The sequence below is a fragment of the Cohnella sp. OV330 genome (assembly GCF_900112065.1).
Classification (GTDB): domain Bacteria; phylum Bacillota; class Bacilli; order Paenibacillales; family Paenibacillaceae; genus Cohnella.
In genome coordinates, this window is sequence record NZ_FOKE01000001.1 from 326,828 (window position 1) to 442,170 (window position 115,343).

At 55.0% G+C, this 115,343-nt stretch carries 96 protein-coding genes and 1 pseudogene; 34 read left to right on the plus strand and 63 right to left on the minus strand.

Features of this window, described 5'->3' with window-relative positions; all coding sequences use genetic code 11:
- Window positions 1-204: 204 nt before the first annotated feature.
- From BM235_RS01195 to BM235_RS01240, 10 genes are all read right to left on the minus strand, one after another.
- Window positions 205-5,142 carry an endo-1,4-beta-xylanase gene (locus BM235_RS01195; RefSeq protein WP_090108710.1) on the minus strand — a complete coding sequence of 1,646 codons (4,938 nt, stop codon included), beginning with the start codon at window positions 5,140-5,142 and terminating at the stop codon, window positions 205-207.
- Between the two features lie 429 nt (window positions 5,143-5,571).
- Window positions 5,572-7,785 carry an alpha-glucuronidase family glycosyl hydrolase gene (locus BM235_RS01200; protein WP_090109535.1) on the minus strand — a complete coding sequence of 738 codons (2,214 nt, stop codon included), beginning with the start codon at window positions 7,783-7,785 and terminating at the stop codon, window positions 5,572-5,574.
- A gap of 100 nt (window positions 7,786-7,885) precedes the next feature.
- On the minus strand, window positions 7,886-9,031 hold the full coding sequence (locus BM235_RS01205) for a glycosyl hydrolase family 8 (RefSeq protein ID WP_090108711.1): 1,146 nt from the start codon (window positions 9,029-9,031) through the stop codon (window positions 7,886-7,888).
- Window positions 9,032-9,082: 51 nt separating this feature from the next.
- A complete protein-coding gene (locus tag BM235_RS01210; RefSeq protein WP_090108712.1) occupies window positions 9,083-10,018 on the minus strand; it encodes a carbohydrate ABC transporter permease in 936 nt (311 codons plus the stop codon).
- 15 nt (window positions 10,019-10,033) lie between these two features.
- Entirely contained in the window at window positions 10,034-11,008 is a 975-nt protein-coding gene (locus tag BM235_RS01215) for an ABC transporter permease (protein WP_090108713.1), read from the minus strand.
- 101 nt (window positions 11,009-11,109) lie between these two features.
- A complete protein-coding gene (locus tag BM235_RS01220) occupies window positions 11,110-12,837 on the minus strand; it encodes a type 2 periplasmic-binding domain-containing protein (RefSeq protein ID WP_090108714.1) in 1,728 nt (575 codons plus the stop codon).
- Window positions 12,838-13,712: 875 nt separating this feature from the next.
- Window positions 13,713-14,606: a cation diffusion facilitator family transporter gene (locus BM235_RS01225; RefSeq protein WP_090108715.1), complete on the minus strand. Its 894-nt coding sequence runs from the start codon at window positions 14,604-14,606 to the stop codon at window positions 13,713-13,715.
- Between the two features lie 217 nt (window positions 14,607-14,823).
- Window positions 14,824-15,480: a glycosyltransferase gene (locus tag BM235_RS01230; protein ID WP_177244171.1), complete on the minus strand. Its 657-nt coding sequence runs from the start codon at window positions 15,478-15,480 to the stop codon at window positions 14,824-14,826.
- A 104-nt stretch (window positions 15,481-15,584) separates the two neighbouring features.
- Entirely contained in the window at window positions 15,585-17,360 is a 1,776-nt protein-coding gene (locus BM235_RS01235; RefSeq protein WP_158543649.1) for a sensor histidine kinase, read from the minus strand.
- A gap of 24 nt (window positions 17,361-17,384) precedes the next feature.
- Window positions 17,385-18,974, minus strand: coding sequence for a response regulator transcription factor (locus tag BM235_RS01240; RefSeq protein WP_090108717.1), 1,590 nt, complete (start codon window positions 18,972-18,974; stop codon window positions 17,385-17,387).
- Between the two features lie 293 nt (window positions 18,975-19,267).
- On the opposite strand from BM235_RS01240, the gene BM235_RS01245 reads away from it, so the two are divergent.
- Window positions 19,268-20,065, plus strand: a complete 798-nt coding sequence (locus BM235_RS01245) for a Nif3-like dinuclear metal center hexameric protein (protein ID WP_090108718.1) — start codon at window positions 19,268-19,270, stop codon at window positions 20,063-20,065.
- A gap of 55 nt (window positions 20,066-20,120) precedes the next feature.
- On the opposite strand, the gene BM235_RS01250 is transcribed toward BM235_RS01245, so the two are convergent.
- Together BM235_RS01250 and BM235_RS01255 are read right to left on the minus strand one after the other, a co-directional pair.
- The gene (locus BM235_RS01250) at window positions 20,121-20,996 is read right to left on the minus strand and encodes a formylglycine-generating enzyme family protein (RefSeq protein WP_090108719.1); all 876 of its coding nucleotides are present in this window, start codon (window positions 20,994-20,996) and stop codon (window positions 20,121-20,123) included.
- A gap of 108 nt (window positions 20,997-21,104) precedes the next feature.
- Entirely contained in the window at window positions 21,105-21,740 is a 636-nt protein-coding gene (locus BM235_RS01255; RefSeq protein WP_090108720.1) for a glycoside hydrolase family 11 protein, read from the minus strand.
- Between the two features lie 457 nt (window positions 21,741-22,197).
- On the opposite strand from BM235_RS01255, the gene BM235_RS01260 reads away from it, so the two are divergent.
- The 3 genes from BM235_RS01260 (at window position 22,198) to BM235_RS01270 (ending at window position 24,987) form a co-directional block, all read left to right on the plus strand.
- Window positions 22,198-23,364, plus strand: coding sequence for an MFS transporter (locus BM235_RS01260; protein ID WP_090108721.1), 1,167 nt, complete (start codon window positions 22,198-22,200; stop codon window positions 23,362-23,364).
- A 19-nt stretch (window positions 23,365-23,383) separates the two neighbouring features.
- Window positions 23,384-24,430 carry an NAD(P)-dependent alcohol dehydrogenase gene (locus BM235_RS01265; RefSeq protein ID WP_090108722.1) on the plus strand — a complete coding sequence of 349 codons (1,047 nt, stop codon included), beginning with the start codon at window positions 23,384-23,386 and terminating at the stop codon, window positions 24,428-24,430.
- Between the two features lie 182 nt (window positions 24,431-24,612).
- Window positions 24,613-24,987 carry a hypothetical protein gene (locus tag BM235_RS01270; RefSeq protein WP_090108723.1) on the plus strand — a complete coding sequence of 125 codons (375 nt, stop codon included), beginning with the start codon at window positions 24,613-24,615 and terminating at the stop codon, window positions 24,985-24,987.
- Window positions 24,988-25,095: 108 nt separating this feature from the next.
- Here the strand turns inward: BM235_RS01270 and BM235_RS01275 are convergent, their stop codons facing one another.
- From BM235_RS01275 to BM235_RS01295, 6 genes are all read right to left on the minus strand, one after another.
- On the minus strand, window positions 25,096-26,658 hold the full coding sequence (locus BM235_RS01275; protein ID WP_090108724.1) for an MFS transporter: 1,563 nt from the start codon (window positions 26,656-26,658) through the stop codon (window positions 25,096-25,098).
- Between the two features lie 675 nt (window positions 26,659-27,333).
- Complete coding sequence (locus tag BM235_RS31545; protein ID WP_143106609.1) at window positions 27,334-28,176, minus strand: hypothetical protein; 843 nt, start codon at window positions 28,174-28,176, stop codon at window positions 27,334-27,336.
- Window positions 28,177-28,378: 202 nt separating this feature from the next.
- Entirely contained in the window at window positions 28,379-28,888 is a 510-nt protein-coding gene (locus BM235_RS01280; RefSeq protein WP_090108725.1) for a VanZ family protein, read from the minus strand.
- A gap of 156 nt (window positions 28,889-29,044) precedes the next feature.
- Complete coding sequence (locus BM235_RS01285) at window positions 29,045-29,395, minus strand: DoxX family protein (protein ID WP_090108726.1); 351 nt, start codon at window positions 29,393-29,395, stop codon at window positions 29,045-29,047.
- A gap of 20 nt (window positions 29,396-29,415) precedes the next feature.
- Entirely contained in the window at window positions 29,416-29,838 is a 423-nt protein-coding gene (locus BM235_RS01290; RefSeq protein ID WP_090108727.1) for an SRPBCC family protein, read from the minus strand.
- On the minus strand, window positions 29,835-30,164 hold the full coding sequence (locus BM235_RS01295) for an ArsR/SmtB family transcription factor (RefSeq protein ID WP_090108728.1): 330 nt from the start codon (window positions 30,162-30,164) through the stop codon (window positions 29,835-29,837). The genes BM235_RS01290 and BM235_RS01295 overlap by 4 nt, the downstream gene beginning before the upstream one ends.
- 153 nt (window positions 30,165-30,317) lie before the next feature.
- On the opposite strand from BM235_RS01295, the gene BM235_RS01300 reads away from it, so the two are divergent.
- Window positions 30,318-30,758, plus strand: a complete 441-nt coding sequence (locus tag BM235_RS01300; protein ID WP_090108729.1) for a hypothetical protein — start codon at window positions 30,318-30,320, stop codon at window positions 30,756-30,758.
- A 278-nt stretch (window positions 30,759-31,036) separates the two neighbouring features.
- Here BM235_RS01300 and BM235_RS01305 read toward each other — a convergent pair whose 3' ends face one another.
- The 3 genes from BM235_RS01305 to BM235_RS01315 form a co-directional block, all read right to left on the minus strand.
- Window positions 31,037-35,152 (minus strand): S-layer homology domain-containing protein, encoded by a 4,116-nt coding sequence (locus tag BM235_RS01305; protein WP_090108730.1) that lies wholly within the window; start codon window positions 35,150-35,152, stop codon window positions 31,037-31,039.
- Between the two features lie 108 nt (window positions 35,153-35,260).
- Complete coding sequence (locus tag BM235_RS01310) at window positions 35,261-36,460, minus strand: MFS transporter (protein ID WP_255374005.1); 1,200 nt, start codon at window positions 36,458-36,460, stop codon at window positions 35,261-35,263.
- 210 nt (window positions 36,461-36,670) lie between these two features.
- Window positions 36,671-37,645 (minus strand): oxidoreductase, encoded by a 975-nt coding sequence (locus BM235_RS01315; RefSeq protein ID WP_090108731.1) that lies wholly within the window; start codon window positions 37,643-37,645, stop codon window positions 36,671-36,673.
- A gap of 117 nt (window positions 37,646-37,762) precedes the next feature.
- On the opposite strand from BM235_RS01315, the gene BM235_RS01320 reads away from it, so the two are divergent.
- On the plus strand, window positions 37,763-38,206 hold the full coding sequence (locus tag BM235_RS01320) for an Lrp/AsnC family transcriptional regulator (protein WP_090108732.1): 444 nt from the start codon (window positions 37,763-37,765) through the stop codon (window positions 38,204-38,206).
- Here the strand turns inward: BM235_RS01320 and BM235_RS01325 are convergent.
- The 7 genes from BM235_RS01325 to BM235_RS01360 all read right to left on the minus strand — a co-directional run bounded on the left by BM235_RS01325 (window position 38,197) and on the right by BM235_RS01360 (window position 47,827).
- Window positions 38,197-39,534 (minus strand): LLM class flavin-dependent oxidoreductase, encoded by a 1,338-nt coding sequence (locus tag BM235_RS01325; RefSeq protein WP_090108733.1) that lies wholly within the window; start codon window positions 39,532-39,534, stop codon window positions 38,197-38,199. The two genes, BM235_RS01320 and BM235_RS01325, sit on opposite strands and share 10 nt — an antisense overlap.
- Window positions 39,535-39,920: 386 nt before the next feature.
- On the minus strand, window positions 39,921-40,394 hold the full coding sequence (locus BM235_RS01330; protein ID WP_090108734.1) for a MarR family winged helix-turn-helix transcriptional regulator: 474 nt from the start codon (window positions 40,392-40,394) through the stop codon (window positions 39,921-39,923).
- 114 nt (window positions 40,395-40,508) lie between these two features.
- Window positions 40,509-42,758 carry an alpha-L-fucosidase gene (locus BM235_RS01335; protein ID WP_090108735.1) on the minus strand — a complete coding sequence of 750 codons (2,250 nt, stop codon included), beginning with the start codon at window positions 42,756-42,758 and terminating at the stop codon, window positions 40,509-40,511.
- A gap of 29 nt (window positions 42,759-42,787) precedes the next feature.
- Window positions 42,788-44,137, minus strand: a complete 1,350-nt coding sequence (locus BM235_RS01340) for an alpha-L-fucosidase (RefSeq protein WP_090108736.1) — start codon at window positions 44,135-44,137, stop codon at window positions 42,788-42,790.
- A gap of 106 nt (window positions 44,138-44,243) precedes the next feature.
- The gene (locus BM235_RS01345) at window positions 44,244-45,890 is read right to left on the minus strand and encodes a type 2 periplasmic-binding domain-containing protein (RefSeq protein ID WP_143106610.1); all 1,647 of its coding nucleotides are present in this window, start codon (window positions 45,888-45,890) and stop codon (window positions 44,244-44,246) included.
- A gap of 64 nt (window positions 45,891-45,954) precedes the next feature.
- Window positions 45,955-46,839 carry a carbohydrate ABC transporter permease gene (locus BM235_RS01355; RefSeq protein ID WP_090108739.1) on the minus strand — a complete coding sequence of 295 codons (885 nt, stop codon included), beginning with the start codon at window positions 46,837-46,839 and terminating at the stop codon, window positions 45,955-45,957.
- Between the two features lie 25 nt (window positions 46,840-46,864).
- On the minus strand, window positions 46,865-47,827 hold the full coding sequence (locus BM235_RS01360; protein ID WP_255374006.1) for an ABC transporter permease: 963 nt from the start codon (window positions 47,825-47,827) through the stop codon (window positions 46,865-46,867).
- A gap of 219 nt (window positions 47,828-48,046) precedes the next feature.
- On the opposite strand from BM235_RS01360, the gene BM235_RS01365 reads away from it, so the two are divergent.
- Together BM235_RS01365 and BM235_RS01370 are read left to right on the plus strand one after the other, a co-directional pair.
- Window positions 48,047-49,633 (plus strand): response regulator transcription factor, encoded by a 1,587-nt coding sequence (locus BM235_RS01365; RefSeq protein WP_090108741.1) that lies wholly within the window; start codon window positions 48,047-48,049, stop codon window positions 49,631-49,633.
- Window positions 49,630-51,357 (plus strand): sensor histidine kinase, encoded by a 1,728-nt coding sequence (locus BM235_RS01370; protein ID WP_090108742.1) that lies wholly within the window; start codon window positions 49,630-49,632, stop codon window positions 51,355-51,357. Before BM235_RS01365 ends, BM235_RS01370 begins: the two co-directional genes overlap by 4 nt.
- A 90-nt stretch (window positions 51,358-51,447) precedes the next feature.
- Here BM235_RS01370 and BM235_RS01375 read toward each other — a convergent pair whose 3' ends face one another.
- Complete coding sequence (locus BM235_RS01375) at window positions 51,448-53,301, minus strand: nuclease-related domain-containing DEAD/DEAH box helicase (RefSeq protein WP_090108743.1); 1,854 nt, start codon at window positions 53,299-53,301, stop codon at window positions 51,448-51,450.
- Window positions 53,302-53,387: 86 nt separating this feature from the next.
- Entirely contained in the window at window positions 53,388-54,089 is a 702-nt protein-coding gene (locus BM235_RS01380; protein WP_090108744.1) for a hypothetical protein, read from the minus strand.
- Between BM235_RS01380 and BM235_RS01385 the strand changes: the two genes are divergently transcribed.
- The 3 genes from BM235_RS01385 (at window position 54,088) to BM235_RS01395 (ending at window position 56,321) form a co-directional block, all read left to right on the plus strand.
- Window positions 54,088-54,513, plus strand: coding sequence for a PH domain-containing protein (locus tag BM235_RS01385; protein WP_090108745.1), 426 nt, complete (start codon window positions 54,088-54,090; stop codon window positions 54,511-54,513). The two genes, BM235_RS01380 and BM235_RS01385, sit on opposite strands and share 2 nt — an antisense overlap.
- Before the next feature lie 2 nt (window positions 54,514-54,515).
- Window positions 54,516-55,253 carry a hypothetical protein gene (locus BM235_RS01390; protein ID WP_255374007.1) on the plus strand — a complete coding sequence of 246 codons (738 nt, stop codon included), beginning with the start codon at window positions 54,516-54,518 and terminating at the stop codon, window positions 55,251-55,253.
- 84 nt (window positions 55,254-55,337) lie between these two features.
- Entirely contained in the window at window positions 55,338-56,321 is a 984-nt protein-coding gene (locus BM235_RS01395; protein WP_090108746.1) for an aldo/keto reductase, read from the plus strand.
- 307 nt (window positions 56,322-56,628) lie between these two features.
- Here the strand turns inward: BM235_RS01395 and BM235_RS32425 are convergent, their stop codons facing one another.
- Window positions 56,629-56,757: a hypothetical protein gene (locus BM235_RS32425; protein ID WP_255374008.1), complete on the minus strand. Its 129-nt coding sequence runs from the start codon at window positions 56,755-56,757 to the stop codon at window positions 56,629-56,631.
- A 92-nt stretch (window positions 56,758-56,849) separates the two neighbouring features.
- Window positions 56,850-57,863 (minus strand): alpha/beta fold hydrolase, encoded by a 1,014-nt coding sequence (locus BM235_RS01400; RefSeq protein WP_090108747.1) that lies wholly within the window; start codon window positions 57,861-57,863, stop codon window positions 56,850-56,852.
- Between the two features lie 116 nt (window positions 57,864-57,979).
- Between BM235_RS01400 and BM235_RS01405 the strand changes: the two genes are divergently transcribed.
- The gene (locus BM235_RS01405; RefSeq protein WP_090108748.1) at window positions 57,980-58,870 is read left to right on the plus strand and encodes a LysR family transcriptional regulator; all 891 of its coding nucleotides are present in this window, start codon (window positions 57,980-57,982) and stop codon (window positions 58,868-58,870) included.
- Window positions 58,871-58,939: 69 nt separating this feature from the next.
- Here the strand turns inward: BM235_RS01405 and BM235_RS01410 are convergent, their stop codons facing one another.
- Together BM235_RS01410 and BM235_RS01415 are read right to left on the minus strand one after the other, a co-directional pair.
- Window positions 58,940-59,326: a hypothetical protein gene (locus BM235_RS01410; RefSeq protein ID WP_090108749.1), complete on the minus strand. Its 387-nt coding sequence runs from the start codon at window positions 59,324-59,326 to the stop codon at window positions 58,940-58,942.
- Between the two features lie 57 nt (window positions 59,327-59,383).
- A complete protein-coding gene (locus BM235_RS01415; protein ID WP_090108750.1) occupies window positions 59,384-61,330 on the minus strand; it encodes a peptidoglycan D,D-transpeptidase FtsI family protein in 1,947 nt (648 codons plus the stop codon).
- Between the two features lie 287 nt (window positions 61,331-61,617).
- On the opposite strand from BM235_RS01415, the gene BM235_RS01420 reads away from it, so the two are divergent.
- A complete protein-coding gene (locus tag BM235_RS01420) occupies window positions 61,618-62,040 on the plus strand; it encodes a VOC family protein (RefSeq protein WP_090108751.1) in 423 nt (140 codons plus the stop codon).
- A 74-nt stretch (window positions 62,041-62,114) separates the two neighbouring features.
- Here the strand turns inward: BM235_RS01420 and BM235_RS01425 are convergent, their stop codons facing one another.
- From BM235_RS01425 to BM235_RS01455, 7 genes are all read right to left on the minus strand, one after another.
- The gene (locus BM235_RS01425) at window positions 62,115-62,540 is read right to left on the minus strand and encodes an SRPBCC family protein (RefSeq protein ID WP_090108752.1); all 426 of its coding nucleotides are present in this window, start codon (window positions 62,538-62,540) and stop codon (window positions 62,115-62,117) included.
- 75 nt (window positions 62,541-62,615) lie between these two features.
- Window positions 62,616-63,692 (minus strand): sigma-70 family RNA polymerase sigma factor, encoded by a 1,077-nt coding sequence (locus BM235_RS01430; protein ID WP_369803448.1) that lies wholly within the window; start codon window positions 63,690-63,692, stop codon window positions 62,616-62,618.
- 819 nt (window positions 63,693-64,511) lie between these two features.
- Window positions 64,512-65,162 (minus strand): hypothetical protein, encoded by a 651-nt coding sequence (locus tag BM235_RS31550; protein WP_143106611.1) that lies wholly within the window; start codon window positions 65,160-65,162, stop codon window positions 64,512-64,514.
- A complete protein-coding gene (locus BM235_RS01440) occupies window positions 65,159-65,473 on the minus strand; it encodes a hypothetical protein (RefSeq protein ID WP_090108755.1) in 315 nt (104 codons plus the stop codon). Before BM235_RS01440 ends, BM235_RS31550 begins: the two co-directional genes overlap by 4 nt.
- 1 nt (window position 65,474) lies before the next feature.
- The gene (locus tag BM235_RS01445) at window positions 65,475-66,170 is read right to left on the minus strand and encodes a hypothetical protein (RefSeq protein WP_090108756.1); all 696 of its coding nucleotides are present in this window, start codon (window positions 66,168-66,170) and stop codon (window positions 65,475-65,477) included.
- Window positions 66,167-66,703, minus strand: a complete 537-nt coding sequence (locus BM235_RS01450; RefSeq protein WP_090108757.1) for a hypothetical protein — start codon at window positions 66,701-66,703, stop codon at window positions 66,167-66,169. Before BM235_RS01450 ends, BM235_RS01445 begins: the two co-directional genes overlap by 4 nt.
- Before the next feature lie 204 nt (window positions 66,704-66,907).
- A complete protein-coding gene (locus BM235_RS01455; protein ID WP_090108758.1) occupies window positions 66,908-67,189 on the minus strand; it encodes a hypothetical protein in 282 nt (93 codons plus the stop codon).
- 464 nt (window positions 67,190-67,653) lie between these two features.
- On the opposite strand from BM235_RS01455, the gene BM235_RS01465 reads away from it, so the two are divergent.
- Window positions 67,654-67,902: a helix-turn-helix domain-containing protein gene (locus BM235_RS01465; protein WP_158543650.1), complete on the plus strand. Its 249-nt coding sequence runs from the start codon at window positions 67,654-67,656 to the stop codon at window positions 67,900-67,902.
- A gap of 209 nt (window positions 67,903-68,111) precedes the next feature.
- Here BM235_RS01465 and BM235_RS01470 read toward each other — a convergent pair whose 3' ends face one another.
- The 8 genes from BM235_RS01470 to BM235_RS01505 form a co-directional block, all read right to left on the minus strand.
- Entirely contained in the window at window positions 68,112-70,724 is a 2,613-nt protein-coding gene (locus tag BM235_RS01470) for a DEAD/DEAH box helicase family protein (protein ID WP_090108761.1), read from the minus strand.
- Entirely contained in the window at window positions 70,724-72,625 is a 1,902-nt protein-coding gene (locus tag BM235_RS01475; RefSeq protein WP_090108762.1) for a DNA methyltransferase, read from the minus strand. The genes BM235_RS01470 and BM235_RS01475 overlap by 1 nt, the downstream gene beginning before the upstream one ends.
- Entirely contained in the window at window positions 72,609-73,772 is a 1,164-nt protein-coding gene (locus tag BM235_RS01480; protein WP_090108763.1) for a DNA cytosine methyltransferase, read from the minus strand. Before BM235_RS01480 ends, BM235_RS01475 begins: the two co-directional genes overlap by 17 nt.
- Before the next feature lie 5 nt (window positions 73,773-73,777).
- A complete protein-coding gene (locus tag BM235_RS01485; RefSeq protein ID WP_090108764.1) occupies window positions 73,778-76,672 on the minus strand; it encodes an ATP-dependent DNA helicase in 2,895 nt (964 codons plus the stop codon).
- Window positions 76,673-76,906: 234 nt separating this feature from the next.
- The gene (locus BM235_RS01490) at window positions 76,907-78,781 is read right to left on the minus strand and encodes a DUF2075 domain-containing protein (RefSeq protein WP_090108765.1); all 1,875 of its coding nucleotides are present in this window, start codon (window positions 78,779-78,781) and stop codon (window positions 76,907-76,909) included.
- An 11-nt stretch (window positions 78,782-78,792) separates the two neighbouring features.
- Window positions 78,793-79,125: a nucleotide pyrophosphohydrolase gene (locus tag BM235_RS01495; RefSeq protein ID WP_090108766.1), complete on the minus strand. Its 333-nt coding sequence runs from the start codon at window positions 79,123-79,125 to the stop codon at window positions 78,793-78,795.
- A gap of 179 nt (window positions 79,126-79,304) precedes the next feature.
- Window positions 79,305-80,078, minus strand: coding sequence for a hypothetical protein (locus tag BM235_RS01500; protein WP_090108767.1), 774 nt, complete (start codon window positions 80,076-80,078; stop codon window positions 79,305-79,307).
- The gene (locus BM235_RS01505) at window positions 80,059-80,607 is read right to left on the minus strand and encodes an RNA polymerase sigma factor (protein ID WP_255374009.1); all 549 of its coding nucleotides are present in this window, start codon (window positions 80,605-80,607) and stop codon (window positions 80,059-80,061) included. The genes BM235_RS01500 and BM235_RS01505 overlap by 20 nt, the downstream gene beginning before the upstream one ends.
- Window positions 80,608-80,907: 300 nt before the next feature.
- On the opposite strand from BM235_RS01505, the gene BM235_RS01510 reads away from it, so the two are divergent.
- The gene (locus tag BM235_RS01510) at window positions 80,908-81,651 is read left to right on the plus strand and encodes an MBL fold metallo-hydrolase (RefSeq protein WP_255374010.1); all 744 of its coding nucleotides are present in this window, start codon (window positions 80,908-80,910) and stop codon (window positions 81,649-81,651) included.
- Window positions 81,652-81,809: 158 nt separating this feature from the next.
- On the opposite strand, the gene BM235_RS01515 is transcribed toward BM235_RS01510, so the two are convergent.
- Entirely contained in the window at window positions 81,810-82,433 is a 624-nt protein-coding gene (locus BM235_RS01515; protein WP_090108769.1) for an immunity protein Imm33 domain-containing protein, read from the minus strand.
- Window positions 82,434-82,575: 142 nt separating this feature from the next.
- On the minus strand, window positions 82,576-83,451 hold the full coding sequence (locus tag BM235_RS01520; RefSeq protein WP_090108770.1) for a LysR family transcriptional regulator: 876 nt from the start codon (window positions 83,449-83,451) through the stop codon (window positions 82,576-82,578).
- A gap of 105 nt (window positions 83,452-83,556) precedes the next feature.
- On the opposite strand from BM235_RS01520, the pseudogene BM235_RS01525 reads away from it, so the two are divergent.
- The 3 genes and pseudogenes from BM235_RS01525 to BM235_RS01535 all read left to right on the plus strand — a co-directional run.
- Window positions 83,557-83,709 (plus strand): annotated as a pseudogene (locus BM235_RS01525) (MBL fold metallo-hydrolase); the annotation flags it as partial.
- A gap of 244 nt (window positions 83,710-83,953) precedes the next feature.
- The gene (locus BM235_RS01530; RefSeq protein WP_090108772.1) at window positions 83,954-85,510 is read left to right on the plus strand and encodes a leucine-rich repeat domain-containing protein; all 1,557 of its coding nucleotides are present in this window, start codon (window positions 83,954-83,956) and stop codon (window positions 85,508-85,510) included.
- Between the two features lie 156 nt (window positions 85,511-85,666).
- Window positions 85,667-85,972 carry a hypothetical protein gene (locus BM235_RS01535; protein ID WP_090108773.1) on the plus strand — a complete coding sequence of 102 codons (306 nt, stop codon included), beginning with the start codon at window positions 85,667-85,669 and terminating at the stop codon, window positions 85,970-85,972.
- Window positions 85,973-86,058: 86 nt separating this feature from the next.
- On the opposite strand, the gene BM235_RS01540 is transcribed toward BM235_RS01535, so the two are convergent.
- Window positions 86,059-86,943, minus strand: a complete 885-nt coding sequence (locus BM235_RS01540) for a DMT family transporter (protein ID WP_090108774.1) — start codon at window positions 86,941-86,943, stop codon at window positions 86,059-86,061.
- Between the two features lie 138 nt (window positions 86,944-87,081).
- Between BM235_RS01540 and BM235_RS01545 the strand changes: the two genes are divergently transcribed.
- On the plus strand, window positions 87,082-87,465 hold the full coding sequence (locus tag BM235_RS01545) for a winged helix-turn-helix transcriptional regulator (RefSeq protein ID WP_255374011.1): 384 nt from the start codon (window positions 87,082-87,084) through the stop codon (window positions 87,463-87,465).
- Window positions 87,466-87,723: 258 nt separating this feature from the next.
- Here the strand turns inward: BM235_RS01545 and BM235_RS31900 are convergent, their stop codons facing one another.
- Window positions 87,724-87,873, minus strand: a complete 150-nt coding sequence (locus BM235_RS31900; RefSeq protein ID WP_158543651.1) for a hypothetical protein — start codon at window positions 87,871-87,873, stop codon at window positions 87,724-87,726.
- Between the two features lie 195 nt (window positions 87,874-88,068).
- On the opposite strand from BM235_RS31900, the gene BM235_RS01550 reads away from it, so the two are divergent.
- The 3 genes from BM235_RS01550 (at window position 88,069) to BM235_RS31555 (ending at window position 89,675) form a co-directional block, all read left to right on the plus strand.
- Window positions 88,069-88,425 (plus strand): hypothetical protein, encoded by a 357-nt coding sequence (locus BM235_RS01550; RefSeq protein WP_090108775.1) that lies wholly within the window; start codon window positions 88,069-88,071, stop codon window positions 88,423-88,425.
- Between the two features lie 321 nt (window positions 88,426-88,746).
- On the plus strand, window positions 88,747-89,193 hold the full coding sequence (locus BM235_RS01555) for a hypothetical protein (RefSeq protein WP_090108776.1): 447 nt from the start codon (window positions 88,747-88,749) through the stop codon (window positions 89,191-89,193).
- A 5-nt stretch (window positions 89,194-89,198) separates the two neighbouring features.
- Entirely contained in the window at window positions 89,199-89,675 is a 477-nt protein-coding gene (locus BM235_RS31555; RefSeq protein ID WP_143106612.1) for a pilus assembly protein, read from the plus strand.
- A gap of 33 nt (window positions 89,676-89,708) precedes the next feature.
- On the opposite strand, the gene BM235_RS01560 is transcribed toward BM235_RS31555, so the two are convergent.
- Window positions 89,709-90,518: a MerR family transcriptional regulator gene (locus tag BM235_RS01560; protein WP_255374012.1), complete on the minus strand. Its 810-nt coding sequence runs from the start codon at window positions 90,516-90,518 to the stop codon at window positions 89,709-89,711.
- Window positions 90,519-90,588: 70 nt separating this feature from the next.
- Between BM235_RS01560 and BM235_RS01565 the strand changes: the two genes are divergently transcribed.
- A complete protein-coding gene (locus BM235_RS01565) occupies window positions 90,589-91,089 on the plus strand; it encodes a DUF6022 family protein (protein WP_090108777.1) in 501 nt (166 codons plus the stop codon).
- 72 nt (window positions 91,090-91,161) lie between these two features.
- Here BM235_RS01565 and BM235_RS01570 read toward each other — a convergent pair whose 3' ends face one another.
- Window positions 91,162-91,815: a VCBS repeat-containing protein gene (locus BM235_RS01570; RefSeq protein WP_255374013.1), complete on the minus strand. Its 654-nt coding sequence runs from the start codon at window positions 91,813-91,815 to the stop codon at window positions 91,162-91,164.
- A gap of 286 nt (window positions 91,816-92,101) precedes the next feature.
- On the opposite strand from BM235_RS01570, the gene BM235_RS01575 reads away from it, so the two are divergent.
- The 6 genes from BM235_RS01575 to BM235_RS01600 all read left to right on the plus strand — a co-directional run bounded on the left by BM235_RS01575 (window position 92,102) and on the right by BM235_RS01600 (window position 96,061).
- Window positions 92,102-92,662, plus strand: a complete 561-nt coding sequence (locus BM235_RS01575) for a dihydrofolate reductase family protein (RefSeq protein WP_090108779.1) — start codon at window positions 92,102-92,104, stop codon at window positions 92,660-92,662.
- A gap of 131 nt (window positions 92,663-92,793) precedes the next feature.
- Window positions 92,794-93,462: a copper amine oxidase N-terminal domain-containing protein gene (locus BM235_RS01580; protein ID WP_090108780.1), complete on the plus strand. Its 669-nt coding sequence runs from the start codon at window positions 92,794-92,796 to the stop codon at window positions 93,460-93,462.
- Window positions 93,463-93,587: 125 nt separating this feature from the next.
- Window positions 93,588-94,115: an RDD family protein gene (locus BM235_RS01585; protein WP_255374039.1), complete on the plus strand. Its 528-nt coding sequence runs from the start codon at window positions 93,588-93,590 to the stop codon at window positions 94,113-94,115.
- A 91-nt stretch (window positions 94,116-94,206) separates the two neighbouring features.
- Window positions 94,207-94,662 (plus strand): DinB family protein, encoded by a 456-nt coding sequence (locus BM235_RS01590; protein WP_090108782.1) that lies wholly within the window; start codon window positions 94,207-94,209, stop codon window positions 94,660-94,662.
- Window positions 94,663-94,680: 18 nt separating this feature from the next.
- Complete coding sequence (locus tag BM235_RS01595; protein ID WP_090108783.1) at window positions 94,681-95,556, plus strand: RCC1 domain-containing protein; 876 nt, start codon at window positions 94,681-94,683, stop codon at window positions 95,554-95,556.
- Window positions 95,557-95,587: 31 nt separating this feature from the next.
- Window positions 95,588-96,061, plus strand: coding sequence for a hypothetical protein (locus BM235_RS01600; protein WP_090108784.1), 474 nt, complete (start codon window positions 95,588-95,590; stop codon window positions 96,059-96,061).
- Between the two features lie 500 nt (window positions 96,062-96,561).
- Here the strand turns inward: BM235_RS01600 and BM235_RS01605 are convergent, their stop codons facing one another.
- From BM235_RS01605 to BM235_RS01635, 6 genes are all read right to left on the minus strand, one after another.
- Window positions 96,562-97,197 carry a GDSL-type esterase/lipase family protein gene (locus BM235_RS01605; protein ID WP_199408918.1) on the minus strand — a complete coding sequence of 212 codons (636 nt, stop codon included), beginning with the start codon at window positions 97,195-97,197 and terminating at the stop codon, window positions 96,562-96,564.
- 393 nt (window positions 97,198-97,590) lie between these two features.
- On the minus strand, window positions 97,591-99,579 hold the full coding sequence (locus tag BM235_RS01615; RefSeq protein ID WP_090108786.1) for a GDSL-type esterase/lipase family protein: 1,989 nt from the start codon (window positions 99,577-99,579) through the stop codon (window positions 97,591-97,593).
- A gap of 15 nt (window positions 99,580-99,594) precedes the next feature.
- Window positions 99,595-101,184 carry a glycoside hydrolase family 43 protein gene (locus BM235_RS01620; RefSeq protein ID WP_090108787.1) on the minus strand — a complete coding sequence of 530 codons (1,590 nt, stop codon included), beginning with the start codon at window positions 101,182-101,184 and terminating at the stop codon, window positions 99,595-99,597.
- A gap of 49 nt (window positions 101,185-101,233) precedes the next feature.
- On the minus strand, window positions 101,234-102,364 hold the full coding sequence (locus BM235_RS01625) for a glycoside hydrolase family 88/105 protein (RefSeq protein WP_090108788.1): 1,131 nt from the start codon (window positions 102,362-102,364) through the stop codon (window positions 101,234-101,236).
- Between the two features lie 3 nt (window positions 102,365-102,367).
- Window positions 102,368-103,417 carry a dienelactone hydrolase family protein gene (locus BM235_RS01630; protein ID WP_090108789.1) on the minus strand — a complete coding sequence of 350 codons (1,050 nt, stop codon included), beginning with the start codon at window positions 103,415-103,417 and terminating at the stop codon, window positions 102,368-102,370.
- Window positions 103,418-103,452: 35 nt separating this feature from the next.
- Complete coding sequence (locus tag BM235_RS01635) at window positions 103,453-104,343, minus strand: pectinesterase family protein (protein ID WP_090108790.1); 891 nt, start codon at window positions 104,341-104,343, stop codon at window positions 103,453-103,455.
- A gap of 82 nt (window positions 104,344-104,425) precedes the next feature.
- Here BM235_RS01635 and BM235_RS01640 point away from each other — a divergent pair, with 82 nt between their 5' ends.
- Window positions 104,426-105,295, plus strand: coding sequence for a helix-turn-helix transcriptional regulator (locus BM235_RS01640; protein ID WP_090108791.1), 870 nt, complete (start codon window positions 104,426-104,428; stop codon window positions 105,293-105,295).
- On the opposite strand, the gene BM235_RS01645 is transcribed toward BM235_RS01640, so the two are convergent.
- Window positions 105,292-106,743: a glycoside hydrolase family 28 protein gene (locus BM235_RS01645; protein WP_090108792.1), complete on the minus strand. Its 1,452-nt coding sequence runs from the start codon at window positions 106,741-106,743 to the stop codon at window positions 105,292-105,294. The two genes, BM235_RS01640 and BM235_RS01645, sit on opposite strands and share 4 nt — an antisense overlap.
- A 16-nt stretch (window positions 106,744-106,759) precedes the next feature.
- Window positions 106,760-108,364 (minus strand): glycoside hydrolase family 43 protein, encoded by a 1,605-nt coding sequence (locus BM235_RS01650; protein WP_090108793.1) that lies wholly within the window; start codon window positions 108,362-108,364, stop codon window positions 106,760-106,762.
- Window positions 108,365-108,560: 196 nt separating this feature from the next.
- Between BM235_RS01650 and BM235_RS01655 the strand changes: the two genes are divergently transcribed.
- From BM235_RS01655 to BM235_RS01670, 4 genes are all read left to right on the plus strand, one after another.
- Window positions 108,561-110,828, plus strand: a complete 2,268-nt coding sequence (locus BM235_RS01655) for a helix-turn-helix domain-containing protein (RefSeq protein WP_158543652.1) — start codon at window positions 108,561-108,563, stop codon at window positions 110,826-110,828.
- Window positions 110,829-111,071: 243 nt separating this feature from the next.
- Window positions 111,072-112,028: an ABC transporter permease gene (locus BM235_RS01660; protein WP_090108795.1), complete on the plus strand. Its 957-nt coding sequence runs from the start codon at window positions 111,072-111,074 to the stop codon at window positions 112,026-112,028.
- Between the two features lie 12 nt (window positions 112,029-112,040).
- The gene (locus tag BM235_RS01665) at window positions 112,041-112,925 is read left to right on the plus strand and encodes a carbohydrate ABC transporter permease (RefSeq protein WP_090108796.1); all 885 of its coding nucleotides are present in this window, start codon (window positions 112,041-112,043) and stop codon (window positions 112,923-112,925) included.
- Between the two features lie 168 nt (window positions 112,926-113,093).
- A complete protein-coding gene (locus tag BM235_RS01670; RefSeq protein WP_158543653.1) occupies window positions 113,094-114,671 on the plus strand; it encodes a DUF3502 domain-containing protein in 1,578 nt (525 codons plus the stop codon).
- The last annotated feature ends 672 nt before the right edge of the window (window positions 114,672-115,343 follow it).

Here is a 115,343-nt window from a genome sequence, read left to right on the forward strand (position 1 = left end):
TAGCGCAATTTTGCGCTATTCTTGTGCATGATGTTAGCGGCGGCGTGGACGGAATCGTGCAAATATTCGTTATTCGTGTCACTTCGCAGCTACAAGCGGCGACGTGAAGACCTCACGCCGATGGCGTGAGGTCTTCACGGGAACCGCTATAGCGCAAGACGGACAATCAAGCTTCAGCGAACGGAACGGCCAAAGCCGCCTCCGTCATTGCGATTGCATCTGGAGTAGCCGGTCTACCAGGACCGCGGCCTGCGCTCTGTTGGCCGTGCCGTTCGGCACGAAGCTGCCGTCCGGCATGCCGCCGACGATGCCGGCTGCCCGGAGAGCCGTCACGGCTTCGCGCGCGTAGCCGGCGATCGCCAGATCGTCCGCGAATGCTGGCGCATTCTCGCCCGCCGCGCCAAGGTCGGCCCCGGCTGCGGCCAGCGCCCGGTACGTCATGACCGCCATCTCCTGGCGGCTGATCCGGTCCAGGCCGCCAAAGGTGCCGTCGCCTTTGCCCTGTACGATGCCGGCTTGGTATGCTGCCGCAGCGGCGCTTGCGTACCAGGCATCCGCCTTGATGTCGGCGAACGGCAGCCCGGCAGAGGCATCGCCAGGCTTCAAGTCGAGCGCACGCACGAGCATCTGCGCGAATTCGGCCCGCGTGACCTCCCGATTCGGCGCGAAGTAGACGTCGGTAGCGCCATTTGAGCCGCTCGATCTATCGGGGCCGTTCACGCCGTACACGACGCCGCGCGCCGACAGCGCGAGAATGCTGTCCGTCGCCCACGCCGCCAGGCGCTCGTCGGCGAAGCGCACCTGCGCCGGCGCTGCCGCATACAGGCTGAAGTGGCTTGCATCGAACGCAACCGTGCCCGTGGCCGGGTCGTAGCGGCCGTTCTTGATCACTTCAAGTCCATCGGTATCGGAGAGCGCGTAGATCACGATCTGCCCCGGACGGACGCCGGGCTCCAGCGCGTACGGGATGGATACCCGAACTTTCCTGTCCGCGCCGAACGCGCTGATACGCGCGCCGCCCGCGCTGAGCGCGAAGTCGTATACCGGCCGGTCGCCGATTTTACCGCGCGCTTCCCCGGACAGCGTCGCGGCATCCGTCAGGCTCACGCTCAGCTCGACGTCGCCTGCGAGACCCGCCTCTTCGAACAGGGAGAGCGGGAGCGCCAGCTCGGCAAGTCCCGTAGCGATCCGGATCTCCCGCACGCCGGCCTCGCCCGCCGTTTTCACCTGCGCGAGCGGCAGTTTGACGGCAATGGTCTTCGTATCGGCCGGTGTCCGAATGTCGAACCGGATGCGTCCGTCTTTCAAGTCCTTCAACGCTTCCGCGAACGCCGCCGCGCCTACGCTAGCCGACGCTTTGCCGCTTGCGTCCACCGTTACTCCTATCGGATCCGCGCCGACCGTCGTTCCCGGGTTCGTGCCGTTGCCGGGCTGCGTCCCGTCGGTCTCCTTCAGCTGAAGCACGCCGAACCTGGACGTGTTCGCGTAGGACTGACCCGTCGGATCGTTCCAAGTAAACACGCTGTCCCGCGTTCCGCCGTCCTGATCGTTGTTGACCTGCAGATCGAAGCCGATTAACTTGCCTGCGGCGGGCGAGATCGTATCGAGCGCGATCGCAGCTTCCACGGCATAGCCGCCGTCTACAAGCTTCGTCGCCGACGTATAGTTGTCGTCCCGCGCATGCCCGCCGATCGTTTTCGCGTTCTTGTAGCTAATCCGGTACTGACCGTCGTCGTCTTCATAGGCGGCCGTCTTGCCGTTATTGGGATCGACGAAAATCTCAACCGAGTCCTGCTCCCAGGCGTTCCCGATGGCGTCGCTCAGCTCGCTGTCCGCCACGATGGCGTAAACGTACAAGTACTGCGCATCCCACAGCGTGCGGAACTCGGCCTTCGCGGCCGCGCCGCCCTGCTGCTCGACGGCGACGTCGGTCCGGTATGCCGGCGCCGACGACCAGATGCCGTCGGGTTCGCCGTCGATCACCGGCGTACCTCGCACGGACGTGCCGAGGCGGGTAGCCTCGATATACGTCAGCACGCCGTAGCCCAGGCTATCGCCTTCCTGCGCGCTGCGCGGGTCGCTCCAGGAGACGATGACCCCGTTGCCGCCTTGCTCCGAGCCGTCGTTAATCCCCTTGTCGGTCACCCGAACGTCGAACTTCACCTGTTTTCCGAGCGCTCCTTCGAAAGGAATGGCCGTCTCCAGCACGTATCCGTCCGCCGTCTCCGTGATCGCCGAATGATCGCGCGGGAAGGCAAGCTTGCGGATGCCGCCGTCGTCGACGAACAGCTCGACTTGGTCGGTCGGGGTATTGGTGAGATCCCGGACCGCTACCCGCACATACAGATGCTGCGCGTCCCACAGTGTCTTCACCTCCGCGGCCAGCGTGCCGAGGCTCTCCGTTTGCAGCGCAGGCACCGTCTGCCAGACCGGATCCGCGGCGTTCGCCGGCGTCCCCTGCGCCGCGTTCGAGGCTTTCGCCGCGAGCGGGAGCTTGGACGGGTCCAGCGTTTTAACCGCTTCGATCATTCCCCAGTACGCGTACTTGGCCTGGTGCCGCTTGTCGAACGGAAATGGCGCGTCCTGACGGGTCGTGCCGCGGTTGTGCAGCCAAGTATAATCGTCCGCGACGCCCCACAGCGTTACGTTGCTGATCCAACCTTGGGGATTGCCCGCCGCCTTGCCCGCCTCGTCGAGCCGGACCAGCTCCTTGAACAGCTCCTTATAGCGATAGCCTTGCTTGACCAAAATATCTTCTGGAATCGGCTCGTAGCTCGTACTGTTGTTCGTGTACACCGATACGTCCAGCTCGGTCAGCTGGTTGTCGAAGCCGGCTTCGGCGAACTTGCGGATCGAGTCGGAAATCTGCTGGACCGACGGCCCGCTGATATTGATGTGCGTCTGATGCCCGACGCCGTCGATCGGCACGCCTTCGTCTCTCAGCGACGTCGCCAGGTTGTAGAGGAAATCCCGTTTCTTCGGATCCTGCGTGTTGTAATCGTTGATGTAAAGCTTGGCGTCCGGAAGCTCCCGCCGCGCGACGGCGAACGCCGTCTTGATGAAGTCCGTGCCGGTCAGCCGGAACCACTCGCTCCGCCGCATGCCGTCCGGCTGGCCTTCGTCGATCACCTCGTTGACCACGTCGACGGACTGAATCTGGACGCCCAACGCCTTGAAGTGCCGCGCCACCGTCTCGATGTAAGTCGTCAGCCGGTTTAGCACGAGCGTCTTGTTCTCCGCCGTCGCCTCGAGCGGCTCGCCTTGCGCGTCCTTGAACATCCACTCCGCGGCCTGCGAATGCCAGGCGAGCGTATGAAGCCGGAAGTCCAAGCCGTGATCCTTGGCATAAAGCGCGACCTTGTCCGCCGAAGCCCAGTTCCAGACGCCCTCGGACGGATTCAGCGAAGCGGGCTTCGTGGAGTTCTCGGCCACGATCGAACTGTAGTGGTAATCGAGCAGCGCCTTGGCATCGCCTTCGATCTGCGTCGGCTCCACGGCCGCGCCGATCTTAAACGAATCCGCGTAGACGTCCTTCAGCGCGTCGATGTCCGTCTGGATCGGCAGCGGCCCCGCGACCGGCCCGACGTAGGAAAGCGCGAAGTCGTCGAGGTAAAACGACCGTTCGCCGCCGGGATTGTCGGCCGCTTCGACGTACGCCCGCAGCATGGACGGCGTCGTCGCCACCGTGAACGTGCCGCTTAGCCGCACCCACGCGTCCGCGGTTATGTTACCGTTCGAGGAGACGTTCGTGAACGCGCTGTCGCCGGACTGCACGGAGATTCGAAGCGCCGTCGGCGATTGACCCGGCGCCATCCGCACCCAGGCCGACAGGTTGTATTTGAAGCCCTTATGCATCTTGCCCATCACGTCCAGCAGCGGGCCGTCGTACTGTTGGGACACGGTCGCGAGCAGGCTATGCGAGCCGCCCTCCGTATGATTGGCTGCATCGGATACCGCGATATTGCCGTCGCCGAACCGGCGCACCCAGTCGCCTTGCCCGTCCTCGAAGTCAGCCAGCACGCCGCTTTGATCCAGCTCGCCCGCTCCGGGCTCGCCGTCGTCCGGCGTGACGTCCTTCACGACGACCTCGTCGATATACAGATCCGCCAAAGACGTCGAGCTCGTCGCGGATTCGACCCAGATGCGCAGCTCCGATGTATTCGCCGGCACCTCGTAAGCTTTCACCTCGAAGGTCGTCCAGCCGTCGGCATCCGCTTCCCGGTCTCCCACGAGCCAAGGATATTGATTGTCCAGCAGCGGCGAAACGACCTTGGACGCGAGATGCAGCGTATCGGTCCCCGTGCCGAGTCTGACCTTGAGCGACAGATCGTACGTTCGTCCCGACTGCATGACGCCCGTCAGATTCAGCGACGGGCTGCTGGCCCGCGAGCCGCGTCCGCTGAACTTGAGCGACTGCGTCCCGTCCGACGCCGCTTCCGCGGACACGCCAATCGTCCCGGTGCCACCCCAGCTCAAGTTTTCCCAGCCGCCGGTCTGCCCGTCCTCGAAGCTCTGGGACAGCACGTCGGTGCCGGATACCGGCCCCGGACCGACCGGCGGCGTCGGCTCTTCTAACGGCGGCGACACGAGCTTAGCGGCGAACGTGTCTACGTAGTAGTCGACCGTCGCGCTGTCGGTAGACTGCACGTACACCTGGTAGCCGGAAGCGCGCGCATCGACGGTCATCCGGCCCTCGAGCAGCACCCAGCCCGCGCTCGTGACCGGCTTGGCGTCGATCTTGGCATAAGCGCCCGCGTCGTCTTGGGGCAGGCCCTGCTGGTTGATCGTCAGCTCGACCGTCGCCGTGCCGACCGACGTATCTTCCTTCAGCTTGGCGTAGATGGTAAAGTCGTACGTGGCGCCGGGCACCAGCGCGTTCGCGTTCGCGCCCGGCCCGTTCCACGTCGCGGTGCGGCCGGTCGCGAGCAGGCTGCCCGCCCCGCTTTGCGCGGCCGCCGTCGACTGCGCGACGGTTTCGGACCCGCGCTTGAACCAGCCGTCCGTTCCCGTGTCGAAGCTAGCGCTCATAACCGTATCTCCCGCCGTTGCCGCGCTCGCTTGGCCTGTGCCCCAGCCGGTCGGCGCCGCGATCGCGATACCGAGCAGTAGGGCGAGGGCAGGCTTGACTCTTATTTTCCACATCCAGGCATTCCCCCTTGAACGTTGTTCCGGATTCGCAAGCGGAGCAGGCCGCGGTCGGCGTCTCGTTTGTTTGACGACGTCCACACCTATGTAAGCGTTAACAGTCGCTTGCGTTCCTCCATTATGCAATTTCCGGCAATCGGGTCGTACCCGGCAAAGTATGGTATTTACTATAAAAAGTAAAGATCCGGTACAGCGCAGCAACCCGGTCACTCGCAGAATCGACTTTGGCAGGGCAGTCTCCGCTAGAAACAAACCCGCCTCTCGCCGCAGCTTCCAAGCGCGGGAAGTCTCAGATAGGAACAAACGTGCCACTCTCTGCAGGCTCTCCGCGCGAGTAGTCTCCGCTAGAAACAAATCTACCACTCGCCGCAGCTTTCCCACGCAGACAGTCTCAAATAGGAACAAGCCTACCACTTGCGCAGACGCTTAATAGATCGTCCGACCGTGGGCGTCGGCCATGCCGGATTTGCGATAGAAATAGGTATTGAGCTGGTCCCGCCATTCCCGCGCATGCTCGGCTTGATGGGCGAGTCGCTCCCGGACTTCCACGTAAGCGCGCGCGGGTAAGCGATTGGCGATATGGTCCCAGGCTGCAAGCAATCCGGCGGCCCGCTCAGCGCCCTCAAAGCGCGTATCGTAAATGTGTTGAATGACCGTCTTGCCGCTCTTAAGAGGCGTGTCGTAAGGAACATGGTGAAAAAAGAGCAGCAGCTCTTCCGGGCAGGCGTGCGGTAATTCGTACATGGCCGCGGCGGCGGGGGGATACTGTCCCGCATAGCCGGTTCCGGTCGCGACGGTCCGGTCGACGCCGATGCCGTCCCGGTCCGCATAGTGATAGGTGCCCCAGGGGCTGTATTCGTACCCGTCGACGTTCGGGCCGTAATGATGGTTCGGATTGACCATCCAGCCAACGCCAAGCGGCGCCGTGTACGATTCGTATATGGCGTGCGAGTCCATCAGCATCCGGATGACGGTCTCCTCGACGGACGCGTCCGATGTCAGCGCCATTCGAATCCACTCGCGTCCGATCGCTTCGGCGGACGCAGACGGATCCCAGGCGAGCCGGCCGTAACCGTACCAGTTCGCCTGCGCGAGCAGGTGACCGGTCCAGTTGGCATCGGTGCCGACATTGGATACGGCAGCCAGGCCGCCGCGCCAACCTCCGCCCTCGTTTTCCGCAGCGCCTTGCTCGTCTGCGCTCGCCCCGCCCTTGCGTCCGCCCGCCGCATCCGCCACCGTGCGGCCGTCGCCGGCCTCGAAGTCCAGCACCTCCTTCCACATCGGGAGAAGGTAGCAGAGATGACGTTGCTGCCCCGTGTACTCCTGCGTAATCTGCAGCTCCAAGGCGATCTGCGTCCGTCGGAGCCCGAGCAGCAGCGGCGACACGGGTTCCCGCACCTGGAAGTCCATCGGCCCGTGCTTGATCTGCAGCACGACATTGTCCCGGAACGCGCCGTCGAGGGGCATGAAATGGTCGTAGGCGGCGCGAGCGCGATCGGTCCGCCGGTCCCGCCAATCCTGCTTGCAATCGTAAACGAAGCAGCGCCAGATGACCGTGCCGTCATGCGGGGCGAGCGCGTCCGCCAGCATATTGGCGCCGTCCGCGTGATCCCGCCCGTAGGTGAACGGGCCGGGGCGATGCTCCGAGTCCGCTTTGACGACGAAGCCGCCGAACCCGGGGATTACCCGGCATACCTCGGCCGTCGTCTCGCGCCACCAGGCCGCGACGGCAGGGTCCAGCGGATCGGCCGTGCCGAGCCCGCCGAGCTCGATCGGCGCGGCGAAGTTGACGCTTAGGTATAGCGCGATACCGTATTCGCGGAAGACATCCGCCACCCGCGCCACGTCGCTCAGCCGTTCGGGCGCCAGCAGCCGCGTCTCTTCGGCATGAACGTTAACATTGTTGATCGCCACCGCGTTAATGCCGACAGAAGCCGTCAAGCGCGCATAATCGGTAATTCTCTCCGCCCGCTCGCCCAGCCGTCCGCCGTCGAAGAATAAACTCCCGCCCGCATACCCGCGCTCGACGGACCCGTCCGCATTGTCCCAATGGTCGATCATCCGCAACGGATAGGCCGGCCGCTCCACGATTCGGAGACCGCGAATCTCGGCGCCCGTCTGCAACAGTCGAATGAAGCCGAAGGCCGCATACAACGCGCCCTTCGCGCCGCCGCCGAGCAGATAGACGCTGCCGTCGGCGCCGGTCCGGATGGCGTAGCCCTCATCGCCGAGCGTTTCGAAGCCGGGCATTTCCGCCGCTCCCGCTCCCGCTCCCGCTCCTGCTCCTGCTCCTGCTCCTGCATCCAGGCCCGCCTCAACACCCGCCGCCTCCGCGGCCCATTCATGCCAGCTCTCCCGCACCCGATCCGCCAGGCCGACGACAATCGCCGGCCCGCCCGGCCCTCCGCCGCCGCCAGCATCCGCCGGCGCAGCCGATACGTCGACCGGCTCGCTGCCGAGTAAGCCCGCGATCGCGCGCCTCAGCTCACTTCGCGCCGCCGCCAGCTCCGCGCCCTCTCCCGCAATCAAGAGCCTCCCGCAGACCGCCGCATAGCTCTCGCGCAGCGCCTCGTCCTCGATCCGCCTATAATCCAGCCATGCTTGCTCATACGCTTCGTTTCCCGCTCGCCCGGCATCCATCATCCATGCGCCCCTCTCCATGCAAATAAAAAGAGTCTCCTGCTACAGAGACTCCCCTCTAACTGCCAACCTCTTCCGAACCTTACCGTCCGCCATTCCCTTACGCCGCAGGCATCCAGATCCGGTACCGCCCGCTCAGCGCCAGCAGCGCGAACATGTACAGGCAATTGTCATAATAGCGCCGCTCGCCCTCGCGAACCGGCGTATGCCAGAACCGCTCGACCGCCTCCCGCGCGTGCTGATTGTCCGGCGCGGCCAGCGCGGCGCACGCATTGGTCGCGACGAGGCCGACCGGATGCAGCGCCGGCTCCTCGAACGGCGTACCGTCGATCCGGTAGCGCCGGTAGTCGGCCGGGTCCTTGTCCGCGAAGAAGCGCAGGATCGCCTCCGCCTCGCGCGTCATCCACGGCGTCGCGCCGAACCAGGCGGCTTCGAGGCCCACGTTCGCCGCGACCCGGTAGGAGTCGCTGTAGAAATGCCCGTAGCCTCGCTCGTCGTTCGGCGTGCCGTCGTAGTAGGCGTACTCCGGCGCCAGCCCCGTCTCCGGATGGCAGGCGAGCGGCAGGTACGCCCGGCTCGCGGCGGCAGCTTCGCGCCAGAACGGCCGGTCCGCTTCATCCGCCCACAGCGCGAACAGCTCGTAAAAATGTGGCAAATGGTACGACGGATCGCTGTATTCGCACTCCGGCACGAACTTGATGAGCCGGTTGTCGCGGTTCCACATCGGGTAGCCCGGCCCCTGCTCGCCGTTGTGCAGGCAGGCCCGCAAAATGTCCCGCGCCTTGGCCGCGTAGTCCAAGGGAGGCTCGCCCTCGCCCCAGCGGTGCGCGGCGAAGAACAGCGCCAGCGCGAAGTATTCCTCGCCGTCCGGCGCCGGCCCCGATGAGTTCCGCGTCCCGTCAGGCGCGCAGGACCAGGCGAAGTACCCGGCATGCACGCCTTCCTTCATATGCATGTACGTCCACGTCCACCGCCACAGCCGGTCGAACAACGCCTTGTCGTCCATCTGCACGGCCATCATCATGCCGTAGGACATGCCCTCGGTGCGCACGTCGAGATTGCCGGTGTCCAGCATATAGCCCATATCGTCGCCGGACGGGTAGTAGATTCGGGTCCGCTCGTCGTCGCCGAACAGCCGCTGCCACGCATCCGCCAGCCGAGCCTCAATCTCAGCCGGCACATAGCCGTAGCGCTCGAGCAGGTTCGGATATCGCCCGGCGGTAAAAGCACCGGTTCCGCTATTCATCGCGATTGCCCCCTCCTTTTACTAATAATCTCCAATGCGAAGAGCAGCTTCTTATCCCTTCACGCCGCCCACGGTCATGCCCTTCACGAAATACTTCTGCAGGAACGGGTACACGACGATCATCGGTACCGCCGCCACGATCGTCATCGTCGCCCGGATCGACAGCGGAGATACCTTGACCGCCGCGCCTGCCGACGAATTCGAGAATGCCGTCTCGGCGCTGGAGGTCGTGTTGGAATTCTGCAAGATCTTCTGCAGCTCGTACTGCAGCGTGCTCAGCTTAACATTGGAGGAGTTGTACAGGAACACGTCGAACCACGAATTCCACTGATAGACTGCCGTGAAGAGCGCCACCGTCGCCAGTACGGGCAGACACAGCGGGAAAACGATGTTGATGAACGTCCGGAAGTCCCCGGCACCGTCGATCCGCGCCGACTCCATGATGCTCTCCGGCAGTTGCTCGATGAAGGAACGGATGATGATCAAGTTGAACACGCCGATAATGCCGGGCATGATATAAACCCAGAAGCTGTTGATCAGTCCCAGATCCCGGATGAGCAAGTAGTTCGGGATCAATCCTCCGTTGATGTACATCGTAATGATAAAAGCAATCGTCACGAACTTCCTCAGCACGTACTCTTGGCGGCTAATCGTATAGGCGACCATCGCCGAAGCGAACACCGTGACGATCGTGCCGATGACGGTGCGCAGCACCGAGATGAGCGTCGCGTTGTAGATCGTCGCCTCGTTGAACACGAACCTATAGTTCTCGCCGGAAAACTGCCGGGGCCACAGATGAATGCCGCCCTTGATCGAATCGCTCGCGGCGTTGAGCGACACGGCGAGCGTGTTCAAGAACGGGTACAGCGTGACGACCATGAGCAGTGTGAGGAAGACGTAATTCAATGTATCGAACACCCGGTCGCCGACCGAAGAATGCCTGCGCGAGCTGCGGGCCAGCCGCGGAGCGCCTGCCGCTTTCGCCATAGGGACCACCTCCTTCTAGAACAGTCTGTCTTGTCCCAATCGCTTGGCGATATGGTTGGCCGAGAACAGCAGGATGAAGCTGACGACCGTCTTGAACATGCCTGCGGCGGTCGCGAGCGGGAAGTTAAACTGCTGGAGGCCGTATTTGAGCACGAATATGTCAATGTTCTCGGAATAATCGACGTTCATACCGTTGCCGAGCAGGTACTGCGGTTCGAATCCCGATTCCAGCAAATAGCCGATGTTCATGATGAGCAGCACGACGATGACCGGCTTGATGCCCGGCAGCGTGATATACCACATCCGTCTCAAACGGCCCGCGCCGTCCATCTCCGCCGCCTCGTACTGCGCGGGATCGATGGCGCTGATCGCGGCCAAATAGACGATCGTATTCCAGCCTACGTCCTTCCACACGGAGCTAGCGCCGAAGATGCCCCAGAACCATTCCGCCTTGCCGAGGAACAAATATTCCTGCCCCTTTTCGATGATGCCGATGCCCTTGAGCAGTTCATTGATGACGCCGTCCGGCGCCAGCATCGTCTGGATGATGCCCGCTGCGACGACCCAGGAGATGAAGTGAGGCAAATAGCTGACGGTCTGCACGACGCGCTTGAACGCGACCTTGCGGACCTCGTTCAAGAGCAAGGCGAGCGATACGGCCGTCACGAAGCCGAGCACGAGATTGATGCCGCTCATCGCGAGCGTATTGCGCAGGGCGATCAGGAAGCGATCCTCCGAGAACAGCGACTTAAAATGCGAAAAGCCGACCCATTGCTGGTCCTTGAAGGCAAGCGAAGGCTGATAATCCTGGAACGCGATCGTCCATCCCCATACCGGCACGTATTTAAAAATGAACAGCCAGATGACAAAGGGAACGGACATCAGGACCAGCATGCGCTGCGAAACGAGTTTCTTGAAAAACAGCTTCAGCCCGCCCGGCTCTGGCTTTGACGTCGACGTCGACGGCGACAGCGCGGTGTTGTTTTCCATCCTTCTTGCTCCTTCCGTCGGGCTAAAGAATAGAAAGGAAAGCCGGCCTTAAGCACGAAGCTCGCGTTAAGCCGGCTTTGCCCTCCTATCGAAAACCTCCGTTACTTGGCGACTTCCACGACTTTCTTGATTTGCTCGGTATACCACTTCTCGTAGCCGGCGGTATCGAGCTTGCCGAATTCCTTCATGTAGTCGGCCCATACGCCTTCGAAGTCCGCCGGCTTGGCCAGCACGAGCTTGGCGTAGTACTTCTTCAGCAGGTCGTCCTTCTTGGTCTCCCAGATCTGCTGCGGGGAGCCCTGTTCCTTCGGAATGCTCCAGGCCGGGAACCACGGACGGTCTTCGGGCTTGTCGAACATCTGTGCGTAAGTCTGCACGCCGTACTTGCCCAGGATCGTCTTGTCGCCTTCGGTCAGGCTCATCTGGAACACTTCCGGCTGGAAGCCCGGCGCCAACGCATTGCCGTCCGCAAGCGTGGAGGAGGTGCCGTATTGCGGCCAATCCCAGTCATACGTCTTGAAGCCGAACTTCTCGTTGAACGCGTCGTCGAGCTTCGCGATCTGCTCCGCCGTCCGGTAGAAGCGGCCCTTGTCGTCGACCTCGTACGTCTCGCCCTTGATCCCCCAGCTCTTCAGCACTTGATTTTCGTCCGTGAGCAGAGCATCCCAGTACTGAATGATGCGGGCCGGATCCTTGGCGCTCTTGGTGATGCCCGCGCCGCGGTTGCTGGTCCAGCCCGGCGGATCGAGGTACTGGTCGTGCTTGCCGTCGAACGTCACCGGCAGCGGGAAGTAGACGAAGTCGTCCTGCGTCTGATCCTTTCTCGCCGCATCCTTGAGCACATTCATCGCATTGCCGATCTGCCAGCCGTAGTCGAAGAAGCCTACGACCTTGTGAGAGGTCAGCTTGGCGATATATTGGTCGTAGTTGTCGACGAAGGAAGATTTATCGAACAGGTTTTTGCCGTTCAGGTCGTTCAGCGTCTTCAGCCAACGCTTCTCGTTCTCCGAGCCGGCGTACGTCTTGGCTTCGTTCGTGGCGATGTCCACCATGACGTTCCCGTCGTTCGGGAACCCGGCCAGATGCATCGGCGGATTGGAGGTGGCGAAAAACCGCCAGTCGTGCGTCAGCGTGAGCATCCCCGTCAGGTTCTCGTCCTTGTGCTTGGCGACAAAGTCCTCGACCAGCTTGACGTATTCGTCCAGCGTCTTGATCTTCGGGTAGCCCGCTTCCTTGAGCACGCGCCGCTGTACCCAGAACGCGCCCTGATTGATGTTCGGATCCGCCACATAGTCGCCAACCTGCGGCCCGAAGGGCAGGAAGTAGATCTTGCCGCCGTAGTCGGCTCTCATCCGCTCGAAGTATGGCCCGTATACGCGCTTGATGTTCGGTCCGTACTGCTCGATCAGATCGTCCAGCGGGATAAAGGCGCCCGCCTTCAGCACTTCCTCGATCGCGGCATCCGGTATCATGACGTCAGGGTATTGGTCGGATGCGATCATCGTGCCGATCTTCGTATTCAGGTCTCCGACCAAATGCTCGATCTTGAAGTTCACGCCGGTCTGATCCTCGAGCATCTTGCCGATCGTCGTCTCATTGGTGTTCAGATCTTTCTCGCCGGCCACGCCATTAAAGAAACTGAACGTGACTTTGTCTAGCGGCTTCTCTGTTGCAGATGCCGTTGCCGATGCCGAACCGCTCGCCGGCGCCGACGAACTGTCGCTGGGTGCGGCTGAAGACGCATTGCCGCTATTGTTGCCGTTCGAGCATGCAGCCATCGATACGGCCAAGGCGGCAGCCATGCCGGCTGTCCACAGTTTTTTTGCCACTGCGTTCGAACCCCTTCCGTGACGTTTCATTGTTTTTGTAAGCACTTTCAGTATAAAGGGATTCGACGAGTTTGTTTACTGGATAAACTAAAGATCGTACTTAGGATATTTAGGATGCGGAATTTTGGACAAAAAAAGCCTGCGAGGCTTCGTAGGAATTCGCTCGGGCGAAGAGGCCGGGGCTGCGGGGCCAAGTGGCGTTGTAGGACGTTACTTGGCGGGTGGGACAGGTTACGAAGGCCAAGTAGCTCTGTAGGACGTTACTTTGGCAGGGGAGCCAAGTTATGAAGGCCAAGTAGCTCTGTAGGACGTTACTTTGGCGGGGGAGCCAGGTTATGAAGGCCAAGTAGTTCTGTAGGACGTTACTTTAGGCGGGGGAGCCAGGTTATGAAGGCGAAGTAGTTCTGTAGGACGTTACTTTGGGCGGGGGAGCCAGGTTATGAAGGCCAAGTAGCTCTGTAGGACGTTACTTTGGCAGGGGAGCCAGGTTATGAAGGTCAAGTGGCGCTGTAGGACGTTACCTTTGGCGGGGGAGCCAGGTTATGAAGGCCAAGTAGTTTTGTAGGACGTTACTTTGGCAGGGGAGCCAGGTTATGAAGGCCAAGTGGCGCTGTAGGACGTTACTTTGGCGGGAGAGTCAGGTTATGAAAGCCAAGTAGCTCTGTGGGACGTTACCTTTGGCGGGGGAGCATGGTTATGAAGGCCAAGTAGTTCCGTAGGACGTTACTTGGGCGGGGGAGCCAGGTTACGAAGGCCAAGTAGTTCTGCAGGACGTTACTTTGACGGGGGAGCATGGGCACGGGGCTTTGTGACCCCGTAGGAGGTTACTTCGGCAAAAAAAGCCCCGGCGATGGACGCCGGGACCAGCAAGCCTTCTAAGACAGCATTTCCGAGACGTCGACCGGTTCGTAGTGGACGTGGACTTCGTACACCTCGGACGTCTTCTTCAGTTTATTTTCGACGCTCGTCGCGATCTCGTGCGCTTCGGCGAAGTCCAGCTCCATGTTCACGAGCACCACCACGTCGACGACGGCGCTGCTGCCGTAATTTCTCGCTTTGATATCCTTGACGGCCTCGACGCCCTCGACCTCCATGATCGCTTCCTTGAAGGACTCGATGGTCGACTCGTCGAACCCGTCGGACAGATGGTGGGAGGCGTCGCGGAAAATATCCCATGCCGTCTTGCAGATGAGGAGGCCGACCGCTACGGCGGTGACGGGGTCGAGCCACGGCAGGCCGAATTGGGAACCGACGATGCCGATCACGGTGCCTATGCTCACGAGCGCGTCCGAGATGTTGTCTTTGGCGGCCGCCATGACCGCTTGGCTGTTGATTCGAACCGCCAGCCTTCGGTTGTAACGGTACACGAAGTACATGACCGCCGCGCAGAACAGGCCCGTCCAGGCCGAGATCGACTCCGGCGCCTTTTCGCTCCCGCTGAAGATCGAAGATACGGCGGCGAACAAGACTTGGAGCCCGACCGCCGCCATGATAAAGGAAGAAATAAGGGAAGCGATCGTTTCCGATTTCCAATGTCCGTATCGATGGTCGTGATCCGCCGGCTTCTGCGCGAGACGCAGTCCGATCAGGACGGCGACGGACGCGACGATATCGGTCGCGTTGTTCATGCCGTCGGCCCTTAGAGCTTCGGACCCCGCGGCGTAGCCGACGATTAATTTAAGCGCGGAAAGGACGATATAGGCGACGATGCTGACGATCGCGCCGCGCTCTCCCAGCTTCAGGTTGTCGTACCGCTGCTGTTGATCCATTTCCCGAAGTACCTCGCTCCCTATCCAGTACCATCCATACTAGCAAGCGAAATCGGAGTGGGTCTAGAGAAACGTTTTTTCGCCGGGGCTACAAACGTGTCGTTCCACAACAATCGTGTCGGCTCGCAAAAAAGTTGCGCGGCGTAAAAAAGCTTTTTATAACCGCCCTAGGCGATTATAAAAAGCTTGTGTCCATTGCGAGCACCGGTTATACGTATTACTTGAATTTCTCTGGAAATTGCTTGACGATGCCCTCAGTCAGGATATCCGCCAGACGGATCATATGGATCTCGTTTTTGTCCGTTGCCGCGATATCCGCTTTCCAATCTCCCTTGATTCTGTCCTGGACGATCTCCGTGATGTATTGAAGATGCGTATAGAACATCTCCTGAACGGTTTTAAACGGCCAGTTCGGATTCGCCGCACTTAAAAACTTCGCGATGTCGTCGGCGTTCCGATGCCAGTCCGCCTCTAGCTTGGTCACGTCCGCCTGATTGCCGGCTTTGGCGGCGGCTACGATCTTTCCGGCGATCTGGATATGCTCTCTCAGCAGGTCGGCCAGCTTGTTGCCGGCGGCTTCCCCGTAATAAGGTTTGATCAGGTTGCCGATGTCCTGTTGGTTCCGAAGCAGCCGGTCCAGCACGTCCTGCTGATCCGGAAGATTGGCCAGCGCGCTGACGATGTAGCTTCTCGTCCAGACGGTATGGTCGATCAACGCTTTTTGCATATCGGCCTTCAACTGCACCATCTTCGGACTCAAGCAGGAAGCGTCCTTCTGCTTGCCCGCCTTCGCTTGCGCGGAACCGATCCCGCCGGTCATGCCCATACTGAGCGCCAAGACGAAAACCAAAGCCAGCATCCATTTGTTTCTCAACTCATCTGCTCCTCTTTGCGGTTGGAATTACAGGCTGGCTTATTTTGGTTGAGCCATCCGAATTTTATTCAACCAGGGAGCGAAGCGTGGGACCTGGCCGGCGATCAGCCTTCCATATCCTCCTTCACCACGATGCGGAACGTCGTCCCTTCCCCTTCCTCGCTCGACACTTCGAAGCCGACCTTGTTTTTGTAATACAGCTTCAGCCTATAATAGACGTTTTTGATGCCGACGCTCTCCCCGATGTCCTCGCTTCGCTCCAGCTCGGCTAAGATCGACGCCAGCCTGTCGGGCGGGATGCCCGCTCCGTTGTCGTGCACGGTGCAGACGAGTCCCTCCTCGGTCTTGGCGACCGCGACGCGGATGAGTCCGCCCTCCTTCAGCTTCTCGATGCCGTGGATGCTGGCGTTTTCCACGAGCGGCTGCAGCGACATCTTCGGGATCATGAGGCCCAGCACCGACTCGTCGGCTTCGATCCGGTAATCGAGCTTGTCCCCGAACCGGTACTTCTGGATGTCGAGGAAGCACGCGACGAGGTCGAGCTCGTCCCGGATCGTGACCCAATCCTTGCCCCAGGTGAGCGACTTGCGGAAAATTTTGGCCATGCTGTGAATGATGCGCGCCGTCTCCTCTTCCTTTTTCATCAGGCTGCGCATGCGGATCGTCTCGAGCGAATTGAACAGAAAATGCGGATTGATCTGGCTTTGCAGCGCGTGAAGCTGGGACTGGTTGCGCTTGATGAGCAGCTCCTTCTTCTGGATGTCCGCGATATAGACGTCGTGGATCAGGCTCTTGATCTGCAGCGTCATCCGGTTGAACTCGGCCGTCAGCTGCCCGATCTCGTCCTGGGCGTCCTGCCGGGCGATCGTCTCGAACGAATGGTTTTTCACCTTTTTCATATGCTTCAGGATGCGCACTAGCCGCGCGGTCAGCGACCGGGAAAACCAGATGATGATCAGCGTCGGGAGCAGCACGTTGGGAATGGCCAGATACAGCACGAAGTACTTGGACTTGCGCACCTCCTCCAGCACCGCCGATTCCTTGAACCGGCCCACGATCCGCCAGTCGGACAGATACGGGACGCCCTTGAAGTCCTCGTCGATGACGATCGTGTCCTTGGACACCGGAGTCGCTGCAAAATCGGCCGTCTGCGCGAGGTCGACCTCCGGATTGGTCGTGTACTGAATCTCGTTTCCCTGCAGCAGGTACAGATCTCCCTCCAGGGTCACGTTATGGAAGATCTCCTTGATCGCTTCGGGATGGAGATCGATTTTCATGTACTTTTCCCATGGCTCCGCGGTCTCTGTATCGGCGATCTTGCGGACGACGCTCAGCATGTCGCCGGTCGCGCCGGGATAGTCGGACGCCGTCCGCAGCACGATCGGCGCGGACAGCGCCGAATCGCGGACCAGCCGGTACCACGGCTGCTCTCTCGTGCTTGCCGTGACGCGCTCCACCTGCCCGCCGTAGATCAGCGTATCGTTGTCCGAGTACAGCGTGATTCGCTGAATCGCCTCGTAGACCGGGCTGTATTTATTGAGCATGCTGATAATGTAGCTTTGATAGTTGTACACGTAATCCGACGGCACGTCGTAATTTTTGTCCATATATTCGATCAGCAGCGCATCGTTATAGATAACCGCGGAGATGCCGACGGCCACGTTGACCTGCGTCATGAAGTCGTTGCGGATCTGTTCGATGGCGAGCGAGATGTCCCGCATCTTCTGCTTTTTGACGTTGTTCGTCGTGATGTTGTAGAAAATGACGTTCGTCAGCACGACCGGAACGAACACGGACAAAAAGTAGACGATCAGCATTTTGTTGCGCAGCCTGACGTTGTTCAAGCTGAAAGCCCGCTTCCGAATCCATCTCAATCCCATTCGCATTCCCTGCACCGCCGATGACTAAAGCTTTTCGCTGATGGCATTTTTGTATGCGGTCGGCGTCTTCCGTTCGACCTTCTCGAACTGGGTGACGAAGTAGTCGGCATTGCAGAAGCCCACGCTCGCCGCGATCTCGTACACCTTTTTGTCCGTCTGCCGGAGCTGGCGCTTTGCTTCTTGAATGCGCAGCTGCAGCACGTATTCGTTGAAGTACACCTGATACGTCTTCTTGAACAGCTGGCCGAGGTAGACCGCGTTCATATAGTAGCGCTGCGCGATGCTCTTCAGGCTGATATTCTCGTGGAAATGCCGGTCGATATACGCCTTGATCTTGGCGATGTCGCCCTTGCCGATCGATTCGCGCAGCGACGAGATATAACCGGCGCATTCGGCGAGGAAGGCCAGCAGCAAATCCCGCAGGCCGGCGAGCGAGCGCGGGGTCTCCTGCCAGCCGAGCGTCGCGTTCATCGTCGTAAGCCGACGGTCGTCGCCCTGCATCGTGCGGACGATGGCCGTCGCGCCGTACACGACGCGGGATACGGCCGCGGCGACGGCATCCGGCGCGAAGCGCTCCTCGCGGAACGCGGCGAGCATCCGGTCCAAGGCGCCCGCCATCGCGTCCGCGTCGTTCTCCTCTAGGCCTTCCAGCAGCGAGGCGTATACCGCAGGCTCGATCTCGCGGCAGGCGCCGGGCTCGGCATCGCGGATCTCTTCGAACAGAAGGACGGTCTCCCCGGACTTGGCGAACTTGGCCTTCCGCGTCTCCTGCGCGGATAAAAAGGACTGCCGGGCTCGCCGAAGCCCCGAAGCGGCCTCGCCGATATAGACGCGCGGCGCGATGCCTTCGCCGCTGCCGGCCGCGCGCGCCAGGCGCTCGCCCAGCGCCTTCGCCTCTTGCGGGGCGATCGCGCCGGGCACGAGCAGGCCCAACTCGTACCGGTCGCGGAAGTGAACGTAAGGCTCGCCGGCGCAGGGCGGCAGGGCGGCCGTATCCGTCACGGCGCGGGCGAGCGCGCGCGCGACGTCGCCGGCGCGGCGCAGCGCCGCCTCGGCGTCCTCCTCAGGCGGCGCGTCGTTCAGCTCGACGGCGTAGTAGCGGTACTGCAAATCCGCCGGCCATCCCAGCGTATGGCGGCCCGCTTCCAGCTCGCGCTCCTCCGCGCGTCCCGAGACGAGCGCCTCGAACAGCGACGGACGCCGCAGCGCGTCCTCCGCTTCGGCCCGCTCCTGCTCCCGCTTCAGCTGCTCGCCGATCCGGACGAGGCTGGCGATGAGCTCGTACTCGTCGATCGGCTTAAGCAGATAATCCTGCACGCCGAAGCGCACGGCCTGCTGCGCGTACTTGAAGTCGCCGAAGCCGCTGATGATGATGAAGTGCGTGCTGCCATAGCCGCGCTCCTGCGCCTCGCGGATCATCTCCAGACCGTCCAGCACGGGCATGCGGATATCGGTGACGACGACGTCCGGCGTCAGGCGCCCGATCAGGGCCAACGCTTCTTCTCCGTCCTCCGCCTCGCCGACCACCTCGAAGCCGTAGCGCTCCCAGGGAATCAAGCCCGCCAGTCCCTTGCGCGCGAACATCTCGTCGTCCACCAGAATGACCTTTCTCACGGCATCCTCCCGTCCGGCGCGTTCGCCTCGGCGCAATCTGTGTAATCGCTTTCATTTCTCGTGCCGAAGGCGGCGCAGATTTTTTTCGTTTTCGCTGCTTCTATTGTAGCGCATCGCGGACCTGGCCGCACTTTGAAAAGTTTGCATGTTTCTTTGTAAATTTAACAAACGCGTCTTTCGTTTAACGGAACTAAAATTTAACCGGTGCCGAACCATGGTTTGCGGGGGTGTCCGCGTATAGGCGGTCTGCTACAATGGGAGCGCCAGACTTCAGGAGAAAGCGGGTCTTGCCCATGCCCTTCGCCATACGCGACATTATCGGTCGGCTGCGCGGCGACGTACCGCCCGTCGACGACACGGTCGACGTCCTGCTCGGCCCCGGCGGTCCGGATTCGCCGGTCAGCGGCGCGGCCGTCGCCTTCATGCCCTCGATCGAAGCGATCGAGCGCGCGGCCGAGCTGGGCGCTAATCTGCTGATCGCCCACGAAGGCGTCTATTACAGCCACCGTACGCCCGAGCGGATTCCGGATGACGATCCGGTTTATGAATACAAAAGGGACTTGCTCCGCCGAACCGGCCTCACCGTGTACCGCCATCACGATTACTGCCACTGCGCGGCGCCCGATCCGATCACGCTCGGCCTGGTCAGGGCGATGGGCTGGGAGGCGGCGCTCGAACGCATGCTGCCGGCCGCGGCGGTGCTCGCCGTCCCGGCGATCCGCGCGGACGAAGCGGCCGCGTACGTCAAGGCGCGGCTCGGCTTGTCCGGCGTGCGCTTCGCGGGCGAACCCGGCGCGGTCTGCCGCCGCATCGGCGTACTCGCCGGCTATCGCGGCGGCGGCGGTCTCGCCGTGCCGCTCCTGCGCGAGGAGCGGCTGGACCTGATCGTCGCCGGCGAAGGGCCCGAGTGGGAGACGCCGGAGTACGTGCGGGACGCCGCGCACCTGGGCGCCGCGAAGGCGCTGCTCTTCATCGGCCACGCCGAGAGCGAGGCGCCCGGCATGCGGCTCGTGGCGGAGCGGCTGCGCGAGGCTTGTCCCGGGCTGCCGGTTCATTGGCTGGACGATAGGCCCGCGCTGCGGTACCTATGAGGGCCGCCCCGAGCGGCCCGATGACGCGCGGCCCCCGCCATCGGCCGCCGGGCCCTCAGCCGCGAACCACGCGAAATCCCTGGTCCGGACCGACGCCGCTCGCCTCGAACTTGCCGCGGTAGGCCGGCTCGGCGCTGCCGACGTCGCCCATCCAGCCGCCGCCTTTGACGACGCGGTACGTGCCGCTCCCAAGCTCCGGGTCCGCGTACCAGTCCCAGCACCATTCCCTGACGTTGCCGGACATGTCGTACAGCCCCAGCTCGTTCGGCTTCTTGCCGCCGACCGCGCGCGGCTGCGTACGATTGTTCTCGATCGCGGGCCAGTTCCACGCGCCGGACAGCTGCCGTTCGCCGGCATTCCTCCAGTACCAGGCGACTTCGTCCGCAAGATCGCTCCCGCTGTACGTATAGCTCTTGCTCATCGCGCCGCCGCCCGCCGCATATTCCCACTCCGCCTCGGTGGGCAACCGATAGCCGTCGGCGTCTTTCCGGATCGTGACCGTCCATTTCAAGGGGTCGTTTTCGCTCCGATTGTTCGGATCCTTGTTCGTTTTGTCGATGTCATAGTAGGGCTTCAGGCCTTCCTTGAAGCTTCTTCGATTGCAGTATTCAATCGCGTCGTACCAGTTCGCCATCTGTACCGGCAGCCGGTCGCCTTTAAACGCGGAGGGGTTGCCGCCCATGACGTCGGTCCATTCTTTTTGCGTGACCTCGTAGCGGCTCATGTATAAGTCCGGCACCGTGACCTCTTTTCCATAATAGCCGGACTTCGCATTCGTAAAATGGCCGCCTTTAATGAGCACGAAGTTGTCGTTTGCTGCGGGCTTCTCGGTCGCTGCCAAGCGTTCATTCGCCGCCGGCTCGTCATTCGAACAAGCGACGGTTGCAAGCAGAATGACTACGGCAAGCGGCATCAGGACTTGCTTCCTCATGCATCTGCTCCTTTCTGACGGTCAGGCCGAATCGGTCTTTGGCGTCGAAAAACAGAAGACTGCCGGCTGTAAGGCCGGCAGGTCTTGGAACGCGCAATGGAAGGGCGATTACCAGACGGTGACGTTGGAGCTACCGCTGCTCTGGTAGCCTTCGGTCGCCAGTACTTGATAGGACCAGCTGCTGCCCAGGTTCATGCCTTTGCTCTTCCAGGCGTTGACGTGGTTGCTGAAGGTGATCGCCACATTGCTTCCGGTCGGACGCTTCGACTGGCGGACGCTCCAGTATTGGGTGAACGTCTGGGTGCCGTCGATCGAAGGCGCGTTGTAGCGCGTCGCCGTATAAATGTCGTACGTGCCGCCATCGCTGGTAACGGTGCCTTTGTACGTGCCGGTCGGCCTGTACGTGCCCCAGCTGTCCACGACGTAATATTCGATGAGCGAATTGCGCGTCCAACCGTAAAGCGTCAAATAACCGTTGCCGGACGGCGCCCAGACGCCGGCATTGTAGTTGATGACCCGGTTCGGCGAGCCGGTGTTCCAGCCTTTGCCGACCACGAAGTTGCCGGTGTTCGACCAATTGACGCTGTAGTTGCCGCCGGAGCCGTTGACCGCGTTCACCGTCCCGCCGCCGTCCGTCCAGTTCTGCCAGTAGTCCGTAGCCGCGCTCGAGGCCGTCGCGAACAGCCCGAAGCTCATCGTAGCCGCCAGCAATGCCGAAGTCATTTTCTTGGAAAGCTTCATCATCTTGTTCCTCCTTGTATCCTTTGGATTTGTCATGTCCTGCCGGGAGCCGTTTCGGCCCCTCCATCGCGCAGTTCGCCGGTTTACCGCGCCTTAGCCGTGCCGACTGCGTCTGCCTCACCTCCGAGTTCATTATAAATTGTAAGCGCATCCATAAATACCTAAGGAATTAAAGATTTGCCTGCGAATATTTAACGAATTTTGGGCAGCCTTTCAACGGCGAGATCGGGATGGTCCAGTTAGAAGTTCTTGCGCATGAGAAACCGCAGCACCTGGGGTCAATATTAATCAACACTTTTCGCCGATTTGTTCACATCTGAACAGATCGCGTTTTTTTAACCATTGAACGAGAGCTCGGGCGCTCTATAATAATAGACGCGAGTTGATTAAACAAAACGACTCGATTTGCGTGTCAACGGCACGGATTTGCGAAGACAGCGAAGAAATGCGAGGTGCATGCTTGACCCGTTCCAATCGTATGTTGATTTTTATTTTAACCGTCGGCGTATTCGGCATTTTGAATACCGAGATGGGCGTCATCGGGCTGCTGCCCGCCGTCGCGGATCGCTATGGGATCAGCGTATCTCAAGCGGGGTGGCTTGTGAGCGGATTCGCCCTTGCGGTCGCGGCGTCCGGCCCGATCCTGCCGTTATTGTGCTCTGGGCTTAACCGTAAGACGGCCATGCTGCTCGTTCTGGGCGCCTTCGCCTTGGGGAACGTCGTCTCCCTGTTCGCGACGGATTTTTCGATGGCCTTGGCCGCCCGCGTGCTTCCGGCCTTTTTGCATCCCGTGTATTGCTCGCTCGCGTTTACGGTAGCAGCGGGCTCGGTCCGGCAGGAGGACGCGCCGAAGGCGGTATCGAAAGTGTTCATCGGCGTATCCGCCGGGATGGTCGTGGGGGTGCCGATCGCCAGCTTTCTGGCAAGCGCCGCTTCTTTGCAGGTGGCGATGGCGTTTTTCGCCGCGGTCAACATTGCGGTATTTTTGGCGACGCTGCTCTTTGTGCCGTCTATGCCCGTCAAGGAAAGAATGTCGTACGGCGCGCAAATCGCCGTTTTGAAAAAATCCGCCGTCTGGCTCTCGATCGCGGCCGTGCTCTTCATCAACGCGGCGATATTCGGCGTCTACAGCTACCTGGCCGAATATCTCGGCACGGTCACGCAGCTGTCCGCGAATGCCGTCAGCATCCTGCTGTTCGTATTCGGCGGCGCCAATATGATCGGCAACGTCGTCGCAGGCCGGCTGCTCTCGCATCGCGCGAACCGTTCCATGATCGTATTCCCGTTTATGCTGGCCGCGGTTTACCTGCTGCTCTTTTTCACCGGACAGTTCAGCCTGCCGACGGCGATCCTCACGCTGGTCTGGGGCATACTGGCCGGCTTCGGCTCCAACATGAATCAATATGTCATGGCCTCCGCCGCGCCCGATGCGCCGGACTTCGCGAACGGTTTGTTTTTAACGTCGGCGAACTTGGGCGTCACCTTCGGCGCATCGGCCGGCGGTTTATTGATCGCCGAATGGGGTACATCGTATGTCGTACTCGCAGGCGTCCTATCGTTAGTATTGGGTTATATCGCCGTCTTGCTTAGAAATCGCGTGCTGTCCACAGCTCCGCTACATTTATGAACATCCAGGAGGTTTTACGATGATCACCGTTAACGCACGCGCTACCTTTAGCCCTGAAGGGCCGTTTAAGCTGACCGAGATCGAGCGCAGAGAGCTTCAGCCGCACGATGTGCTCATCGAAATTAAGTACGCCGGCATCTGCCATTCCGATATCCATACCGCCCGCGGCGAATGGGGTCCGGTTCAATATCCGCTCGTGCCGGGGCACGAAATCGCGGGCATCGTCGCCCAAGTCGGCTCGGCCGTCACCAAGCATGCCGTCGGCGACCGGGTCGGCGTCGGCTGCATGGTCGACTCTTGCGGAGAATGTCCGAACTGCCATAAGGGAGAGGAACAGTACTGCCTGAACGGCATGACGGGCACTTATGGCGCGACCGATAAGTACGGCCACTATACGCAGGGCGGTTATTCCACCCATATCGTGGTGACTGAAGAATTCGTCGTCCGCATTCCGGACAGCCTCCCGCTCGACGCCGCCGCGCCGCTGCTGTGCGCCGGTATCACCACCTATTCGCCGCTGCGTCACTGGGGCGCCGCTCCCGGCAAACGCGTCGCCGTCGTCGGACTCGGCGGGCTGGGCCATATGGCCGTGAAGCTCGCGCATGCGATGGGCGCGGAGGTCACGGTACTGTCCCAATCGCTGAAGAAAAAAGAAGACGGCCTGAAGCTGGGCGCGGACCACTACTATGCGACTAGCGATCAGGAGACGTTCAAGACGCTGGCGGGCTCGTTCGACCTCATCGTGAACACCGTGAGCGCGAAGCTCGATATGAGCGCCTACCTGTCGCTGCTGGCGCTGGACGGCACGCTCGTCAATGTCGGCGCGCCCGCGGAGCCGCTGTCCGTGAACGTATTCTCGCTGATCGGCCACCGCCGCTCCTTCGCCGGCTCGATGATCGGCGGCATCCGCGAGACGCAGGAAATGCTCGACTTCTGCGCCGAGCACGGCATCGCGCCGGAGATCGAGGTCATCTCCGCCGACCGGATCGACGAAGCGTGGGAGCGCGTGTTGGCTTCGGACGTCCGGTACCGGTTCGTCATCGATATCAGCACGATGGAAGCCTGATCCGCGATTCGACGGCTCACGCGATCCAGTGAACGCTAATGCTCTCGTCCCTTTTATAGGGACGGGAGTTTTTTATTGATAAAAATGGGGGATGCCGTCGCATTCGAATAACTACTCTTGTCCAATCGCTCGCCGAAAATCCGAATACGATACAGCATTCCATACCAGAGGAGGTGAACGGCATGCCCTATTCAACCGGTACGGTCACGAATACGAGAGACTTCGGTACGGCCTCGACGAACATCGTCCTCAACGTCCGAAATCTGGATATCGCTCTCCCTGTCAGCGTCATCGTTAAAATATTCGCTTCCGTCGATTCGGACAATTTCTACACGGCATACGTGTCCTCGTTCGATGTCCCACCGAATGCATACGACGTCAGAACCTTTTTTATCGCAGGCAATGTCGCCTATGAAGTGCAAGTCGACTTGTTTTCCAACTCGACCAACGCGCTGATTTCCGTTTATGGCATCGACGAATTCGGCAATCTGGTCACGGACCAACGCTTCGCGCAGAACGAGATGAGCTTTATCCCTACGCTCAGTCCGAACCCGTAACGCCATAAGGAAAAATTGAATGTATTGTGCCTGCCGGTTTTCCGGCGGGCTTTTTTTGAGTGACGAGACCACGAATACCGTCATGTTGCGTACGTGACTTGGATTCCTCTACGACACCGAAGCGCCCTGCGCGTCCTCCTGAATGCCCTCGGCCTGGTTCGACTGCGTCTCTCCGATCGGCCTTAAGTGCCGCAACCGCATAGCGACAAGAACCGCGATCGCGAGCATGACCGCGCCGCAGACTGCCGCGACCGCGTGCATCCCGCTCGCAAAGGCTTCGCGCGCGCCCGCGAGCAGCGTCCGTCCGACTTGCGCAGGAAGACCTTCCGCGATCGCGGCGGCACCAGCGAGACTATCGCGCGAGGCTTGTACGGCAGATGCCGGCAAGCCGGCAGGAATCGCGTCCGCCACCTGAGTGCGATAGACGACCGTGCCGACGCTGCCTAAGACCGCGATGCCCAGCGCGAAGGCGAATTCGCCGCTGGTCTGCAGCATGGCGGCCGCCGATCCCGCCTTCTCGGGCGGAGCCGAACCGACGACGAGGTCGCTCGACAGGCTCGGCAGCGGAGCAGCCCCTATGTTGAAGCAGATATAGCCGGCTACCACCAACGCAAGGCCTGATTCGACGCCCGCCTGGGTCAACAGTACGCAGCCTGCGGTCGATACCAGCAGCCCGCCTCCTATCAATCTAGCCGGTCGGATCCGGCGCGCGAGCAGCGGCGAGAAGAACATGCCTGCCATCGAGCCGATCACCCCGGGGAGCGTATACAATCCGGCCTCAAGCGGCGACATGCCCAGGACGAACTGAAGGTACTGCGCGATAAAGAGCATGATCGCTCCCGTCAGCGTGACGCCGAACATGGCCCCCAGCGCAGCGCCGAATCCGGGACTGGCGAACAGCCGCAGATCGAGCAGCGGGCTCGCCAGCCGGCGCTGCCGCGATACGAACGCCGCGCCAAGGGCGACGCCTCCCATAATCAGCAGCGCTGGCGTCATTTGCAGGCCGTGCTTCGCGGTCTCCTTCAAGCCGTAGATGATCGGCAGAATCGCGCCTAGCGACAGCGCCACGCTGATCCCGTCCAGCCGCCCGGCTTGGGGGTGCCGGTATTCGGGCAGCAGCAACGGACCGGCAATGAGCAGAAGCAGCATCACGGGCACGCCCAGCAGGAATACCGAGCCCCACCGGAAGTGCTCCAGCATGACGCCGCCGACCACGGGCCCCAGCGCCATGCCGCCCATCGAGCAGGTCAGCCATATGCCGATGGCAAAGGAGCGCTGTTTGGCGTCGCGGAACATGCTGCTAATCAAGGCTAGCGTAGATGGCGATACGGTCGCCCCGGCAATGCCGAGGATCGCGCGGGCCGCGATAAGCATCTCGGGGCTTGTGGAAAATGAGGCCATGATCGAAGCCAGCATGAATGCAGAGCCGCCGATCAACAGCAGCTTGCGCCGGCCGATCCGGTCTCCCAGCGTCCCCATGGTGATCAGGCATCCGGCGAGCATAAATCCGTAAATGTCGATGATCCACAGCTGCTGGGCGCTGTCGGCGCCGAGCTCTTCGCCGATATGCGGCAGCGCGAGGATCATGACGGAGAGATCGATCGAGACGAGCAGGGCGGGCAGCGCAAGAACCGCAAGCCCGCTCCATTCGCGGATGCCGGCCTTAGTCATGAATGAGCACCTCCCTTACTGAACTTTTTAGCAGAACGCAAAAATGGCATAAATAGCTCCTTTATCGCGCGCGAGATGGTTACCGGTGACCCCATCGTAATTCATGACGCAACGTCAGGTGCAAGCAAAAAATGGCCATTACCCAAGGGGGATACATTTGAATCAATAAAACGAGCCGCACAGGCACCGGTATTCGGTGTCCGTACGGCTTGTCCATATGTCATATGCTTCGTTATCTACTAATAATTATTCTTGTGACCACTTAATTTCTGGAATATAAAAAAAACGAAATAAGATATAACAGAAGCTAGCCCCCCTATAATTGCAAAAAGAATATTTATCAATATAGAGGTAATAATGTTTCCGGAGATTGAAAACAAGCATGCAATAAATAAAAAAATATATAAGTACTTTATTTTCGAGTACTGGTTACCTCTGTTAAAAATTGAGTATAAAAATAAAATGAAGGAATAAAAGACCAGAAAAGAACGCAATCCATAATTTCCACTAAACTTTTCTTGTAAATTAACGATGTCAAACAATAAAACAATGAATCCCCAACCAATAAAACAAGAGATAAGCAATTGGACATTTTTCCAAGTCATTTAATATCTCCCTTGAACTTAAGATAGAACTAAGAACACCCTTTATAAGTGTTCTTAGTTCTCTTAATTTTTATTGAATGCCTGACCAGCTATGCGAGTATGTCCACTTCACACCATACATCAATGGTTCCACTAGAGTATAGTCTGAATTTAAATAGGCTCGGAAAGATAATAATGCAACTCCATTTGTTCCAACTATATTCACAATATAACTGCCTCTAGTTCTAGCATAATCACTAGAATTTTTAGATGAATTATCTGTAATTGCTGTAGAAGCATTTACTACAACTAAGGGTAGTTGACTCCATGTCCCTGCATCTGTGGTATCGTAGACCGATAATTCTGTACTAGTAAAGTTTAAGAATGAAGTCAAGCCCAACTTTGTATCTGGATACATAAAATGATAGGTGACCACGACATATTGATCTTGGTATGAACCATAAGGTGAACTCCATGGAGTATCACTTAAAGTCTGCACATTATTGTTTTGATCAGGCAATTTAGTTAAGGTATGCTCTACCGAATAAAAAGATCCATCATCGAGTTGGACAAACTTTATTTCCTCATCCTCTATTTGAGCTCCCGTTGAAATCTCTCTTATGGTTTTATTTATATCTTTGTTTATTGCTTCTTCACTATAAACATCGATGGTCTTTGCGTATTCTTTTTCTAGCGAAGGATTGTCCCTAAACAATTTCTCATATTTTTCTTTTATTTTTATTGCTTTCTTATCACCAAACCCCCCTTTTTCTCCAGATTTAACATATTCAAAGTATGCTTGATTGGCCTCCTTTAATTCGCTATAGTTGATTTTCTCCATTTCTTTATTCGATGAAGCTGCATAACTGGGGATTGCAAATGATAAAGATAGAACAACTAACATCAACCCAGATTTAAAACCCGTTTTTTTCATTTTTTATCCTCCAAATATGTTTTTAATTTCCAACTAAATATACCACGTTTTTTCAAAAAAAAAGGAATAAACCCTATGGCTCATTTTGTCGATGATATTTATCCCGGATTTGTCGATTCGTGTAAAAGATCGTATTGTAGGTACAGCTAAAAATGGCCGCCCCTTAGGTAGGAACGGCAATCGCATTCATTGCCTATAACGATCAGCCCGCTTGCGTCAGCCTGCCCCGTGCGATCCCCGAGCCGGCGAACAGGCCGTAGCCGATCGCGCCGCCGAGCGTGTTCAGGATCAGGTCGTCCACGTCGAAGCTGCCCATGGCGGAGATCAGCTGCGCAGTCTCGAGCGCGAGGCTGATGCTGAGCGCGTAGAAGAGCACGGCGGGCAGACGACAGCCGACGAACAAGCCGAGGAACAGCCCGAGCGGGATAAATACCGCGATATTTCCGAACAGATTAAACGTGTCGTGCATGTGCGGCAGCCCCGCTACGTTCTCCCGGATCGATACGAAAGGCGTCAAATTGGATAACTGCCATCGGTAAGCGATATTGTGCGGCTGCTCCGCTGTCTCCAAAAATAAGCGTCCGAGCAAGGGGACATTCACGTCGCCGAACTTGAACAGAATGATCTTGATCAGTATGTAAAGGTAGCCGGCAAACAAGGCGGCGGCACCGAGCTTGATCCATATTACAGGCGAAAAATACTTTACGTTCATGCGTTCCACGCTCCTCTGCAGCTCTTAGGTGCATTTTAGCGCGTAATGTTAAATTTTTTTCCGGGCTAACTTTTAAATTTTTCTTAAGAAGGCGCGCAACAGGCAAAACGAGCCGCATAGACACCGGCAACCGGCGCCCATACGGCTCGCTCATCTTCATGCAACCTGCTGGACGACGATCAGCGCAACGGCAACCAGCGTGATGAACAATGCCGGCACCGCGCTGCCGGCAGGATGCTTCACTCTGAAGTGCGCCAGGACGGCCACGAACATCGTGAACGCGATCCATATGCCTGCCCACAAGAGCACCTCCGGTTTCCAATAGCCGACGATCAGTCCGATCGCTCCGACGATCTGAACGATGCCCGTCACCACCCTGAACCATTGCGGCAGCCTCAGCGAATCGAACATCTCGACGAAGTTTTTCGAGCCGGCCAGCTTGGTCGCGCCGCCGCCGATCATCGGGAAGATCAAAAAGCTCTGCAGCACGATCAATACGATATTCATCGAACGATTCTCCCCTCGCCTTAGGCCGCCAATGCTTTTTCCAGCTCGCCGCACCACTTGGTCCAGCCGTAACGCGCGCCTTCGAGACCGTGAACGTTGGAGAAGCCGGTTTGCTCGAGATGCAGGTTCACCTTGCCGTCGCCCAGATCCTGAAGCGTCCACGTGACCGTATGCTTCTCGTCGCCGCTGGCCCAAGTGTAGGACACCCGGTTCGGCGCTTCCACGACGAGCACCTCGCCGTCGATGATGCCGTCCCAATACTGCGAAGGCTCCGTGCGAAATTGAAAGCGGTGGCCGACCACCGGCTCGAAGTTGTTTTCCATCGGCTTGCCGGTGTGGATATTGGCGATCCACTTGGCCAGCTTGCTGGAATCCGTCAATGCGGACCACAGCTTGTCGATCGACGTCTCGTACTCAAAATCCAGGGTTAAAGACAAACTCATCGTTGTTCCTCCTCTAATAGTCGGCTTAAGCGCCGTAGATTCTCATTCCAGAACTTGCTGTAGTGAGCGACCCAATCCTGAACTTCCCTGAGCGGAGAGGCGTTGAGCCTGTATCGCGTTTCCCTGCCGACCTTGCGGCCCGCGACCAGCCCGGCTTCCTTGAGGATGGTCAAATGCTTGGAGACCGCCGTCCGGCCCATGGGAAACTGCTCCGTCAATTCGTGCAGCGGAATCTCATCAACCTCCGCCAACAGGCGAATCAGCCGGCGCCTCGTCGGATCCGCGATCGCGTCGAACACGTCCCGCAATGGGTTCTTATCGCTCACAACACCCTCTCCTAAGTTCTAGTGGCCTTCATATCAGACACCTTTTGGTGACACTTTGATTATAGGACACCGTTTAGTGTCGTGTCAATATATTCATTAGATGTAACTTTCCATATGCCTCAAGTGTCTAATTATAGGAGGGGATGACGAACGATGAAACGTAATACCAAAATTGCCATTGTCGCGATCGCCGTACCCGCGGTCGTAGCCGTCTTTCTAATGTCCCTCTTCGTGGTATGGAAAACGAACGATGAGATTTTCCGCCCATTCCGGAGCTTCTCCGTGACCGTTGTCAATCAGTCCGACTACGACCTGGTCTCCGTCGAGACGGGCATTCTATCCAGCGACGCCTCCGGCCATGCGGTCGAGAGCGGAGCTAAACGAACCTTCGCGAAAACGATCAAGGCGGGCGACGAGAAAGTGATCAGTCCCAAGCTGAGCCTAAGCGGCGAAGGCGGCATTTATCTCAAGTACACCGACTCGCGCGGGGAGACGGTTCAGAAGACGGTATGCTCGTACACGGAAAGCGCGTCCGGCTCTTCCACCATCACGATTCAAAACGATCGGGTCGACGTGAAGGAAAATTGTAGTTAGGCTTCGCGGTCGCCAACGAGAGCAAAAAACGTCAGGGAAAGTCGCCCTAACGGACCCTTGGGTTCATTTACAATCCTGTTCCTGTAACCGCGGATTTCTCGCCTACAGCAAGCTCCGGCGCCGTCGTCGTTGCTGTAACGTTGCTTTTCTTGCTTATAGCGGCAGCTCTCTCCTGTAACCGCGGATCTCTCGCTTCACCCCATGAATAGCCAATCAAAAAAAGACAAAAAGCAGACGCCGCGGCGTCTGCTTTTGTCCATTCTAACGATAACTAGCGATTATTGGAGCAGGAGCAGCGAGATCACCTTGGCGGTCTCCGCGCGGCTGGCCGGCGCGAGCGGATTAAAGCTGCCCGACGCGTCGCCCTCCATGACGCCAAGCTTGCTCAAGGCCAGCGCAGCGTCGCGCGCCCATGCCGCGAGCTCAGCCTGGTCGCCGAAACTCGCGCCGCCGCCGTCCTGCGGAACCGCAACCTTGCGGTAGTCCAAGGCCCGCTGGAGCATGACGGCCATCTCCTGCCGCGAGATGTCCGCGTTCGGGTTGAACCGGCCGCCGCGATCGCCCATCACGATGCCGCTCTGCGCCGCCGCGGCGACAGCATCGCCGTACCAGGCATTCCCCTTCACGTCCGCGAACGCAGCTGCACCTGAAGCCTGCAGTCCAAGCGCTCTGGCGATCATCGCCGTGAATTCCGCTCTCGTTACCTTCTTGTCCGGGCTTACCTGTCCATTGCCGGTGCCTTGCATGACGCCGATGCCGGACAGCATCTGAACGTACGGGTACGACCAATGGGAAGCCGCAAGATCCGAATAGCCGTGCTTCACTTCAATCGCCGTATACGTCACGCCCGAGTTCAAGGATGCCGGCTGCTTCTGATTAACGATGCTGAAGGCCGCGAGTTCCAGGCTGCCGCCCTCGGTCACCAGGTACAGATTCGTATAAGGCGTCAGGGACAAGCCCTTCCAATCCAACGTATACGCGAACGCCTTGCCGTTCGTGGATACGGTGAAGGCCATGCGGCCGGACGCTTCCGCGTTCGGCGCAGTCGCGAGCTGCTTCAGCGCGCCGGCATTCGCGAATTGTTCCTTTTTCCACGTCAGGACGAGATCCGATCCGTCGGCAGGCGCGCTCAGCTGAGCGGCGTCGATCCGGATGCCCGGCTGATTATCCCCTTGGATGACCAGGGAGCCGACTTTGTTTGCGGCCAGCTTGGTCAGGAGGCTCGAATCGATCTTCAGTTGCTGAACCGCGCCCGACACCTTCACCGTCAGTTCGCCGTTCGACTGGACCGCTTGCAGCTCCTTCTCCGTCAGCTCGTGCACCGCCTGGTTCGTTTCGCCCGAACCGGTCTGGTTGTTCGGCGCACTCGGGCCAGGCGTGCCTGGCGTGCCCGGATCCGTCCCCCCGCTCGTCTTGGCGATGGCGAACGAATCGACGAGCTCGCCGGTCAGCGTTCTGGCTTCGACCTTAATCGCGTCGTCCGCGACTCGAACATGCGTGTAGACGGGCACGTCGTCATCGTACGAGAAGTTCAGGTAATCGTACTTCTCGCCATCGTAGAACTTCCAGCCGGAAGAACCGCCGTCGAGATAGACGGTGCCTGCGCCGTTCGCCGCGATCTTGCCGGCCGCCATCGGATACGTCCGCGCGTACACGTGATCGTGACCGACCAGCACCAGATCGACCTTGTGGCTCTCGAGGATATCGGCAAAATAAATCTTTACGTCCTCCGCGAGATTCCCGCGGCCGGCTTCCGTGTGGTAGACGGGACGATGGAACATCGCGATGGTCCATTTTTTCTTGTTGGCGTCCAAGTCCTTGCGCAGCCACTCCGCCTGCAGGGCCATCTGCTCCTTCGTGCCTTCGGAGTTCAGGACGACAAAGTGCGTATCGTCCACGTCGTACGCATAGGCGTACTCCTTGTACGCGTCCGGTCCGTTGTCCGGCAGGCTCGCGCCCTTGGCGTAGACCTCCTTGCCCTCTCCCTTCACGTCATGGTTGCCGAGCGTCGTCGCCGAAGGAAGGAACGTCGCGTAGCTCGCGGAAGCTTCCCAGAATCGCTTCCACTCCGCGAACGCCCCCCCTACGTCCACCGCGTCGCCGCCATGCATCAGGAACTGCGTATCCGGATACTTTTCCAGCGCGTTTTGAACCAAGGATTGGTACGTTTCCTTGCCGGTGTCCGCCTTGACGTGGGAATCCGTGACGAACACGAACGATACCGGCGTGGACGTCTTCGCGTCCGTCGTCGCGTAGTCGTACCAATCACTCCACGCGCCTTCGCTGCCTACCCGATACTTGTAGGCCGTCGACTCGCTTAAGCCCCCGATCAGCGCCGCGTTGAACCGAATCTCGCCCTTCGGTCCGTTTTCCAGCTCGCTCAGCACTTGGTTGGCGCTCTCCGCTTCGACGGTCGTGACCTTAGAGGCGTCAGGCGTTGGCGCGTCCTTCGCCCAATCGGCTGCCTTCACATATTGAATGGCGTTCGTCGGGGCCATCGGACTCGTCGTCCATCCCACGCTCAGCTGAGTGGACAGATCCTCCGTTACGTACGTCTGTATGTATTCCGGCTTCAGGCTGCCGTAGGGCTCGACGACCTCGAAGCTCATCGCCGCGCTGTTCTTGCTGCCGACGACCGCTTGCGCCTTGTACGATCCTAGCGCCAATGTCGTCAGATTCGTCTTCAGCTCGCCCTTCTCGTCCGTCTGGCCCAAGGACAAGTTCAACGGAACGATCGATGCGGCGTCCACGCTCGTCTCTTCCACGTACCCGGTCGTCGCGCCATCGGGCAGCATGACTTCGAACCAGCCGTCGTCCGCTTCAGGGGTCCCGTAGATACGCGTGCCTTCTGGAAGGGTAGCCACCACGGGCTCCGACGTATCGTCGTCCTCGTACACCGACGCTTGCGCGCTTAACTTCACGACGGCCATCTGCTCGAGCATGCCTCGCAGGTAGACGTCCGCGCCCGCGAACGGCGTGCCGTCATGCGTCGTCACTTTGAAGGTCGACGTCGAATTCAATCCTACGCCCTCAACCGTCATCAAGTAAGGGAAGGCAATCGTGTAACGGACCGGCTGGGCCAAGGAAGAGACCGTAGCGGCATCCGAAACGAGCGAGCCCGCGCTCATCTTCACGAGCTTGAAGCGCTCGCCGCGGCTCAGCACGGCATCGGGACTGACGCGGAATTGAACCGTGGCGAGCTCGCCCGAAGCTTTAATATCGTTAACGTCGAATAGAAGCTTACCGTCGTTATCCGAAGTCTTGGTCGCAGTCGTGCCATTCTTGGCGACGATCTGCTCGACCGTCAGCGTGCCCGGATCGTATTGAAGCGCGACCTTCGAGGACGAGCTTGTCCGGTCTCCGGCGAGGGATACGGTCACTTCGTACAGCTCGTTGCTGACCGCTTCGGCCGGAGCCGACATGACGAGGCGCTCGCCGGCGTCCTCCGTGAAGGAATAGCTTAACCGCGCCGGATTGCCCGCTTGATCCTTGGCAGCCACGACGACCTCATGGTATCCGCTCGTGATGAGCGCCGCCGGCAAGCTCAGCAGCTTCGTTTCCTCCGAGTAGGCCGACTGTGCCGTCAGATCCTGCCCGTCCACGGAGAGCGAGATGGAGCTTGGGTCGATGCCGGACGGCGTAACCGCACCCGCCTGCACGTCTTGAATGCGCACCTCGAACTTGTCCAGGTCGCTTGTCAGCACGGCATTCGGCGCCGGAGAAACGGCTTCAATCGCGGGAACCTCCCGGTCGAGCGCGTTTTCCTTGTAGATCAGCTGGACGTCGTCGATCCAGATCGATCCCTTATTTTTCTTGGACATGTCCGATTGCTTCAGTTGGAAGTAAAGCTCCAGGGAGCTGCCTTCGATCTTGTCCTGCGGAACGTCGACCTCTATGTATTTCCAGCCCGTCCAGTTCACGCCGACGGTATCGTCCGCATAGTAGGCGGGCGTAAAAGAAGAACCTTTGCTGTCGCGGAACTTCGTCGTTAACAGGTGGCCGTCATTGCTACCGTATGCCCATAAACCGACCTTGATCGGCTTGCCTTGAATGGCGATGCTGCCGGTGCCGGGAGCCAGCTCCAGCTGCGACGGATTGTCGACGACATCGATCATGTCGTAATCGATTCTGAGCGAGTAGTTGCCATTCCTCACGTGCTGCTTTTCCGTCTCGATCGAGGCGCCTGCCGATACGACCCGCTTCGGATTTAACTTAACGACGCCGGCATTGCCGGACTCGAAGTCCTCCAGCATCAGCACGCCGTCGGCGTCGGGGACGGTCGGCGCCGCGAACGCGACATGCTTGGCGGTCGCCGGTACGGCGAAGGGAACGGCTAACAGCACCGCCATCGATCCGACGATGATTCGGGTAAGGCTCTTTTGACTTTTTCTCAAGTAAGGCACATCCTCTCATTCTTGCTTTTGCCAATAAATGAGATTATAGATGGCCGATGTCAACTAGGATGCGATAGATTGTCATCTAACAGTGAAGTCGCAAAATGGTCACATTCGCGGCGTCTGCCTGTAACGATGAAGGACCGCGACGGAGGCAGCGATCAGGATCATCCCCATCGCGGCTGGAGCGGCATGCCCCAGCGATACATATATTTGACCGCCGACGATCGGCCCGATCATTCTGGCTAGCGCCTGAATCGATTGACTGCCGCCTTGAATCCGCCCTTGCTCGCTCGCGTCCACGGATTTTGACAGCATCCCGTTGAACGAAGGCCCGAAGATCGAGTCGCCGAATCCGAATACGAACATACCGGCGATTAATAGAGGATAGAACGAGAGAAAGGCCGAGGCTGCAATCAGCGCGTAGCCCGTCAGCTCCGCAGCCATCCCGAGGATCGCAATTTGCTTATCGCCAAGTTTCTTCAGCAGCTTGGGCATGATCAAGCCTTGGGAGACGATATCCTGGACGCCCATGATCGAGAATGTCAGTCCGATCAGCGCAGGCTTCCACGCGAACGTATCCATGGAAAATTGCGAGAATATGGCCTGCAGCGAACCGTTGGGAACCCAGAGCAAAAACGCTGCGACGAGGAGTCTGTTCAAATTTTTGGCGGACAAGATGCCGGCAAGCTGCGCAAAAGGATTCAGTCTGGCGGGGGCGATCTTCTTCAATCTGTTCGGCTTGGCGAGGCTCTCGGGCATAAAAAAGAATCCGAAAACAACGTTCAATAAAGTGATGGCGGCTCCGAAATACATAGGCGCCGCATAGCCGAACTTGGCCAGCACTCCGCCCAGCGTCGGGCCGATAACGGTGCCCGCGCCCACGACCGCACTTACCCATCCGAAGTATTTGGTCCGCTGCTCCGGCGGAATAATGTCCGCAAAGTAGGCGAAAATCGTGCCGATGCTCCCGCCCGTAATGCCTTCGATGATACGCCCCGCGAACAGCACCCACAGCGCGCCGCCGATGCCGAAAACGAAGTATCCGATGGCAGAGCCGAGCAAGCAGAGCAAGAGCAGCGGGCGACGACCGTATCTGTCGCTCAGAGCGCCCAGTACGGGAGCCGCAAAAAATACGCAGCCTGCATAAACGGCGGTCAGCAGCGTCACCGCGGTCGCTTGATCTCCGGGATCGCGGATATACGGCTGCACCAGAAACGGAACGACCGGCGCGACGATGCTGAAGCCGATGCCGCATAGGAACACCGACATCAGGCCGAATAACAGCGCCTTTTTATCTACGGTCAATGGAATAATCTCTCCTCGACTCTTTTATTTTGTTTCCTCGGAAACAACTACATCGTACTGCCATTTTGTTTCCCCGTCAACAAAAAAGAATATTAAAAACAGCCCCTTCTCTAACGAGAGGGGCTGCGCGCGACTTATGAGTTATTCCGGCGCCCGATCGACGCCTTGCTTCTTTATCGGAAGCTCTCGATCAGCCCCTTAGAGCAGCGGTCACGACAACAAGCTTTCGGCAAAATCCGGATCGTCGAGCATCGGACTTCCGATGGCGATCAAATCCGCCAATCGATCCTCCAATGCGCGGTTGGCGAGACTTCGCGTATGAAGCTTGCCGACCGCGATGACCGGAATCCGAAAATGCTGTTTGATCGCGGCTGCATGCGGCAGCTGATATCCCGGATGCACGTCCGCCGGCTTGATCGGGAGCAGTCCTCCGCTGGAGACGTGGATGCCGTCCAGATCGTCTTCGAGCGGCTTTAACAGGCGCACCCATTCCTCGGGCGTAAGCCCGCCTTCGTGATAGTCCGTGGCGGATATCCGTATGATGACGGGATAATCCCTCCCCACTTCCTGCCTGATCGAGAGGAGCGCCTCCTTCAGAAATCTTGACCTGCCCTCGGCATTGCCGCCGTATTCGTCCGACCTTGCATTGGTGAGCGGGGATAAAAATTGGTGCATCAAAAAGCCGTGCGCCGCATGGATCTCAATGCCGTCAAACCCGGCTTCGACGCTTCTGACGGCGGCGAGGCGGTACGCTTCGACGACGCTGCGAATGCCGGCCTGCGTCAACGCCTCGGGCGTGCCGTAATGATCGTCGAACGGCAAGGCGCTCGGCGCGAACAACGATCGGGTTACCTCGGGCGAGGATTTCCGGCCGCCATGCGACAATTGAATAAATACGGGCGTTCCGTACGCATGGATCGCGTCCGTAATGCTCTTTAACGGCTGTACATGCTCCTGCGTATAAATGCCGATATCGTTGGGCCATAGCCGGCCATTGGACGCAATAGCCGTCGATTCCACGATAATAAGCCCTACGTGGCGCGCTCTGCGGCCGTAATGGGCAATGTGATGATCCGTCGGGAACGCGTCGATCGTGCCTTTGTATTGCTGCAGCGGGGCCATAACAAGCCGGTTTTTCAGCTTCAAGCTTCCCAGCGTCGCAGCGTCGTTGACGGTAAATGACATCGATGATTCTCCTTTGCAAGCCATTAGCGGCATTTAGGATGGTTTCGAACAGGCTCGCGTGCTATTATCAAGGCTAAACAGAGTAAGTCTATCGGATATTCAGAAGCGGAGGATTCTATGGACCACATCGATTCCAAAATCATGGCTCTCTTGCACGACAACGCCAGAATATCGATTTCCGAAATGAGCAGAATGATCGCCATGTCGCAGCCCGCCGTAACGGAACGGGTTCGGAAGTTGGAGGAGCAAGGGATCATTACGGGTTACCGCGTGCAGCTGTCCCCGCACAAACTGGGTAAGCATACGACTGCATTCGTGTTGTTCAAAACCAACAAATGCCCCGACCTGACCGCGTTCTGCGAGTCGTCGCCCGATGTCGTGGACCTCTACAGAATTAGCGGGGAATACAATTTTCTGATGAAGATCGTTACGCAAACGACGGAATCGTTGGCGAGCTTGCTGGACGAATGCAATGCCTTTGGCTTTTCGTCTATTCTGGTCGTGCTCTCTACGGCGTTCGAGGATAAAAATATCGCGGAGGTCGGCCCCTCTCATCCTTGAGCATCTGCCGCCGCGGTAAGCGCGTAGCGATTGGCCGGTATCGGCACGCCCAGATGGCCTCGCAGCGTGTCCGCTTCGTATTCGGTGCGGTAAATGCCTCTTTGCTGCAAAATCGGGATGACCAGCTCCACGAACTCCTCCAGCGCCCTCGGCGTAACGGATTGAATGAAAAAGCCGTCCGCCGCTTCTTCTTCGTAGTAACGCTGAATCAAGTCGGCGATATGCGCGGGCGTGCCGATAAAACCGCCTGGCGGCGATACGAAGCGAAGCGCGACCTGGCGCAGCGTCAGATTCTCCTCGCGCGCGATTCGCCGGATTCGTTCGGTCGTGCTTCTGTAGCTATTGCTGCCGAGATCGCCCAGATCGGGGAACGGCGCATCCAGCGGATATTGCGAGAAATCGTGATGCTCATAAAACCGGCCGAGGTGAGCGATCGCTTTGTCGATCGTGACCAGATTGGCGATCTCCTCGTATTTGGCCTTGGCTTCTTCTTCCGTGCGGCCGATGATGACGCCGATGCCGTGCAGGATCGCGATATCGTCAGGCGACCGCCCATAGGCCGCGGCGCGCGCTTTGACGTCCCGGTAGAATTGCTTGGCGTCTTCGATATAGGCATGCTCCGTCAAGACGGCATCCGCCGACCGCGCGGCCAGATTCTTGCCGGCTTCGGACGAGCCCGCCTGGAATACGACCGGCTGTCCTTGCTTCGAACGCGCGATGTTGAGCGGCCCGCGGACGGAGAAATATTCGCCTTTGTGGTTAAGCGTATGAAGCTTGGACTTGTCGAAAAAAACGCCGGTTTCCTTGTTCCGGATAAAGGCGTCGTCCTCCCAGGAATCCCACAACCCCCGCACGACTTCGAGATACTCCTCCGCCATGCGGTAACGCTCGGCATGGGACGGATGCCCGTCCTTGCCATAATTGAGAGCGGAGCCTTCCAGCGGCGAGGTGACGACATTCCACCCCGCTCTGCCGGCGCTGACGTGATCCAGCGAAGCGAACTGCCGGGCGGCATTGAACGGTTCGCTGTAGGAGGTCGACAGCGTGCCTACCAGGCCGATTCTGCTCGTAACGGCGGCAAGCGCGGACAAGATGGTAATCGGTTCGAACCGGTTGAGAAAATGGGGAAGGGAATCCTCCGTGATATAAAGTCCGTCGGCGATAAAGACGAGATCGAACTTGCCGGCTTCGGCTGTCTGCGCTTGCCGTTTGTAAAATTCAAGGTTGACGCTCGCGTCGACCGGCATGTCAGGGTGTCTCCACAGGCCGGTATGCGCCCCCAAGCCTTGAATGATGGCTCCGAATTTAAGCAACTTTTTTCCGGACATTCCGATTCGCGCTCCTTGTCGTCGTATGGTAAGACCTTGCCGGCTTACAGCGGGTATCGAAGGGCATTTCTCCCTGAATGCTGCCGAACTTCGGCCCCGCCGATGGAGACGGCACGGAAAAACGCTTCGATAAGCGTAACACCGACTATTCAAGTCGGTACATAAGGTTTTGAAGGGAAAACCGCGCTAAAAAAATGAATTTTACGGAAATGGCATACCGTTTCCTTTCAAACGAAGGGAGGCCGGGACGATTTCGATCAAAGATAAAACCATAACAAAAAAGCCTCTGCACGATCGTGCAAAGGCTCATCATTTCTACATCCATTCTCGACGTAAAAAAGCCCCCACTATCGCTCGAACGAGAGGGGCTGCGCGTGACTTATGGGTTATTCCGGCGCCCGATCGACGCCCTGCTTCTTAATCTCCGCATCCAAATGCCGGCTATACCTTTCCACGAAGCTCAGCATGGTGTCATACTGCGCCTCCGTCACCTGCTCAAAAACCGCTTTATCCCGTTCCCTGAACTCACCGTGCAGCTCATCATGGAGGCGGTTAACGGCCTCCCCTTGCTCCGTCAGCCTGAAGTAAATTTCCTTCTTGTTATCCGGCCGCTGGAAGCTCTCGATCAGCCCCTTTTCCATGAGCTTCTTCGCGATCTTGCTGATCGCGCTTCTCGTCATGTAGAAGTGCTCCGCAAGCTTCGTCACGTTGGCATCCGCATGCTTGCCGATGTATTCGATGCAGTGCACCTCTGAAGGCTTGTACCCTTTCAAGCTGACTTCCATCTTGGACTTGTTGAGCCACACCAGCTTGTTGTACAGCTCCCGGAAGCCGGTGATGACCTGTTCTTCCTTGTTCATGGCTTTGTCCTCCCGCGGGTTGGTGCAATAACCCTAGTATAACACCGCGCGAACGCAAAAACGGGACCGCGCGGAGAACTTCTCCCGCTCGGTCCCATTTCCATTGTTCTTTCTTTACTGATAGATCAACGCATCGACCTCGACATAGTAATTCGTTGCGATCACGTTCTTGTCGCTGCGGGCCACGATCTTGATCGTGTGATTCCCGCCGGACAGGCCTTGCTTGTTGTAGACCGTGATGCCCGTATGGCGGTTCGGGCTGTAGAGGTCGACGGTCCGGTCGAGCGTCCCGTCGATGTACACGTCGGCTTTGCCGTGGTCCGCGTCCAACTTGCCCACCCACTCCACGCTCGTCCCCGTGAAGGAAGCTTCGGCAAAGGAACCCGCCGTGGAGGTGTAGTGTCCCGTATGCTTGTAGTAGTCGACGCCGGATACGCTGGTGAGCCAGGTACCGGTATAATTCCAGCTTGGATGGGTGTCGTCCCGGGTCACGACCGGCGTGCCCTGCGAGACGTTGAACCGGTCGACTTCGACATAGTTGCCTACCGAAGAGGCATTTCGGTCGCTGCGCACGACGATCTTGATCGTATGCGAGCCGGCGGACAGATTTCGCTTCGTATAGAGCAGCGTGTCGATGTAGCGCTCGGCGTTGTACAGGTCGACGGTCTGATCCAGCGTTCCGTCGATGTACACGTCGGCCTTCCCGTGGTCCGGCCCCAGCACGCCGTACCACTCGATGCTTTTTCCGGTAAACGTATACTGCGCATAACTGGCCGATGTCGTCGAGAAGTGGCCGGTATCTCCGTAGTAGCCCGTCCCGGTCGGAACGCTGGTAGGCCACGTGCCCGAATACGCGATCCCGCTTGCGGTGTCATCCGTGACCGTCGGCATACCCGTCGCGACGTTCATGCGGTCGACCTCGACGTAGTAGTCGGTGGAGGCGGCGTCCTTGTCGCTGCGGGCCACGATCTTGATCGTATGGCTGCCAGGCGCCAGGCCCGTCTTGGAATAAATCTCCGTGTCGACGAATCGGTTGGCGGCGTAGAGATTGACCGATTGATCCAGGACATTGTCGATATAGACGTCCGCGGTCCCGTGATCCGGCCCCTTTACGCCCGACCATACGACGTTGGTGCCGTTAAACGTATACTGGACGTAGCTGCCCGGCGTCTTGGTGAAGTGGCCGGTATTGCTGTAGTAGCCCGTCCCGGACGGAATGCTCGTTCCCCAAGTCCCCGCGTAAGCGAACGCGGCATCCGCGTCGTCCGTCACCTGGACGCCCGGCCCTTTCCCGAGCAAGCCGTTCTTAATCGCGACCAACTGCGCGAGCTGCGGCGCGTTGATATTGCCGGTCTTGTCCACGTGCGGGCCGAAGGACAGCACGCCGCTCTGATTGGTCACCTTGGACAGATAATCGACGATGTAGGGCGTCGTATACTTCAGTCCGAAGCTATTCCAGTCGTTGCCCTGGTAGGCCGTCTCGCTCCACTGGATGCCGCCGATCCATCTGGTATACGGGGCTGCATTGGCTTGCGACGGGAGAATGGACAGCTGGTTCTGCTCGCCCGTAATGTAGTCGGCATGCGTCGTCATCGGCAAATCGACGGCCAGGCCGGGATCGAAGGCGACGATGGCATTGGCATTGCCGTGCTTCGCGGCTGCCGCGAACGTCTGGAAGTTGTGCGCCTTCGTATAGTCAGTGTATGCCTGCGAGATGTCCGGCTTGCCGTACTGCGCGCCGTTGTTGTAGGTACCGTCGAACCACCAGCCGGCCACCTTGGAGCCGTACCGGTCCGACCATTCCTGAATGATGCTCTCCCACTTGGCCTGGAAATCCTGGGTGGCCAGATGATCGTAGATGGGCGCCGGATCCCCGAGGATGTCGCCGACGCCGGGATCGTCGGAGGGCGTGCGCGCGGGGAGATAGAGCATCAGCTTAATGCCGTACGGCGCGAGCGCGTCGTACAGGTCCATCGGCAGATCCCGCGTGGACATCTTGGTCGTCGTGGCCGTTCTGCCCGTCAGCAGATCATAGGTCGCATTCGGGGAAGCGAAGTACCCGGAGTTCTGCCCTAGCGTGAAGATCACGTACTTCGCCCCGGATTCGTTCGCTTGTTGGGCGAACCGCGCGACGTTGAAGCCGTTAACCAGCGTATTCCAGTCGCCCGTCATATCGCCGCCGCCATAGAGCCATTGGACGAAGAGGCCGTACTTCCCCTGCATGAACCAGTCCGTATTGGCATTGTACGTCTGCGCGGACGCCTGCTGCCTCGGTATCGCGAGCCCGATCAGCATCGCCGCGATCAACAGCATACGGAATAATGCGTTTTTCTTGAGAAATCCCATCATGATCGACCTCGTCATTCTCATGAGCCTCCTCTAGGAATAGCGTGCTAACCGTCGTTCAAACTGTCCTTCAGACTGTCCCTGATCGCCAGCAGCTGCGCCGTCTGCTGCCGGTCCAGCCGGCCGAACCGGTTGACCTTCGTGTCCAGCGCAATGACCCCGCCGCGCGCCACTGCCTTCTTCACCCAAGACACAAGATCCGGGGTCGGCCAATTCAAGCCGGTATTGCCCCATCCGGCCAGATCCTTCACGAACTCGCCGAGGAACGTCCAGTGGAACCACTGCACGCCGTTCGCCTCGTCCGCCCAACGCCCGCCTGCCGGCAGCGGTCCGATCTCGTTGGTCTCGCCCGCGATGTAATCTTCGTAGGGCGAGTTGACGAGAATGTTGCTGCCGATGCCGGAGTTGAACGCGACGATCCGCGAGGGGTTCCCGGACTTGGCCGCGTTCACCAGGCTGTACCAGTTGTACGGCAGCGTCAGGTCGTCGTAGGCCTGCTGAAACCACATGCCGTCGAACCACCAGCCCGCGACCTTGTCCCCGTACCGGTCCGACCATTCCCGGATGACCGACTGCCACTTGGCCTGCGTCTCCTGGGACGGCGCGATCTCGATCGGATAATCGAACGCCTTGTTAATGGCGAAGTCGCCCTCTTCCTTGTGCGCCTTGCTGGGCGGATTCGCCGGCGAATACAGGATGAGCCGAATGCCGTGCGGCGCCAGCGCCTCGGCAATCTCCATCGGCAGGTCCCGGGTCGAAGCCCGCTCGCCTGGCTTCACGCCCGCGATGCGGTCGTACGTCGCGTTGGGCGACAGCAGGTACCCGCTGTTCTGCCCGAGCGTGAGGATGACGAAGCCGGCGCCCGTCTCCACGACCTGCTGCACGTACGCGTCTACGTCAAAGCCGTTAATGACCTCGTCCCAAGACTCACCCGGCTGCCATTCTTCTCCCGGCTCCGCAGCCACGCGGTTCATGAATTCGGCCAGCAGATGGTGGGAGATGCCGTAGCGCGCCCGGTGCAGCCAGTCCGTGTTGGGATTGCCCTCCACGTCCGCGATCGGGCCGGCGGGCTCGCTCGTCGCGGATCGCGGTACGGCGCCCTCGGCTCCCTCCCGAACCGTGATCTCGCATATGTAATAGCGGCCCACGGCGTCGGCGGCGAGCGGCAGCGCGTCCTGGACCGCCCCCGCCACCGGGTTGTAAGTTCCCTCCTTCGCATTCGAATTGAACCATTTATAGGAGATTTCCTTGGTTCCTGTTTGGGTTTCGGTTCCGTTTCCGGCTTCAGTTCCGGTTCCATCGATCACGCCGCCGAGCGCGCGGACGACCGCCTTCAACTGGCTTTTCTTCCGCAGCGGACCTGCGATCATTACCTCATAAGCGCCTTCGATACGCATCGGGATGCACTCCTCGCGAACCTTCTGGACAGCGCTGAAGCGAACACCGGAGCGTACTTCTATCGCCTCGATCTTCGCTTCAGCCGCTGCCTAGCCATGTTCTGTTTTATTTTTTGTTCAATTCGTCCAGCTTGGCCTGCGCCTCGGCCAGCACCTGCTCGCCGCCCGCCTTCTTCCACTCCGCGACGAAGGCGTCGAACTCGCCGATCGGACGTCTGCCCGTAATGAAGTTGATATAGTTCTTGATCGTCATCTGGTCGAGCGCGTCCTTGAACTCCGTATAGACCGGCTTGTTCAGCGGCGTCATGAAGTCGTACTTGCCGATGCCCTTGCTTGCGGCTTCTTCCTTCACCGGCATGAGATCCTTGCGGGTCATGAACGGCGCCTGGAAGTCATAGTCGTTGAAGCTGGCCGGCGCATGGTAGTACGGGCCGATACCGAACTTCGTGCGCTCCTCTTCCTTGTCGTACGGCGGCAGATAGACGTAGCTGCCATCCGCTTTGTGCTCGTACGTGACGCCCTCTTTTCCGTATTTGATCTTGGTAAAGAGGTCCATGTCGAAGGAGGTGGCATCGAACATTTGCAGGTACTTGGCCATCTTGGCTTGATCCTTCTCGAGCTGGATACCGAACTGAATGCCGGTGCCAAGCATCGGGTTGCCTTCCGTGATGCCGGATTTGCCGTCCGGTCCCTTCGGTCCGCTGCTGAGGGCCCACTCGGCATTCGGCACCTGCTCGCGCAGCTTCACGTAATACTTGCCGCTGAAGAACGCTTCCGGCTGGATGAATTCCCACCACGATCGGGCTACGACGCCCACCTTGCTGGAGATGACCTTGTCGTCGAGATTGGTGTCTTTATTGACGAAGAATTCGGGATCGATCAGTTCGCTCTTGAACCATTTGTTGAGCGTGGTCAGCGCTTCCTTGGCGCCGGGCTCCACCTCGCCGCGTACCGCCTTGCCGTCCATATCCACCGTCGCGCCCGGATATACCCCGTAGGCGCCGAATACCGGCGAGAAGATCGCGGCGATCGAGGGCCCCTGCCCCGACGTGGTCACGGCGGTCATGCCGTAGGTGTCCTTCTTGCCGTTGCCGTCCGGATCGTCGTTGCGGAACTTGGTCAGCGCCTCGCCCATCTCGTCGATCGTCTCCGGCGTCTTGGCGATGCCCACCTTCTCCAGCCAGTCCTTGCGATAGCCGAGCACCTCGGAGGAGGAGGCGAGCGTCCACAGGACGGGCAGGCTGTAGATCTTGCCATCCGGACGTCTGACATAGCGCATCGGATCGGGGCCGAGGTTCTTCTCCATCCACTTCATATAGTTCGGGGCGTTCTTCTCCAGCAGCTCCAGCGGGATCTCCGCGGCCGCGCCCTGATCCGCGAACTTGTCGGCGTCGGCGAAGGGGACTTCCTTCCACCAATCCGGGATGTCTCCCGAGGCGATCTGCAGCAGCAGCTTCTCCCGGATCGCGTCGGGGTCGTTGGTGGACGTGTAGAAGTCGAGGTCCACGCCCAGCTTCTCCCGGATGGCGTTCATCGCGTAGCCGTTCAGATTCGTCTTGTCCGCGTCGAAGTTCCATACCATGAGCTTCATTTTTTCTCCTGAAGCGCTTGCGGAAGCCGACGCGCCGGCCGAGCCCGACGCTGCCGCCGATGACGGGCTGTCATTGTTGTTCGCGTTGCCGCACGCCGAGACGATAAGTCCCACTTGGATGACACTTAGACCTGCAGCGAGCCACTTCATGCGTTTAACCATCCGGATACCGCTCCCTTTTTTATGATCTGTCCGATCTTGCCTTTTGAAGCTCTATTTGAAGGACTTAGCCTTTAATAGCACCGACCATGACGCCTTTGACAAAGTACTTCTGCACGAAGGGATACACGACCAGCATCGGAATGATCGAGAGGATGATGACCGTCGATTGCAACTGCCGTCCCGTATACTTGGTGTCCGTGCTCATCTTCTGGATCATCGCGTTCAGGTTCGAGGTATCGTTCTCGATGACGATCTTGCGCAGCACGACCTGCAGCACCTGCTTCCGGCTGTCCGAGATGTAGATCAGGCTGTCGAACCAGGCATTCCAGTGCCCGACGCCGACCCACAGCGCGACCGTGGCCAGCACCGGCGTCGAGAGCGGCACGATCAGGCTGACGAAGATTCGTACGTAGCCGGCGCCGTCTACCCGGGCCGACTCCTCGAGGCTCTCGGGGATGGACCGGAAGAAGTTGCGCATGATGAGCACGTTAAACGCGCTGATCATGCCCGGCAGCACGAGGGACCAGACCGAATTCAGCAGCCCCAGGTTCTTGATGAGCAGATAGTTCGGGATGAGCCCGCCGCTGAACAGCATCGTGAACAACAGGAAGCCCGTGCAGGTCCGGTTGAGCGGCAGATCCTTCTTGGACAAAGGATAAGCCGTCAGCGCCGTGAATACGAGGATCAGGACCACGCCGAGCACCGTGCGGACGATCGTATTGAGATATCCCGTCCAGAGCGGCGTGTAGTGGAAGGCCAAGCGATACGCCTCGAACGACAGCTTGCGCGGATAGAGCATGAAGCCGGTCGAATAGGCCGAGGCGCCTTCCTCCAGGGAGAGCACGATCTGGCTCCAGAAGGGATACAGCGTGACGAACATCAGGACGATCATGCCGGCGTACAGCAGCACGTCGATCATTTTCTCCGTAAGACTCTTGCGGTACACCATCGTAGTACCTCCTTGCTCTGCGGCATCACCACAGCGTGTGCTCGTTCCCGCCGATCGTCTTCACGATCCGATTCACGCCGAGGACGAGGATGAGCGCCACGACCGACTTGAACAGCCCGACCGCCGTGGAGTAGCTGTAGTTCGCGTTGATGAGTCCGATCCGGTACACGTACGTATCGATGATATCGGCTACGTCCATGACCTGCGCGTTGTACATATTGAAGATCTGATCGAAGCCGGCGTCCAGGATGGACCCCATGGACAGGATCAGCATGATCGAGATGACGGGCACCAGCATCGGCAGCGTGATATAGAGCATCCGCTTGAACCGCCCCGCGCCGTCGATGATGGCCGCCTCGTGCAGCTGCGGGTCGATGCCCGCGATCGCCGCCAGGTAGATGATCGAGCCCCAGCCGAAGCTCTGGTAGATGGAGGTCCCGACCAGGATCGACCGGAAGTAGTGCTCATCCGCCATGAAGATAACCGGGAGATGCCCTATCGCCTTGAGCAGCAGGTTGATCGGACCTTCCAGCGAGAAGATCGTGATGAAGATCCCCGACAGGACGATCCATGAGATAAAGTGGGGCAAATACGAGATCGTCTGCACCCATCGCTTGAACCGGCGGCCCGCGAGCTCGTTCAGCAGGATGGCGAACAGGATCGGGACCGGGAAGCCGAACAAGAGCTTGTAGAAGCTGATGATCAGCGTATTTTTGAGCACCACGTAGAAGTGGGGGTCATTGAAGGCCTTGTCGAAGTACTTCATGCCCACCCAGGGACTGTTGGCGATGCCTCCCATAATCTTGAATTCCTTGAAGGCCAGGATCGCCCCATACATCGGGATATAATTGAAGATGATCAAGAAAACAAAACCGGGAACGAGCATGAGCAGCAGCGCGCGATATTTGACGAAGCGTCTGGCTCGCTCGTCGGGTCCGGCCCTGGGCCGGAGCTCGCGGTAAGCCGTCGGTGCGCCGAGATCCGACACGGGTCCCCCTCCTCTCTCTTGGTTGCTTATGACTTGCGCTCTTGGTCGCAGGTACATCGTAGCATAGGTTTGGAAGCGCTGTATTCTTCTCATATCTTCGATTCGTTTCACTTTACTGCGATGTTCCCGGGGCGATGTTGACGAGACTTTCGGCGCAGCCTGATAATCAAATAGGAAGACATCGGCTAGAAGAATCGAAGTTCGGGGGAGGCATCGGCCGTGTACAGCATACTGATCGTGGATGACGAGCGCTTCGAGCGGGACGGCGTGAAGTTCCTCATCGACAAATACGGCCTTGCGCTCGAGATCGCGGAGGCGGCGAGCGGCGAAGAGGCGCTTCAATATATAGCGGAGCATCCGATCGACATCCTGCTGACGGATATCCGCATGCGGGAGATGGACGGTCTGCAGCTGGCCGAGCAGGTTCGCAGCTTGCGGCCGTCCGCGAAGATCATTTTCTTAAGCGCTTACGGCGAGTTCGAATACGCGCAGAAGGCGATCCATCTGCAGGCGATTCAGTACATCCTGAAGCCCGTGGACGTGACCGACTTCCTCGACGTGCTGATGAAGGCGATGCAGATGCTGCAGGAGGAGGAGCGGGCGCAGCAGTCGCTCCGCCAGGAGAGTCAGAAGAGCATCCAGTGGGAAAAGCATCGGATCCTGGCGGATCTGCTGCGCAGCGGCGGCGATGCGGGCGCCCTGACGGACGGCGACCCCCGGCATGCCCTGCTGCCCTGGCATCAGGTGCTGCCGAACGGGGATCTGTCCGGGGAGCGGCGTTACCGCATGATGATGCTGGATACGAGACAGCGGTTCTTCGACTCGGCGGATCCCGAATTCGAGCGGAGCCTGACCGAGTGGCTGCCCTATCCCAGCTCCATCATTAACATGAACGAATACCAGAGCCTGATCCTGCTCGAGGTGGAGGCGGATGAGCCGGCGGAGCGGTTCGGCGAGCTGGGCCGCGAGATCATGGCGTGGTTCAAGGCGCAGTCGCGGCAGGAGATTAGCGTCATCGTCAGCGAGGCGTTCGGCGATGCGGAGGGCATGCGCGACGAATACCGGAAGGTCGAGGCGATCCTGGAAAGCAAGTTCTTCTATGAGGAGGGCGGCGTCCGGCTGACCGCTACCTTGGCGGAGCAGCCTGTCGATACGCAATCTATCGAGCAGACGCTGGAGGAGATCAACGAGCTGATCGAGCGGGGGGAATTCGGGCTGGTCCGCACGCGCTTCGAGGCGCTGTTCGACCATCTGAAGAATAGCGACCGGTTCTCCGTCATCTACGTGAAGTACATCTGCTCGGAGATCGTACGCTCGATCCTGAAGTCTACCAAGACCAAGGACCTGGACTTTTTCAAGCAGAGCCTGGAGACGATCTACAAGACCGCGGTGCTGAAGGATCTGCGCGGCGTCATGACCGCTATCTTCGAGGCCTACGGGGCGCAGCTGACCCCTGCCTCCCCGTCTCAGCCGCCGGAGTCCGTGCACAAAGTCGTGGCGGACGTCATCCAGATCATCGAGCGGGAGTATCGATCCGAGCTGTCCGTCGAGCTCATCGCCGAGCGCGTGTATCTGACGCCGAGCTATCTGAGCCATCTGTTCGCCAAGCAGACCGGGCTCAGCCTGATCAAGTATCTGACCATGCACCGGCTGGCCAAGGCCAAGGCGCTCCTGCAGGAGACCAACCGCAAGATCATCGACATCAGCCACGACGTGGGCTATTCGAATTTCCCTTATTTCTGCACGCTGTTCAAGAACTACTACGGCAAGACCCCGACGCAGATCCGGGAAGGGAATCTGCCATGATTCGGCTGGCCCGGCGCTTCCTGGACCGGCTGCGGTTCCGGCAGAAGCTCATCCTGACGTATCTGGTGATCAGCATCATCCCGATCCTGATCCTGGGCATGTACTCCTATTATCAGTCCAAGACCTTCCTGCGCGAGCAGGCGCTCGAGAGCTTCCAGCGGAACGTGGACGTCATCTCGGAGAGCGTTCAGTCCAACATGGATCACTACGAGACGATGTCCAGCCTGATTCTCTATAACAACGTGGTGCAGCGCATCCTGTCCAACCGGTATATGGATCTGTACAATCTGTATCTGGACTTTAACCAGTTCCTCAATCCGTACCTCAACATGTTGATGAATCTGAACAAGGATACGACCCAGCTGTCGATCTACACGAACAGCCAGCTGCCTGAATACGGCGAGTATATCAACAAGATCGACCGGATCAAGGCGCTGCCCTGGTACGCGGACGTGGAGCAGGTGAAGGGCGTCAAGTGGTACCACGAAGACGATTCGCTGTTCCTCGCCGGCCCTTTTCCCAAGCTGTATGCCTCCGACCGGTCCGCCGTGACGGTGAGCGAGGATAACGTGCTGTACATCCGGGTCAACAACCGCACCCTGTTCGCCGACCTGCCCGACACCTTGTGCCAGCACTGGGTGTTCCTGGTGGATGGCCAGGGGGCGTCCATCTACTCCAACCATGTGATGGATACGCAGACCGTCGCGCTGATGGGAAAAATACAGAACAGCCAGATGGGCGAGACGAGCATCGACGGGACGAAGATGCTGATGATCAAGCAGGCGATCCCGCGCACCGATTGGACCCTGTACTGCCTCGTGCCCTACCGGGACATCGTCGAGGACTCGGGCAGCATCGTTAGCGCGACGCTGATCATCGCCGGCATCTGCCTGCTCATCCTGATCGTCATCATCTCCCTCTTCGCCAACTCCATGATCCGGCGCCTGTACCGGCTGAACAACTGGATGAAGCGGGCCGAGGACGGCGAGCTCGAGCTGCGCATCCAGAACACCTCGCGGGACGAGATCGGCGAGCTGACCGACCGCTTCGGCCATATGATGCAGCGGATCAACGAGCTGATCAACGAGGGCTATAAGAACAAGATCATCCAGAAGGAAGCCGAGCTCAAGGCGCTCAAGTCGCAGATCACGCCGCACTTCCTTTACAACACCTTGTCCTTCATCAACTGGAAGGCGCTGAGGAGCGACGATCAAGAAATCAGCCATATGGTGACCAGCCTGTCCCGCTTCTATCGCACCGCGCTCAATCGCGGGGACAACATCATCTCCGTCCGCGACGAGATCATCAATGTCCAGTCCTATCTGGACATCATCCTGACGACGAGCGGGCACAGCTTCGACGTGTTCTACAACATCGACGAGGAGATCTACGCCTACGGCATGATCAACCTCATCCTGCAGCCGCTGGTCGAGAATGCCGTCAAGCACGGCATTAACCGCAAGACGGACGGCGGCAAGGGCCTGATCGAGATCTCGGCGCGCCTGCACGACGACACGATCGAATTCAGCGTGCGGGACAACGGGCCGGGCATCGAGCCGCAGCGGCTGGCGGAGCTGCTCTCCACGCCGACCGCGGGCTACGGACTGAAGCACGTGGACGAGCGCATCAAGCTCATCTTCGGCGCCGGCTTCGGGCTGACGATCGAGGAGGTTGAAGGGCCCGGGGCGTGTATGCGGGTAAGGATACCGAGGCAGGCGGTGTGAGGGGTGCCGCAGAATCCGCACATTTAGCGTCGCATGCATGGCGTTATCGATACCGAAAAGGCCCTCCGCGACCGGAAGGCCTTTTCATCCTTATCCCATCTTCTTCGCCGTCTTCCCCTTCTTGCTCCGCTGCTCCAGCACCTCGTCCAGATACGCCGTAAACTTCGACTCGCCGCTGTAGGAGACGAACAACCAGTCGAGCGCCCGCGTCATCGCGCTATAGAACAACGACACTTCCTTCTCCTCCGCCTGCTCGAGCGGGTACGGCATGCTGTCGACATTAACGACGAACACCGCCCGAAAAGCAAGCGCCTTCGCTCCGATGATAGTCGAGAGCTTAATCGATTCGTTGGCGCGATCGGACCGCCCTGCTGCATCCTCGTTTTCCAAGATCCAGTCATACGGCATGCACGCTTCAGACAGCGCCCTGCGGATCGCGTCCACATAAGAGGTGTGATAGTTATCCTTCACGCGGTATAGAATCGCCATGTCGGCATAAGGGATTTTCTGCTCGTCATGCAGATAAGCGATACGTTCAACGACTTTCTTCAGCTCATCGCTAAACCGATCGCATCGCGCGATGACCGGCTCCGGCCCCTTCCGGTGCGTGCTGTACGGGGGGATGAGGTCTACGCCGTCGACGGATCCGTTCTGAACCTTGTCCTGCAAAGCGGAGTGCCGCTGGTAAAAGTCCCACGCGAACTGCACGATCTGCGCCGTGTTCCGGTAATTCATCGAGAGAATACGCGATCTATCGCGGCGACCCATGCCCTGAGCGCGATTCCCCGCCTGCGGCAGACGCTGCGTCTCCGGATTCAACACGAGCCCCAGCAGCTGCAGCCATTCCGGCTCGAAGCTCTTCCCTTCGTCGACGAAGATCGCATCGTAAGTGGGCAGGATCGCCTCATGTTGATCCAGCTTCTCGATCAGCACCGGGATGTCCGCCTCCCGCCCATTCAGGACCGTCCTCAGCCACTCGTGGAAATTAAACACCGCGATGTTCGACTCCGCGGCGGCGCCGGCCTTCTGCTCTTCGAGGCGGATGAGATCCAGGAGATCCTCCGGCTCCTTCATCAGCTCTTCGATCGTCTGCCTAAGCGTACGCCCTCGCGCGATCTCGCGGCAGAGCACGAGAATCTTCCAGTCCGGATACTGCTTGGCGAGCCTCCTGGCGCGGCCGGCGAGTACGACCGGTTTCCCGCCCCCGGCTTCCGCCCGAGCTCTATTTTCCTGATGCAAATCCGTCGTCTGGATGTGCCGGAGCGAGAGGAGCAGCTGATCCTGGTCATCGGCCGGCTGCCTGAACTCCGCGCTGATCCGCGCCTCGGCAAATAGATGCTGCCGAATCGCCCGAATATCCTCCGCCGTCAGGTAGTAGCGGTTGCTGCTCCACGCCGTGAACATCCCATGGATTTTATCGATCAGGCCGTCTGCCGAAAACCTCGCATCCTCCTGGTCGATCTCGTCGCGACACAGCACGAACTCCGGCGCGATGACCTCGTACAAGTCATATCGAATGAAGTCATCCCGCTTCAATCTCGTAAATACGGTCCCGCAGCCGCACGCAAATTTAAGCTGACCGCGATGCTTCCCTTCCGTCTGAATCAGATCGGGATCCTGGCTCAGCTGATTCGCCACATGCCTGGCGTGATCTCGCGCCTCGTTGTACGGATTCCGCACCGTCTCCACGCGACCCGCAGCGGTATGCAATTGCCATCCGCGATCATCCATTTGGAATAGCATAGACGCGGTGTAGTCCCTCACTTCCAGCACGACCAGACCCAGATCCGGGCCGATGACGACGAAGTCGAGCTTCTTCCCCTCGATCTCCGGCTCATAATACACCATATAATCGCTCGGCAGGCATTCCTTCAAGGCGCGAAAAAGTAGACGTTCCCCCGCTGCTGCACTTGTCCGAATAACCTCCGGGACCATATAGGCCATCTCTGTCACACCTTTAACTGATTTATCCGAATTGATAATAGTATATATTCATTTACTGGAGATGGGTAGGAAGGACGCGTGTTCGTTTAATTTAACGATAAGGTTTTCGTTGTTCCTTGCACTCGAAACTGAATAGTAGACTCGTCTATCCAATTTACATTTTGAATTCCCGTATACTTTTCGTCGTGCTTGAGCACGAAGTTGAAATCGTCAGATTTAATATGGCGAAGCAGCAGTCGATTTGAGGACCTCTGATAAACTTCAAAAAAATAACGGCTCTCCCCTAACGTTGCAGTCCGATAACGGAGCACCAACGAATGCTCATGCTGAGGAGAATCAAAATACTGATCGTTCCATTGCGGAAGCGCGTAATGCGCATACAGATACAACCCCAGCCCGACACATATGCCAACTGGCATGGAGACGATCAGGATCGCCTTTGCCCAGCTATGGGAGAGAGAAAATAAAAGCAGGATGACAAAATGTACGAGTATCAGCGACAACACATTGCTTTCATTAAAAAAGAATAAAACATAGTCGTTCAAAAATAAGATCAGTAAAGCGGCATCCATGAGCATCATCGATAGAAGCGAAACGAGAAAAACGATTTTATAAGTTCGATTTCCAGTCCCCTTGTACACGCGATTCCCCCGTCCAAACTTTAGCTTGCAAAACGCCAAAAGCTCGCCATTCCCATTATATATGAATGATTTACCATTTGAGGAGGGTTTTAGCGAAGCTGCGCCGAATTGTGTATCCATCTCAACCCTAAGGGGGTCTTCGTTCATGGGTCTTTTCAGCGGATTATTCAACAACTACTCGGAAGTGTCGGTCCAGGAGCTGCAGGAGAAATACGGCGCTTATCTGACGCCGAACGAGACGATCCAGACCGGATTCAAGCTGATTCGGGACGCCTTCGTGTTCACGGACGAACGTCTGATTCTGATCGATCATCAAGGCGTGACCGGCAGCAAAACAAGAGTCGTGTCGATTCATCTGGACGCGATCTACGAGGTAACGATGGAGACGGCGGGTACCGGATTCGACGACAGCGAAGTGACGATCCACTATATTACTTCTCCTTATCACAAGAGCAACAATATTTCAGTCGCTTCGTACAAGTTTGAATTCGGCAAAAAGTTTAACGCGCAGCCGATCTACATGACCTTGATGTCCATCGCCATTGCCAATAACAAACGGTTGAACGGTTGATTGTGCAGATCATCAAACGGCTGGTCGTGACCCTTTGTCTGCTGTCAGCGATGCTGACCGCTTCAGGCTGCGGATTGAAGGATTCGCTGGCCGGCATGCTCGGCGTAAAATGTCACGCCGATGTCGATTGGGTCGACTTTCTCATGCTGAACGGTATAATGTACACGGCCAATATCGAAGGGACAAAGGACGTCTCCCAAGGTATGCAAGGAGAGAAGGTCGGCGAGGTCTCGTATATGCTGGATGAGCATGCCTGTACGGACCATAAGAATAAGAACGGCGATGCTGCTTATCTGCCGATCGGCACGGCGATCTATGCGATGAACGGCTATAAGCCGTCGTACCGCGTCATGGCGAACGGCAAAGTGTATGAGGCCCGCAGCAATCCGAATGCGAAAACGATCGGCGACCTGTGGGACATCGACGGAAAAATTGCAAAGGTCAGCCTAGAGAGCGGCACGGACGGCAGCCCCATCGGCGACTTCACGCCTGAAGCATCGGCTGTCTTCGCCAAGGATTTACCGCGACTGACGCTGGTCGGCAACGATTCGATCCGCAAAGACAACAAGCCCGAATACGGCATCTTCCTGCGGGTTCATCTTCAGGACGGCACGTCCTTCCGCATGGTCTTCTACGAGAACGCGAACGCCTTCACGGCGGGCGCCTATGGCACCGAAGCGATGAAGACGGCCATCGTCAGCGAGCGAACGCGGATTAAGAAGGCGGCGGGGCTGATGTAGCCGGAGCCTGATAGCGCATTCAACCATCCGTCTGCTACAATACGGTGGATATAACTTCACGCATAGACAACGGAGGATGAACACATGAATCTACGTCCGCTCGGCAAAACGGGCTTGCAGGTTAGCGAGGTCAGCTTCGGTACATGGGCGATCGGGGGCTCATGGGGGCAGACGAACGATGCGGAGTCGCTCCGCGCCTTGGACAAGGCGATGGACGAAGGCGTCAACTTCTTCGATACGGCCGACGTATACGGCGACGGCAAGAGCGAGCGGCTGCTCGCCCGCGCCACCAAAGGCAAGGAAGACAAGATCCACGTGGCCACGAAATTCTGCCGTCAGGGCGATATCCACGACCCGCAGACCTATTCGGAGCGGCAGGTGCGCCAGTGGTGCGAGGACAGCCTGAAGCGTCTGGAACGCGATTCGATCGATCTGTATCAGATCCACTGCGCGCCGTTCGAGATCCTGAAGCAGGGCGCCGTGTTCGAGGTGCTGGACAAGCTGCAGCAGGAAGGCAAGATCCGCGCTTACGGCGTCAGCGTCGAGACCGTGGAGGAAGGCCTGTTCTGTCTGGAAAAGTCGGGCGTGCAGGCGCTGCAGATTATCTTCAACCTCTTCCGGCAGAAGCCAATCGCAGAGCTCCTCCCCCGCGCGGCAGAGCGCGGCGTCGGCCTGCTCGTTCGGCTGCCGCTCGCCAGCGGTCTCCTGACCGGCAAGTTCACGGCAGATGCTTCCTTCGAAGCCGAAGACCACCGCAGCTTTAACCAGAACGGCGAAGCCTTTAACGTCGGCGAGACGTTCGCGGGCCTCCCCTTCGCCAAAGGCGTAGAGCTCGCATCCCAGCTCGGCTGGATCGCCGAAGGCCGCGACAACATGACGCGTGCATCGCTCCGCTGGCTGCTGGATTTCAAAGAGATCACCTGCGTGATCCCGGGGTTCAAGAACGTTCGTCAGGTCGAGGACAACCTTGGCGTACTGGCTACGAAGCCGTTTAGCGAGGAAGAGCACGAGCGGCTGCGACAGTTTTACCGGGAACAAGTGAGTGAACATATTCGGGGTGCTTACTAAAGCTAGTCCAGCACAGCGTAAATCAATAGTCGATTAAAAGTGAAGGGGCCTACATGGGGCTATCGCGCAAAAGTACACGATCGAGAGCCGCACCCGTTCGTCGTGCCGCCTATCGCGCAAAAGTGCAGCATTTTTACCCGAAACAACCGGTTTCTCGCTTAAGCAGACGAGCTATCGTGCACTTTTGAGCGATAGATCGCAAAATACCTCCAGACCCGCCTTGGATGATGCACTTTTGCAGGATAGCACTAGATGGGAATAGGCACTCATGCCACAGCGGATCCGCCATATGGAGATCCGCTGCATTTTACTTATTGATGTGATTCAGTCCCTCTAGCTCTCTTACTCTCTCCTCTAATTGGACGATTCTTTTATTCATTTTACCGATTACCGGCACGCCAAATACAAGGATTAAAATAAACAAGACCACGGCCATACTCGACACCTCCCATTCAGATTCGCTTTAGCCTTAAACGAAAAACAGAGCCGAGACGATATACGTTTCAGCTCTGCGTTCGTTCCGCTGTGTCACTGACGAAGCGCCAACAAGGCTTTGAGGTTATCATTGATAAATTGATTGTCTGCACCGTTGATGCCGCGACCGGCAAAATGGCCCCAGATCGACGCGATCGGTTTAAAAACGGCATGCGGCATACGCTCAGTCTCGTACTTGTTATCTTCCGCCGGACAGAAGAGATCCGTGCTCCCCGGCATGACGTAGGCAAGCGCTTGAATGCTTCCGAGCGCCTTGTCGAAATCCCCGTTATAGGCAGGGTTCGCGCTAATGTCTGCACGTATGCCCGTCCCTAACATCGCCAGGACATTGTGCGGATCCATTTTCATAAAGCTATCTTCCCAGACGCCGGTCATAAAATCCGCCACCGAGTCAAAGCCCAGCTCGCGATAAAGCCCCTCTCTGTAAAACGCCTGCGATAACCCCCAACCCGCATAAACCCGGCCAACGGCGCGCATGTCGGCCGCAGTCAACTGGTTCAGCTTGCTTGTATCGAAGCCGGCGGCCGCCAGGAGCGGAGCTTTCACTCCCTCCAGGACCAAGTACGTTTGAGGCCAAGTCTTGGCCATGCCGGCGATCGGCGCGATTCGCTCCACGATATCCGGATAACTCGCCCCCCACTGGAAAGCTTGAATCCCTCCCAAGGACCATCCCACGACGAGCGCGATCTTTTGAATGCCGAACTTCTCGGTCACCAGCCGATGCTGAAATTGAACGTTGTCATAGACGGTGACCTGCGGAAAGTTAGCCTTGTCGAATGGCGGAGGCGTGTTAGTAGGAGAGGAAGATAGCCCGTTGCCCAGCAGATTCGGAACGATAATGAAGTATTTCTGCGGATCCAGCGCCATGCCCTCTCCGATCAACCACTCATTCTGAACATGCTGGTCGCCAAATGCAGTCGGATAAACGATGACATTATCTTTCTGTTCGTTCAACCGGCCGTATGTCTTATAAGCGAGAAAAGCGTCTGGCAACGTAACCCCCGATTGTAAAGTGACGTCACCCAAATCAAAAATGTCATAATCCATCGTAAGATCGCTCCCTTCTTGTCGTTAGTATAGATCCGTGATACGATCAAGAAAAGTGAATACAATTCAAAGTTATATTCAGTATTATTGAAAGTAAAAAAGGGGGGGATCGTACGATGGAGTTGCGTCAGCTTAACACGTTCCGAACGGTCGCATCCACTTTAAATTTCAGTCGGGCCGCGGAAGCGCTGAACTACGTCCCCTCCAACGTCACGATGCAAATGAAGGCCTTGGAGGACGAGCTCGGCATTCGTCTCTTTGATCGCTTGGGCAAGCAGCTCGTGCTCACGACGGAGGGCAAACGCTTTTTAACGCATGTCCATGACGTTCTCGACAAATTGGACGAAGCGCGCAGCGCCGTTCATGACAATGAAAATCTAACCGGCACCCTGACGGTCAGCGCCAATGAGGTGGTTTGCGCCTACCGGCTGCCGGCCGTCTTCAGGCGGTTTCGTTCACAGTATCCGGGCGTGCGCCTGATCTTCCGCTCCGTGCCGAATCTAGCGCTCAAGCAGGCGCTCTTCGAGGGAACCGCGGATGTCGTCTTTATCTTGGACGAACCCGTTCGCTCAAGCGGACTCGCCGTCGAACCGTTGGTGGAAGAGACCTTCCGTCTCTTCGCTGCGCCGGACCATCCGCTCGCGACACGAACCGCGCTGCAGCTGGACGATTTTCACGGAGAAGTGTTCCTGACGAATGAAAAGGGCTGTCCCTATCGAACCATGTTCGACCGGTCCTTCGAGAAAGAGGGCATCGACAGCATCACCTACTTGGAGTTTCAAAGCGCTGAAGCGATTAAACAATGCGCGATCTCGGGCATCGGCATCGCCTTTCTACCGGAGATCGTGACCGAAGCCGAAGTCGAACGAGGCGATCTTGTCGCTCTCCCCTGGCAAATTCCGGACTTGCACGTGTATACGCAGATGCTGTGGCATAAAGACAAGTGGCTGTCGCCGATCATGATGGGTTTTATAGAGGCAGCAAGGGAGGTTGCGCGGAGGGTGTAGTGCTTGTTAAGCTAAATCGAAATAGGCGCTCAAGCAGCAGCGGATCCGCCATAAGGGGATCCGCTGCATTCATTTCCGAGCATCCGAAAGATCGACCACATTATCATTTACGTCGTAGACAATGTAGTGTCGATTCCAAATTTGTCTGGTCGTAACGAGCGCTTCTTGATTGGCTTTCTTAAAATAATAACCGGATCCCTCTTGGAATTCGAAGGTCCAACCTTCACTTTTCATTCGTTCTTTGAGGAGTTCTTGACCATTTCCGTTTTTAACTTTAGTCAGATACTCCCCTTCAGCTTCCATACGGACAATAGATTGATCTGATGTATTTAGCAGCCATATGAGCTTTACGTTTTTGTATCCGACATAGTTAATAATGAGGCCAGCAAATAGTAGGAGAAGAATGACAAGGCCTAGCATACTGAATAGAGGCCATTTCCAACGTTTCCTCCGCATTACGCCCCCCCCTTTATTTGAGCCCTTGATCATGATCCATATTGGAATCAAGCTAGGCTACTGTGCCTGATCCATCGTCCCGACCGGCGGCCTTGGACCCGCATCCGTCAGGCCGACCTCGGCATCGTACGCATCGAAAATCTTGCGCGCGATCGGCGCCGCGCCCCAGCCGCCGTAGCCTCCATCCGGCACGATGACCGCGACAGCGAGCTTCGGCTTGTCCTGCGGGGCGAAAGAAATGAAGACGGCGTTCTCGACGAACTTGCGCTTGCCGACGCCCTGCTGCTGGGACGTACCGGTCTTGCGATAGAAGTCATACCGCACGCCGTCGAAGCCTTCAACCTTGACCTGTGCCATGCCGTCTTCGATCGTCTTCCAATACGAATTCGGCAGCTTGATCTCGTTCAGCACCTCGGGCTTCATCTTCGTCACGACGTTGCCGTCCGCATCGGTCGTATGATCGACGAGCAGCGGCTTCATCCGTTTGCCGTGGCTCGCGAGCGTCGCCGCGTACTGCGCCAGTTGCAGCGCCGTGTATTTGCCCTGTTGGCCGAACGAAGCGTAGATCATCGCGGACTGAGGGCTGTCCCGCGTCGCACTCTTGAAGTAATCCACAATACCGGGCATTTCCAATGGCAGCCCGCTGCCGGTTTTCACGCCTAGCCCGAACGCCTTCATATGCTTGTCCCAGATGTCGACGCTTTTTTTCCCATAGCGCAGATACAGCTCGTTGCCTATCATTTTAGCCATATAAGCGTTCGACGACTTGGCGATCGCCCTCGTCGGCGTAAGCAAGCCGTTGGAGGCGCGTCCCGCATTCTGAACCTCAGCCTGATCATCGCGGCCGAACTTGAAGTACCCCGGGTCCGTCCATGTAGTTGAAGTCGTGATCACCTTTTCCATCAAACCAGTCAGGATCGTCAGCGGCTTCTGCGTCGAGCCCAACGGCACAAGCGACGTCGGATGCTGCGAACGTTCCTTAGGATCGGCGTACGGCGGGAACACCTCACGGATCGCTCCGTTGCCCATCAACTGCGTGATCGCATCCAGCTCTTTCTGGCTGATCCCGCCCTGCCAGATGTTAGAATCGTAATCCGGCATGCTCGCCATCGCCACCACCCTGCCCGTCTCCACCTCCATCGCGACCGCATATCCCGTCGTCGGCTGCGCATCTCTGAGCGTCTTGGCCGTCGAAGCGCGGGTCGTCGCGATCTGATCGAGAATGGCTTGCTGCGCGGTGAGCTGTACTTTGCGATTAATCGTCAGATACAGGTTCTGCCCTTTGACCGGCTTCGTCAGCTTCATGTCGCCGACGATCCGGCTCATGCTGTCGATTTGATAAGATTTATAACCGTTACGCCCACGCAGCTCCTTCTGGTACATCAACTCGATGCCGTCGTAACCGACCTCCTCGGAATCCAGATACTTAAGCGTGGGATCCGATTGATCCGCGTTAATTTCTTTGTAAAAATCCAGATTCACCTTGGCTCCCTTCATCTTGTTCATGTAGCCGACCAATTGAACGGCGACTCGGTCGGGGCTGTATTGGCGAATGCTCTCCTCCACGATCTCCACATCGGGATACTCGTCACGGTGCTCGCTAAGATAGGCGATCTCTTCTTTTGACAGTCCCGATTTGATCCGCCGTTGCTGGAATGGCAGATGCGTTATGCCATCAATGTCCATAGCCTCGATAACGTCCTCAGTCGTCAACGGCTTGGAGCTCGTTTCGCCTTTTTCGTTAAACAGCTTCACGAGTTTTGCAGCCAGCGCTTCCGCCGCTTTTTGCTTAAAACCTGTTTTGAAAGTAAAATATAGGGACTGCGTTGAGGTCGAGTATGCAATCTGGTGTCCCGCGGAATCGTAAATATCGCCGCGGATGGGCGGGATGGATACGCCCTTCGTGATCATGCGCGTCTGGCGCTCCTCGAGACTCGGACCCTCGACGAGCTGCCCATAAGCAAGACGCACGATTAGCCAGGAGAACAGGAAAAAGGTAACCATGAAAAAGACATTTAACCTGATACTGAATTGGCGACGGTTTCGAAGTACTTTTTTCTGATGTTCTTCGGTTTTATTGTCAATTTCCAAATCGTCCCCTCATTCCGGCACTTGATATCCACCCTTTAATTGTCATATATTGAGACGAATTCCTTTTTAGAGAGGTTCAATCTTTAATCAAGTTTCTTTTCTTCCGATTCAACTAGACCGATGAATTTCTTAATCAGCTGTCGTCTATATAAACGAAGGCACTAATGACAACAACAATATAACGAAGAGGTGTTTTGAAAATGGCATTAACGTCCACATTCACGAGCTTGAACCTGCATGTTAAAAACGTAGCACAATCGAAGGCTTTCTTCACCGGACTCGGATTCGAGATCAACCCGCAATTCCCCGAGAATGAGAATGCGGTAGCCATCTTCATCGGCGACAACCTGCAGGTCATGTTGATCAACCAGGCATTCTTTACCACGCTCACGGAGCGGGAAATCGTAGATACGAGCAAGTATGCGCAACTGACGATCGCACTCGCCTTCGAGAGCCGGGAAAAGGTTGATGAAATCGTGAATACCGCGGTCTCCTTGGGCGGGAAATTGCACGCCGAACCTGAGGATCATGGGTTTATGTATCATTGGGGTTTCGTGGATTTGGACGGCCATCTGTGGGCCATCAACTACATGAACGCGGATACGGCCCAAGGTCAAGGATAACGGAGAGCACGGCTCGTATTTGGAAGCAAAATGAAAGACGCCGGGCACCTTCCCCGGCGTCTTCTTCGCGATGCTTAGTTTTGTTCGGTATAGGCTTTGAAATTATCCATAATCGCTTGCCAGCCTGCTTGCTGGAACTCGACGGGGTGGCTGCTGTCCGCGTCGAACGTTTCAATGACCTTCGTCTCGTTCCCTTGATCGACGAATGCGATATCCACTCTTCTCTCGTCTCCGAGGGCATAGCCGATCGCCTCATGGTGATTCACGACGTCATACTCGCCGGCAAAATCAAAGCCCATGCTGCCATCCTTCGCTTCCATCCGTGTCGAAAACTTGCCGCCGACCCGCAGATCGTTTTCGGCCCTTGGCGCATGCCAGTCCTCGGACGCTTGATTCCACTTCGTGATATGAACCGGCTCGGTCCAATAGCGCCATACCTTCTCGATAGGAGCTTGAATGACGGCTTGCACGGTTACTTTCGTCGGTTGATTCGTTTCCATTTAAATGGACACCTCTCTCATGATATTCGTCGTTTGGTTGTTCTCAATGATATAGACGTAGGCCGATGACCAAATTCATCGGTCGATTCGCTCAGGCAGCCCAAATCTCGAAAATAATTTCGTATTGATAAAGTTTTGAACGTGCAGAATTTGATTTTCTTTGGTTTCGATGACGTGGATGCCCCAAGGCACCAGGCCTGAGTCCTCTTTGCCCGGCATATACTGGGCCAGCGCCGGATAACCGCCATTCACCGTAACGGGCACAAATCGCGAACCCTCGCAATGCCAGCGCGTAAGCGAATAGAAGGCAGACAAATCGTCCTTGCCGCGGATCCACATCTCAAAGGGCGGCATCGACATGCAGCCTTCCTCGTGGAACAACGCGACGAGCGCAGTAATATCGAATTGCTCGAAGGCTTCCACATACCGGGACAGCAGCTGCGGCTCCGGCTGAACGTCCATGCTGCTGAGCTGATCGGAACGAAGCTGCGCCCGGTCCATCGTCTCTCGGGCTCGCTGCAAGGCGCTGTTCACCGCTGCGGGCGACATCGCCAACGTCTCCGCGATTTGCTTGGACGACCATTCGAATACATCCTTCAAAATGAGTACCGCGCGTTGACGCGGAGGCAAGGTCTGCAGGAGAGCGATGAAGCACAGTTGAAGCGTGTCTCTGCGGACGAGCCGATCCTCCGGATTGCCTCCAAAATCGGGAGACGGCCAGATCCAGGCGGCGGCCGGCTGCGTGTCGCGCGGCTCGACGATAGCGGCGGCCGGGTCGAACAGATCGACGGGAAGCGCGCGGCGCTTGGATTGTCTCAGCTTGTCCAAGCACAGGTTGGACGCAATGCGGTAGACCCAAGTTTTGAACGAGGCGTCCTGTCTGAACGTACTCCAGCTCTGCCAGACCCGAATACTCGTCTCCTGAACGGCATCGTCCGCATCGTCCATGGAGCCCAGCATCCGGTAACAGAACGAGGTTAAGCCCGGCTTCAAGCTTGCAAATAAAGGTTCGTCAAATGCGGTCTCGTTCATCGCGGCCTCCCTTAACGATCTCCCCGAAGGGCTACCTTCAGTATAATTCAAGGGGGCGGAGAGGCTCAATTGAATTCGTAGGCGGGAGCTTGAGGCCTTTCCGTGCATCATTATTGACATAATCTTGTTCGAAGAGCCAAAAGCGGCCCTCTTTCATTTCAATCTACAGAATCCTCAAAAAGTTCTCCTTCACCCTCAACTCCACACAAGACCTTAAGTACCTCCCGCCAATCACTTCAATTGACAATTCGTCGTAGCTAATAATATGCGTTGATGCTTCCAAGTCGCCTTGAATCCAGATTTCAACCATTTTTTCGTTTTGAATGCATGATTCGAGTTTCTCGTTCGTTGTGAGGGGTATATACCGTTTTAACATTAATGAATCCTCCTTTGATTGAACGTCAAAAAGCACGCGTAAATAGAGAGGACTGGGCCTCATCTGAATACGCGTGCTTCGCGTTGAATTACAGGATAATCTTAACTCATTTCCTGTGAATTTACAAAGGCTTTAACTTATTGTATTCCCGCTACACCGTACTGAACTTGTTTGTTTTGCCTTCTCAAAGTACTCTCTCGGATTACCGTTCTATTCTAGGATGTGCCTGACATTTAAATGTAAGATACCGCTTATTCACAAGCCTCAATTGATGCCGTGAACGAACAGTAGCAAATCGAGTTTGTTGACGACAAAACTTTCTTCATCCCGTCTACTTTTCGCTTCTGACGTAACGGTTGTACGAATTCCATGCTCTCAACTCCCCATTTTTCATAAAGCCAGCAGCACAGTAGCATATGTCCACTTAGGATGTCCAGCCCGGCTTTAAAACAACAGAAAGAGCCGAGGACCCTTGATGCACTTGGGTTTCAGCTCATTCTACCATTTGACAAAATGTGAATATGTCAACTTCTAATTTTTCTTGGCAAGCAACGTAGTGGTCATTAAATCGCGTCTTGCATTACAACTTCTTGAACTCTATTGATTATTGTATGCCCGATCCATATCCTAAATTCTTCTCTTTTCTCGTCATTCCAGCGACCTTCATCTCGCGCTTGTAAATAAGCTGCTAATAGATCGGGAAGAACTTTTGTGTAAACCAGGTAAGTTAACATTACCTTCCGATGTTCATCCATAAACCTATTTGCAAATACACCTTCATATTCATAATCCTTTAGCTCCACATTCCCCGATTCCCCGATTGTTAGTGGTAATCTTTCTTGATTGTATTGTATGCATAAACTGAGCGCCTTGAACGGATCACCAGTAAACAAGAATGCAAGGGTTCCTAGAAGAGCTGCAATTCTCTCTCCGTCGCCAGACAATCGGTGGACAGCATCTTGGGTTGTACCGTTAAATCCTGTCCATGACCGTATCCTGATATTGGCGTTTAATCTACCATCTTCTCTAGTAAAACAGTTCAACAACCAATAAAATAAATCCCTGCTCAATCTAAAATCTGCAGGATATACTTCCACATTTCCCCATTGATCAGCAGGAAATAGATCATCGCAGAAGACATTGATTTTTGCACTTGACGGCATCAAAGGTGCAGCGTAAACCCCTTCTCCCTTTTGAAAGAAAATTGTGTTCACTGCAGTGACATTAACTCGATCCAATTTATTGGGAAGTAGTACTCCATTTGAGAACCACTTATCTCTTTGTTTCTTGCGTTCATTGTAACCTTGTGCATAAAGTAGCTTACTCCTTCTTGTGTTCCAGCAGTAAGCTGACTTACTTGCATTTGAAAATTCGGTATTTCTCTCCAACCTTTTTCTAAGAGTTCTTCTTCTGGCCAATCATCATGATTAACTGCTTGATCTAGAACTCTTGAATTCTCAAGCAAGCTCTGCAATGCTGTAAGAGAATTTACGTCAGAAAACTTGACCACTTGTAGTTGAAACACTTTAATTCTCCTTTTCCAAGTGCACATCTAGTTTTTCTATTTCAACCGCTACCGCTAACTTTAATAAGCAGATTAACAAAAAGTTCAAAAGGTTATTTCCTCTATATACTCTAAACTCTGGTACAAAAGCACCTCGATTGACTGAAGTATTTTTAATAGTAAAGTAAAAGTTATGAGTCATGGAAACTTCATTTTGTAAGCTACCGATTAATGGGCCAATGTTTATCAAGAGATTTTGATTGGCTTTCTCCATATAATCTTGATCTACTTCACAATCAACTTTAAAAATGTTGTTCCAATGGAGCACTATCAGATGCGATACTCTGGCAGCCGTAACTATTCTCCAAAAGTTGTTTTTATAATCAATATCGATCTTAAGTACTAACTTTTTGAGACTTCCTGTATTTGCATTATACATTATCTCATTCTTACCAATTTTATTCAATGGGTCGCTAACTTTTAGCAGGACTTTTACAGGCCTTTTAAATTTAGACCAAATTTTTCCAAATATGTTGAGCAAGGCCACAATTACAGCCACGTTAATTGCGGCTTCAACAGTTTCGGGATTTTTAGAGTGTATGGTCCAATGGAAGTGTTTGGCCAATAAACTATAGGGATGAAAGTTGAGAACCCAAACAAAGAAGAGGGCAAGTGGAGTGATAAGTACTGAAAGCAGAAACTTTATTGTCTTAATCATTGACGACTTTGCACCTCATCAACGAATGAAGTGAGCAAACCGCCAAGTTCATTAATTTCATGTTCATCTTCGATATCAATAATACCGTTATTATAAAGAGTGTAGCCATTCCCTTGGTAGCTAAGAAAAAATAATTTGCGAGGTATGGAGTGTAAGTCTTTGTTGTATTGATCAAACTGTTCCTTGATTACGGACAAGTTATTGTCATTTATGGATTCATTTGACACCAATTCAAACTTCCTGTTAAACAGCTCCTGATCTTCTTCATTCAACGGAGGATCAAACTCGACGCTTTTCACCTTAAAATTATAGTCAAGCAGTTTTTTAATAATTGCAAAGAAATCATTCGGTGGCAATGTGAATTGCTCCATACCTAATGCATCAGCCTTATTAATCAAGTCGAAGTAACTATTTGGTTTGTTGTAGTTATACTTGCTTATGAGGAAGTTGGACGAATTAAAAAAGTGCTCCAACTCATAAGGGATTGTTTTACCATTTGGATTTGTAAATATCTTTCCAAGCTCGTTATTCATAAGACACCCCACAGAGACTTCTAATTCAATAATACTAATGATGGTTAATTTAAACTATAGCAAAGAGAGTCGTAATATGAGTTATTGTGTCGCAATGTGTCGAATCTGCGAATTGACACAATATACTTAATTTATGCTATTGCAAAGACGATTATCCCCAACTAAAGCCCCCAATGGGTGGCTTCTGTAAGTATCAATGTTCAGCTACGGACGTACATCAGCCATCAGCGCCGAAGCCAACTGAGCACCATCCTTCACGCCCTCCATATACAGAAGCTCATTCTCGAGTGCTCTCCTGAAGAAATGGAGATCTTCCCATACCATATATCTGGCCAACTGTACCGCATCCATGCCGCCGTACAAAGACGCGAATGCCTTCTGCTCCTCGACGCGTGCCTGTTGTAGTTCCGGATCTGTATCGCTGCGGACAGCGACCTCATCGAGCCGCTGCTGCATGGCATTTCGAAACCATGCCGGAACCTCCATACCCATCTTCCTCTCCGAACTTCAATTTATTTGCGCAGTCGTTCTTCACGCCCAGCCTTCCTCTTATGCAATTGAACGATCAGCTCGTCCACCTTCCGACTCTGCGCCTGCACCGCTTCATTCATATACAATGGTATCCCCTGCTCCAACGAACGCCGCCCTACCTCGTTTAACTTTCGCTTTTCCTCCTCATACTGATGGAGTAAGTGAAGCATGGTGGCCCTCCCTATGACTAAAATTATAAGCGGAATAAGTGCTGTTTTAATTCGGTACCCGCATTAAACGAAATAAACCATTATCGACGCTCAGTACACGGACCATATAACGGTGACGTGTAGTTCCTCTCTCGGCAAGATAAGTTAAGGCATTTCGCAATAAATGTAATTTAAATACACTTTGTTGAATACTTTATCTGTTGTGGTTAGTATAGCAAATTGATAATGGACAGAAAAGGAGTAATTTCCTTGAACGATAACCCCATTATCATTAAGCAAATCATTGGAAAAACCGTAAAGGCACTCAGAATAAAGCAAGGCATGAGCCAAGAGGATCTAGCGCAGGAATGCGATGTGGATCGATCTTATATCTCCATGATTGAGGTCGGCAGAAATGAGCCTTCAGTAACGAAGATTTTCGACCTTTGTAAAGGTCTAAAGATAAAGCCTTCAGATTTTTTCAAAATGATCGAAGGCGAATACGAACGAGAACAATAATAGAGCTGAGACGACTCAGCTCTGTTATTTAATGTCCTATATTATCTATAAATTTTTTTTAATGTTATTCCTCGTAGGTTTTTGTCGATTTTGGAACACTTACATCCTTCACCATTAACTATCGTTCAATTTCTCTTTGAAAAATTTTTTTGTATAGTTTCAAGGCAGACGGTTCACAACCTGCCATAGTGCTGGAGATTCGGCTAATTTCAAGCACCTGTACTGTCTGACAATACACTCTCGAATGCCTTTGAGAATTCGGTCATCCTGTTCTGCTGGTTGTAAAATGGGAAGCCCCAAACGAAATACTTGTTGTCATCCGCGAAGGTCTTCTTAGGAATTCCCCGGTTTTCAATTTGCAATAGAAAGTCCTCCTTCCATTTGTCCTGAGCGATTAGGTGATTGCCTTTCGGTTCCACGAAAATCTGGTACTGCTCAAAGCCGGTTGCGTTTCGCTTGCACAGGAACATTAGGTAGTCCGGTTCAAAGCGCTCGCCCCCGTTAAACGAATACAAAACAAGCTGTCGTTCGTTTCGTACAAGATAGACTTTTTCATATTCTTTCTTCAGTTCTTCTACATAGGTAGAGAAATACGCTACGAATGCTTTTTCCTCAGTCGTACCAAAGTTGTCATTAAAAATAAACCAATCCATGTCTCGAAGGTTGACTTTCCATTCAGGGCGAATTGAGGGTGCATTCTGCGAAATACCCACGCCCTCGCCGTGTGGGTCAGTAATGTGAATCGTTTTATTGCGAAACACTTCGTTGATTTTCTTGTCCGTGAAGTCTGTAGTGCCCTCATATGTTTCCTTGATTGACGAAATTCCGCCCCCGATTTTCGTTAAAACGGACATACAGGCTAAAAAAAGCGTTTCCGGACTTGGTGTTTCGTTACGACTCTCAATGAGCATTTTCACACCGCCGAGGTAGGAAGCGTCAATAATAAACTCCCGCAACGATTTGAGGTTTGGAAAGTAGCTTCGCAAAACGTTGAATTTGAAAACATCTATACGACGCATCGCGCTATGGACTATTGAGTAGTTATACTCGGCAATCTTCCCGATTGTAGTCCTATGTGTGTGTGTTTTTACAGTTGTGTTCGTGTGGGCGTTCATCATCATTGTATCCATCGTCGTTTTGCCCGTGTCTACGGTGACGGTATATTCCTTGTCGCGCATAGACGGCAATAATTCTACGATGTCCCTACGGCTTTTAAGCTCGCGCCTGTTTAGGAATACGATTCCTGTTTTATAAATATCATCCTGTTTGAAGGAGTCTTTTAGCAAATAATGTATTTCCGTTTGGCTCTCAGGCATGATACCCGAGGCAATTAGAGCTTTGTTTAACTCGTCAATGTAACGACTGTCATATTGGCAATGGTAGTACAACTCCTCACAGACACGGAGAGGGTTGTCGATATCACTGTCATACTTTCGCTTGTATTTCTCGTCATCCTCATTAATAACATACGGGCAATACCTCGCTCCACGCCCAATAAGCTGTGCCTCAGCGATGGTCGCAGAGCCGGGCTTACCTTTGGAAGCGTCGCGGGTTTCGTAAAGGCGCACGATATCAAAGAGGTTCAGGACATCCCAACCCTCGTCCAACTTCTTGACCTCAAAAATTGCTCTGTACGGGTTATCTCGACTTTCGAGAGAATTAAGGATAATTTGATTCTCGATTGCTTCCTTGTCGTCATTTACAGAAATGCAGTGATCCGGACTAAATTCTTCCTTTAATTCCTGTGCAAGCTCAACAAAATCGATGTCTTTAGAGAAAAAGTAGTCTGTCATTCGCTTAACTTCGGCAAGCGGTGACGAAGTTACAATGCGCTCCAAGATGCTACCAGACAGCGTCCGCATCATTTCGTAAAATGTCTGTTCAAAGTCCTTGCTCTCGGCGATTGTTTTTGCTTTAAACAACACTACCGGTTTAATATAAATTCGATGGTCTTGAAAAACCTTCAAACGGTATTGGCTGAACATCAAAGCCTGCAAAGCTCGGTCGGTATAGCTAATATCGGCTCGGATTGCTCGAACCTGCTTTGAATATTTCTCCTCACGGAATTTACGGAGTGGGTAGTCAAAGATAATTTTGTTTTCATATTCCCTCAAAATATATGGATTCTGCAGATCGCAGGTTGCAGTGAATTCAAGCAGAATGTTATCTCGATTGGCGGAGAAAATGCGGTGAACCGTCGTTTCCCAGCTTTGCGTTGACGTTTCCTCATTTTTATCCACTTTGCCACGCCGTGTGTCCACATTGAGATGGTGTGCTTCATCGGCAATTAGCACTGTTTTACTGTCGGTGAAATCATCGAAGGACGGCGAGTTTTCTTTCGGGAACCACATATCCGAGTGAAGCCCCTGCGTAGTCGTGAAGCAGATGTTGATTGCATCCGGATTTGCGCCTTGGAAATTGCTTACCTCATTGACTTTGACAGTTTCGCCACCAATAACAATTTGCTCAGAAAACAGATACTTTGCCGAAGCAGCATTTAAAAAGTTGTCTTTTGTCTTCTTTACAATATTGTCGAGATTTACAAAAAAGAGGAAATTGCGATACCCGTGCCGGTAAAGGTACACAATCAGCCCCGCCATGATGAGCGTCTTGCCACTTCCAGTCGCCATGTGGAACAACACTTGCGTTGGATTGGGGCATTTGTCACTCTCATAAAACGTGATAAAGTTTCGGAAGGCATCAATCTGATAAGGGCGCAGCTCGAATGCTGAATTCAGATTGTCAGAGATAACATCTGGCAATTCCTTATAAGCAATCGGTGAAAAGTCGCGGATAGAGTCAATTTGCTGAAAAAGAAACATCACTCACACTCCATTCCGTAAAAGCTGCGCGTGAAAGCCTTGTCAACGTCGCTTATAGCGTATTCCTCATCGTCAAGATCGCAGAGATTCACGTAGAGCATATTTTTGTCGAGCAGTTCCAAGATGAAGCGTTTCTTGTCCTCAATGGACAACATCTCGAAATCGACAGCGGCTCCAGCAATCTCAGCGGGATTCACCTTGCTGCTGATGAAGCCTGTGGAAAGGACTCGCTCAAGCAAGGCAGCTAGGTCGATGTCGGTCTTTGCGACTAAGACCTCATCTATATAATTCTGGTTGCATTTGGCGAGTTCGCAGTAGACGATACTCACTTCGGGAGCAATTGACTTCATAATCGCCACATTTCTTGGTAAAGTGTCCGTTTCGATATAATCCATTTGTTCAACTAAGATAAATCGTCTATGCCCGCCATCTTTGTTTATCTCCATCACTGCATGACCAGTTGTTCCACTACCTCCGAAAAAGTCTAGGATAATTGCATCCTTGTCATTTTCGACAACAGCGTTTACGCAATCAATAACATTGTAAATGGATTTCGGATAGGTAAATTTCGTATTGGGTAAAATACTTTTTAATAGCTGTGTCCCATTTAAGCTTGCATCATATTTCCTGTCTGTCCAAACTGTCTTGTATGTCCCATAATCTTTTCCAATTTCAATACCAAGCCCATCTTTAGTTTCTTTAATGCGTAAAACATTTTTTATACTTTCAACGGTTTGCCTTGCATACCGCCATTTTCGCTCAATGCCATTATTGTCTATTGGATAAATATAAATTTGATTTCCATGTTTTTCATTCTGTTTCGGGTGCTCATCGTCTGCACAAACATCTCCAAAGCCTACAACTTCACCATTTTCAACTATTATCGGATAAAAGCAATTCCTTGCATCCGTCCGTAACGATTCTCCGCCTCTATCACGTAGTTGGCGCCAATCAATTTCCTCTTGTTCTATCTTTCTATTTCCTATGGATTTTTTGCCTTTAGGCGTGACAAAAATAGCATATTCATGTGTATATGAAAAATTCGTTCCAATAGCCCCACGAGCATTGTGAACAACAGTAATGCAGTCAACATCACTAGCAGGAAATGTTTCCTCAATCAAAATTTGCAGGCGGGGTTGCTCGTTTTTATCAATAGCGACAATAAGAACACCGTCTTTTTTGAGCAACCGTTTGGCAATTTCTAAACGGTTTTTCATAAATACCAACCATGTAGAACGGTTAAACGAGTTGTTGTATGCAAATGTATTTGCTTGACTAGTCGGATTGTACGGCGGGTCGATGTAGATACACTTAATCTTGCCTTCATACTGCTTTAACAGCGAGGCGATGGCAATGAGGTTATTCCCTTTGATAATGAGGTTGTCTTTGTCGTTGAACACCACGCCTTCCTCAATGCCGCTTACAGTATATCGCCGCGCCCCGACCAGCACCTTCGGGTAGAGCAGTCTGTCCACCTCGTCTGGCGCAAGGGTGGCGTTATAAAAAACTTCGTCGCGTTTCTGATCGTCTTTCGTCTGTCCACCCTCAAGGACACAGTCCTTATATGGAAACGAAAGTACCACGTCGTTTGACGCTGAAATAAGGTCACCGTGAGAGTCGGTCAAACCGATGCGATTCTTAAAGCGTGTGTAGCTATCAGGCAGAAATTGGCGGTTGTTGACCACCCAACCGAAACCAACCTTATCGAAAACTAAAATACCGTTTACCTCTGCAAAGAAACGTTTTCTAGTCTCGGCATTGGATAGGAGAAGTTCAATCAATCCTACGTCCATATTAAGGGCGGACTCGTAAACCTTGTTGCGCAGCAACGTACCGTCTTCCGTAAAATAACGTTCATCAGCCTTTAGGACTTCCAGCAGTATATCAACAAAGCTTGCCATTTTTCTCTTTGCTCCTTTTTGCCTTAATAGTTTTCATTGCCTGTTTCAGTACATCTCCACTAGCTCTTACGAGGTCTATCGGTACGGCGTTACCGATTTGTAAACCCGCTGCCGTTAGCGAATCGCAGAATATAAAGTCATCCGGAAACGTCTGCAAACGAGCTGCTTCACGGATGGAAATAGCTCTATCCTGTTCGTAGTGTCCATACCTGCCTTTCGAGTAGCAAAGGCATCCTCCCGTCATGGTTGGAGAGGGTTTATCGGCATCCATTACACCATAAACATCCTTATGCCCCACAAGTATGTTGCCGTCCGCATCCTTCTTTTTATGACAATCCAATACCAATTCGTCCGGCAAGCATGAGCGTGAACCGCCATTTTTACGTATTAACTGCATACGTTTAATGTTTTTCGGATCAAGATTCGCACACTTATGATTGTGTATTCTCCCGTCGTCGAGGTACCTTTCTCCAGCTTTAATTGCTGGCAAATCACCGATCGCCTCCCGTACAGTTTTCCATGGACGAAGTCCATCCTTGGCCTTGACATCGTGAGTAGGTTTAGGAAGGGTAAAAGTGAATCCACTCTCCTGCAATTCGATATGAATATCATTTCGCACGGCGTGAAGAACATACCGCTTACGTATCTGAGGAACACCGTAGTCAGCAGCATTTAAAGTCTCATCCTTTATAATATACCGTCCCTTTAGTCTCTCGAGAAATTCGTCAAGAATCACCTTGTTGCTCTCGGTCTTTATGCCCGGCACATTCTCCATTAAAATAAACGGAGGAAGCACCTCCTCTATGACCCTCAGAAACTCAAACAATAACTTCTTACGTTCCGCAATTGATTTGTTTTTGTTTTCGCGGTTTTTTCTTGAGAAGTTCTGGCAGGGCGGGCAACCCGCAAACAGGTAAATGTCTTCTTTTTTTAATCCTGCGGCTTTCAATATACTTTCACCGCTCAACTTGCAAATGTCATCATGCAACACATTGACCTTGCTGAGTGGCGGATAGCTTTGATAAGTTTCAACTGCACTGCGATCAATTTCAACAGCAGCTTTGACTTTGAATCCTGCTAACGTCAGCCCGCAGGACACGCCACCGCAGCCGGAAAATATGTCTATTGCTTCGAACTTATATCTCATACATCTTACTCCTCGGTTTCCATATCTAATGCGGCGATAGTCTTCAGTCCGCTCGGCGTGTTAATTTGCGGAGGGGTGTCCGTATTTTTGAAAGCCTGAAATTTTTGAGCACACATTACTTTGAAGTCGCAATTGCCGCAATTTTGCGGGCAAGCGCGCATGGGGAAATCGCTGTCAAGTATCCCTTTCACAGCCCATTCAATAACACCAATGGCACTATTCACAGACTGTTCGTCCACGGGTATAGCCGTTCTCCGATTGTCTTTCAACGTATGTATGTAGCCTGTTTCTACATTTTCACCAATTATCTCTTTTGCTGCATGAGAATACAACTGCACCTGAATAGACATATCCCGCCAGTCGTAATCAGCAACGTCCTCTGGTGTTTCCATAGACTTAAAGTCGATAACATCGGCAGTAATAATACCGCGATTGGGGTCTTCAAGCAAAAGCAAGTCGATTGCACCAGTTATCAATGCTTCCTTAGCAGAGATTTCAAACCGCACTTCGTCTTGTCGCAATCGACTAAAGTCTGCAGCATACTTTTTTGAATACTCCGTCATAATTCTTTGTGTAAGGGCTTTTGCACGTTCATATGAACCCGGACGGTTCACTGGATCATTACTTGGGAAAACATGTTTCAAGAGAAACGTGGACTCTACAATTTCAGCGACTTCTTCTGCCGTGGGAGCCGAATCCTTGAATCTCTGATGTAGACGTTCCAAGATAGTGTGGCTGGTTTTCCCGAATCCGAAGAGTTCAGGAACAGTTGCATTATAACCAAAAATAGTTGCGAGTTTGTACGAGTATGGGCAGGTCAAGTAGCTCTTCACAGAAGAATAATCCGTCGGAAATTCGTTCTCATCAAAACGCGCTTGCGGCTCGATTTTCTCTGCTAAGTCATCAAGAGTCTTGTCCTCACGCAATTTTGGATGGATATAATCCGCGATAAACGCTGAACGCTTACAAGGGCGTTTCAAATCAGGGTGGTGCGAACTTCCTGAAAGGTATAATGCCCGCTCGGCACGGGTAATAGCTGTATAAAAGAGGCGTGCTTCGTCCTCTAGTCGCGTTCCATATGCCCCACGTTCGATTGCCGCAAGCATCAAGGGTTCAGGGAGCTTGCCTCTATATGTAGCGTTTTTATGTGGAAATCGGCTAGCTATCAAGTCAACGACAAATACAACTGGATATTCTAGCCCTTTAACTTTGTGTATTGTGGATATGTCCACAGAGTTTTCTTTTACTATGTAGTCAATAGGCTCTAACTCGTAGCTGTATTTGGCAATATTGTCAATAAAATTGAGCATCTCAGCGTACCTGTATGAAGAGTCAATGCTGGTATAGGTCTTTTCGACGTCGAGAATGATTTTGCTGAATAAACCAAGGTCTCGCAGAGCGGTTTCATCTTCAAAATTCCGCACGTTAAAAACATCGATTAAGTCGTGCAGAAACTCCTGTGGATAGACCTTGCGACGGGCGGCAGAAGTTGATGCATGAATATTTTGATGCCACTTATTCAACACTGTGATAAATTTGTTCTCGTTAGCATGGGGAAACACCGGCAAGACAGTCGTAGCAAAAAAGTCCAGAGCTCCTTCACGTGGCAGACCCACTTCGCGTAACAGTTCCATAGCTTGCTGAACACAAACAGCATAAGGACGGTCGAAAATGCCGCCTTCTCCTGTTGTCTTATATGGAATCCCATGCCGTGTTAGCGCATCTGCAAATTGCTTGTCTCTGTTATCGCCATTGCTATTTTGGATGCTCCTTATCAAAATAGCAAAATCGCTGTAGGAGAGTCCCCGACACTTTTCTGTGCCGTCAGAGTTCATCCCTTCCACATACGTTGTGCCGATAAGGCTCTTGATGCGCTGGGCAACCCATTCGGCCTCATCTTCTCGGTCTTCAAACCAAAGCTTGCGTAAGTCCTGAATATTGCCATCGGAATATGACTTAATTTCTTTACTTAACCGCACGAGGCTTATCGTGCGTTGAACAAAATTGTTAGCACCGTCGACAATGGCTGCTGTACTTCTGAAATTGACCAACAACCTATGAACAGATACCTCAGAATAGCGTTTTCCGAAAGTCAAAATATTTTGGACATTCGCACCACGCCAGCCATAGATAGACTGGTCATCGTCGCCGACTACAAGTAACATATCTAGATGGCTCGCAAACGTCTTGATGAATTCTTCTTGTATAGGGTTGATGTCCTGGTACTCATCGACGAGAAGATGTTTGAATTTAGCAATATTTGAATTCGCCTTGGTTGTTATCTTCCTCAATTCACGTACACCCAATTTAATTGCAAAAGAAAAATCCATGTAGCCGTCGTGGTCAAGTATCTCACCTAGCTTTGTCAGACGATTGAACAATGTCGCGTCGTATTGTTCAATATCAGCCAATTCAATATTCTCGTTGTTCATTGTTTGCCAAGCGTCAGCTAGCGGAATAATGTTCTCTTTGAAATAACGTCCTTCTCCGTGTCTCATCCCGATTCTATGGAACCGCGACATCAAGAAGAGTATCAATCCATTTCTATCGAGGATATCGTATTGGCGATATTTTGCATTGATATCGCCGAGCAACTTCTGGCAGAAGGAGTCCAACGTTCCAATGAACATTAAGCCGATATAATTCTCGGACAATCCAAATTTACGCAATGCCTGGGCAACTCTGCGCTTTATAGATTCGGCAGCTTTTTCGGTGAATGTGAAGGCAACAATACTTTCGGGGGCTTCGCCTTTAGAAATCAAATATGCAATTTTATAAGCGAGCGTACGTGACTTTCCCGAACCAGCGCAAGCTAGACAGAGGATATGCCGTGACTCATCCACAACAGCCTCATATTGTTCTTCCGTTAAATTCGTTCGCAAAATATCTTCAGTGGTCATGATAACCTTCAACTCCACCCTTATAGTGATTTGTCATTGCTTCCTAAGAAATTAGATGCGGATAAACTAGTTTATTCTTCTGTTAGTTGATCAGCAGCATCTCCATGATATTGCTGGACCAGTTCACAGTGGAATTCATGCTTAGTTGTTTATCTTCATTAGTCAAAATAATGAACCCCTATAATAAACAAAGTAATGAAGTAAGGAGAGAAGATACCCGGGAACGCATAACATTTAGTTTTTTTGCATGAATATAATTCGCCGCCACTGTTGCTCCAAATACTTCTGAAGCTCTGAATTACAGCAATACAAATAACATCCCTTCATGCCGCGGGAAATCAAGACTTTGTATATATTCTTAATCAGTTTGGTTAGCTGCTGACTATCGTTTTTGAGCCCCCTTTTCCCCATCTTGTCTTTATAATTATCATAGTCCGCACAGATTTGCTTTGTGTCCAAATCATATCTAAGATCATTCCCAATGATTACACCAACATAATCAAATTCCAATCCTTGCGAGGTGTGCACGCACCCAATTTGTTCGACGCCTCGCTCATCAATTGCCCAGGTAGACAGCGCTCGCCCGTTCCATGGCATTTTGAACTGATGTTCTGGAATGTCGACGTCCTCGATCTCCCCGTTCGGATTGCCATCCTTCGCGTCTGTCCAGTTCCAGGCATAGCCGGCAAGCATCCGAGCTTTATAGCCCTCATCGACCTTCCGCTTAATGTGGTCATACACGGAATGCGGACTGTCCATGAGCACAAACTGAAAGGCATCTTGATCCCATCCATTGAAGTTTCCGGTCTCTCGGATCTGGAAGATATGATCGATCCAATTCAGGAAGCCCTCCGCTCCCGAGCAGCGGAATTGCGCCGACAGGGCATATTCAAAGACTTCGGAACCGTTTAATTCGGCGATCCTTTTAATCTCCTCGACGGTGCCGATGTCGTCGGGGCGAATGCGCTGAAAGTCGTCGATGAAGAACACATTGACCTTGGATGATTTAATGATGTCTTCAATCTGATTTACGCCTTGATACATATAGGCGCCCTTCCCCTTCAGCCGATGCGCTTCGTCCACGATCAAGACGTCAAAGAAGTTTGCTGGGGAATGGTAAAACTGACCGGAGCCGGAAAATAAGTTTCGAACTCTCACTTTATGCTTCGCTTGCCGATCGACCAAGGTTTCTACCATCGCAGACCGGAAGGAAGCATTGGGCGCTACAAATTTTACGTTTAATTTCTTCTTCAACAATCCACCTAGTGCATTCATTGAAATAACCGACTTGCCGGTACCAGGGCCACCTTTTACGATGACCGTCTTTTTCTTCGTAACATCCTTGGCCGCGCTGATGATGGATTCATAAGCAATCTTCTGCTCATCCAGCAGCGTGAACTCGGCACTGCCCTTGAACAGTCCGTCGATATGCTCAATAAGCTTCTTGGAAGGACGGATTTTCCCATTCTCGATTAAGTAGAGCAGATTAATGCCATTGCCTTTACCGGTATGCTTATGGATAAAGTCCTGGAGCTTCAGCGTATCTTCGGATCGGAATAACGGCGCTTTCTTAATGATCGGTTGGTACTGCTCGCTCTGAAGCGGATCCGGCTGAGGTGTCCTGTAATTGTGCAGATAGGCACAGGAATAGCTGCGGAGCTTATGCGAGTGAACGGCTTCGTTCATATCCTCCAAATGCTGCCGATAGGACCATGCCTGATAAGAGGGATGCGTCATTTCCCTCTCACGGCCTCCGACGCAAGCCAATACCACATCCTCGCGATCTGTAGCCTTGGCTGAGTCCCACTGCTTCAGTTCCACGATAATAAAGTTTTTGTTGCCAGCCTCGTCATGACCCGTCACGATAAAGTCTACGCGCTTGCTTGTCGCCGGAATGTTATATTCAATCAGGATGCCGCAGTCATCGGCAATATTAGAGTTACGAATCACGCGCTCCATAAATTGCATCGAGTTGTTCCAGGCCCGAATCTCCCCTTGGCTTGGCTGCATCCCCATTTTGCGCACGAAGGCCTCTTCAATCGTAACTGTGAGCAGATTGCTATCTACTTTTTCCCGAAATTCACGTGCGCTGCTGCTAAATATAATCAAGGTCCGCACCTCTATAAGTCAGTATATTTATCCTTCCGGCCATATGCCTTCTCGATCGGATACTTCTGCTCATTCTTGGCCAGCTTGTCCCGAATGACATCCTCCAGCCTGACGTCTAACGCGTCCGCCAGATAAATGGCATAGATCAGAACATCTGCGAGTTCATCTGCGATATGCTCTTTCTTCAAGTCCAGTGCTTCCTCGGACGTTTTCCACTGGAAGTTCTCTAGCAGTTCGGAGGCCTCTATGCTTAGAGAGATTGCCAGATCCTTAGGATTGTGGAACTGCTCCCACTTGCGATTTTTGCGAAATTCTAGGACCTCTCTAACGATCTCCTCATTCATGGGTCGTCCTCCTTACCTATACTTCAGATTATATAGTAGAATTTGGGTGATGTGGCCTATTTTCGTCGAATAGACACTAATGAATGCAAAAAAACCTCTCAATCGGCGATGCCGCTAGAGAGGATTCTCTATTTAATTTGCCCGCAACCTACTTTTCTAGCATTGATTTAAATTTAAAGCTACTCCCCATCAAGCTCAATTTGCTCCAATATCTCCATACAATCATCTACTGTCCCCTCATTGGTCATGACTGTGAAGAGATGCTTGTCCGTTATTAAGTGAGCAACTCTTCTTACTTCGCCGTCTACGTATATGACTGCATGTCCTTGGATCTCGGTTTGTTCCTTCTTTTCAGTACCGTAGGCATCGCTTGTTAAAAACCATTGAAGCGTCTCCTCTTCAGGAACCGGCTCAGCTGCCTGTACAAATAAAAACTCCACACCGTCTGATGTTCGATATGTGGTTCTGAGCGTAAATCCTCTCTCCGTATTCTCAGCCGATACAGCCGATCCTTCTAAATAAGAAGTTGAACCTTCTGAATCGTGTGATAGCTGAACAGACTTGGGTATGAAATTCTCGTCAGCAGGCACCTCGGATATATCAATCCGACCGATCGGCAGCGCACTGGAGATGTCCGTTGGTTCCGGCACGTTAGGCTTTTGATCCGGCAAGTCCTCCAAGCCTCCAGCTTGTGCTTGTCCGCCTTGTTTAACAGTCATGTCCGGTTGATGCGCGAACCCTCCTGATCGATGAATGACGAACAGAGCCGTCAATGCAACAAGCAATGAAGCCAAACTTACATATGCCAACCTGGAACGGATCGGCTTAGAAGCTGTAGCCTCAGCCTTTTGTGAACGCAATACGATTTTCTGTAGCAACCGATCATTAAACTTTTTTTGTTTAAAAATATCAACCTGTAAATCCCTATACCAGCTAGGATCTGAATGGCTCATACGCGTAATCCTCCCCTAATCGTACATTCATCTTTTTCCGTGCCGCAAAAAGTCTCGACCTGACCGCTCCCTCCGAAATATCGAGCAGAACAGCAATCTCTGAAATGGACAGCTGATATTTGCCGTGCAGGATCAGAATCTCTCTTGCTTTAACAGGCAGCTTCAGGACAGCAATCCATACTTCATTAGCCGCTTCGTTTTCAAGGTAAGTTTGTTCTGCTGATTGGCTGCTCTCCCTTAAGCTCACGTTCCCGACAAGAAAAACCTTACGGATAAAAGCAGACTTCCGATAGTTGTAGCTGATATTGCGCGTTATTTTGAGAAGCCATGTTTTAATCGACGACTCATTCCGGAAAGAAACGACATGCCGGAATACCTGCAGAAACACATCCTGTGTAATGTCATCCGCCATGCTGTGGTTTTTGACGATGGAATACGCATAGTTCCAAACCTCTTGACCGTATTCATTCATAAGCGCTTCAAATGTTACTGGATCCAAATTCGCCATCGTTCTAATGGAGCCTTCCATCAATTCTCACCACCTCGATATATAGACAATTCAAATTGTATTTTGTTTGCACAAAAACCAGCGGCCATCTTGGACTGAAAGTTAAAGTCCCCGACTGCGCTGTGCATCCATCTGCTCTTCACGTTATCGAAGCTGACTTTTGTCTTATAGACGCAGACGTCCGGCGTCGCGCTGCTCCGCTACACGCCCGTTCGTTAACAGACATCCCATTCATTATTATCATTCATGATTATCATCAATATAATAAATTAGACGTTATAAATGAGCGGCGGTATGCTAATAAAAAAGGAGATGACGAAGGTGAACGTAACTGCTGGCGTGGAAACGATTGAAATCAAAACGAATTTTAGAGGTAGGCCGGAAGTGTATCATCTTACTATCATTTGGGACAACGATGAAGCCGTCTTGGTGGACACGGGCGTTCCCAACCAATTGTCAGTGATCAAAGAGGCTATGATGAGGGCAGGCATTCCATTTGATACGCTTAATAAAATTATTATTACCCATCAAGATTTGGACCATATCGGAGGCTTGCCGGAGCTTCTGAACGATTTCCCTCAAAAAGTGGAAGTACTCGCTACGGAAGAGGAGAAGCCTTATATTCAGGGCGATCAAAAATTGCTTAAAATAACGCCCGAATTCGTGAGTCAAATCAGCGCTTTAATCCCTGTTGAAACACCGATTGAAAGACGTAAAGCGATCCTTCATGTGCTTGAAAACCCTCCAACAGCTAAAGTGGACCGAATCATAGCTGACGGAGATGAGATCCCCTTGTTAGGCGGAATCGTAGTCATCCATACCCCGGGTCACACACCTGGACATATCAGCCTGTACCTTAAACAAAGCAAGATCCTCATTGCAGGAGATGCTTTTATGATTGAAGAGGGTCGATTTGTTGATCCTGACAATTGCGTGGATCCGGATCTGGCTAAAAAGTCATTGAGAAGACTGTTACCCTATGATGTTCAAACCGTGATCTGTTATCATGGCGGCATAGCTAAGGATAACGTTAATCAGCGTATATTGGACTTAGCGAACAGTTAATAGATATTAGGGCTATATTGGGAAACTGTGTATCCGAAAAAGATCGCCCATTCCGCAAGGCCTTCTTGGCCAAGTGGAGGGCGATCTTCAATACGGCCGATCCGTTCTCAACTTGTATTATAAAACCCCTCAGCCGATATCTATCTAAACACTACGTATCACCCATTCCAATCCTTTACTTCGATCCACCGACTCTTCGCATTCTCTCTCTCGAAGGCCGTTCCGATCGCGCCTTTAAGCGGCATTAACAGGCTAGGATCCTTATCCAGTAGTGAATGTATGTTTACGAGACTAATGTTTGAAGCATGGCTGCTGTAGTCATCGCTCTCTGTGCCTTCGAACAGCCGCCAACCGCTGTCATCCTCACGGTCCGGCGTTTCGCGGTAGAGCCATCGAACGCAGTTGCCTTTTTCCAAGCACTTATTAGAGACGAGGGCCATTTTTTCGCCGATATCCAACCAACGCGGATCGTCTTTGGGGATTAGGATTCTGGCAATATGCTTAGGCTCGAACTCGATGATATCGCCAATTTGCAAGGAGCTAATGTATACGGGCTGATTGGTTAGAATCCCGATATACTTCTGACTCCATCGCTTCTTCTCGGTCACTTCCACCCACATTCTTTCCGCACGGGGACCATCCTCTGACGGATGTTCAAGCACGAAGTGCAATCTGACCCAGTCGCCCTTCTTTTGCTTTTTCCGCTCATTTTGACTGGGAATAAAAAACGTACTCGGATATCGTAGACTCGTTTGCTCTACATCCTCTAAGCTCCATTCCAAGTGAACCCCCCCTTTCAGCCGAGTCATTATAGCTTCATTTTATCATGGAAGCTTTCTCAAAATCCGCAAGTAAAGCAGATGCTATAATGGCTAAGGTAAAGGAAGTTAATGTTAAAAGAATAAACCTACAGATAAATCGGATTTAAGCGAAAGTGAGCTGCACATAATCCGAGAATCGCCTCACCGCCGGAGACAGATATTGGCCGCGTTTCTGTAGAAGACCTACTTCGCAGTAACTGCCCTCATCCTTGATGGGCAGCCAAGCCAAGCCCTCAAGCATCAGACCGTTGGTCTTGGGCAGCATCGATAGACCGAGCCCCGCCGCGACAAAGCCGGCTACTGTCGTCAAGTCTTCCGCTTCGTAAGCGGTGGCAGGCGTCATTCCGATCCGGTTGAAACAAGTATCGAGCGTTGCCTTCAGTCCGCAATTATGTTTGACCTCTATGTACGGTTCATCGGTCAACTCCCTCAAGCTGATCTCATCGCGCTGCGCGAAGCGATGCGTCGCGGGTACAACGACGTACAAGGGAACGGTTTTAATCGGTATCCAATCGTATGCGTCCGACTCCAGTCTAATGGATGAGATCATGAGGTCGCATTCACCGTTTTCCATCTGATTGCTGATGAACGAGTGGCTGCCTTGTATCAATTGAAATCGGATCTTCGGGTATTGCTGATGGAATCCACGAATGAGTTTAGGAACTAACTCGGCACCAAGTATATTAAGATAGGCGATACTGACGCAGCCCGTATCTGGATTCGTCCATTCTTCGAGTGCTCGTTTGCCCTTGTCAAGCTCTTGCAGGGCCCGTGTTACGGATTCGGCGAACATTGTCCCATATCGGCTTACGATAATATTTCGTCCGCTTCGTTCGAATAACGGCACGCCCAATTCATCTTCTAGTTTGGAGATCGAATGGCTCAATGCCGGTTGCGTAATCGATAATGCTTCCGATGCTTTCGTTACATGCCGAAGTCGAGCCACTGTAAGAAAATAGTTCAGTTGAGTTAGTTCCATCTATTTAAGCTCCATTCATTATAATTTTTCATGATTATCATCCATATAATAAATTAGGCGTTATCAATGATCAACGGTAAACTCATAAAAAAGGAGATGACTTGGGTGAATCAAATCATAGCTGACGGAGATGAAATCCCCGTGTTAGGCGGAGTCGTAGTCATCCATACCCGAGGTCACACACCTGGACATATCAGCCTGTATCTCAAACAAAGCAAGACCCTCATTGCAGGGGATGCGTTTATGATTGAAGAGGGATATGTCGACTAGCAATCAGAAAGCCCAGCGGCTGCTTGGATGGACGCCGCGTTCGGCGGAAGAAGCCATTGCCGCAACCGGAAAAAGTATGGTCCATTTCATCAAAGGGCGGTTGAAGTAATAAACTAGAATTTTCTAATTTATGGAGAAAAGTGGCCGTCCCTTCTCACGTTTATCATTGATATACTTGATGAGACACCAAGAAGAAGGGATCTGAGACGTTTTGAGTAAGGTTTTATCGGGGATGTTGTTAGCCTCCGCCATGTTCCTTAGCTTGCCCGGACAGGCATGGATGGCGGAAGCGCCGCCCCAAGACGAGCAGCTGCAGCAGGCTTCGGAGGTTCACTTTCAGGATCAGAAGTTCGAGTCTACGGTCAGGTGGCAGTTACATAAAAACGACGATGAACCCGTCACGAAGGAAGACATGGCGTCGTTAACCGAACTCAGTCTTATCGGCGTAAATCATGTAGAGGGCTTGCAATATGCGACGAATCTGACGCAGCTTAATGTATCCAGGGGCGAGCTGCAGGATATTGGTGTGCTCCGCTCGTTAACCAAGCTGACGAAGCTGGATCTCGGAGGCAACCAGATCGAGGACCTGAGTCCGCTTAGGACGCTGACCAACCTGGAGACGCTTAATTTGAACAGCAATAAGATTGCGGATCTCGGGCCGCTGGGCGCCTTGACGAAGCTCAAGGAGCTGAACCTCTCGGGCAATCCGATCACGGATCTAAGCCCGCTTCAGCCGTTGACCAACCTGGAGAAGCTTTATTTGTCCGGTACGATCAAGGATATCGGGCCGCTCGCAGCCATGACCAAGCTCAAGGAGCTGAATCTCCAATCCACCCAGTTCAAGGCTCTGAGTCAGTTAAGGCCGCTCGCCAACCTGGAGAGGCTTGACCTGAACAACAATGGCATCGCGGATATTGAACCGCTCAGCGCCTTGACCAAGCTCACGAACTTGAACCTCTCGGACAATCAGATCGCGGATCTGAGCCCGCTTAAGCCGCTGACCCATCTGCAGACGCTGTACATTTCTAAAAATCAGATCGTGGATCTCCGTCCGCTGGCCGGGATGACGCAGATGCGCTCGCTCTATGCGGGGAACAATCAGATCAAGGATCTTGCTCCTTTGAAGCAGATGACGCAATTGGTCGACCTGAATCTCCCAAGCAATTTGATCTACGATCTTGGGCCATTGGCATCGGTGAAAAACATCTCGTACTTGAACCTATCTTACAACCGGATATGGAATCTGGAGCCGATTCGCAACCATGCGTTCGCTCATTATTACGACACAGGCGCGCTTATATACGGACTGAATTTTGCAGGCAATTATTTGGATCTGAGGCGCACATCCAGGTCTTACAAGATTCTCGAAGCGCTTGATCAGATGGACAGTCCCGCAAGCACCACCCCCATCAACAAAGTCGAACGCTTAGTCATCGGCAGCACGACCGCCTACATCTGGGAGAGTCCTTTTAAGCTTACCCATGCTCCGTTTATCGTATCGGACCGCACGTATGTCCCCATACGGTTCGTGTCAAAGTGGTTGGGTGCTGAAGTAGGCTGGGACCAGACCAAGAAAGAAGTGACGATCCGCAAAGGCAATCAAACGATCCGTTGGATCGTGAACGAGAAAAATGCCGACGTGAACGGACAAACGGTGCCCTATGATGTGCCGATGCTGCTGAAGAACAACAGCGCGTTCGTCCCGGTACGCTTCGTGTCCGAACAGCTGGAGTCGTCTGTTGAGTACATGACGAATCCGAAGACGGTACTTATATTCGAGAAGAAGTGATTTTATATTGCATTCAATAGGATGTGTGATCCCGCTTATACGGCGGGATTTTTCTTTTTTTATGAAACGCGATTGGCGTAATTGAACGACGAACTTAACACTAGGCACATGCATAGTATGAATAGAACTGCTATTCGGATTTGCGGAGGTCATGGGATGAGTTATCCATATCCAGCTATGCACGAACAAGTTCTTTATCAAGCAGACCCTAACGTAGCTACGACTTTAAGATCCATTCGGGATCGTATCTATCACGTTTCCAGCACGCATGTAAATCGGCAAGTTCGTGTTCAAACCTTAGACGGCAATATCTACGAAGGCGCAATTGTACATGTCGATCGTGGACACGTTTATTTAAAGGTTTCACATCCATCAGGACAACGTGCTTTCTTTGGTCCTAGTGAAGCGGCGATCCTTACTTTAGTGCTCTTCGAATTGCTTGTCATCGTCTTGTTGGCATGAGAATGGTAAGGTAACGGGGAAAACGATCGCTCATCGACAACAAGCTGCCTAGAATGTCGGCGGCTTGTTAAGCTAGAAAAGACTGATTAACTTCGGTCACGCTTGATTCGGAAATTCCCCGACAGATACAGTCCCATTAGCACGACAACGGTGGCGATGACAGCATACCATGTAAGGGGTTCGCCCAGTACGATGGCCGCTAGAACATAGCCTGAGACAGGATTTAAAAGCAGCCAGTTATTTGCTCTGACGGCATCATGCTTCAGCAAATGAAACCAGAGGCCCATACTAATAATCGAGAGACCGACGACAGACCAAAGAAGGTATTCTACGAGATGAATATCCATATTTAACGGCTTTCCAGACTCTAAGAAAAGGGTCGGGACGATTAAAATAATACCCCCGATAAATACCTGCCATGCGTTTATCACAAGCGTAGGCAGTTGAAGATTTGCCTTTTTAAAAACAAGACTTCCAACAGCCATGGAGACCATGGCCGAAACAAGCAATATAATGCCGCTTAAGGTAGCGTGGCTGCGTGCCAATGAGGGGTAGGTTGCAATGAATAGCCCTACTGCGGAAACAGCCATGCCCGTCCATTCTTTTGCGCGAATGCTTTTTCCCATGAAAATGAAGGAGAAAATCGCAAAGACAAAAGGATTTATGGGCAAAAAGAGATTGAATATGCCAGCGGAAATGCTTCGGAGCGCTAAGTTGCCTAGTCCAACAAACAACGAAGTATTTAGCAAACCCAGAAGCATTAACACGCCCCATTCTCTTTTATTAGGTAATGGGTATTTCCCCTTTCTCAATCCATAAATAAAGATTAGCAGCAGCACCCCCGCTGTCAGAAAACGTAATGTTGCTAATGTTAACGGAGACGCTGAATGCAAGCCGATTTTCATAATAATAGCTCCCGACGAATATAAAACGGTAAATAGTATACCTATTAGCAAGCCCTTCAAACTCATGACTTTTTCCTTCTTTCTTCCGTATGTTTTAAAAGCGTTATTGGCTTACCAAATCGTATGATGTACACTCGAATTCGTAAAGTACGCATATTTTTATGGTATAGTATTAAAAATCAAACTATTGGAGGAATCGCGGCCTTGGGCGAACGAAGAAACAAAAACATCGTTGCTCCGAACGTGGAAGGATGTCCTGTGGAAACAACGTTGGATGTCATTGGAGGAAAATGGAAGGGGCTCCTTCTCTATCAGCTGATCGAAGGTCCGAAGAGATTTGGCGAATTCCGACGCATCTATCCGGGAATCACGCAATTCATGCTTACGCTGCAGCTCCGTGAACTTGAGAGGGACGGCATTATTCACCGCGAAGTTTATAAACAGGTACCTCCCAAGGTGGAATATTCGCTGACGGAGTTCGGAAGAACGCTGGAGTCGATCATTTTGTCCATGAGGAATTGGGGAGACACTTATAAAGATAAACTAAATGATTGTCGCGTTTTATCGCGGCAAGCGGAAGATGAATGAAGGGATCTTATAGGTGTCACGGAAATGAGAATAAAAGCCACTCCCGGCGGGATGGCTTTTGAATTGCGCTCGCATCGATAACATTTCATTGAACGGAATGATTCATTTAACAATCGTACGTAAACCCCGCCAGTTTCTCGGACACGTCCCAGAGCTTCTTCGCCAGTGTTTTCCCTTTCGTAGCTTTGCTTCGTGACTTCCCGGCTTTTCGGATACATGTCGGATAAGTCCAGCTGCATCAAGTCCACGTTTGCGTTTTTATTCCTGCTTTTTATACGAAACCGCGATGATTCCCTTCTCCAGATTACGAACCGCCATGATCACTGTTGCGCCTTTAGCGCCCGTTATCAAGATGATCTTGCCGTCTTGATTCGTAATTGCGTCGGACATCCATCTGCCGTTATCCATCCGCTCTCCCCCATTTGCCGTGCAGCTACCCTTAATATATAGAAGTTTTCTGAAGGGCTGGATATCCGAATCCCGGTTCGTTGTAGTCGAAGTGAAGATACAAGAAAACCGAGGTACCATAAAAAGTTAGTACTTCATAAGAAATGAGCGGGAAACTATGATGATGGTAATTCGGATCGATAGGGAGACGCAGAAATGAGAAATAAAGGATCTATATTCGGAATTGGTACTCTTCTCTTGCTTTTGTCCATTGGGATTCCTGTCTTGATCCAATTCATTTTTATCCTTACTTTTGCGGATTATTACAAAAACGGTGGATTTCTACCCGGGTTGGGACATTACTTCATATGTGTGCTGATGATCATCATTAATATGATTGCTGCGCCAATAATCGTATTCTCAAACTTTTCGAAGCATAAAAAAGGTGATTTGGGCAACGTACTATTAACGAGAATCACAACCATTTTTGTTGTCAGCGTGGTCGTGCAGATCGTGCTTTGCATTTGGATTGAAAATCCTTTTTCTCCATCGACTACGGGCCTTTTTCTTTAAAAAAAGCAAGTTAGTTGAGTTCTCTACAATTGAATGAAGAGAAGGTGGTACATATAATAGCCCCTAGCGATATTGTTCCCCTGTGGTTTGTCTTGGCGATAGTTGGCGTGATTATTGGTGCGATAGCCTTAGTTATATTCATCGTTGAATGGATTAGAAAGCGTTAAATAGAAACGTCATTGGCATTCGGTCGTGTTGAGATCATAGACCTATAGAATCGGACGTATGTTGGTTCCGTTTTAGACGATGCTCAATATGATATCATTTAGATTAGTAGAGTCAGATCCGCTTTGAACATCCATTAGAGGGGTGAATGCACGCTTGAAATATCGAATATTGTTATTTCTAGTATTATCTTTTCAACTATTTCTTTCAGCATGTACAAGCAAAGAAGCAGATAACGATACAAAAGAACAATCAGACGAAGTTGTCTACTACGGCAAAGGAGAAGAATGGCTTGCCACCTTTTCCATATTTAAAGTCAACCGTTCAATGTTCGATTCGATATACATTCAAAATATTGGAGAAAACAGAGGCGCAAAAGGTTCCATTGAGTATCAACTAGTCGGCGGGGACGGGTTCAAGTTCGAAAGCCAGTATCCGCAGGAATTGCGGGGCGTTAGAAGTTTTCACACGTCCTCTGAATTCAATTCAGATGTTATTTCCATTAAACCGACTGCGGATGGCGTGTTCGAACTCACGATCAAATACAATGGGAAGATGGAAAAACTGAAGCTGAAAAATATTACTGCACCGAAAGGAGCCTGATACGGATGAAGAAAACAGGATCCTTGGTAGCAACGATCGCCTTAGCGGTTCTAATAACTGCATCAGCAACAGTTATGGCGACGACAAACAATAAAACTCCGCCGGCTCAACCATCGCCAATAATTAGCCTATCTGAGGCAAATGCCACTACGCCAGTTGTAGTGGACAAAAGCTGGCATGACGTAGCAAATAACGGCAGTGCAACCGTTGCGAATATCTTCAGTATCAACCCGAATTATGGGCATCTTAAATTGTTGCTGAAAAATTTAAGCAGTCAACCGGTTACGGTTAACTTGGAGCATAACGATACGGATAAACTCTATTTCAGCTTAAAAATACCAGGGAACAGCTCTTATACTTGGGAGAGCTTTGATCAAGGATACCCGCAAAGCATGCGTGCCGGCGTTTATACGCTTGCTTGGAGTGGCGGAAGCGCTGTAGTCAACGGTACTGTCAATGGTGAAGCAGCTACACAGCCCTGACAGGGAGAAGAACGGGATTAAGCGCAGCAGTGATCACGTATATTCCTCCGTTGTATCCGAAAGATTTAATTCTTGAATCAATCGATATAAAAAATAGAGTCCTTTCATTTGAAGCCTGATCGTTTTGTCCAGGTAAGTTTTGATCCTTTCAACAAGCTCCCTCGTATCCTCGATGTTCTGTAAATCTAAACAGGCAATCGATCGCTTTAAATTCACGGTCTCCTCGGAATAAACGGCGCTTTGCAGCACCTGAATCATCTTTATTTTAAAGAGATGCGTTTCATTAAAAAGGCGGTACTCGTTATCAGGATCTCGCTCTGTTGTGAACAGGCCGCTTTTCTCCCAATAACGAATGGCCGATTTAGGAGCCCCGCTTCGTATGGAGACCTCGTGAATGCTGAAGCGTTGGTTAGCGTCATAAACTCGACTGCCTTCGGCGTAGGCTCTCAACTCCTCCACCAGTTGATCTAAACTCGCCTTTTCCCGATGCAGCATGACCTCCCGGTCTCGAACGACCCACAAGGCGTCATCCAACTCATTTCGCCCGATACGATGCAGAACCTCGCTCGTCACTTCCATTCCGAATGCGGGGGTCATGGCTTGAATACATGCCAGATAAGCTTCGTGCTGCTGCGTATAAATGCGGTATCCGTTGGCCGAGCGAGCCGCAGGAGGAATTAACCCTTTCGCTTCATAATTCCGTAACGTGTTGGCGCTCAACTTATATTTGCTTGCGAGTTTTTGAGGCCTATAGTCCATGCGATCCCGCCTAAGTGAATGATGTGCAAACATTAAAACCATTGTAAAGTTATTCGGGACAATTTGTTCATTCCCTTTAAGCATTTCCCCGAAAGCTTCCAATTTGCTTTCATGTTTTAAGATGGAGTTAATCCACGTCCAAGGAGGAGTAAGCATGACAGCAAAGCCTGAATTCCGTTCTGACATGACCATCGAGGAAATAGGCAAGGTCGGCAATCAGTATATGGAGTCGGCATGGAAGCCATTATACGATTTGATGCATGGTCAGTTAACGATCGCTTTTCTTGAAATCGAGGATGCTGCCTATGGGTTGTATCTGGACCGGTTGATGCCAGTGCTATTCGATGGCCTTGAGGAGGCGGGATTCGAAGCGACAGAGCCCTTCAAGGAGGATGACTTCGTCATCGGGAAATGCCTGCTATTCCGAAACTCGCTAGAAAAGTGGGGAACCGAGGATAAGAGATCCAGGATTTTCTGGAATGTGATACGTCGTAAGAATAGTCCGCAGCCCATCGGCACCTTATTGACGGAAATCCCTCACTCTCATCTGAAGTTCGATATTCCTGCGCCGCCTGTGCTCTATTCGCTAGAAGCGTGGGAGCGGGAACAGATCGCGCAAGGAATTCGGCGAATCAAGGATTCCGCGGAACGCTAGCTCAGCGAAAACAAGCTGCCGAGCAAATCGGCAGCTTTTGCGTTAAAGGCATTTTAGCGAAAGGATAAAGCCCTAGAAAAGGCTGATCAACTTCGAACCAAGTATGGCTACCGTCAATCTGGAGGATGCAAATTGCGTGCCGTTCCATGTCAGAAGGTTCTCGACATATCCTAACGTATCGGCGTTCGTCGTACCGATAATGCGTTGTAGCGCAAATAAATCGTACCCCACGCCTCTCTCGTTTGTCACGATGGGAAACAGTCCGCCTAGCGCAAGGACCTCGCCTTGGACAGGCTTTTTCAGCTTGCCGTCGTCGTCGTAATATTGCGATAAATAGTCGTAGCCTTTATTACTAATGTCTATGGTAAATAGCACGTCAAGCTGCGGATTACTGACGCTCACCTTGTAGAAGTCCTCATAATTCACGTTGAACTTATACGCCTCGTTATATTTTTCAACGTCGAACATCTCGTAAACAATATTGTTCTTGAAGGAATACATATAGAAGATCCCGTATCCCCCGCTCCCGCCGCTATCGATGCTGACTAAAATATCCTGTACGCCATCCTTAGAAAAATCCCCAAGGAAAAGCCTGGCGTTGTAACCCGCGTTGTTCGGAAGATTGACCGCCGTGCTGCGATTCGAACGTCCATCTTGAATGATGAGCGTAATGTGGTCGGCGAAGGGTCCATCGGATTGATTCCCGTATAAATATACGTTATCCAAGATGCCGTCCCCATTGACGTCTCCTTGCTTCATATCAAGCAAAACGATGCTTCGCGATTGAGCGTAGTACATTCGAACATCCCCTATTCGCAGTCAAATGGCCTATGTCTACAAATATGTAGGTCGGTACCTAGCGGATTGTGCGGATGCCTATACCCATGAATATAGCAATCCAAAAGAACTTGGAAGAATTCATTGTGATACGATTGAAAGTAATTGTCGTCTAAAAATAAATTTTTCGAGTTATCCGTTAACCGGCAACGCTAAATGGAGGGGGATTATTAAAATGGCTAAACTGATCTACCCTGTTAACGTATCTTTGGACGGATACATGGAAGACGAGCGCGGCGACCTTGATTGGTCGATCTCCGATGACGAGACGTATGCATTCTGGACGGGCTTCCAGCGGACGATCGGCACCTACGTGTACGGGCGAAAAATGTACGAGTCGATGGTGTACTGGGAAACGGCGGACGCAGGCGCCACACAACCGGAGACAACGCGGGAATTCGCGCAGATCTGGCGAGCGGCTGAGAAGATCGTGTATTCCCGGACGCTTCCGGCGGCAGCAAGCGCCAAGACGAAGGTCGAACGTGAATTCGATCCTGATGCGATCCGGAGGCTGAAGGCCTCTTCAGAAGCCGACATGACGATCGGCGGCCCTGAGCTTGCTGCGAGTGCGATGAGCGCGGGTCTGCTTGACGAGTGCCATCTGCTTCTTAATCCGATCGTCTTGGGCGGAGGTAAGCGCGCATTGCCGGACAGCGTCCGCATGCGGCTCGAGCTGCTTGGCGAACGTCGCTTCCGAAACGGCGTTGTTCATCTCCATTACCGCGTGATCGTCTGACCGCGACGCTAAGCAAACATTTCGCAAAGAATATTGTTCTTGAATGAATACATCTCTTGAAAAAGAGGAGATTCTTCTATGCTGGCGAATAGGCTATAGGACTATGATTAAGGCACACAGGAGGAAAGTAATTGAAGCGTATTTTTTTGAAAAAAAAGGTCTTAATCGCATCAAGCGCAGTTCTATTAATAGCGGCTTCATCGACAGCGGGAGCTTATGCTGCAACGAAGTTTACGTTAGTTGTAAATGGAAAAGCATCCAACGTAGAGCCCAAAGTGATCGATGGAACGACTTACGTCCCACTTCGGGCTGCTGCAGAATTGCTAGGCGTATCGGTCGGATACGATTCATCTACGAAGACAGTCTCCATTACGGACCCTCTTAAAGGGAATGGACAAGAGTCAACGCCAGTACATTCTGAGCCCTCGAATCCAGGACAATCGCCGACGGGCACTGAAGGCCAAGTAATTGGGACCGGATATGAGGATTTTAAAAAGCAATTCACCGTTGGACCAAGATTATCGGCTGGTTCGGGTGAACTTATATCTACAGTAACTTATTCCGGAGCATTAAGCTCGAATGATTTTTATAGCTGGTGGTACTCGTTCGATATGGATCAAAAGAAAAAATTCGCGGAAGAACTAGGCAGAGAAATACAGGCTATTAATCCCGATTACAACATTTCAATCGATTTTGTGTACCAAGGCGATAAATTAGGGTACGTTTTGGCGTATACAAATAAAGAATATCCAACCGTATCTTACTTTCATGATCCTGCACCGAACACTCCAATTAAATAGTCCAATAAGTAAAACATTTAAAAATGCACTCGTTAAGAGTGCTTTTTTAAATTAGGTGACGAATGGGATGCAGGTTGAAAAGTGTTTTGTTCCTTATTTTATTTAAGAGAGGTAGAGTTGTGCATATGCATGGAGAATTAAGAAGTGTATCTCTAAGCACTCGCATTATCGCCTTTTTATGGGATTATATTATCATTGCGGGCTACATCATCCTGCTAATCGGCGTATCTTTTCTTATACGGCCATTGTTAACTCCATTGTTTACGAAAAATCCATTGTCGGCCGAATTCGCTGGGTTTCTATTCATTACACTACCTGTATATCTTTATTTTGCCGTATGTGAAGGATCGAAATCACGCGCGACATGGGGGAAAAGAAAAGCGGGGATTATCGTGACTGGAATTAATGGTCAATCAATCGGATTAGGTTCATCGCTTTTGCGTTCTGCCCTTAAATTCGTCCCTTGGGAACTAGCTCATTTCACCATTTGGCACATGGTAATCCCTTCTAATTACCCCGAATCATTCATTTATTTATTATTGGCAATCGTCTACGTTCTGGTACTGATCTATTTGATAAGTCCGTTATGGAGCAAAAACAAACAAACTGTATATGACCTTATTGCAGGGACCGTTATAAGATACAAGAATTAAAGATCCGTCGATCTCATGCTCAAAAGAAATAACGCTCTAACGTGAAACAGTAGGTTCAAGTAATCGATAAGCCGTATAGGGGGAAACCGAAATGAAGACGATCAAGCGCATGATGGACCACATGTATTGGGCGGACAAGCGCATCTTGGACGCGCTCGAGGCGAGCCAGACGAAGGATAAGGACCTTCTAAAGTTGGCACGGCACGTCGCGGTCGCGGAGCGCGTCTGGCTATCCCGCTTGCAGGGTAAGGGCAGCGCGCAATATGCGTTGTGGGAGGAAACGGAAGACCTGACGGCGATCCGGAAAATGTTCGAGGAAAACGCCGAGCAATATCGCCTCTATATCGAGGGGCTCGAGGAATCCGAGTTGGACGAGATGGTTGACTATGGGAACCAGAGCGGGGTTAAGTTCCAAACATCCGTCCGCGATATCCTGTCTCAGGTCCTCCTGCATGGACAATATCACAGGGGGCAGATCAACCGGGGACTTCGGATGGAAGCGGCAGAGCCTGTCCAAGTCGATTACATCACGTTCGCGAGGCTCTAACACGGCGGGAGGCGAAGCGTGAATTACCAATCAACGGAGGGTGCGCTTAAGGCGAACCTTTGGCCTAAAGGCGGCATAGCGGCGGGCCAGCGTCATACCGTCGGTCTTCGATCCGACGGTACGGTGGCGGCCGTAGGCGACAATAAACTCGGCCAGTGCAATGTAAGCGACTGGCGCCACATTGTAGCGGTCGCGGCCGGCAACGTTCATATGGCGACCAACACGGGGAATTCGCATACCGTCGGGCTTCGATCGGACGGGACGGTGGTCGCTGCCGGTTGGAACAAGCATGGCCAATGCGATGTAGACGATTGGCGCGGTATCATGGCGATCGCTGCGGGTTGGCGCCGTACCGTCGGGCTCAATTCGAATGGCACGGTGGTGGCGGCAGGGCGCAATCATGAAGGCCAATGCAACGTAGACGACTGGCGCGATATCGCGGCGATATCGGCAGGCGACTGGCATACCGTCGGGCTTCGATCGGACGGTACGGCGGTGGCCGTGGGCAACAATCGTTATAGCCAATGCAACGTAGACGGTTGGCACGAAATGGTGGCGGTCGCGGCGGGCTATCTCCATACCGTCGGACTGAAGTCGGACGGTAAGACGATGGCTATGGGGTTAAATCGGCATGGCGAATGCGACGTAAGCTGCTGGCGCGATATTGTGGCGGTCGCGGCGGGTAGCTATCATACCATCGGGCTCAAATCGGACGGTACGGCGGTGGCAGTAGGCAACAATGAGCATGGCCAATGCAATGTCGGCGGCTGGCACGATATTGTGGCGGTAGCGGCGGGCTGTGCGCATACGATTGGCCTCAGGTCGGACGGTACCCTGGTTGCCGTGGGCAGCAATGAATATGGCCAGTGCGATGTAGGTGACTGGCACAGATGAAGAACATACACCACTGGAAAGAGGTAAAACAATGAGCGGCTATCCCCCTGAAATCGAACAATTTCAGCAAACGATGTGCAAACTGGCCGGCGTCGACTCTGTCATTAGCGGCGTGGATGATTTGTCATCCGTGGATGCGGAGTTGCTTGCCGTACCCGAATATGCCCATCTGCCGCATGCCGCGCTGCTGCGTACCGGGGGCGGGCTGGACCATGAGGTTCTGATTCAATTCGAGCTGGTGCTGCAGCCGTCGCAGGAAGGTTGGCATGCGCTTGAGTTTCTCGGCTGGTTCGTCCGCGATTGCGCAAGAGGCGGCCGCAAAATGCAGCTGCGTCCGTTCGCGCTGCCGCCCGTGACTCCGAATGGCAGACAGCTGGGTCATACGTTGAAGTTCCACCTGGATCTCTTCGTGGATGGCATAGAAGACTCGCTGGCTCCCGCCCTGCAGGTTATATCTGAGATAAACCGGTCCTTAGAACTTGCCATCAGCTTGTATTTAGATTGATCATTAGGACCATGTGAAATCCGAATTTGCACTTGTGAAACATAAATCGGATGCAGGAGCGTGGCCTGTGGACCGTTATCAGATTCCAGTTAAACCGTTTAACCCTAAACGTCCGGGCACCCTGGTCGGCGTAATTACGACCGTATTGGATAGCCTTGGCGCAAGCGTTGCATGAGAAAAGTGGCTCTTTTAACCTCACTGCTACTTGGAGTATTACTTGTTTTAATTGCCGCTATCCCATTCTTCTTTGCCTATCCATATAGTGATGGTCCAAACTCGGGCCCCTCTAATATATGGGAACTTGTTCAAATAATCGCTTACGAATCATGGAGATTGATTTTAATAGTTGGACTAGTCTTGATAGCTTTGACTTTTGGGCTACGGAAAAAGAGCTCTTACCAATGAGTTATCGCGCTAACGGGAGACGGCAGCATAATAAAGGACAGCTGCGATCACACAATCTGTCCCGTTTCAGATTCAAGTATATTCATGTTACGCACTTACAGATAGGGCAGCAAGTTGTCCATGATGACGGCATATCCGTTCGCATACATGTGAATTCCGTCGCTGCTGAATTCCGCTTTCAAGTTTCCTTCCTTGTCGGTCAGTCCTTCGTTCACGTCAATAAAGGTATAGTTGTGCTTGGCCGCAAGCCGCTCGATCGCCCGGTTCGCTTCCCGGATCGCCTCGTTCGTCCTGTGCTGGAATACCTCTTCCATGGAAGCTTTGAGCACGAAGGGAAACTCCGCCTTGGCGTTCACAGGGTAATACGCCATGACGAACACCCGGCAATCCGGAAGCCGCCGGGCAACTTGGGTCAGAATCTCATCGTAATTCGCCAGCAAATGCTCCAGCCGATAGTCGGGTGCGCTGATATCATTAGTTCCGATGTTGATAAAAAGCTTGGAGGGCTCCAGTTCGAAGATACACGGCTCCATAGACGCGAGTAAATCTGCCGTCACATAGCCGGCAATGCCGCGATTAAAGATGCAATATCGGGTCTCCAGCTTCATCTGCATTTCGTTGATCGGGAAAAACTCCATCAGCGAAGAACCTGCAAGCACCGTTTGTCCCTTCAAGGCGAGCTGGTTGAGGATGTTGTATTTCCGTACCTTTTCCTGTTTCTCGTCATGCACTGCCGGTAGAGCCGGTTCCTTTGATCTATTTATGATCCCTCAATCCCCCTTCTGATACTTTACTATCATTTTACCTGTAAGCGGCCTTCCAGCAAACCTCCTTGTCCCCGCCGATACGCAATCGGAGAATACTTTTGCCATAAATGTTCGAGAAGGAGCGACCGGATGGGTCGGATATAGATCTGAATTATTTGTCCTTCGATGTTGGAGCATATACTTTTCAAGTTTACTGGGAATACAGAAAGGAAATCGGTAAAGAAGCAAACATCGAAGGAGATAGCGGGACGATCATCGGCAATCTTTCAAACTTCAGAGAGTCTGAACTCAACAATGAATCAAAACGCAAAACGGGATGAAGCAGAATTGACGTTGCTTCATCCCGTTTTTCTTGAGCTAGTCTAATGCGCCAACCTGATTCTCCCCCTGCACATCCTGCCGTAGCACCCACATGAAGTAGAGCGCTTTGGCGGCTTTGGCGCGGGTGACGACGGTCTTCGGCTCGAACGCCGTGCCGTTCGCCATCCGGCCTCTGGCGATGCCGGCCTCCGAGCGAATCAGGCCGAGCTCGTACGCTTCCTTCGCCTTGGCGAATAGCTCGGGGGCGATAGCCGCGGTGTCGGTCAGCTGTCCGAAGGAGACGAGCGGGTAATACATCGCCCCTCTCGTGCCCGAGTCTAGATATGGATCGTAGCCTGGATCGCCGGGGACGACAGATGCGCCGTTGTAGTCGGTCATGAACCGCGGCTTGTCGGCGGGGAAACGGGCGTGATAAGCGTCGACCAAGATCGCGGCCATCGTCTCGCGGGTCAGCTCGCCGTCCGGGTAATCGGAAATGGACGATGGTTGCACGCCGAATGCGAGCGACAGCGCCTCTTTAAACGCGGACACGGTCATCGAATCGTGCGGACGGAAGTTGCCCTGCGCATCCTTGTGCATGACGCCCAGTTGGATGAGCTTCTCGATTTGGTTGCGATAATAGGCGTTCGGACCGACCGTCGTATCGCGCGTCATCTCGGGGAAGACTGCCGACCAATCGCCGGTTGAAGCCGCGTCTTTGACTGCCGGCAGCAAGAAGGACGAGATCGCGGCAGCCGTGGGATCGCCCGCCCGGCCCAAGCGGACGAGCTCGGTCGCGACGATTCGCGCGAACGGCTTGGCGAGCGCCTCCTTATAATGCGTGCCGTCGATCTTGCCCGCGGGATGGCCGTTGGCATAGCTGCCGTCGTTGGTCTTGCCCGCCGTCTCGCCGGCTTCGATCGACATGACGATGGCGGAGATGGCATCCAGTCCGGATTCGTTGTAGAATTTGAGGCTTTCCGCATTTAGGTCGACCAGCGTGATTCCGGCCGCTTCGGACAGCCGCTCCATCAACGCCGGGAACTGGCGGACAACGAAGGAGTTCGTGAAAACGTCGGAGAGCGCCTCTCCGTCCACTCTCGACATCGGCGTCACCATGACCGGGATCAAGCCGCGCGCGCGAATGGCCGGGAGGTACAGCTCCGTCATATATTTCGCATACATCTCCTCGGTGGACCCTCGCCCGAAGCGCCGTTTCTCGTCGTAGCTCTCGTCGTTGTGGCCGAACTGGATGAGGATGTAGTCGCCGACGCAGCCTTCGAGCAGAATCTCGTTCAGGCGGCCTTCCCAGTAGGAGTTCTTGAACGAGCGCCCGCCCATCGAATAGTTGACGACGTTCACTCGGTCCGCATCGAAAAGCGATCCGACGATCTGCCCCCAGCCGCTCATGGGCGCTTCGTCGAAGGTGTACGTCTTGACCGTCGAATCCCCGAGGATGAAAAGATTCGGCACGCGTCCGTCCTCTCTCGTCTGCGGAGGCAGCAGTTCGAGCGCGATCTCCGCCAGTCCGACGGGAACGCTAATCTCGGTTGGCTCGATCTCGATCTCAATCGCATCGAATCCGTTGACATACGTATATGTCCACTCGCTGCCCGAAGCCTCGGCATTGAAACGGATCGGCAGCCGCTTCGCCGCATCCCAGTGTCCATCCTGGAGCAGGCGGTCGCCGTGCATGCCGGATACGGACACGGTCGCCTGTGCGGCGTCCGAGGTCAGCTTGACGCGGATGCGATAAGCGCCCGGCGGCGCATGGAACCGAAACGCCATGCCGTAGCGGTTGAATTCGTCGCCCTCGAAGCCGGGTTCGGCGTCGAACGCGGTCTCCACGATCGAGAAACCCGCGCCGTCCGACCGGATGCCCGCGGCATGTACGGTTCTGGGCGGCAGCGTGCAGGTCTCCTCGACAAATCCGTAGCCAACAGTCGGATCATAGAGCGGCGCGCGGCCTTCTGCGTCTAGCGTCACGGCCATATATCCAGGCTTGGTTTGTTCGGTAAAATTAAACTTCAGTGCAAGCTCCGTCATGCGAGAGATGCCTCCTTAATTCTGTGCGCCGACCCGCGCCGACACGCGAAACCAGTCGACCTCCAACTGCCCGCCGCCGGAACCGGACGCGAACAAGCCGAGCTTGGCGCCGACCCAGTGGCCTTCCGACGCCTGAAACGCCTTTGCCGGAATCGCATCATACGATGCGCCATCGTCCAGGCTGTAGCTGTACACGCAGCTGGCATCGGCCGACACCTCGACGCGCAAACGGACAAGCTCCGTCCCGGTCAGCGGCAGCGACCATAGTTCGGCTTCGCCGGACTTGTCTCCAGCGGCGAGATAGAGGGTCAGCGCGCTATTGGCATCGTCGGCGTGATCGGCAACTCCAACGTTCGCCGATCCTCTCCGCACAGCCAGACAGCTGTACCGATAGCCGAACACGATCAGCCCGCCGTTGTCGCCAACTTTGAGGCCCGTAGCATCCACCAGAGATTCGGCCACAAACGTCGGCGCCGGAAACTTCTGCATCAACAGATTCGGCGCCTGATACAAGCCGCCGCTCTCCCCTTGCCGCGGCACGGCATGCAGTCGAATAAAGCCCGGCCGCTCCGACAAACTATACCAGCGCACGTCCGGATTGGCCTGCCACTGCCATTGCAGCCCAAGCTGCGACGCGTCGAATTCATCCGACGTGGCCGGCACTTCTACCGCGCACGCTTCGCCCACATTCGGCTTGCGATAGCGCAGCACCGGCTCCCCGATCGCTTCGCCTGGCCGCCGCTCGCCCATGACCGGCCAGCCGTCCTCCCAGTTCATCGGCTGCAGATGCACGACCCGGCCGTACGGCCCCTTGTCCTGGAAATGCACGAACCACGACTCGCCCGACGCCAGCTCCACCCAGCCGCCTTGATGCGGGCCGTTGACCTCCGTTTCACCCTGATGCAAGACGATCCGGTCCTCGTACGGCCCCCAGACACTGTCCGAGCGGAACACCGTCTGCCACCCCGTCGCGACGCCGCCCGCCGGCGCAAAAATATAATAATAGCCGTCTCGCTTGTACAGCTTGGGCCCCTCCAGCGTCGGGTGCTTGTCCGTCCCGTCGTAGACGATCCGGCCCTCGCCCAGCACCTTCCGGCCATCCGCCGACATCTCGCATAGGTTGAGCTTGTGCTTGATGCCGCTGCGGCTGTGCGCGTACGCATGGATCAGATACGCCCGGCCGTCCTCGTCCCATAACGGACAGACGTCGATCAGCCCCTTGCCCGGCTTCGCCAGATGCAGCGGCGCCCATTCCCCGGCGGGATCATCCGCGGTCGTCATCAGGATGCCGACGTCGGGATCGCCGTAGTAGATCCAGTACTTGCCCGCATGATAGCGCAGGCTCGGCGCCCAGACGCCGCCCCCGTGCTGCGGCGCATCGTACCCGGCCAGCGGCATGCGAGGCACGGCATGGTTGATCAGCCGCCAGTTGACCAGGTCCCGCGAATGCAGAATCGGCATCCCGGGCACATGCCCGAAGCTGGAAGCCGTCATATAGAAGTCGGACCCGACCCGGATGACGTCCGGATCCGAATAATCCGCGTGCACGATCGGATTGAGATAAGTGCCGTCGCCCTGATCGGGCACCCACGAATGCTGCGCCACGCGAGCTCCTCCTTTTTGCTGCGAAAATAAAAATGACTGCCCCGACCGACTATTCCTGCGCCAAGTAACGCTCGACCTCAAGCGCGCACAGCAGCAGCGGCCCGATGCCCATATAGTGATCCGAGACGATCGCTTCGGAAATGTAGTAGTCGAACGTGCCGTTGCGGTCCTTGCTTAATCCCGCGCCGTTGCAGATTCGATGCAGATGCACGCCGTCCGCGTCCTCCGTCACGAGCCGCTCTTGAATGCCCTGCCAGCCCTTCAGCATCGCCTCGCGGAAGCCGCCGCTCAGATAGCCGAGCCGCAGCGCCTTGGCCATCGCGTAGACGAACATGATGCTGCCGGACGCCTCGAGGTAATTGCCTTTGCGATCACCTTGATCGAGCACCTGGTACCACAGGCCGCTGGCCGGATCCTGCACGCGGACCAAGGCATGGCACATCCGTTCGAAAATGCCGACGATCGTGCCGCGCTTCGGATGCGCGACCGGGATGTGGTCCAGGCAGTCGACGACCGCCATCGCATACCAGCCCATCGCCCGGCTCCAGAAGTTCTTGGACAGGCCCGTGACCGAGTCCGCCCACTCCTGCTCTCGCGCCTCGTCCCAGCCGTGGTAGAGCAGCCCCGTCCGCGGATCGCGGGTCCGGCGTTCGACCAGCAGCAGCTGATGCGCGACCTCGTCCGTCAACTCCGGGCGTCCGAATACTTTCGCATACTCCGCCAGAAACGGCGAAGCCATATACAAGCCGTCCAGCCACATCTGGAACGGATAGATCTTCTTGTGCCAGAAGCCGCCCTCCGACGTGCGAGGCTGCCCGATCAACTGCGTCGCCAGCGTGTCCGCCGCTTTGGCATACCGCGCATCGCCGCCCCGCGCCAGCAGCGGGAACAGATTTTTGCCCTGATTGATCTGGTCGAGGTTGTACTCCTCCAGCGAGTACGTGGCGATCGTCCCGTCCTCGGCGATATAGTAGTCCATGTGCAATCGCATAAAATCGAAATAGCGCTCGTCACCGAGCTGCGCGCCCGCCTTCGACATCGACATCAGCAGCATGCCCGGGACGTACGCCCAGCGCTCGAGCGGATACGGATGATATCCGTCCTCCCCGCACTGACGCAGGATCGTGTCCGCGATCCGCGTCGACCAGGCCGTTTGCTTCGTTAGCGATTCGGTTGCCATCGTTCAAGCCCCTCTCTTCGTATCCGGGGATGCCGCCAGCTGCTCCCGCAGCCAGGCATACGCCGGCTCCCCGTGAATCTCGTGTCCGCCTTCGAAAAAGTCCGCCTGAACCGCGTCCACTGCGCCAACGTCGGCATAGATACGCTTCAATTGTTCGTAAGCCTTGAGCGCTGGCTCGCGCGGGAACACGCGGTCCGTATCGCCCGACTCCAGGAACAAGCTTCTCGGCGCGATCAGCCCGAGCAGGTCGGGCATCTCCGCTTCCGGCAGCAGGCCGGGGATGTAGTTGTCCAGGCAGTGGTTGCGGTCAAGGATGCTCTCTTCGAACAAGCTCGCGTACCCGCTGACGACGGCGCAGCGCACGCGCGGATCGAGCGCCGCCGCGAAGCCCGCCACGAGGCCGCCGCCGGAAATGCCCATAATGCTGATGCGCGTCGGATCCACCTCGGCGCGGCTTTGCGCATAGTCGATGGCTGATCGCGTCTCGCGTACCCGGAGTCCTGCGACCGTCCGTCCGATCATCAAGAGATGAACCGCCAGCCGGAAGCACGAGGACTGACCCGGCCCCTGCGCGATGTCTTCCGCCAGCCTGCGGTCGCCGAACCCAGCCAGTTCCGGCGCGATTGCAACGAACCCCTGCCGGGCAAGCGACACGGCAAAGTCCTTGTGCAGCCCGGCTGCGCCGGCCCGCTCGCGACCGTCCGGCTCCAGGCCGACGATCTCGCGCGCGCCGTAACCGTGACCGTGCAGCGCGATGACCGCCGGCAGCCTCGCCGCTTCCGAGTCCGCGCCCGCCGGCACGAGCACGTACGCGCGCATCCGCAGTCCTTCGACCGTCCCGATCTCCACGAGCTCGCGCGTATAGCCGTCGCACGCGACCCGTTCCAACAGCTGCGGCTTCGGATCGTCCCCGGCCTCCGGAAATTCGCCGAGCAGCCGGCCGAACGTCTCGATCAACCGATCTCTCGCCTCATCCGTTACCGGCAGGCCGCGCGCCTCCCGCTTCTCCGCCGCTTCTTGCTTCAGTGCGTCCAGATATTGCTCCAGCTTCATCGCGATCCACTTCCTTTTCGTTTCAAAAACGTCGCTTAATATCCTTCCGGATGCCAGCCGCCGAAAATCTCGATGATCCGGTAATCCCCCGCTTCCGCCGCGGACAGCTGCCGCGACCATGCGACCCGCGCTTCCGGAATGGCGCCCGGCCCGCTGCTTGCGAATTCCTCGTACCGGCTCGTCCCCTCGCGGTCCGGTTGCCCCCAGTTGTGCCAGCCTTCCTCCGCCACCGAACCGTCCATGACCGTCCGGATGAACGCGACATGCGCATACGGACGCCACGGCCGGCCGAGATAGACGTCCCGCACGCCTTCGCCGCTCGTAATCTTGCAGTCGAGGAACACGTACCCGAACCGCGTCCCCTCTGGAGTCGAAGCAGCGGTAATATAACCGCGCGACCGCTTGTTGTGCAGCGTGCACCGGTCGAACACCGCGGTGGCCGCGCCGAAAATATAATCGACGTCTCCTTCGATATAGCAGTCGTTATAATATTGCAGGCCTTGGCCCGTATAAAGCGTATCCTGATCGCCCAGCAGCGCGGCGTTGCGGAACACCGCCCGACCGGCGTCGACGAACGCCGCGACGGCTTGGCCGGTGCCCGGTCCGGATGCGTTGCGAATCGTCACGTTCTCCGCCGTGAACGACTCGGCCAGCACGTTGAGCGTGCCCGAGCGGAACGTGCCGAGCGGCTGCCCGTCGGCGCCCAGCGTATGGGCGTTGTCCGACCAGGTCAGAATCGTCCGCTCCCGGTCCTCGCCCAGCAGCAGAATCGGCGGCGCCGTGGCCGGAATCGTGATTTTCTCTTCGTATACGCCCGGCTTGATGCGGATCGTGACCGGCGCGCCGCCCGCTGTCGCGAGCGAGTCGACGGCGTCCTGAAGGCGGCGATAATCGGCGTCTCCTTGCGCAGATACAGTGATCAACACGGCAGTGCTCCTTTCCAATGCGAACCTTATTCATTATAATCTAGGATCAAGAGACCCGCTGTCCGGAAACGGAGGAAACACGATGTCCGCTTCAATGGACGCTACGCCCAAATATTTCGTGGAAAACGGTAGCGTCAGCATACAGCGCATCAAACGCCACGGCGTGACCGCGATGCCGCGGCCGCACAGCCACGACGCCGTGGAGCTGTATTACCTGCTCGACGGCGAGCGCGTCTACTTCGTCGACGGCAAGGTAATCACTCTGCGCAAAGGCGAGCTGATCGCCATCGCCGGCGGCGTCATCCATTCGACGGCCAGCTCCGAGATCGCCGAGTTCGAGCGCGTCCTCATCCACTACGAAGCGTCCGCGCTGCCCGGCGCGCTGCGCGGCCAGGTGCTTTTCGAGACGGGAGAATCGTGCCGCGTCTTCGCGCTGAATCTGCGCGAACGCGAGGAAGCCGAGCGCCTGATGCGCCGGATGCTGGAGGAATGCGCGCTGGCGAAGCCTTACTACGAGCCCTGCTGCGTATCGCTGCTCGCGGAGCTGGCCATCCTGCTCGGACGCTCCGAGCGGTCGGCCGCCGCAGGGGCTTCCCGCGACGCGCTGCATGCGAAGGTATCTGAGGTCGCCGAATACCTCCAGCGGCATTACCGCGAATCGCTGACGCTGGCGGATACGGCGAAGCACTTTTACCTCAGCAGCTCCTATCTGAGCCGCGTCTTCCATCGGCTGACCGGCTTTCATTTCCGCGAATACATCCTTCATCTGCGCGTCCGGGAAGCCCAGCGCCTGCTGGCCCATACCCGCAAGCGAATCTCCGACGTGTCGCTCGACGTGGGCTTCGAGCATCTGTCGCACTTCAACAAAGCGTTCAAGCAGGCGTGCGGGCTGACGCCCATGCAGTACCGCAAGTTCGCCAAGGCGGACCCGGCGAGGGAAGCCGAAGTCTAGCGGATATCCGTGTTCGTGCAGGCGTGAAGCTGGATATCCGGCTCTGATGTAACTTGAAGCCGCAGGCCCCGCATCGTCAGCCGGTCGGCATGACGCGCGACGACGCCGCAGGCGGATTCCGCCGTAAAGTTTTCCACCGTCAAGCCTTCGAGCGGCAGCTCCGGCAGCCCGTTAATAAGCAGCGCCGTCTGCGCGCCGATGCAGGTCAGATCGCGCAGCGTGATGTTGCGGATGACCGGCGTCTCCTCCGTCACCTCGTACGTCTGCTCGTCGTAGCCCTCCGAGCCTTCCTTGCCCGCGTAGAACAGATGGAACGACACCGCTTCGAGCGGAATGCCGGACATATGAATCCGCTCCATCACGATATCCTCCACGACGCCGCCCCGGCCGCGCGCGCTCTTGAAGCGAATGCCGATATCCGTGTTCATGAAGAGGCAGTCGGAGACGCGCACCGCCCGGACGCCGCCCGACATCTCGCTGCCGACGACGACGCCCCCATGCCCGTGATACACCGTGCAGTCGCGAATCGTCACGAATTCGCATGGCAGTCCGCGCCGCCGCCCTTCTTCGTCCTTGCCCGACTTCAGGCAGATCGCGTCGTCGCCGACGTCGAACGTGCTGCGCTCGACGAGCGCGTGACGGCACGACTCCAGATCCAGCCCGTCGCCGTTCTGCGAGTACCAAGGGTTCAGTACGTGGATATTCCGCACCGTCACCTGCTCGCAGTCCATCAGGTGCAGGCACCAAGCCGGCGAATTCTGAAACGTCGGCCCTTCCAGCAAGACGCGTTTGCAGCCGCGCAGGCTGAGCATTGCCGGACGCAGATGCGCCCGCGCCGGGGCGTACGCCTCGGGATCGGTCACGCCCTGCTCGCGTAGCCGGCGGACGAGCGCTTCCCCGTCCCGCGCTTCGGCGGACGGCCACCACATCTCGCCGCCTTCGCTGAGCACTCCGCCCGACTGCTGCAGCTTGCGCCACTGGTCGTCGGTCATCTTGAACCGCTTGACCGGGCGCCAGCCTTCCCCGCAACCGTCGAACACGCCGCTGCCCGTAAACGCGATGTCCTCAAGCGCTTCGCCGTCCAGCGGCGACAGGCACCGCACGGCCGACTGGCCCTCGTACTGGGTCGCGACCAGCGGATACAGGGCGGGATCCGCCTCGAAGCGCACGATCGCGCCGGCCTCGGCGTGCAGCGCCAGCCGGCTGCGCAGCCGCAGCGGCCCCGTGCGCCAGATGCCCGCCGGGATGCGCACGGTGCCCCCGCCTGCCGCGGCGCAATCGTCGATCGCGCGCTGCAGCGCGTCCGTGCACAGCGCGAGCGGATCGGGCGTCTCGACATAATCGGCGAGCGAGAACGTCGGGTCCGGGATGTCCGGCAGCGCGGGGATCGGGTACGCTTGGTCTTGGTCTTTGTCTTGATCTTGTGCCGCATTGGTCTGTACCGTCATTTGCGTCTCCCCTCCCTTAAGCGTCCGCCGACTCATAATCGAACCAGTCGAAGTCCGCGTAGTTGTCGTTGTCCATCTCTCGGGCTGCCCCGCTACCTGACTCGCTTCCCGCCGCGTACATGCCGATGTAGGCGCCGGTGAATCCGCCCGCAATATCGGTGCTCAGCAGCGTGCCGTCGGCGTCCCCGAGCAGCGTCCGCCACTCCGATGCGCCCGGCTCCCGCCAGCTGAACGCGTACCGCTGGCCGTCCGCCGACGCGCGCAGCTCCAATGCGTCGCCCGCGAACGGGGCCGACGCCAGCACCGTCTCTTCGCCGCGACGCCGCTGCGTCAGCCGCAGCTCCGTACTCGCTTCCGGGCCGCCGCCGAACCTGCCGTACGTGAAGCGGAACTGGTTGTCCGCGTTCTGCAGCAGCACGAGCCCGGCCTCATCGCCTTCGGCCTTCGGCGCGAAGCGCATCGCGGTCGCTGCCGCGAACGACATATGCTGCTGCCTGCGGCCCACGAACGCGGGGTTGTCGTCCCGCGCGATCGACGCCGGCTTCAGCTGAAGTCGCAGCGCGCCCGGCTGCGCCTCGAGGCTCCAGAAGTCGCCGCGCGGCGTGCGGATAAAGTTCCAGCACGGCGCGAGCGCCGGCGCGTCGAAGTCGTCCCGCACCGCGGCCTCCGGCCAAGGCGTCCACGGCAGATCGGGCGCTTCGCCTTCCAGCTCCACGACCCCTTTGCCCGGATTGACGACCGGCCATCCGTCCTCCCAAGCGACGGGCACGAGGAACGTTTCCCGTCCGAGATTGCGGTAGTAGCCGCCGTAGGGACGGGACGCAAGGCAAGCCATCCACCAATCTCCTTTTTGCGTCTCGATGAGCTCGCCGTGGCCGACGTTCACGATCGGATAGCCGCGGCCCAGATGGCGATGCGTCAGAATCGGATTGCCTTTATACCCTTCGAACGGTCCGGTCGGCGAGTCGCTGCGCGCGATCGTGATCGCATGCGTATGGCCCGTGCCGCCCTCGGCGATCGTCAGGTAGTACATGCCGCCGATCTTGTACAAATGCGGCCCTTCCTGGGCATGCGCCACCTTGAGCGCGCCTCGCCACAGGCTGACCTTCGGTCCGACGAGCCGCCCTCTCGCGAGATCCAGCTCCTGCAGCCAGATGTCCATTTCCTTGGCATACTGCTGGCCCTCGGAAGGGCGCCGATTGCCCGTATAGTAGACTTTGCCGTCGTCGTCGAACAGCAGCGACGGGTCGATGCCCGGCGCGTCGTCCAGCCAGACCGGATCGGACCAACTGCCCGCCGGATCGGTCGCCGTGACGTAAAAGTTGCGGCATTCGAGGTCATTGGCGACGAACGTCGTGATCATATAGAACACGCCGTCATGATAACGAATCGTAGGCGCCCAGATGCCTTTGGATGGCATCGCGCCGTCCAGGTCCAGCTGGGACGGGCGGTCGAGCACATGGCAGAGCTGGCGCCAGTGGACCAGATCCTTGCTGTGGAAGATCGGCACCCCCGGGAAATACTCGAAGCTCGAGGTGACCAGGTAATAGTCGTCGCCGACGCGAACGGCCGACGGATCCGGATAAAATCCGGGCAAAACGGGATTGCGGAACGTGCGCATGCTGCGGCCTCCATTGCCTGACGTTGAAAGAAGCAGCTTCAGTATAGTTGATGAAAACGTTAAAATATTGGCATTGCCGTGCTCATTTTTGAATTTTTTATACTTCCTTGTCCTAGACCGCCACTTTACCATGCAATAGACGGTTAACATTCTCCGCATCTTCCTTTATAGTAAGTCTACAAAGGAGCGAATGGTAATGAACGGGGAAAGACGGCTAAAAATCCGGTTTTTTATGAGCTTGACGTTAATCTCGATCTGTTCGGTGCTCGTGCTGGCTACCGCCCTTTTCTTCTGGTTCCGCGGCAAGACGATCGATTACGTCAACAAAGCCAACGATAGCGTCCTGTTGAACACGGAGACGGTGTTCGCCAAATATATGGATTCGGTGCAAAACTATACGCTCGCCTTCTATCGCCACCCGAACATCAACTCGGTCATGCAGAGCGGCGACAGCAGCTGGAGCGACCAGCTGTTCAGCGCGCTCAGCCAGATCAAGGGAACGCTCACCGTCAACCCTTATCTTGAAAACGCTTATATCATGGGCGCTAACGGCCCGGTCATGATGTTCGAGAACAATCCGCTGAGCAAGGCGTCGAAGCAGGAGCTGTTCGAACGCATCCGGGACGGCTTGATCAAAAATTCGCCTTTCTTATGGACCGCGACGCTCAACAACGGCGACAAGGAAACCGTCATGATGACGTATTACAACGACAAAGTGTACGCGAACAGCGAATACACCGGCGCCATCGCCATCTCGACCAATCTGAGCAAGCTTCAGGAGAACATCTTCTCGGATGTCGCGGACAGCGATACGCACTATGCCGTGCTGAGCCCCGAAGGCGCCGTGCTGATGCAAAGCGGTCCGCCCGGCGACGACTACGACGATGCGTTGCTGAAGCGCATCGTCGGCGGGCGCAGCGCTTCCGGCACGCTGGTCTGGAAGCCGGATCGCGGCCCCAAGCAGCTGATCACGTATCGCCTGGCTGCCAAACAGGGGCTCTGGTATCTCTCGGAGACGTCCTACCGCAACAGCATTCGCGACATCTCCAATGCCCTGGTGCTCTTGATCGCGCTGTGCGTCGTCCTCGCGGCCGCAGCGGCGGGCGTGGCGGCATTTGTCTCGCATCGCATGTACAAGCCGATCGGCGCGCTGTTCGGCAATATCCGCAGCCTGTCGGGCGATCGTCCCGCCTTCGCGGGCGCCGGTGGCTTCGAGGAAGCGAACCAAGAGCTGGAGCGGATCGCCGGCCGGTTCGGCGAGCTCAAGCGCGAGAACGAAGACAGCGCGCTGCTGTCCTGGCTCACCACGCCGTACCGCTCGGGCGAAGCGGTGCCGTCAGCGCTGCCGCTGCTGAAAAGCGGCGGTCCCGGCAGCGCGGCCTTCTGCGTCGCGGTGCTGCGGCTGGAAGAGCGCATCGGCGAGGGCGAGACGATGAACGACGCCGAGCGGATGGCACGGCTGCGGGATCTGCCGCGGGCCGTCGAAGCGCTGTTCGAAGGCGCCAGCGCGTGCCGTGGCTTCTTCCCGCACCCGGGGACGGCCGTGCTGATCGTCAGCGAAGCGCGCGAAGGCAGCTTCGGCGATCAAGGCATCGCCCGCGAGCGCTGGGAGCAGCTCGAGCAGCTGGTCCGCGCTTGGCCGGGGACGCAAGGCGCGCTTGGCGTCAGCCGGCTGTCCGCCGACTCTTCTCAATTGAAGGCGCTATACGAGGAAGCCCGTGACTGCCTGCAGTACATGAAGTTCCAGTACCGGACGCCGATTGTCTACGCGGAGGACGCCGCGCAGCTAACGGACGCGCCGATGCCGGAACAGACGCTAGAGGCCGTGCTGCAGGTGGTCCGCGACCAGAAGCACGAGCTGATCCCGCGCGCGGTGGAGCGCGTGCTCGCCGAAGCCGGCGGCTATCGCGCCGAGCAAGCTACGATCGCGCTGTCGCGGATCGCTTCGGATCTGTCCGGCATCGCCGAGACCGGCGCGGCCGGCGGCATCCCGCGGCACGCGGACTTCCTCGAGCTGTACCAGCGCATCTGGAGCTTCGCCGGCTACGAAGAACTAAGAGCCTGGCTCGAGCAGCTGAGTTTCAGAGCCTACGAAAAATTAAAGGAACGCAACGCCGTGCAGACGCGGGATGTCGCCGGAGAAGCCATCGCCCATATCCGCAAGCACTTCGCCGATCCGATGCTGTCGCTGAACGCCCTGGCGGACAAACTCGCGATCAGCCCGCCGTACCTCAGCCGCTTGATCACCGAATCGACCGGCAGCAGCTTTCCCGACTTCGTCAACCTCGTCCGGCTGGAGCATGCGCGCTCCCTGCTCGTGGACGAGCTCGAGCTGGACATCCGCACCGTCGCGGAGCGGTCGGGCTACGGCAGCAGCACGTACTTCACGACCTTGTTCAAAAAGCGGTACGGCATGACGCCGACGAAGTGGCGGCTCAACCATATCGTGCAGCAGAGCGAATGACCGCAAGCCCCGATTGATCGAAAGCCCCGCATCCGCGCCGGATCCGGGCTTTTCGTTTTTTTTGAGGGATTTCAGTTTTTTGAAGGCGGGCTTCGCGCCGGTTTTTTAAGCGATTTCATTTCTTTGAGATGGCGCTTTGGCGCCAGGGTGAATAAGCTTGGGTCAGTAAGCGCTTTCGGTCCACGCATCGATGCGAAGCTGCTTGAGCACCATCCACCAACGCAGGACAAGGAGTGAATCTTGATGACGGAAAAAGCTTATCCGACGCCCAAGGCGCAAGGGCGAAGCAAATGGCTGCGATCGCTGCGCAACGACAGCTCGCTGTTCCTGCTGGCGCTGCCCGGCGTGATCGCGCTGATCCTGTTCGCCTATTTGCCGATGAGCGGGCTCATCCTCGTGTTCAAAAATTACAATTTTAACGGCGGCATCTTCGGAAGTCCCTGGGCGGGCTTCGACAACTTCGACTTCTTCTTCTCGAGCATAGACAGCGCCATCCGGGCGACCCGCAATACGGTCATGCTGAACGTGCTGTACATGCTGACCGGCACCTTCTTCTCGGTTGCGCTCGCCATCGCGCTGAACGAGCTGCGGAGCAAAGGCTATATCAAAATTACGCAGAGCGTCATGTTCTTCCCTTACTTTATCTCGTGGATCGTCATCGGCGCGATCCTGTTCTCCCTGCTCGACTTCGAAAAGGGGATCGTCAACCGCATGCTCGAAGGCATCGGCATGCAGCCGGTCGACTGGTACGCGCATCCATGGCTCTTCGTCGTCGTCCTCGTGCTGGCGAACATCTGGAAAAGCGCGGGCCACGGCGCCATCATCTACTACGCGGTGCTCCAAGGCGTCGATACGTCCTACTATGAGGCGGCCCGCATCGACGGCGCGTCCCGGTGGCAGCTCATCACGAAGATCACGCTTCCGATGCTGATTCCTTCTATAATATTGCTCACGCTGCTGAGCATCGGCGGCATGCTGAAGGGCGACCTCAGCATGATCATGGGCGTCACCTTCCTCAATCCGCTGCTGCTGCCGACGACCGACATCATCGACGTCTTCGTGTACCGCACCGCGATCCGCTCCGGCGAGTTCGGCTTCGCTTCGGCGATCACGCTTTATCAATCCGTGTTCGGGCTCCTGCTCGTGCTGATCGCCAACAAGCTGGCCGGCTGGTACGACAGAGACAGCAAACTATTTTAGGAGGGACGCGTCATGGCCATTCGGGAAAATCGAACGCTGCTGATTTTTTTCTACGTATTCATCGGCGTGTTCGCCGCCATCTGCTTAATCCCGTTCATCCTCGCGGTATCGGGCTCGCTCTCGTCGGAGGCGAAGATCGCGGCGAACGGCTACTCCTTTTTGCCGCAGGGCTTAACGCTGGATACTTATAAATTCATGTTCGGCTCCAAATCGGACGAGATCATCCGCGGTTACTTAAACTCGGCGAGTATAACGGTGCTGGGTACCGTGTCCGCCGTGCTCGTCACGTCCGCCTACGCCTACGTCATCACCGCCAAAGGCTTCCGCTTCCGGGGCGCCTTCGCCTTCTTCGCCTACTTCACGATGCTGTTCAGCGGGGGGACGCTCCCCTGGTACATTTTGACGACCAAGTACTATCACCTGAACGATACGCTGGCGGGGCTGTTCGTCCCGTATCTGCTCAACGTGTTCCTCATGTACCTGCAGGCCAACTACTTTAAAAGCATCCCGCACGAGGTCGTCGAGTCGGCGCAGATCGACGGGGCGGGGCATTACCTGATCTTCTTCCGCATCATGCTGCCGCTCGGCCGCGTCGGACTCGTCACCATCTCGCTCTTCTACGCGCTGCAGTTCTGGAACGACTTTTTCCTCCCGCTCATGCTCGTGACGGACGAAAAGCTGTTTACGATCCAGTACATGATGTACTATATGATGGCTAACATTCAATTTCTGGCTTCGGGGAATGCTTCAAGGATCAGCGGCGCCCTCATCGCGCCTCCGCTCGAGACGGCCAAGCTTGCCATGACCTGCCTCACCGTGCTGCCGATCGCGATCCTGTATCCGTTCCTGCAGCGCTACTTCGTCCGAGGCATCGTCGTCGGCTCCGTCAAAGGCTGATCGCGGATGGCGCTATTCATAAAAATAAAGCGATTTCAGGTTTTTTAAGCCCTTCAATCCGTTGATTTTTAACGCTTTTCACTTTCTTGAGATAGCGGCGGCGGAGATGTAAACGTATTCTGAAATCGCTTACCGAAACGCCAAAAAACATTTCTGGAGGTCATGTTTATGGTACGTCGCAATACTTTTGGGGCCTTGCTCGCCCTCGTCTTCACCCTCACGCTCGTCTTGTCCGCCTGCAGCTCCAAATCGAATGAAGGAGGTGCGGCGGAATCAAGCTCGCCCGCAGCAGCTTCGTCCGGCGCGGCGTCTACCGCGGCTTCATCGTCCGACGCGAACGATGCGTCCAAAGCCGACTTTTCCGAACCGGTCAAGCTGAAGCTCTTGTTCTACACGGGGCAGTCCAAGCGCATGGCCGAGCTCGCCAGCAATGAACTGAAGGATCTCGTTAAGAAAGAAATTAACGCCGAGATCGAATACGTCTACTTGCCTTGGTCCGAATACGGCGGCGGCAAGACTGACCTGATGCTGTCGTCCGGCGAAGAGTTCGCCGCGTATACGGACATCAACTATTTGTCCAAATCCGTATCCAAGGGCTTGTATGCGGACTTGACGCCGTACGTCGATACGTATGCGCCGGATCTGAAGAGCAACGTCGCGGCCGCTTCGTTCGATGCCTTCAAGCAGAACGGCAAGCAGTACGCGATTCCCGTCGGCAACCGAGCCAGCTCGGCCGCCTTCTACAGCGTCATGGTCCGCCAGGATCTGCTAGAGGAAGTCGGCATGACGACGATCGGCTCGCTCGCGGATCTGGAGCAGTACTACGACAAAGTGCACGCCAAGTACCCGGATATGATCGGCTTCGCCTCGACGGACGCCACCTACATGCTGATGTACGAATACACCGACCAGAACCTGAACTGGATCAACAACTTCATCGCGGTCAACGAAGCCGCCCAAGACGACAAGCTCATCAGCTGGTACGAAACGCCTGAGTTCAAGAAATACGCCGGCCTGATGAACGGCTGGTACAAGAAAGGCATCATTCCGAAGTACGCCGTCACGAACCAGCCGCAGTTGATGTCCGACTGGAACGCGGGCAAGGCGATGTTCTTCCCGGGCACGGCGACCCGTCCGATCGAAGGCATCGCGGGCATCACGAAGGCGGTGCCGACGGCCAAACTGCAGAACTACTTCCTGAGCAAAAACGACCGTCCGAAGATCAGCCGCGGCACGTACAACACCGCTTACTTCGTCTCAGCCAACGCCAAGCACCCCGAGCGTTACGTCGCCTTCTTCAACCTGCTGCAGAAAAACCAGGAGCTGTATGACCTGTTCACCTACGGCATCAAGGACAAGGACTACACGATCGACGAAAACGGACGCGTGACGAAGCTGACGTCCGACCTCTTCCTCGACGACTGGATGATGATGAACGACAAGTTCATGCGCTTCGAGAAGAGCGTGCCGGACGACTTCATCGAGCAGTACAAGCATTGGGACGACGACGCGATCCTGTCCAAGACCGCAGGCTTCAACTTCGACAATACGGCGGTCAAAAACGAAGAGTCCAAGCTGAACGGCGTGTTCACCGAGTTCATCGCGCCGATCGCCAGCGGCTTCGTCGACTACGACACCTACTTCCCGAAGGCGCTCGACAAGCTGAAGGCGGCGGGGCTCGACAAGTACATCGCGGAGTATCAGAAGCAATTCTCGGCATGGTACGCCAATAAGCCGAAGTCTTAAGTAGTCTGGATCAGCTCGAGCTGCGCCCTTCGGGGGGCGGCTCGGGCTGAAGTCGTCTCAGCCAGGACTTTCTGCGCCATTCGCGGGCGGCTTGGGTGAAAGTGTTCTCAGCCAGCACTTCTTGCACCATTTGTGTCGCGGTTCGGGCTGGAGTAGTCTCAACTAGCACTTTCTGCACCATTTGTGGCGCGACTCTGGCGGAAGAAGTCTCATCCAGCACTTTCTGCACCATCCACGACTTAGCTCTGGATAAAGTAGCTTCGTGTAGCGTTTCTTGGACCTCATGCGGCGCTGCTCGGGGTAAAGTAGCTTCGTGCAGAGTCACTTCGACCGTCCGCGCCCGACTCTAGCTAAAGTAGCTTCATACAGCGTTTCTTGGACCTCATACGGCGCGGCTCGGGGTAAAGTAGCTTCGTGCAGAGTCACTTGGCCCATCCGCGCCCCGACACTAGCTAAAGTGACTTCGTGCAGCGTTACTTCGACTGTCCGCGCTCCGACTCTAGCTAAAGTGGCGCCGTACAGTGTTACTTCAACCATTCATGGTTTGACCCGCGCTCGAGTGGCGTTGTACAGCGTTACTTCGACTAATCACCCCGCGGCTCGGCAAATGTGGCGGCGTACAGCGTTACTTGACCACTCACGAACGGCGCAGCACGGACACTCAACGCAAAA

Excerpts from the sequence above, each read along its gene's own strand:
- BM235_RS01420 (WP_090108751.1), top strand. The coding sequence starts at position 61,618 with ATGGCATTAACGTCCACATTCACGAGCTTGAACCTGCATGTTAAAAAC.
- BM235_RS01225 (WP_090108715.1), bottom strand. The coding sequence starts at position 14,606 with ATGGATCAACAGCAGCGGTACGACAACCTGAAGCTGGGAGAGCGCGGC.
- BM235_RS01535 (WP_090108773.1), top strand. The coding sequence starts at position 85,667 with ATGAGTTATCCATATCCAGCTATGCACGAACAAGTTCTTTATCAAGCA.
- BM235_RS01480 (WP_090108763.1), bottom strand. The coding sequence starts at position 73,772 with ATGAGATATAAGTTCGAAGCAATAGACATATTTTCCGGCTGCGGTGGC.
- BM235_RS01255 (WP_090108720.1), bottom strand. The coding sequence starts at position 21,740 with ATGATGAAGCTTTCCAAGAAAATGACTTCGGCATTGCTGGCGGCTACG.
- BM235_RS01470 (WP_090108761.1), bottom strand. The coding sequence starts at position 70,724 with ATGTTTCTTTTTCAGCAAATTGACTCTATCCGCGACTTTTCACCGATT.
- BM235_RS01270 (WP_090108723.1), top strand. The coding sequence starts at position 24,613 with ATGCCCTATTCAACCGGTACGGTCACGAATACGAGAGACTTCGGTACG.
- BM235_RS01325 (WP_090108733.1), bottom strand. The coding sequence starts at position 39,534 with ATGTCCGGAAAAAAGTTGCTTAAATTCGGAGCCATCATTCAAGGCTTG.
- BM235_RS01445 (WP_090108756.1), bottom strand. The coding sequence starts at position 66,170 with ATGATTAAGACAATAAAGTTTCTGCTTTCAGTACTTATCACTCCACTT.
- BM235_RS01550 (WP_090108775.1), top strand. The coding sequence starts at position 88,069 with ATGAGAAATAAAGGATCTATATTCGGAATTGGTACTCTTCTCTTGCTT.
- BM235_RS01650 (WP_090108793.1), bottom strand. The coding sequence starts at position 108,364 with ATGCGCACGTTCCGCAATCCCGTTTTGCCCGGATTTTATCCGGATCCG.
- BM235_RS01665 (WP_090108796.1), top strand. The coding sequence starts at position 112,041 with ATGGCCATTCGGGAAAATCGAACGCTGCTGATTTTTTTCTACGTATTC.
- BM235_RS32425 (WP_255374008.1), bottom strand. The coding sequence starts at position 56,757 with ATGGCCGTGGTCTTGTTTATTTTAATCCTTGTATTTGGCGTGCCGGTA.
- BM235_RS01450 (WP_090108757.1), bottom strand. The coding sequence starts at position 66,703 with ATGAATAACGAGCTTGGAAAGATATTTACAAATCCAAATGGTAAAACA.
- BM235_RS01615 (WP_090108786.1), bottom strand. The coding sequence starts at position 99,579 with ATGACGGAGCTTGCACTGAAGTTTAATTTTACCGAACAAACCAAGCCT.
- BM235_RS01660 (WP_090108795.1), top strand. The coding sequence starts at position 111,072 with ATGACGGAAAAAGCTTATCCGACGCCCAAGGCGCAAGGGCGAAGCAAA.
- BM235_RS01235 (WP_158543649.1), bottom strand. The coding sequence starts at position 17,360 with ATGGGATTGAGATGGATTCGGAAGCGGGCTTTCAGCTTGAACAACGTC.
- BM235_RS01200 (WP_090109535.1), bottom strand. The coding sequence starts at position 7,785 with ATGGATGCCGGGCGAGCGGGAAACGAAGCGTATGAGCAAGCATGGCTG.
- BM235_RS01330 (WP_090108734.1), bottom strand. The coding sequence starts at position 40,394 with ATGAACAAGGAAGAACAGGTCATCACCGGCTTCCGGGAGCTGTACAAC.
- BM235_RS01625 (WP_090108788.1), bottom strand. The coding sequence starts at position 102,364 with ATGGCAACCGAATCGCTAACGAAGCAAACGGCCTGGTCGACGCGGATC.
- BM235_RS01375 (WP_090108743.1), bottom strand. The coding sequence starts at position 53,301 with ATGGCCTATATGGTCCCGGAGGTTATTCGGACAAGTGCAGCAGCGGGG.
- BM235_RS01275 (WP_090108724.1), bottom strand. The coding sequence starts at position 26,658 with ATGACTAAGGCCGGCATCCGCGAATGGAGCGGGCTTGCGGTTCTTGCG.
- BM235_RS01315 (WP_090108731.1), bottom strand. The coding sequence starts at position 37,645 with ATGTCATTTACCGTCAACGACGCTGCGACGCTGGGAAGCTTGAAGCTG.
- BM235_RS31900 (WP_158543651.1), bottom strand. The coding sequence starts at position 87,873 with ATGGATAACGGCAGATGGATGTCCGACGCAATTACGAATCAAGACGGC.
- BM235_RS01485 (WP_090108764.1), bottom strand. The coding sequence starts at position 76,672 with ATGACCACTGAAGATATTTTGCGAACGAATTTAACGGAAGAACAATAT.
- BM235_RS01600 (WP_090108784.1), top strand. The coding sequence starts at position 95,588 with ATGAGCGGCTATCCCCCTGAAATCGAACAATTTCAGCAAACGATGTGC.
- BM235_RS01585 (WP_255374039.1), top strand. The coding sequence starts at position 93,588 with ATGCATGGAGAATTAAGAAGTGTATCTCTAAGCACTCGCATTATCGCC.
- BM235_RS01205 (WP_090108711.1), bottom strand. The coding sequence starts at position 9,031 with ATGAATAGCGGAACCGGTGCTTTTACCGCCGGGCGATATCCGAACCTG.
- BM235_RS01385 (WP_090108745.1), top strand. The coding sequence starts at position 54,088 with ATGGGTCTTTTCAGCGGATTATTCAACAACTACTCGGAAGTGTCGGTC.
- BM235_RS01520 (WP_090108770.1), bottom strand. The coding sequence starts at position 83,451 with ATGGAACTAACTCAACTGAACTATTTTCTTACAGTGGCTCGACTTCGG.
- BM235_RS01475 (WP_090108762.1), bottom strand. The coding sequence starts at position 72,625 with ATGGCAAGCTTTGTTGATATACTGCTGGAAGTCCTAAAGGCTGATGAA.
- BM235_RS01215 (WP_090108713.1), bottom strand. The coding sequence starts at position 11,008 with ATGGAAAACAACACCGCGCTGTCGCCGTCGACGTCGACGTCAAAGCCA.
- BM235_RS01355 (WP_090108739.1), bottom strand. The coding sequence starts at position 46,839 with ATGGTGTACCGCAAGAGTCTTACGGAGAAAATGATCGACGTGCTGCTG.
- BM235_RS01380 (WP_090108744.1), bottom strand. The coding sequence starts at position 54,089 with ATGAACGAAGACCCCCTTAGGGTTGAGATGGATACACAATTCGGCGCA.
- BM235_RS01640 (WP_090108791.1), top strand. The coding sequence starts at position 104,426 with ATGTCCGCTTCAATGGACGCTACGCCCAAATATTTCGTGGAAAACGGT.
- BM235_RS01495 (WP_090108766.1), bottom strand. The coding sequence starts at position 79,125 with ATGAATGAGGAGATCGTTAGAGAGGTCCTAGAATTTCGCAAAAATCGC.
- BM235_RS01250 (WP_090108719.1), bottom strand. The coding sequence starts at position 20,996 with ATGAGGAAGCAAGTCCTGATGCCGCTTGCCGTAGTCATTCTGCTTGCA.
- BM235_RS01505 (WP_255374009.1), bottom strand. The coding sequence starts at position 80,607 with ATGGAAGGCTCCATTAGAACGATGGCGAATTTGGATCCAGTAACATTT.
- BM235_RS01455 (WP_090108758.1), bottom strand. The coding sequence starts at position 67,189 with ATGGAGGTTCCGGCATGGTTTCGAAATGCCATGCAGCAGCGGCTCGAT.
- BM235_RS01425 (WP_090108752.1), bottom strand. The coding sequence starts at position 62,540 with ATGGAAACGAATCAACCGACGAAAGTAACCGTGCAAGCCGTCATTCAA.
- BM235_RS31545 (WP_143106609.1), bottom strand. The coding sequence starts at position 28,176 with ATGAAAAAAACGGGTTTTAAATCTGGGTTGATGTTAGTTGTTCTATCT.
- BM235_RS01565 (WP_090108777.1), top strand. The coding sequence starts at position 90,589 with ATGACAGCAAAGCCTGAATTCCGTTCTGACATGACCATCGAGGAAATA.
- BM235_RS01410 (WP_090108749.1), bottom strand. The coding sequence starts at position 59,326 with ATGCGGAGGAAACGTTGGAAATGGCCTCTATTCAGTATGCTAGGCCTT.
- BM235_RS01415 (WP_090108750.1), bottom strand. The coding sequence starts at position 61,330 with ATGGTTACCTTTTTCCTGTTCTCCTGGCTAATCGTGCGTCTTGCTTAT.
- BM235_RS01345 (WP_143106610.1), bottom strand. The coding sequence starts at position 45,890 with ATGGTTAAACGCATGAAGTGGCTCGCTGCAGGTCTAAGTGTCATCCAA.
- BM235_RS01290 (WP_090108727.1), bottom strand. The coding sequence starts at position 29,838 with ATGAGTTTGTCTTTAACCCTGGATTTTGAGTACGAGACGTCGATCGAC.
- BM235_RS01195 (WP_090108710.1), bottom strand. The coding sequence starts at position 5,142 with ATGTGGAAAATAAGAGTCAAGCCTGCCCTCGCCCTACTGCTCGGTATC.
- BM235_RS01575 (WP_090108779.1), top strand. The coding sequence starts at position 92,102 with ATGGCTAAACTGATCTACCCTGTTAACGTATCTTTGGACGGATACATG.
- BM235_RS01335 (WP_090108735.1), bottom strand. The coding sequence starts at position 42,758 with ATGACGAGGTCGATCATGATGGGATTTCTCAAGAAAAACGCATTATTC.
- BM235_RS01500 (WP_090108767.1), bottom strand. The coding sequence starts at position 80,078 with ATGAGCCATTCAGATCCTAGCTGGTATAGGGATTTACAGGTTGATATT.
- BM235_RS01670 (WP_158543653.1), top strand. The coding sequence starts at position 113,094 with ATGGTACGTCGCAATACTTTTGGGGCCTTGCTCGCCCTCGTCTTCACC.
- BM235_RS01655 (WP_158543652.1), top strand. The coding sequence starts at position 108,561 with ATGAACGGGGAAAGACGGCTAAAAATCCGGTTTTTTATGAGCTTGACG.
- BM235_RS01630 (WP_090108789.1), bottom strand. The coding sequence starts at position 103,417 with ATGAAGCTGGAGCAATATCTGGACGCACTGAAGCAAGAAGCGGCGGAG.
- BM235_RS01370 (WP_090108742.1), top strand. The coding sequence starts at position 49,630 with ATGATTCGGCTGGCCCGGCGCTTCCTGGACCGGCTGCGGTTCCGGCAG.
- BM235_RS01405 (WP_090108748.1), top strand. The coding sequence starts at position 57,980 with ATGGAGTTGCGTCAGCTTAACACGTTCCGAACGGTCGCATCCACTTTA.
- BM235_RS01300 (WP_090108729.1), top strand. The coding sequence starts at position 30,318 with ATGAAACGTAATACCAAAATTGCCATTGTCGCGATCGCCGTACCCGCG.
- BM235_RS01560 (WP_255374012.1), bottom strand. The coding sequence starts at position 90,518 with ATGCTTAAAGGGAATGAACAAATTGTCCCGAATAACTTTACAATGGTT.
- BM235_RS01340 (WP_090108736.1), bottom strand. The coding sequence starts at position 44,137 with ATGCGTATCGAAGGCGCTTATGAGGTAATGATCGCAGGTCCGCTGCGG.
- BM235_RS01430 (WP_369803448.1), bottom strand. The coding sequence starts at position 63,692 with ATGTCAATAATGATGCACGGAAAGGCCTCAAGCTCCCGCCTACGAATT.
- BM235_RS01400 (WP_090108747.1), bottom strand. The coding sequence starts at position 57,863 with ATGGATTATGACATTTTTGATTTGGGTGACGTCACTTTACAATCGGGG.
- BM235_RS01265 (WP_090108722.1), top strand. The coding sequence starts at position 23,384 with ATGATCACCGTTAACGCACGCGCTACCTTTAGCCCTGAAGGGCCGTTT.
- BM235_RS01245 (WP_090108718.1), top strand. The coding sequence starts at position 19,268 with ATGCCCTTCGCCATACGCGACATTATCGGTCGGCTGCGCGGCGACGTA.
- BM235_RS01285 (WP_090108726.1), bottom strand. The coding sequence starts at position 29,395 with ATGAATATCGTATTGATCGTGCTGCAGAGCTTTTTGATCTTCCCGATG.
- BM235_RS01645 (WP_090108792.1), bottom strand. The coding sequence starts at position 106,743 with ATGACGGTACAGACCAATGCGGCACAAGATCAAGACAAAGACCAAGAC.
- BM235_RS01280 (WP_090108725.1), bottom strand. The coding sequence starts at position 28,888 with ATGAACGTAAAGTATTTTTCGCCTGTAATATGGATCAAGCTCGGTGCC.
- BM235_RS31555 (WP_143106612.1), top strand. The coding sequence starts at position 89,199 with ATGAAGAAAACAGGATCCTTGGTAGCAACGATCGCCTTAGCGGTTCTA.
- BM235_RS01395 (WP_090108746.1), top strand. The coding sequence starts at position 55,338 with ATGAATCTACGTCCGCTCGGCAAAACGGGCTTGCAGGTTAGCGAGGTC.
- BM235_RS01210 (WP_090108712.1), bottom strand. The coding sequence starts at position 10,018 with ATGGCGAAAGCGGCAGGCGCTCCGCGGCTGGCCCGCAGCTCGCGCAGG.
- BM235_RS01590 (WP_090108782.1), top strand. The coding sequence starts at position 94,207 with ATGAAGACGATCAAGCGCATGATGGACCACATGTATTGGGCGGACAAG.
- BM235_RS01530 (WP_090108772.1), top strand. The coding sequence starts at position 83,954 with ATGTTGTTAGCCTCCGCCATGTTCCTTAGCTTGCCCGGACAGGCATGG.
- BM235_RS01540 (WP_090108774.1), bottom strand. The coding sequence starts at position 86,943 with ATGAGTTTGAAGGGCTTGCTAATAGGTATACTATTTACCGTTTTATAT.
- BM235_RS01320 (WP_090108732.1), top strand. The coding sequence starts at position 37,763 with ATGGACCACATCGATTCCAAAATCATGGCTCTCTTGCACGACAACGCC.